We start from the raw sequence: 115,343 nt of genomic DNA on the forward strand, positions 1-115,343 counted from the left end.
AACTTTTACAATATTTTTATCAATTGAAACAAGAGAAATATCTCCACCATCAGACTCTAAAAAAGGTCTAATTTCTGCCAATGCTTTTTCTACTTCGTTTTTTAATTTTTCTGCTGTCATTCTCTTATTTATTTACGGCACTACAACCTGCCATAGTTGTTATTTTAACAACTTCAGTTGGTGGTAAATCGTCATTTCTTTTTACAAGTTGGGTTACCAAATTTTTAGTGATATTTATAAAAGCCTCCTCCAAAGGTGTGTCATTTTGTAACGCAACTGGATGACCTACATCTCCCGCTTCTCTTATACTTTGTACTAGTGGTACCTCTCCTAAAAATGCTGTTTTTAAATCTTCCGCCAAATTTCTTGCTCCATCTTTTCCAAAGATATAATACTTATTATCAGGCAATTCTGCTGGTGTAAAATAGCTCATATTTTCAACAATTCCTAACACCGGAACGCTAATGTTTTTCTGTTCAAACATCGCTACTCCTTTTTTTGCATCTGCCAAAGCAATCTTTTGTGGCGTACTCACTATTACAGCTCCAGAAATTGGAACTGCTTGAACAATGGACAAATGAATATCACCAGTTCCTGGAGGTAAATCTATCAACATAAAATCAAGTTCTCCCCATTCTGCATCAAAAATAAGTTGATTTAAGGCTTTAGATGCCATTGGTCCTCTCCAAATAACAGCCTGATCAGGTTGTGTAAAAAATCCAAGTGATAATAACTTTACACCATAACTTTCAATAGGCTTCATTTTAGAGCGTCCATCAACAGTAATAGCAATTGGTTTTTCATCAGCAACATCAAACATTATAGGCATTGATGGCCCATAAACATCAGCATCTAAAACACCAACTTTAAATCCCATTTTTGATAAAGTAATTGCCAAATTAGCAGTAATAGTTGATTTACCAACTCCTCCTTTACCAGAAGCAATGGCAATTATATTTTGAATTCCTTCAATTTTTTTACCTTTTATTAAATTACTTGGCTTTTTATCAGGAGCAGGGGCATTCACTTTTACATTGACTTTTACATCAATTTTCTGATAAACACGGTCGTGAATGGCCTTCATTATTTCAACTTCCACTTTTTTCTTAGCCTGTAAAGTAGGATTGCTAATTACCACATCAACAACAACTTCATTGCCGAAAATCACGATATTACCAATTGATTTACTCTCTACTAAGCTTTTACCTTCACCAGGTGCCGTAATGCTATCTAACGCATTATATATATCTTCTTTACTAAATTTCATTTTGCTATAATTTTCTCACTTCTTTATATTCATTCTAAATACAAAGATAGGCTTTAGACTTAACATATTAAAAGAATTTAATGGAACAAATGTTACTTACCTTAAGTGTAAAACTTCTGCTATTTAAAATGTAAAATTTTCATTTTATCTCTATTCCAAAATAAACGACTCTGGCATTTCCCAATTTGCCCTTACATCATTTGTAAACTCAAGGTAAATTACTTTTTCTGGCTGTTCTTTACGTAAAAAATTACCCGTGTCCCATTTTTTATTTCCGTTTACGTCATAAATAACTCTTAGTAAATACTTACCAGGCAATAAATCAATAAAATCGTATTGTTGCTCTTCGGTAGCATAGATCTCCTGAACAATTTTTTCTTTACTGGATAGTAATTGAACAATAATTGGAAACTTTTTAACACCTTTTAAAGTAACAAATAACTTACCGTAATCTTCTACTTTTTTAGTACTAAATTTATATTTTATGGTATCATTACTTTGTTCAAAAAAGTTAAAAATAGAATTAGGTAAAATATCCATCGTATATTTTTGATTGTATTTTTTCTCAAAGTTGAAAATAAGTTCTGACTTGTCCTCTGAAATTTTCATATCATACTTTACCAAAATAGTATCTTGATCGAAAAAATCAATTTTAGTAGTATCTACTGATGCTAATGGCAAATTACTTGAAATTTTTAATTGATTTTTTAACTGAAATTCGCCAGAGTTCAACTTTGTTAATCGGAGTGTATCTACTTTTTTTGAACGCAGTTTCACAATTACAGTATCTATAATTTCTCTATTAGACACTTTAAATTGAATAGAATCAGCCACACTACCGTTAAAATAATAATTCAAAGTATCTTTATCTTTTTCAAAACTAGAAACACTTTTAAAATCAGGTGCAACTCTTAAAGGTTCTATTTTTATACTATCCGCCAGGCCTTCATATCCAAACTGGATATGCCCTTTGCTCACTTCAAAAGGTCTTGTAAATCTAAAAGGAAGTATTTCTTTAAATAATTTGATGCTAAAACTTGAATCTGTAGGTATTGTAATATTCTTTTGTTCAAAACCAATTTTATCCTCTTTAGGATCAAAAGTATAATTTTTAGATTTATCACCTAAGGCCATTAGCAAATATTCACCTGCTTTTATATTGGTAATTTCCCAAACGGTAGAATCTAAGGTATTACCTACATAATAGGGTTTTTCCTTATAGATAACAGAATCATTAAAAGCCTCATTTATTTCATATAGCATAACGGATACATTCTCATCCGTTTTTTTATTAAAGGCATCTTTTATATTACCACTTACTTTAAGAGAATCTATAATAGGCCCTGTTGAAAAAACAAATTTAAAATTATTAAAAACATTACCTTCATTATTATCGGTTACACTCTGTCCGAAATTAAAGGAATAGGTTGTATTTTCTTTTAACGTATCTAAAATTTTAATAGTAATTGTTTTGCTTGCCGTACCTAATGGAGTAATTAAAGGACTACTTTTTAAAGGTGGTGAAATAATTAATTGAGTGTTTACATCTTTCAACTTCACATATTCATCAAAAATTAGCTTCAACTCTTTACCTTTAAAATTTGTAGAATAATTTGCTGGAAAGGATTTTTCCAATAATGGTGCATCCTCATCCTTATCTCCACCTGTAGGTCTTCCTCTTTTAGCACAATCCGTTAAAAAAAGCACCAACAGAAAAAATCCAAAAAGTACAGAAAGTTGTTTCCTCATTGTTTTAATTTGTTGCAAAAGTAAAGAAATAATCTATTCGGTATAAGCCATTGTAACAATACTTATTTTTACATTATTTGATTTTAATATTTGATTAGCACATGCTTCTAAGGTTGCTCCTGTTGTAATAACATCATCTATTAATAACACATGGCTATTATCGAAATAGTTAGAAGTGCTTACGTCAAATATTTCTTGAACATTTTTCCAACGGTCGAAACGTTGTTTTAATGTTTGTGTTTCCGTTTTAGATTTCCGCACTAAAACACCCTCTAAATAAGGTGCTTCAATAATTTCAGATAAACTGAACCCAAAAGTGGTTAATTGGTTATACCCTCTTTTCTTAAGTTTTTTATCATGTAATGGAACTGGAACTATATAATCAATTTTTGGTAACCTTTGACTCTCTTTCAATTGAGCTCCCATCCAATTTCCTAATAGACTACCTATATCTTGTTGACCTCTATATTTTAATTGATAGATAAGTTGTTGAGATACGCCTTTCGTTTTATAATAAAACAATGATGCTCCAAATTCTATGGGCAACCGACCGTAGAAGGCTTTCTCTACTTTATTATCAATTTCAGTAATAAAATCTGTTATTGGAAGCTCAAATCTACATTTTAAACACAAGGTATCTTCATTTTGTAATAATTGTTCTTTACAACAAACACAAATTTTAGGAAAAAATAAGTGATAAATATCTCTAAAAAATCGCATCTTTGACAATTATTCGGTGAATTTAACTGATATTTTACTAAAGATACGATATTGAAAACAAAAAAAGCATTTATAAAAGAAGCCATTAAAAATATTAAAGTTTCTGGCACTGTAGCACCTAGTTCCAAATATTTAATAAATAAAATGCTAAAAGAAGTTGACTTCACAAAAACAAATGTGATTGTTGAATATGGATCAGGTAATGGAAATTTCACAAAAGAACTTCTTAAAAATTTAAATAAAGACAGTAAATTAATCTCTTTTGAAATTAATGAGAAATTCTATGAACATTTAAAAACATTTAAAGATTCCAGATTAACGGTTTTAAATGAATCTTGTGAAAATATAAAAGCAGTTTGTGAAAAACTGAATATTTCAAATATTGATTATTTCGTATCTAGCTTGCCACTCACAAATATACCTGACAACGTTACAAAGAAAATTCTTGACGAAAGTTATGCTCAACTAAAAGATGATGGCTGCTTTTTACAATATCAATACAGCTTAACTTATTACAAAAAATTTAAAAAAATATATAGCAATGTTGATTTAGAATTTGAAATAAGAAATATACCTCCTGCCTTCATATACAAATGCAAAAAAAGATAACGCTGAATACAATATTTTTCTAAATTTACGTTTTGCTTAGATAAGTATTTAACAAACTCTAAATTAAAACTTTAATTATTTTCATTATGGAAGAACAAAAATCATCTTCAAACAAAAAAATTATAATAGGTATATTATTAGCTTTGCTTGTCGGGTTAGGTGTCTACACTATGCGTACTACTTCTAAATTTAAAGCCTCCGAAGAATTCTTGAAACAAGAGAAAGAACAAATCTTAGGCAATTTAACAGCTATGGAAGAAAAATACGACACCGCAATTGCTCAAAACAATTCAATGTCTGAAGAATTAACCATTGAAAGAGATAGAATTATCGCTTTTAAAGATTCTGTTCAAAATCTAAAAAGTACCAACTGGTCATTAATTAGACGTTACCGTGGAAAAATTTCAGATTTAGAAAAAACTAATGAAAGATTAATGAGTGTAGCTGATTCATTATTTTTAGTAAATAATGACTTAACCATTCAAAGAGATAGCATAACAGGTAAGTTAATTGAGCAAACCAATGCAAATGACACTTTGATGGCTCAAAACGTAAATTTATCAGAAAAAGTAAAAATTGGTGGTGCATTAAGAGTTAACTCTGTATCTGCAATGGCTATGAGATTAAGAGGTAATGGTAAATATGCAGAAACTACTAAAGCTCAAAAAGCAGAAGCTATTCGTGTAACTTTTAGAATTGAAGGAAATGAAATTGCTACACCTGGAGATAAAACGGCATATATTGTAATTCAAAACCCAAGTGGTAAAGTTTTAAGCGAAAAAGGAACTTTTACTGCTAATGATGGTAAGCAAATGCCTTATACAGACACTGATGTTGTAGATTATAAAAATCTTGATAAAGATGTCGTAATGTTTGTTGAAAAGATACCTCAAAAATTTGTAAAAGGTAATTATACTGTAAAAGTATATGTAGAAGGCAACATTGTAGGTGCTGCTAAATTAGAATTGAAAGATGCCTTTTTAGGTTTGTAAGATTTTAAATTCTAACATAAAAAATTAAAGTGTAACTAGGTAAACTAGTTGCACTTTTTTATTTTGGAGCATGACCTCGTTTTTTAAAACTTTATGATTTTAACAAAAAGACAATATCGAACTCCTTTTTCGTCTTTACTTCCTCTTGAAATTCTACTTTAGACTTCAAAAAAACTGTCCATTGAAGAAAAAAATATTATTTTTAGTTTAAACGCAAAAAGTTTAAATCAATTCATGTATAATTTTCTATTTTTGCAACATGATAAAACCAGAAGATCAATTTAAAAAAGTTATCTCTCATGCTAAAGAATACGGATATGTATTTCAAAGTAGTGAGATTTACGATGGCTTAAGTGCCGTTTACGATTATGCTCAGAACGGAGTTGAACTTAAAAAAAACATACGCGACTATTGGTGGAAAGCCATGGTGCAATTAAATGATAACATTGTAGGGTTAGATGCTTCCATCTTTATGCATCCTACAACATGGAAAGCTTCAGGACACGTTGATGCTTTTAATGATCCATTAATAGATAACAAAGATTCTAAAAAACGTTACAGAGCTGATGTTTTGATAGAAGATTATTGTGCTAAAATAGAAACTAAAATAAATAAAGAGGTAACCAAAGCTGAAAAACGATTTGGAGATGCCTTCAACAAAGAAGAGTTTGTCAGTACCAATCCTCGCGTTGTAGGTTATCAAGAAAAAATTAATAGTATCTTAACAAGGATGGGGAAATCTTTAGAAAAAGAAGACCTTGTAGATGTCAAAGCTCTAATTGAAGAATTAGAAATCGCAGATCCTTTATCTGGGTCTCGAAATTGGACCGAAGTGAAACAGTTTAACCTAATGTTTGGTACTAAGCTTGGAGCTTCTGCCGATTCTGCAATGGATTTATATTTACGTCCAGAAACGGCTCAAGGTATTTTTGTGAACTTTCTTAATGTCCAAAAAACAGGACGAATGAAAATTCCTTTTGGGATAGCCCAAACAGGTAAAGCCTTTAGAAATGAAATTGTTGCACGTCAATTCATATTTAGAATGCGTGAGTTTGAACAAATGGAAATGCAATTCTTTATTAAGCCAGGAACTCAAAAAGAATGGTTTAAACACTGGAAAGAAGCCCGTTTAAAATGGCATCTATCGTTGGGTATGGGCGAAGAAAATTATCGTTTTCACGATCATGAAAAATTAGCTCATTATGCAGATGCTGCAACAGATATAGAGTTTAAATTTCCTTTCGGATTTAAAGAATTAGAAGGAATACACTCGCGTACAGATTTCGATTTGAAACAGCATGAGGAATTTTCTGGTAAAAAACTTCAATATTTTGATCATGAAGAAAATGCAAGCTACACACCTTACGTTTTAGAAACGTCTATAGGCTTAGATAGAATGTTTTTAGCAGTATTTTCAAATGCTTTAGTAGAAGAAGAATTAGATAACAATACCACAAGAACCGTTTTAAAATTACCAGCAGTATTGGCACCTACAAAAGCGGCTATTTTACCATTACTTAAAAGAGATGGATTACCAGAAGTAGCGAAACAAATTGTTGAAGATTTAAAATGGGATTTTAATGTATTTTACGATGAAAAAGATGCCGTTGGTAAACGTTACAGACGTCAAGATGCTAATGGAACACCTTTTTGTATCACTGTTGATCATGAGACCCTTGAAAATAATACAGTAACCATTCGACATAGAGATACAATGGAACAAAAACGTGTAAAAATTGATGATTTACGAGAAATTATCAAAAAGGAAGTTGATGTTAAGCATTGGTTGCAAAAAATGAACTAAATAGATTAAATAATTCTATTTTAAAAACGCAATAAGTATTTCTTATTGCGTTTTTTTGTTCATAATATAGTATCGCAGATTGTTAAATTTATCAAACCGCATTTATTTTTTTATTAACTTGCTAGAATTCTATAACTTATCACAAGTAATTGATTTATTTTAACTAAATAATCTTCAAATGGCAAAATACAAACTACAAGTAAATAATAAATCTTACGACATAGAGGTAAGTGAAGATACTCCCATTTTATGGGTGTTACGAGATCATCTTAACCTATTAGGTACAAAATATGGATGTGGTATTGGCCAATGTGGTGCCTGTACCATTCATCTAAATGGCGAACCTGTTAGAAGTTGTTCTTTACCTATTTCATCAGTTGCTGATAAGTCCATAACTACTATTGAAGGTATTTCTGAAGCTGGTGATCACCCTGTTCAATTGGCTTGGAAAGAAATTGATGTGCCACAATGTGGTTACTGCCAAGCGGGTCAAATTATGACAGCGACTGCTTTTTTAGAGAAAAACCCCAATCCCAATAGCGATGAAATTAGAGATGCCATGCATGGTAACATTTGTAGATGTGCCTCTTATAACCGTATTGAAAAAGCTGTTGCTAAAGCAGCCACTGCTAATAGTTAAATCCGAGATAGATGAAATCACAAAAGAAAAATATAGATAGAAGATCGTTTTTACGAACATCAGCTCTTGCTGGAGGAGGAATGATTATTGGGTTTAATTTATTTAATGCTTGTAAACCTCAGGTAAAACCCGCAATTGATATATCTAAACTTAATTTTAATGACTTTAATGGATTTATTAAAATAGCAGATAATGGAATGGTTACCATTTTTGCACCCAATCCTGAAATTGGACAAGGTGTAAAAACGTCAATGCCAATGTTAATTGCTGAGGAACTAGATGTTTCTTGGGACAACGTACATGTAGTTCAAGGCGGATTAGATATGGATGTATTTCAAAGACAAGTAGCAGGTGGAAGTCAATCTATTAGACATGGTTGGGAACCACTGCGGCAAACTGGAGCAACCGCTAAGCAAATGTTAGTCAATGCGGCGGCTGCAAAATGGGGAGTTGACGCTAAGGAATGTAGTGTTGAAAACGGAGTTATTTCTAACAAAAAAGGTGAAAAATTAGGATATGGTGAAGTAGTACTTGATGCTGCAAAATTAGAAGTTCCTAAAGATGTTAAATTAAAAGATCCTAAAGACTTTAAAATCATCGGACAAGATGTTCAAAATGTTGATGTTGATGAAATTATAACTGGAAAACCTTTATTTGGAATCGATTTTAAACGAGAAGGTATGTTATATGCCTCTGTAATGAGACCGCCAGCGTTCGGGCAAAAATTAGTTTCTTTTGATGATACAGAAGCTAAAGCCAAAGATGGTGTAGTTGATGTTTTTCAATTTGGAGATAAAATAGCTGTTTTAGCAACGAGTACATGGATTGCCATGCGAGCCAAAAAAAGTTTAAAAGCGACTTGGAAAGAAGATACAACGTTAGAAAGTACCGAAGATCATGACAAAATATTGCTTGATTTATTAGCGGGAAATAAATTTGAAACCCTCCGAAAAGATGGTGATATTAACAAGGCTTTTAAGGAAGCAGATTCAGTTTTGGAACGTACTTATGAATCACCATTCCTACCTCATAACTGTTTAGAACCTATGAACTTTTTCGCTGATGTCACAGATAAAAAAGTGGAATTAGTGGGGCCAATTCAGACTCCAGCAGGTACTGCCAATAGAATTGCGAAAGAATTAGAGAGAGACATTAAAGATATTTCATTAGAAATGACACGTATGGGTGGTGGATTTGGAAGAAGATTATATGGTGATTTTGCCATAGAAGCGGCTTTAATATCAAATATTGCAAAAAAACCAATACAAGTACTTTTTTCAAGAGAAGATGATATGGCTGATGGTATTTATAAACCCGCCATTAAGTACAAAATAAGTGCTGCCATAAAAGATAGTAAAGTTACTGGATATCATTTAAAAGAAGCAGCTATAAATAGTAATATGTACGGATTAATTCCCAACTTTTTTCCTGCAGGTGCTATAGAAAACTATCAGGTAGATATTGCTAATTATAAAAGTAATATTACCACAGGGGCATGGCGAGCTCCTTACACCAATTTTTTAGCCTTTGCAGAACAAAGCTTCTTTGATGAATTGGCAGAAACCATGGATGTTGATAAAATCCAATTGCGTTTAGATTTACTCCAAAATGTAAAAGGTACAACAGACGAACGCATTCAATATTCTCCAGAACGTTTAGAAGCTGTAATAAATGAAGCTGTAGAAAAATCAAATTGGGGAAAAGTAGACAAAAATACATATCAAGGATTTTCGGCATATTATTGTCATAATACGCACGTGGCCGAAGTCGCTGATGTAGTTATGGAAGCAGGCGTACCTGTAGTAAAAAAAGTTACTTGTGTATTAGATTGTGGTATTGTTGTAAATCCATTAGGTGCAAGAAACCAAGTGGAAGGTGGTGTACTTGATGGAATTGGCCATGCTATGTATGGTAATTTAGAATTTAAAGATGGAGTACCGCAGTCTACAAACTTTCATAACTATCGTTTGGTAAGAATGAAAGAAACACCTAAAGTTGAAGTTCATTTTATTGAAAATGAAATAGCTCCAACCGGTCTTGGCGAACCCGCTTTACCACCAGCAAGTGCAGCTGTAGCAAATGCTATTAAAGCCGCAACTGGCATTCGTATTACAAAACAGCCATTTATTAATGCTAGTGAAAAGATTTTTGGTTAAGAAAAAATATATATAAATGTCTGTTGGAGTACCTTGTCATTAGTTTGGTGTTTCGATAACCTTCGTCCTTAATACAAAATTTAGTGACTCACGAATTTAAAAAAATAATAAAAGGCTTTCAGAAAGCAAAAGAAAGCCGATTGCAATGCGTTATTGCCACAGTTGTAGCGTTGGAAGGCTCTTCATACAGAAAGCCAGGTGTACGGATGCTCATTATCGAAAATAGTACTATGATTGGTGCAGTTAGCGGTGGTTGTGTAGAAAAAGAAATCTTAAAACAATCGCATTCGGTTTTTAAAACAGGAATTTCTAAAGTAATGGCTTATGACGGTCGTTATCGCTTAGGTTGTGAAGGCACGTTGTATATTTTGTTAGAATTATTTAATCCCGAACCTAGTTTTATAAATGCATTTAATACGAGTTTAAATCAGCACAAAAGTTTTACTATAAATAGTTATTACTCAAAAAATATTGATGCTGATAAAAGTTACGGTTCTACTATTTTATTTGATGATTCACTTGAGTTTAATTTTAACCAATCTGTAAAAAAAAGTGTAAATACCTCCAACCATCTTTTTAACCAAACCTTAAAACCATGTTTTAGATTGGTCATTATTGGTGCAGAGCACGATGCCGTTGAACTTTGTATTTTTGCGTCTTCATTAGGTTGGGATGTTATTATTATTACTTCGCCTACTGATCCAAAATCGATTGAAGATTTTCCTGGTGCTCACAAAATGCTTCACGAAGCTCCAGGTATATTTGACAACTACATTATTAAAGAACAAACGGCGATTGTTTTAATGACTCACAATTACGCCAAAGATTTTCAATATTTAATTGCGATGAAAGAAATAATACCTGATTATATCGGTGTATTGGGTTCTGTAAAACGAAGAGAAACTTTACTTAACGACTACATGGAACACAATCCTCTTGTTGATGATCTATTTATCGAAAAAATTCACAGCCCAGCAGGATTAAATATAGGTGCGATAACACCACAAGAAATTGCACTGTCAATTTGTGCTGAAATACTTGCTGTAACTCGGGGTGCAAATCCAACTTCCCTTAAAAATGTACAGCAAGGAATTCATACTGATAATTACCTATCTTAGAACGTGAAAGCAATTGTAAAACCACAAAAAATAGTTCTAGTTATTTTGGCTGCAGGAGCTTCATCTCGTATGAAATCCATAAAGCAATTGTTACCATGGAAAAAAACGACCCTATTGGGCAATGCTATTCAACAAGGTTTATTAGCAAAGATTGATACCGTTTATGTTGTTTTAGGAGCCAATAGTGAAATCATTAAACCAGAAATAAAAAATTTTAATATCGAAATTATAGAAAATGAGAGTTGGGAATTAGGTATGGGAAAATCCATTGCTTGTGCTATGGATTTTATAAACAACTCCCCTACTCAATTTGATGGTATTCTAATTGCATTGGCAGATCAGCCCTTATTAACTGCTTCGCATTATAAAGAATTAATTGCTAAATTTTGTAAAAATAATTTTGGAATTGTTGCTACTCAAGAGCATAAAATCATTGGCGTGCCTGCAATTTTTAGTCGAAAATATTTTAATCAATTGGCTACTTTTAATGAAGATAAAGGAGCGAAGGCGGTAATCAAAGAAAACATGGGTGATGTTCTTTTTGTTGATGCTGATAGTATGGCTTTAGATGTTGATACTATGAAAAATTATAAAGAATTGTATAAGAAATATGGAAGGTAACTATTACTTTAAAATTTGACTCTATGTAGATCTTTCAAAAAGAAAGATTAATGGAAATGAAAAAGTTGTTTGGGTATTTGTAGTTTTACTTTTCAACTTCATTGAAACAATAATATATTTTACAATTAGCAATAAACCAAAATAAAAAATCGAATTCCTATTCTATGAAACTTCTCAACCTACTAATATTCTGCATTTTACTCATAGCAATTTCGTGTAAAACGCAACCTATCAAAAAAACAGGAATAATTCCACAACCGAACGAAGTAAACTACCAAGATGGGACTTTTACAATCGCAGAAAAAACGACAATTGTAATAGAGAACTCGAAACAGAGTCTATTAATTGCTTCAAAACTGAATGCCTTTTTAGCTAAAAACTTTGATCTAAATCTTAAAACCAAAACAGAACCACAAACAAATGCTATCCAATTATTGGTTGCTAAAAAAGAAACCGAAAAAGAAGGATACCAATTAGATATAACCAAAACTGGTATTGTAATAACAGGAAACTCTTACCAAGGTTTGTTTTATGGTCTCCAAACCTTAAAACAAATGCTTACACCGAAAACATTGATAACAAAGCCTACACTAAATTTTGTAAACATTAAAGATGCTCCAGAATTTGGCTGGAGAGGTATGATGTTGGATGTGTCTCGTCATTTCTTAACAAAAGATTCCGTTAAAAAAGTAATTGATATTTTGGCAATGCATAAAATGAACAAGTTTCATTGGCATTTGGTAGATGGTATCGGTTGGAGAATTCAGATTGATAAGTATCCAGAATTAACCAAAAAAGGAGCATGGAGAAAAGTAAAAGAAAATAGTACTCCTTGGGAAAATTTTGAGACTACTTATAAGGATAGCCAAGGTGAAGTCTATGGAGGCTTCTATACGAAAGACGATATAAAAGAAATAGTTGCCTATGCTGCCGAACGTTATATTGATGTAATTCCAGAAATAGAAATGCCTGGGCATTCTGAAGCTGCATTACAATGTTATCCTGAATTTAGTTGTGATGGTCTTGGAACATCAGGCGTTTATTGTGCCGGAAACGATAAATCTTTTGAATTTTTACAAAACATTATCAGCGAGATTGCACCCCTTTTTCCATACGAATATGTGCATATTGGTGGTGATGAAGTTGGTAAAGACTCTTGGTTGAGTTGCGAAAAATGTAAAAAAAGGATGAACGATGAAAACCTACATGATGGTGAAGAATTACAAAGCTATTTTGTAACACGTATGGAAAAATTTGTACATGCTCAAGGTAAAAAACTAATTGGATGGGATGAAATTCTAGAAGGCGGATTACCAGAAAGAGCAACCGTAATGTCTTGGAGAGGATTTGAAGGCGGTATTGAAGCTGCCAATGCAGGTCATGATGTCGTTATGTCACCAGGTTTTCCGTTGTATTTTGACCATAACCAAGGTAAAAGTGAATATGAGCCACCTTCGTGGGGTGGTTACAACAATCTGCTTAGTGTTTATAATTTTTATCCTGTACCTGATGATATTACAGCAGATAAAAAGCATCATATACTTGGTGCACAGGCCAATCTTTGGACTGAACAAATTAAAACTTTAAGTCATATTGAATATATGATGTTACCAAGAATAGCTGCATTATCAGAAGCTCTTTGGACGAGTCCGAGTCAAAAAAATGAACAAGATTTCATTAAGAGAATAGATATTCATTTTGATAGGCTTAAAGAGTTAAATTATAATTTTGCAGGCAGTGCGGTGTCACCAGATTATGAAGTTACTTATAACAAAACCAGTAAGGAATTTGTATTAGAATTAAAAAATGAATTGGGCATCTATGATTTAAAATATACTTTAAATGGAATTGCTCCAACAGCAAGTGCAGAAACCTATTCAAAACCAATTCGTTTTTCTGCTCCTATTGAATTGTATGCACAAGCGTTTCGAAAAGATGAGCCTATTGGATTTCCATTGAAAAAAATGTTCTCAACTGGTTTCAGTGAAAAATGTAAAGTTACCTACACCAACCCCTATAACGAAAGTTACAATGGTGGTGGGGATCAAGCTTTATTTAACAATAAATTTGCCAATGCACGTGGTGATGACCCTAATTGGCAGGGACTTCCTAAAAAAGATTTCGAAGTAACCATCGATTTAGGCGAATCGAATAAGCTATCCTATATTGGTTTGAACTTTTTTCAACATATTGACGCTACGTCTGTAATGTTACCCACTGAGGTAACAATAGCTGTTTCGGAAGATGGCACTACTTATAAAACTGTTTTTAACGAAGCATTGATATCCATTAAATCCAGAGCTCCAATTATAAAAAGAATAGAAGCCAAATTTACATCACAAAATGTTTCTTTTGTTAAAATTACTGCGAAAAACAGAGGGGAATTACCTGAATGGCATATTCGTAAAGGAGATGCATGGGTATTTATAGATGAGATATCTATGAAATAGAGCACAGATCCAAACATATTTAACAACCTGTATTCTAGTTAATTAAACTGTATATTTTTTTGTATTCGTGATTATTAGAGTTAATCAAAGTTAAATAATAGTTAAAAACATTCGGACAGGTATGTTTTAATGTACATTTGCATCATGCAACAAGATTTAAAGTCAGAGCTGACTAAACAATTAATAATAGACAATGCTTTTAACCTATTTTACGAAAAGGGTTTTAAAACGACGAGTATTGAAAAAATAATGAAAGCCACTACACTTTCAAAAGGTGCATTTTATCATCATTATAAAAATAAAAAAGAATTAGGACTAGAAGTTATTGGCTTGAAAATTCAAAAAAGAGTTTATGATGGTATGATTTCCCCTTTAGGAGAATCTGGTGATGCGTTTAAAATCATAGAATTTACTTTTTTAAATAGGATAAAATCATTTCCTTTTTATGATAAAAAACATGGATGTCCAATGAATAATTTTATAAATGAAATTGGCGATTATGAATTGGCCTATCAAAATGCACTAAAAAGTATTGTTGAAAATTGGAAAAACGCTCTTATAGCATTAATAGAAAGAGGAAAAACAGAAAATTCAATTAACAAGACTGTTTCTAGTAAAGCAGTTGCTGTTTATTTAATAAGTGCTTTTGAAGGCATTAGAGGTCTGAGAAAACTTTACGATGACGATTTGATTCTTGACGATTACATTATCGGACTCTCTTTATATTTAAAACAATTAAAACCATAATTTTTACAATTAAAACATAATAAATAGAATATTTTTAGAACAATAAATAATGGAAAATAACAGAAGAAGTTTTATCAAAAAAACAGCATTGGCAGGATTGGCAGGTGCAGCGATACCACAATTTGGCTTTGCTCAAAATAACCAGAATAGCAAAACTGAGAAGCTCTTTTTAAATAGACCTAAAGTACTTTTTTTTGATGTAAATGAAACTTTATTAGATTTAACAGCCATGAAAGAAAGTGTTGGAAAAGCACTAGAAAATAGAAGTGATTTATTACCCTTATGGTTTACAACGATGTTGCAATACTCATTAGTTTCCACGGTAGGAAGACAATACAAAGACTTTGGAGTAATTGGTGCTGCAGCTTTACAGATGGTAGCATCAAACAATAATATATCTATTTCTGAAACAGAAGCTAAAGAAGCTATTTTAGGTCCGATACGATCTTTGCCTGCACACCCTGAAGTAAAAAAAGCCCTTACAGAATTAAAAAGTGCTGGATACAAATTAGTATCATTTACAAACTCATCCAACAAAGGTGTTGAAACACAGTTTAAAAATGCAGGATTACTTGACTTTTTTGACGATAGATTAAGTGTTGAAGATATTGGTAAATTTAAACCACATGCCGATACTTACGATTGGGCAGCCAGAAAAATGGGTATTGCATCCAATGAATGCTTATTAGTTGCGGCTCATGGTTGGGATATTGCAGGTGCTCTTTGGGCAAATTGGAGAGCAGCCTTTATTAGCAGACCTGGAGCACAATTATATCCATTAGCTCCAACTCCCGAAATTAACGAGTCAGATTTAGCATTGATAACTAAAAAATTAATTGCACTAAAATAATAGCTCCATATTATTTCCTAAATCATAAATAGAGCACAACTTTAAAGCGACAGATCCGTGCTAAACATTTTACTATTTATAGTTGATGGTACAAAAAAAATATTATGAAACAAGATAGTATAGAAAGACCTTTAGAAAAAGAATTAAACGATCGAAAAGCGAGTTTTGAAACATCTGCTTCCATTGAGAAAAAAACAAAATACGCGGCAGGAATAAAATCAGTAGCAAAGAGACATATTGTAAGCAACGCTTTGCAAGTTGGAGATACTGCTATTAACTTTACCCTTACAAATGCATCTGGTGAAAAAATAACCTTATTTGATGAACTTAAAAAGGGCCCCGTCATATTAATGTGGTATCGTGGTGGATGGTGTCCCTATTGTAACATGACACTACATTATATGCAAGAATCACTTTCAGAATTTAAGAAATATGGTGCTAATTTATTGGCATTAACTCCTGAGGTTCCAGACAATTCAATTACCACGAAAGAAAAAAACGAATTACAATTTGAAGTTTTAAGCGATATTGATAATGAAGTGGCTAATCAATATAACGTAGTTTATAAATTAACTGATGATGTTGCAGAAATTTATGAAAACAGTTTTGAATTGAGTAAATATAATGGTAATGATAAGGCTGAACTACCACTCGCTGCTACTTATATTATTGGGCAAGATAAAGTAATTAAATATGCATTTTTAGATGCTGATTATAGAAACAGAGCCGAACCACAAGATTTAATCACATTCTTAAAACAAAATTAAATGAAGAAAATTATAGATCAAATAATCAATATTATTACCATAGCGGTGATGACCTTTTTTGCAATTCCTAAATTATTGGCTAAACCACAAAGTACTGCTGGCTTTATTCAATTTGAAAAAGTCATTCATTTAGATGCTGATTTTTTTAGAATCTTTACAGGGATTTCAGAATTAATATTAGCTCTACTTGTACTTATTTTTATATTCAATAAAAACGCAACAATTGGTAAAATAGCTTATGCATTTTTATTAGTAACAATGGTAACAGCATTAGGTCTTGAATTTTTTGCTAGACCAGAACCAAAAATAGTACTTGTTATTATAGCAATTTTTCTAGCTTTGTTATCTATTTACAAACTGAAAACGATAAATAAGTTGCCTAAAATAAAATTATGAAATTAGAGAAAAAAGTAATTATTGTAACGGGTTCTTCTAAGGGTATAGGTAAAGAAATTGCCTTACTTTTAGCTAAAAATGGAGCAAAAGTAGTTGTAAATCATTCGAATAGTGAAGCTGAAGCACAAGCATCGGTACAAAGCATTAAAAAAAATGGAGGCAATGCTATTTCTATAAAAGCAGATGTAAGCCAAAAAGATGAAGTTATTCAATTATTTGATAAAACCATCAAAACATATGGCAAAGTTGATGTCCTTATAAATAATGCTGGTATTATGTTTTCTAAAAAATTAAAAGACAATACCCAAGAAGATTTTAGTAGATTATTTGATGTAAATGTAAGAGGGGTTTTTAACACCTTGCAAGAAGCAGATAGTAAATTATCTGACAATGGAAAAATTATTAATTTATCGTCAAGTACTGTAAAATTAATGTTTCCCACCTATGCCCTTTACTCTGCATCTAAGGCTGCCGTTGAGCAAATGACACGCGTATTTTCAAAAGAAATAGGTAGAGGTATTTCAGTAAATGCACTGGCTCCAGGCCCAACAGAAACCAATTTGTTTTTAGAAGGAAAAACGCCAGGATTTATTGAAAAATTAAGTGCAATGAATGCATTTAATAGATTAGCACAACCCATTGATATTGCTAACGTTGTTTTATTTTTGGCTAGTGATGAATCCAAATGGATTTCAGGTCAAGTAATAGGAGCCAATGGAGCAATGGTTTAAATTATAAATAGAGGCTTTCATTTTAAGTTGTTATCATACAGTTTTGAAAGCCTTTACAATTTCAAAAGTTTAAAATCTATAACCAATAGAAGCTCCAACTCTACGTACAAGATTTGTAGCTATATCATCATTTGAAGTATAAAGGTTTCTTCCTACTCCTCCATAGATTTCAAAAACAAATCCTTTACCACTGACAAACTTTCCACCAACCGAAACACCTATTGCAACATTATTTGAAGTAGCCTCGAAATCTTCAACAACAGGGTCATATTCATTTTCATAACCTGAATTATTAAAGTTTTCTTGAACATTATACATTCCAAAACCTTCAATAAAAAAGGCTCTGGTATATCTATTTAAAAAATTGTAGCGATAATAGGATGTTAAGGCAAATGTTTCGTTGTAATACAATTCAAAAACCTCTTCTAAATCAGACAATTCATTATCTTTTAAATTGAAGAAAAAAGATACACCAACAGAAGATTGTTCGTCTAACAAGCGTTCATAGGAAAAATCGACTACCTTTAACCCAATGAGATTAAAAACATTAACTTTTAATTCATTTCGTCTAATATAATCACTTTCCTCTTGAGCAAAAGAAAATAATGTCAATAAAAAAAGTGAGATTATTAATAATTTCTTCATAAAATAAGTTCAGAGTTCTATTTCAAAACCAACAATTCTAAATTTAAAAATTAAAATCGTTAGTAATCATTTCTACCATCTATATCCAAATGAAGCCCCCAATCTAGGTACTAATTCCGTTGCAAAATCTTCATTTGATTGATAAATATTTCTACCTACACCTCCATAAAATTCAAAAACAAATCCCTTTCCACTCACAAATTTCCCTCCAATAGAAATACCTACCGCCATGTTATTTGAAGTTTCATTTGAACCATCATTTAAATACATATCAGTAGAATAATCATAATATCTGTTATCATAATCTTCTTGAACATTGTACATACCAAAAGCTTCTAAAAAGAACCCCCAAGCATATTTACTTGAGAAGTATCTTCTATAATAAGGTGTAAATGCAAACTTCTCATAATAATAAGGTTCATCATAATAATCATCATTATCGCTATCTTGTAAATTAATTAACAAGGATGCTCCAAAAGAGGATTCAGAATCTATTAAGTATTCATACGAAAAGTCAGCGGCCTTAAAAACTATGATATTAAAAGCATTGGCTTTTATTTCATGTTTCTTTACGGGCACATCATCAATTTGTGCAAATGTTACAATAGATGCTAATAAAAGTACAATTGTTATTAATTTTTTCATTGTTTGATTTGAGTTAAAAAGATATACAATTTAATGTCATACCACTTTTAGATGCAAAAAAAGAAATTGGTTGCTTTTATGTCACGGTATATTGTCAACCTAAAATAATCAACCTTCATTCAATAACATAAATGCACCATTAATAAGAATTTCTTTATCTTTTAAAACATCTCTATTCAAAATTTCATAATACGCTTCCGTTTTATCTCCTATTTCTAACTTTATGCTCTCAAAATTATAACCAGTATCATTTTTATTTTTTACAACTAAGGTATAAAAGTCATTTCCTATTTCACCAACCGCGTTAATAGGTAAAGCCCAACCTTTTTTAGAATCAGTTATAATTTGAGCTTCGGCAAACATACCTACGATTAAATTAATATCTTCATTTTCTAAGTGTGCATGTACTTTAACCGTTCTATTAGCTTCATCAATTGTTGTACCCACTAAATGCACTTCTGCCATAATCATTTTATCTGAAGCTTCTGATATTTTAAACAACACCTTTTGGCCTTTTTTAACGTGTAAGATGTCTTTTTCAAAAACGGACAATTCTAAATGTAAATGGTCGGTATCTACTATTTCCAAAATAGTATTAGCAGGTGATACATACATACCATTACTTACATTTACTTTTGAAATTGTACCTTCTATAGGTGCATATATATTTATTTGAGAAGTAAAATTACCATTTTCAACAGCTTTTGGATTGATATTCAACATTGTTAATTTTTGTCGTAATCCTTTAGATTGTGCCAAGGCACTTTTATAGGTACTTTCTGCTTTTAAGTAATTTTTTTGAGAAGTAATTTTTTCTTCAAACAATGTTTTCTGCCTTTCGTATTCCGATTTTAGATAATTGAGTTGTTCTGTTATTTCAGCATATTGCTGTTGCAATTCAACAAACTCTGTATTCTCTATCGTAACTAACAACTGCCCTTTTTTAACTTTATCGCCAATTAAAAGAGGTGTTCTTTTAATGTAACCACCTAAAAAAGAGCTTACTTTGGCCTTATTTTGTGGCGGAACATCAATCATTCCATTTACATTTATGCTTTTATTAAAATCTTGCTCTATAAACGAACCTAATTTCATTTTCTCAGACTCAAATTGAGCTTTGGTAACTTCAATTAAATCTGTATTTGAAGTTATTACTTCATCATTTTCTTGTTTATCGGAATTTCCGCAAGCCCCTAAAAAGAGAGCGAATAAAATAATATATAAATTTTTCATTTGTTTAAATTTATTTAAGTGTTTACTATTTTTCTATTTACTTTTTCAATAAATAATGTCTTTTACTAAATCCCTTAATAAGGATTTTATAAGGTTAAATAATTTATGGCAATTACGGTATCGTTATATTTATTCAGGTTGTCTAAATAAGTGAGCTCAATATCTTTTGAAGTTTCTATACTTTGTATGTATTGAAAAAAATCAATTTCACCATGTTTAAAACTTTGTTCTGCCGTTTTAATAATTTCTTCCGAAAGTTGTTTTCCTTGCGTTTCATAATACAGTACAGCTTCATTATATTGATTAAGTTCAGCCATCAGTTTTGCATAACTTGTTTTTAACTTGACTTTATAATCTGTATGCTCCTCTTTTATAATATTTTGAGCAATTTTTGATGCCTTAATTTTTGACGACTTACCTCCAAATAATAATGGAATTTTAACACCGAACTGATAGCCTATCATTTGCTGAGGTAAAGAACTATTTGAGCCTTGAAAATATTGAATACTCAAATCAGGTAACAGGCTCTGTTTTTCTTTTTGTCGCAAGGCTTTATAATAAAAATCCGCATTTTGGTAATAATCCAAGCCCACATTATCATCTACAGAAATAGATTGCAACGGCAGTTTTACCAATGGTTGTGACAGTACCAAAATACTATCGACCTGAACAACTGCCTTTAATTGTTCATTCATTAAAACCACTTCTTGTTCGGCTTGCTTAGATAATGTTTGCAACTGCCGTTGTTTAGATTTGGCAGTTATCATCTCCAAATAATTCGTTTCTCCCAATTCAAATCTACGTTCAGATGCTTTTGCAAAATTGGCATATAAGCTGTCCAAAAATTGGTAGGTTTCTGCTTTGTTTTGGGCATAAACAACATCGAAATATGCTAAATACACGTTACGTTTTACTATTTCTAATTTAATATCATATTTAGACTGTTGCATTTTATAATCTGCCTTACCAACTTTTTTATCGGCAAAATAAACCGTAGGGAACTTAAAATCTTGCTGTACTCCAAAAACTCTTAATGGTAAATTGTTAGTCCCCAAATTACTCTCATCATAATGATAATAAATAGTCGTTTTATCAAAATCAAAAGCACCACCAATTAGGGCATCACTTTTGTCTACCATTAATGCTGAGGCTTTTAGTTCAGCATTATTTTCAATGGCCAATGTCACCGCTTTATCAACGGTTAATGGCTCTTGCTGTGCATTAACACTTACAGTAAGCAGCACTATTATTATGGATGCTATTCCCTTTTTATTCATTTTAATTTCCTTTTTATCTTCAAACCAAGCATATAAAACGGGCAACACCACCAACGTTAAAAAAGTTGCCGTTATTAAACCTCCAATTACAACGGTTGCCAATGGTCTTTGTACCTCAGCACCAGCATTGGTTGAAATAGCCATAGGTAAAAAACCTAAAGCAGCAGCCATTGCTGTTAATAAAACAGGTCTCAATCGCTCAGAAGTCCCTCGTAAAATACGTTCATTAATATCCCTTACACCTTGCTCTTTTAGCTCTTTAAAATGCTCTATCAATACAATTCCATTCAATACAGCTATCCCGAAAAGGGCAATAAAACCAACACCTGCAGAAATACTAAAAGGCAGGCCCCGTATCCAAAGTAACAACACTCCACCTACTGCGGCTAAAGGAATAGCAGAATAGACCATCAACGCTTCTTTAATGGATCCAAAAGCAAAATGAAGCATAATAAATATGAGTACTAAGGCAATAGGTACCGCTATTTTTAATCGGTCTTTCGCACTTTGTAAATTCTCAAATTGACCACCATACGTAATCGAATAACCTGGAGGTAATTTTAATTGTTGATCAATTATAGCCTGAACATCATCTACCACCGATTGTAAATCTCGATTACGAACATTAATACCAACAACTATGCGACGTTTCGTATCATCTCTAGATATTTTTGCTGGACCTAACGAATATTTAATTTCTGCTAATTCGCTCAACGGAATTTTTTGTCCGTTAGGCGTATCAACATATAAATTTTGAAGACTGGATAAATTTTTACGATGATTAGCATCTAAACGTAATACCAAATCGAAACGCTTTTCGCCTTCAAAAACACTCCCCAGAGATTCACCCGCAAAGCCCATGGTAATTAATTGATTTAAATCGGCAATATTTAACCCATACCTCGCAATCTTACTTCTATTAAAATTTACGCTCATTTGCGGCAAACCAGCCACTTTCTCGACAATGATATCTGAAGCACCATCAACATTTGCAATTAAATTTTTAATTTCATCTGCTTTTTTAGCCAGGATATTTAAATCTTCCCCAAATATTTTAATAGCCACATCTGCTCTTACGCCCGTAATCAATTCATTAAATCGCATTTCAATAGGTTGCGTAAATTCTACTTCCATACCTGGAATTACAGCGAGAGCTTCCTTAAATTTATCTGCCAATTCGTCTTTACTTGAAGCAGACGTCCATTGCTTTTTGGGTTTTAGTTTAATAATAACATCACTCTCTTCCATTGACATTGGATCTGTGGGTACTTCAGCAGCCCCAATTCTACTAACTACTTGATCTACTTCTGGAAAATTATCTAATAAAATATTTTCAATTTTAGTAGTAATATCTATGGTTTTACTTAATGAAGTTCCTGTTTTTAAAACGGGTTGAATTACAAAATCACCTTCATCTAACGTTGGAACAAACTCCCCTCCCATTCTACTAAAAATCCAACCACTTACTACTAACAAAACTATTGATAGACCTATTACTATTTTTTTATTAAAAAGTGCCCATTTAATAACTGGTTTATATTTCTTATTTATAAACTTCATCAATCTCACAGAGATATTCTTATCACTTTGCTTAGCTGGTTTTAAAAATATAGATGCTATTACTGGAACATAAGTTAAACAGAAAATCATTGCTCCAACTAAGGCAAAACTAAATGTTAGTGCCATGGGTTTAAACATTTTCCCCTCTACACTACTTAACGATAAGATTGGAATGAAAACTATTAAAATAATCAACTGACCAAAGATGGCCGAGTTCATCATTTTTGATGCTCCTTTTAGTGTAACTTGATCAATTTCGCCTTGTCTTTCCTCTTTTGACAACGCTAAAATATGTGAGCTTTTTGATGTTATTTGATAGGCAATAAACTCCACAATAATAACGGCACCATCAATGATAATACCAAAATCTATAGCCCCTAAGCTCATTAAATTGGCATCTATACCAAAAATATACATCAATGAAATTGCAAAGAGTAAACTCAGCGGAATTACAGATGCTACCACCAAACCAGAACGCCAGTTACCTAATAATAAAACGACTACAAAAATAACAATGAGGGAACCTAAAATTAGATTTTCTGCCACTGTAAACGTAGTTTTTCCAATCAACTCACTACGCTCTAAGAATCCATTGATATACACCCCTTCAGGCAACGTTTTTTGAATGGAAGCCACACGCTCTTTCACCGCTGTAATAATTTCATTAGAATTCCCATCTTTCAGCATCATTACTTGCCCGAGGACTTTCTCGCCTTCACCATTACCTGTAATTGCCCCAAAACGAGTGGCACTTCCAAAGCCAACTTTCGCAATATCTTTTATATAAACGGGATTTCCATCTGTGTTTTTAACAACAATATTTTCAATGTCCTCTAAAGATTTAACCAACCCCTCACCTCGTATAAAGAAGGCTTCATTAGATTTTTCGATATACCCTCCACCAGCAACACTGTTATTTTTTTCTAAGGCTTTATAAATATCAGCAATAGCAATATTCATAGCCTTTAATTTTGTGGGATTTATAGCCACTTCGTATTGCTTCAAATAACCTCCCCACGTATTGATCTCAACAACGCCTCGAATACCCGAAAGCTGTCTTTTCACAATCCAATCTTGAATAGTACGTAGTTCTGTTGTTGAGTATTTATCAGCAAAGGCTGGTTTTACATCTAAAATATATTGATAAATTTCACCTAAACCCGTAGTTATGGGTCCCATTTCAGGAGCACCAAAACCCTTCGGTATTTTCTCAGAGGCAGATTTAATCTTTTCTGCAATTAATTGCCTTGGTAAATAGGTACCTAAGTTGTCTTCAAAAACGATGGTAACTACTGATAGACCAAATTTTGAAACAGAACGTATTTCAACAACCCCAGGTAAATTTGCCATCTCTAATTCTATAGGATAGGTAATAAATTGCTCCACATCTTGCGTTGATAAATTTCGTGAAGTCGTAATAACTTGTACCTGATTATTGGTAATATCAGGTACTGCACCTATTGGTATTTTAGTTAATGAAAAAATTCCAAACCCTATAACAAATGCGATAAATAATAAAATAATTGGCTTGTTTTTTAAGCTAAATTTTATGATATATTCTAACATAATTCATTTTAAAAAAATTAATAATACACAAATGAAAATCCTTTGTGAGCTTTTAAAATATGGAGTATGAATTATGCCAATTTGGGCGGTTGAAAAACAGAAGGTTTTTCAAAACAAGAAATAGAATCTTTGTAAAAGAAGTTAAAAGGTATTGCTATAAATGGTGTGAAATCTAAATTATATGTAATTGCTCTAAATGTAAAAGTACCATTTAAATGTGAACACTTATGATTGTCATGTTTAAATGGCAAATTATCATGTTCTTTATGATTATTACTTTTTAAGATAGCATCATCGCTATAGTGTTCAACCAAAAATTCCATAAAAGTATCACCATACTTTTCTTGATGGTATTCTGCATGTTCTAGCAGCACCTTTAATTTAGAGATATCATCAATACTAATATTGAAACTCTGAAAAAGGATTAATAATGAAGATAATATGGCAAACAGTTTTGTCATTATTACACAAAGTTACACTATTTTCTTAAAAAGCTATGTAACAACTTTTACATATCGCTATCGAAGTCTCTAAAAATTAGAACTTTATTGACTATTGTATAAGATAAAAATACTATTCTAAATAAGTTGTAATAACTGTATGAGCTCATTCAGTTCATCATTATGTATTTTTACTACAGACTCAATTTTATTATCACTGTTTTCTATAATTAAAGCACTTTTTTCATCTTCTTCATAGCCAATAGCCCTCGAAGAATATTTTACATTATCAGAATTAATTAGTTTTTTTCCATCTTTAAACCAGCCGTAATTGGCTTCATAATTTATTGTAGACTTATTAAATATGATGACCTCTTCACCATAGGTATTCCATAATGAAATACGTAGTAAATAAAAACCTAGTAACCCAAAAAGAATCATCATAAAAATATAACCAATATGAAATTTACCCCCAAACGAAATTGCGAACCCCATACCAACTACTGGAGCGATAAAAAATAAAAACGAAAATAAGAACATTACACTTCTTACAAAAAGTGGTGACTTTTGCACTTTTAGAGTTAAAGTGTTGTTATTTAGATTGAATTGTTGCATAATATTTATGGTTGCAAGATAAAAATAATTCTTCCAAAACAGTTTGATGTAATTTATAAGCGAAATATGCAGTTCATCAGAAATTAGTTTCACTAACCAGACTTTAAAAGTTTCTTTGTGGTGTATTAATAATTAAATTTACAGTCATGAAGAAGATAGTGTCATTTATAGTAATGTTATTTCTAGTAGCAGCTAGTTTTTCACAAGGACAGGAAAAGTTACCTATACAACCATGGGCTGATATTCTTGAATTGAATTGTCTACAATATAACTTATTGGTTATAAATTTTCAAAATCAAGAATTTTCACAAAGAGATAGATCAATTTGGTGGGTAAGAAATCCTATTTCTGTTCTTATTTTACCATCTATTATTTTACTTTTAATATCTCTTTTTCTTGTTCAGAAAATTAATCGAGCATTATCATTCAAATTTAAAAATGATTGGCTTCGCTTTGGTGTTATCACTATTATTGCATTGCTATTTACAGATATTTTAATAATTCTATTCGTCTCTTTTTATGATTTCTTAACGATACCTGGTAGGTATCGAGCAACAGGAATATTTAGAAAAGACACAATTTTCACAACTACAATTATACTTTTTGTACTTATATTTCCTTTTTTGTTTTTTCTTCGTTTTCTTGAGTTAAAAATTAGTAAAAGTTCACAACAAATTTCAGCAAAGACTAGTTTAATTTTTATATCAACTGGTTTTTTACCCTTTATTATTCTCTTATTGATTATGTACTTTACTATTGATACTTTTAATAATGATAATTATTATTTTGTGTCAGCGGCCTTTTTATATATTATCGCATTTGCTACCATTAGAGCACTTTTAAGTTATTTTATTTTTAAAGAACGAAACTTAATTGTAGAAAATGAAACTAAACTGTCAGAGCTCAGGGAACTAAAAACAAGAGCTGAACTAAAAGCATTACAATCTCAAATTAACCCACATTTTCTATACAACGCCTTAAATTCTATTGCCAGTTTAGCACATAAAAATGCCGATAAAACAGAAAAAATGGCATTGTCTTTATCTGATTTATTCAAATACACCATCAACCGAAAAGGTAAAAAAGATAGTACTATCGGAGATGAAGTTGAGATGGTTAAAAATTATTTAGAAGTAGAACAGATTCGCTTTGAAGACCGTTTAAATTTCATTATTGATGTAGATAAGTCCCTAGAGAATATAAAAATTCCCATGTTTCTTATTCAGCCCTTAATAGAAAACGCGGTAAAACATGGTATTTCTAAGGTTGAAAATAATGGACAAATTACGTTAAAAATAAATAAAACTGAAACTGGTTTTACAATTATTGTAGAAGATAATGGCCCCGATTTTCCTGAGGGTTTAGTAAGTGGCCATGGATTGCAAACAGTATTCGATTTATTGCGATTAACCTATAAGGAAAAGGCATCCATAAGTTGGAAAAACAAGCCAACTAAGCAAATTAAAATAACCATTGAAAACTAGAAAGCAATGAATCAACCTTATACCACAATTATCATAGATGATGAACTCTTAGCTAGAGAACGGTTATTAAAACTATTGAACAACTTTCCAGACAATTTTCAAGTTATAGATACCGCTAAAAACGGAACAGAGGCTAAAGAAAAAATTAATCAATTAAATCCAGATGTTATTTTTTTAGACATTGAAATGCCAGGACTTACAGGGTTTGAATTACTAGACCAATTGGAACAAATTCCTATGGTTATATTTTGTACCGCTTTTGATCAATACGCATTACAAGCTTTTGAAACCCATAGTATTGATTATTTGGTTAAGCCCGTACGCTTGGAGCGTTTAGAAAAAACCGTTAAAAAATTGGCATTGCTTAAAGGGAATAATAATTCTCAAAAGCTATTAGATGCTATTAAAGAAATGTCTGCTCAAAAGGAGACTAAAAAAATGACCTCTATTACCGTTAAAAAAGGTGACAAACTGTTTTTTGTAAAATTAGAAAATGTCATTTATTTTGAAGCGGATGCTAAATATGTAAGCATTTATACGATTACGGAAAACCATTTAACAGAGTTATCTTTAACTCAATTAGAAACTAAACTACCAAATTCATTTTTAAGGGTTCATAGAGCTATTATTATAAACACAAATTATGTTGAAAACGTACAAAAATATTTTAATAGCAGGTATGTTATTACTTTAAAAAATAGGCAAAAAACGAGTGTAACTTCTGGCAGAAGCTATACGCAACAAATAAAAAATTGGATGGGAATCTAATTTAATTCGAGTACTTTTGCTTATTGGAAGAGCATATATTTATTTAAGTTATGAAAAAAGACATTGAAATTTCTGAGGTCGATTGAGCATTAGAACAAAAATAGAGCATTTTTTAAAAACCTTTCCAAGTAGATTTTTAAACATTTTTATGAATAATAAATTTGTTTTATCATTATTCTTTTTAGTAGCTCTTCTAATATCTATTATATTTATTGACATCTTTATCTTACCTAAAACTACAATAAATGATACCGTGGTTGAGACTAAAGAACTATTAGAACGCATAGGAGACAGTGATAAATATAAAGTAGTAGGATACAAATGTAAAACGAGTAAAGGTTATGTTTTCCACATTCAAAGTATTGGTTTTCTTGCAAAACAAAAAAATGAAGTAAAACTTAAACTCACCTTACTTTTAAAAAATGTAATTGGCTTAAAGTCAAAAAATAAAGACTACTCAGACATCCTTTATTCAAATACTGTTTATGAACTTAAGTATTTTTACCTTTTTGTTTTAGGCTCGCTCATAATAAATATAATTATTATTTATTTTAATCTATTTATAAAGAGAAACTCACTTTGGAACTTTATAGGTTTTAATTTTCTGTTAATCCTATTTTGGTTAATAATCGAATATAGTTTAAAACTTCAATCGCCTTTATTTAAATTTTGATTTAATAAAAAATAGTGAATACAATTAAAAGCTCGCTCTCAACTGAACTGTACCCGTATGAATCGCATTTGCCGTTTCAGATTTTCTACCTAAATAATTGATGTTTAAATCTAAATATGAAGTAATTCTTTTTTGTAAACTTAAATTCCAAGTATAATTAGTGCCTGGTTGTAAACCTTCTAACATTTGATAAGCTACTGCTGAGTTTGAATTACCCTCAAATTTATTGAATACCAGATTTATTGAAGAGTTAATGGAATATTTTTGATTCTTAGCAAAAACAAAATTTGCTCCAAAATTATGAGAAGTTAAGGTTTCAAAATCCCCTAATTGATTGTCTTTACTTTTAAAATGGTACTCCATTTCTAATCGTGAATTTTTACTATACAAATAAGATATTTTCGGATTAACTTCTGTATTTTCTAAGGTATAATTACGACTCGTAAATTGTTCTGAAGCACTTTTGTTTTCCGTAAGTGCAGTCTTAAAGTCAAATAACCAAAATTTACCAACTTTATGGTTAAATAATAATTGATGTGTTTTTAAGGCTTGCTCTTGATCACCAATTGAAAAGGAATTTTTATTCTTTGTCGTTATATAGGTGTATGTAGTTGAATATTTTTGTTCCCCTCTGTTAAAAAACAAACTGTTTTTTAAATTAAAAGTTAACGACAACACATCATTATTGATATTAAACGGATTAATTTCAAAATTTGATCCGTCTCGTTGCTTTTTGCTATCAATCAGTACAAAAGATTGATTGTTAAAATGAGATAAAACTTTTTTTAATCCTTTTTGGACACTCCAATTAGATGGATAAATAGTTAAGCTTTGACTAAACTTATTTCGATGCGTCTTTACAAAATTGATGGTTGGTAATAATACCCGTACATAATTAGCTTCATCTTGAAATTGTGCCGTTTCAAATTCATCCAATTCTTGTATACCATTACCGTTATAATCATTCCATGTATAAAAACCGAGTCCAGTATCTACTTGAATATAGCTATATTCTTGTTGTGGTAAATTACCTGAGTTGGTTTCATACACTGTTTGCAATGTGATGGCATTTTTAAATAATTGTTGGCGATATGATAGTCTCGAATTTAAAGATTCCTCTTTCGTTGATTTTAATCCCGAAGCCTCGGGAGAGTTCTCATGATTTACGGTTCTGTAATTGACAAACAGAGATAAATTCGCCGTTGCATTTTGAATTAATTGTGATCTTAAAAAATAAGTATTGGCCTTATTTATACGTTCCAATTGATTGTTTTGTAAACTATCTGTGGTTCTATACTTATAACCCAATTCTGCATAAACTTTAGCGGTATCTCCTACGCCAACATAGGCCTCAGATTCTATATATTTATGACTTAAACTAGAAAGTGTATTAGTCAATTTATCTTTACGCTCATTACTTTCACTGTTTAATCTTGCCCCTACCCAACTTTTATTAAAATGCTGTTTTACATCTACATAACCTCTAAAAAATTCAGTTTCAGTAAGGTCTGAATCGTTATTTAAGTAACTACTATTAATATTTATTTTTGTTTTATTATATTTCAAATCACTTAAAAAGTTATGTTTTGTTCCTGAATAATTTTCGCTAAAATTCAACCAGTCAAATTCATACATCATTTTTCCTTTTTCAGGATTTGTATAATTTAAACTTGCAGATAAATACTGTTGATTCCCGAGTGGATTAATTAAATCCCAATCACGTGCAAACTCTATATTTCTAAAACGTTCAATAGTTTTAAAATCTTGTTGAATAAACTCATAATCGACATTACTATTTAATTTCCATTTTCCATCAGTTAATAGTTGTTGCCAATTTAACTTAGCCGCAACCCCTTTATTATCAGAGTCGTTATTTGATGAAAAAAGGTTCTTGTCATTAACACTATAGGCAACTTCAGAATTAAAACTCGTTTTCAAACTAGGGTTATAACTCAAGTTCATTACTGCTATTTGTAATTTCTCAGGAGCTACTAGTTGTATAATAGGTTCATAGTCACCTTGCATAACTCCATTTACTGGAGTAAGAAATTCGTAAATTCGACCCGAAGCTATGGTCGTTTGAATTTGATAATTACCATTATTGGCACCTACATACGTAAATCTTACATTAAATAAATTATCATTTTCATCATTAGAAAACACAAAAACTTCTTCACTATTTTGGAATTCCTTTTTATATAGAATTTTATGTTCTTCATAAACATCAGCGTAAGCTGAAGAAACATTCATTTGAGCAGTATCATCGCCTGCTAAGGAAATAATTTGTTTTTGACTGTTACTTAAATCTTGCTGTAAAGGCTGATTTTTAGCATCATTTTCATTATAAAAATTAAAGCCTATCTTAAATTTATCGGTTTCATATGCAGCTCCATTATAGGTCACAAACCGTGTGTAATTTTGATCAGCAAATTGATATTCTATAACTATTCGCATATCTGCAGTTATCGGATAAGTTGGCATAAACGTAACTTCTGCTGTGTTATAATCAATAACATAATCATTGTTTTCACCGCGTTTTAGTAAAACACCATTTATAAAAACGCGTTCAGAACCAGAAATTAATAGAATGTACTGCTCTGCCAAAGTCCCATTATTTGAACCTGTAATTTTATAAGGGCCTTGGTTACCTTCTTGACCTAAAATCTGATTTTGGCTAAATTGACCTCTAACCAATGCACCTGACGCAAATAAATTTACATCACTTTCTTCATTTTCTAAATTCACATCAAGTTGAAGTCCCGCCACTTTTTTGTTAAATCTTAAAAATTGACTTTCTGTATTTTGTAAATTAATATCTCCTGCAGTTATACTCCAATCATCACTAAAAAGTTCAATAAACACACGATCAAACTCATCTAAACGCTGGGTATAACCATTATTTTGTAAAGGAATATTACTATCTGTAATCGAAGCTCTTAATTGAACTTTATCTGATAACCGACCTGAAATCTGTAAATCTAAATTTGAATTAACGGTAGCATCTTGGTTATTACCAACAGTTACCCCTCTTGATATACTCCCACTCGTATTTAATCCATCAAAAGGAGTAAAAGTTTTATTTTTAGTGCTGCTTTTTACACTATATAACCGTGATAAATCTGTCGATTTCGGTACTATCAATCGTTTATCAAAAACGGAATAGGTTTTGGTTAAAAACGTAGGAAGAGCATTGTATTCAATTGTAATTGTTGGGTATTTCAAATGATCTAAAATCAATATAGAAGTCGCAAAATCAACCTTGTAATTAATACTATCTAGTTGCTGTTTTAAGTTATCAAATACTTTAAAATTATAAGGGCTAATACTAATTGAATCAATTTGTATTGTATCTGAAACGACTTGAAATGTTTTCGATTTATAACGCTCAGCCCCTTCTTGAGCGTACGCAAAAGAACCAAATAAAATAACAATTATGCAAATGAATTTATTCACTAAATCGAAGCATTTTAACGGTAAAAATAGGTTTTTTTAGTGAGTATTATAGTTTAATAAGCAGTACTAGTATTCATGAGATTCCTTCTACGTCGGAATGATAGTTGATTTTATCTCAACTTTATACTTACCGTTTTCCAACCTCGTATATGATACCTTAAAATAAAGACTGCTGCTCTGGTGGATTTTCATGCTCTAACAACCAACGTTTCCTCCACAAACCACCTGCGTAGCCCATAAGTGAACCGTTCGATCCTATAACACGATGACACGGGACAACAATCCACAATGGATTTTTTCCATTAGCGGAAGCTACAGCTCTAATAGCTTTAACATCACCTAAGGCTTCACTTTGTTTCTGATAAGATCTTGTTGTTCCGTAGGGAATTTGTTGTAAACTTTGCCAAACTTGCTTTTGAAATTCAGTTCCTTGCGGATTCAATTTCAAATTAAAAGAATTCCTTTTTTTCTGAAAGTATTCGTCCAACTGTTGTACACAATCTTGAAGACATTTAGGAATTTTAGTTGAGCTTTTATCATTACCATCAATAACGGTAATAGAAGAAACACCACTACTATCTCCAACAATTCTGGCCATTCCTATTGGCGTTTTATAATATGTTATGCTTTCAAATTCCAAATACGTATTCTGAATTTTTAGTAGTTATGTTCGCAATTTCTTCAGGGCTCAAGTTATAAATAGTTGCTAGTTTTTCCAAAACATTTATGATGAAACTACTTTCATTACGTTTACCGCGATATGGAGTTGGTGCTAAATATGGTGAATCTGTTTCTAAAACAATATGTTTTAAGTCAATTTGATTTAAAAATTGATCTATTTTACCATTCTTAAAAGTTACAACACCACCAATACCCAATTTCATATTATAAGAAATTGCTTTTTGTGCTTGTGTTTCATTACCAGTAAAACAATGAAAAATTCCTCGTAATTTATCATCATTTTCCTCTTCTAATATTTCGAAAATTTCATCAAAAGCATCTCTACAATGAATCACTATTGGTAAGTCTCTTTGCTTGGCCCATTTTATTTGAGTCTTAAAAGCGTCTTGCTGTTGTTGTAAAAATGATTTATCCCAATACAAATCAATCCCTATTTCTCCGACAGCATAAAAATTACGCTTATCAATCCAATCTTTAACCAGTAATAACTCCTCTTTATAATTTTCTTTGACACTTGTGGGGTGTAATCCCATCATCAGAAAGACATTTTTAGGAAAATCATGTTCCAATTGAAACATGGCATCATTATAAGTTGAATCAATTGCAGGTATAAAAAAACGAGAAACCCCTGCATCTAAAGCTCTTTGAATCATTTCTACGCGATCATCTTTAAATTGATCAGAATATAAATGGGTATGTGTATCAGTAATTATCATTTATAAATTTTAAGATTGCAAAGATATGATGTTATGTTAGTTTTTTATAGTTTAGCACTTCAAAATAAAACGAAGAGATGAAGATTTACCATAACAATCGATGCAGCAAAAGTAGATGTGGACTAGAAATATTAAATAATTCAAAACAAGATTTTGAGGTGGTTGATTATATTAAGAATCCACTTTCTGAAGATGAAATTAAAGATTTACTAAAAAAATTAAACTTTTCACCTCTTCAATTGGTTCGGAAAAATGAAGCCATTTGGAAAGAAAATTATAAAGGGAAAGACCTTTCTGATTCTGAAATTATTAAAGCGATGTCAGAGCACCCAAAACTAATTGAAAGACCAATTGTAGTTAAAGGTGATAAAGCTGTAATAGGGAGACCACCAGAAAATATTTCTGCTTTATTAAAATAAATTTCTTTAAAATAAACTACCCAAAAACCACTATTTTTTATTTTATGTTAATGCCTTAGCTTTGTGAATAAAGGAAATAGCATTGAAAAAAACAATCTTATTACTTCTGTGTATTACGTTTTCATTATCTTCTATAGGCCAAGAGTCTTTGGAAAAGATAACGATTACCGGCAAAGTAATTGACGCTGCCACGAGTAGTCCGATAGAATTTGCGACCATTTCCTTTAAAAAGGATTCTACTTTATTAGGCACCACTACCAACAAAAAAGGAAATTTCACAATTGATATTCTACCTGATAATTACCTAATAAAAGCTGAATTTATATCTTTTGACCCATATATTATAAAAGACAAGAATATATCTGAATCTATTGACCTTGGTACCATTGTTTTGTTTTACAACACAGAAACGTTGAACGAAGTAGAACTTATAGGAGAACAGCGGCTTACAGAATTTCAAATAGACAAAAAGATATATAGATCATCACAAGATATCTCAAATAATGGAGGTAATGCCTTAGATGTATTAAACAATACACCTTCAGTAACTGTTGACCAAGATGGAAATGTAAATATGAGGGGTGCTTCTGCCACTCTTTTAATTGATGGAAAACCTCTTTTTGGCTTAGGGAATGGATCGGATGTTTTAAGTGCAATGCCCTCAAATAGTATTGAAAGAGTTGAAATTATTACACGTTCTGCAAAATATAGTGCTGAAGGTGGTGGCGGAATTCTAAATATAATCACTAAAAAAAGAAAAGGTGAAGGATTTAGTGGCTCTTTTGACATTCATGGTGGAGTTCCTGATAATAATGGAGGCTCTCTATTTTTAAATAAAAGTAATGAAGTTATAAACCTATTTAGTACCATTAGCTTTAACAATGAAAAGAAGATATTACATACCGACATTGACCAAACCTATTTTGACAATTCTGATAGTGTTTTAGGTTATTTTGAACAAAAAAGAAAAGATAAAAATCAACGAAACAGTTTTTTATTTAGTATTGGAAGTGATATTTATTTAAACAAAAAAAATAGCATAACCGTCTCATTACTATACAACAATCACAATAAAGATTTTAATTCTCATTTAAATTTAGATGATTTTGATTCACAAAAATCAATAAAACAATCGGCTGAAAGAAATGTAAATGACAGAGATGATCTTTCAAAAATAGAAGGCCTATTAAATTACACTAATAAATTCAATGAAGAAGGAGAAACATTATCTTTTGATTTTAAATATGGCACAACTGTATCTGATAATAAAGCCAATATTTTAGAAAATATAGTTATACCAAATTATGAAGACAATAAACTAAAAGTCGATAAAAATCAGAACCTAGAAGATTATTTATTACAGCTAGATTATACCTTACCTTTTAGTGAATACAAAACCCTAGAAATAGGTTATAAAGGTACGTGTCGTGTTTATGAAAATGATTATAATGTATCTCAAGTCGATCCCAATAATGGCAATTTTACAACTATAGGAGGGTTTACTGATTTAGTAAATTATGATGAAAAAGTACATGCATTGTTTGCACAATATACTGCAACTCACGGAGGTTTTTCTTATGCATTAGGTCTGCGTTCTGAACTATCCGATGTTTCTATAGGAACTAACTCAAGTAATGAGAAATCTAAAAACTATATCGATTTTTTTCCATCGGCATCATTTGGTTACGAATTTGAAAACGAAAGTTATCTTTCCTTAAACTATAGCAGATCGATAAATAGACCTGAAATTTATCAAGTGAATCCGTTCATCTCTTTAACTGACGAGCGATATCAATCTGTTGGAAATCCAGATTTAGATCCTTATTACACTAATTTTTTGGAACTATTATATGATATGAGTTTCGAGAAATTATTGATAACGTCATCATTATATGCTACATATGCTGAAGAGCAATTTTTAACAATCTTACAAAGTGCAGGCCAGAATACTGAAGGGTTAGAAACTTTTAAAAGACTACCTATCAATAGTGGAAATAAACTAAGTTTAGGAGTTGATGTCGATATTACTTACACTCCTTTTAAGGGTCTTAGATTAAATACTTATGTAAGTCCGTACAGAGAAGAAACCACAAACGCTTTAGATAAGGCTTATAATATATCTAATACAGTTTGGTATGCTGAAGGTTCTGCATTGGTCACCTTAAACAATGGGCTCCGTTTTGGTGTACAACATTATTATCAATCGCCAATGATAAATGGCTTGGCTAAATACAGAACGGTCAGCTTTACAAACTTTACTGTTAGTACTTCTCTTTTAAAAAAGAAAGCAATGCTTACTTTTAAAGTTATAGATGCTTTCAAAACGAAGGCTTTTACAACACGTACATTGGAAGCAAATAGCAATACCTTAAGAAGTTTAAGATATGACCAACAATTTTCCTTAGCATTTACTTATCAATTTAAACAAAATGGTAAGAGTAAAAAAGACAGAAGTAAAGAGGTAAAGAAAGATGAATTGGAAGATAAACAAGATTTAAAAATGTAAAAAGGGGTTGAAAAAATCAACCCCTTTTTATAATTTATATATAACTAAAATTATTTTTTATTCTTTTTAGCCTCACGTTTTAACTTTATATTTTCCATTATGGTTCCAAAAAGCCAATAAGGTACAATAAAGGTTAAAGAAAATATCAACAACCAAAATCCCATAGTAAATACGCCTAGAAAAATTAAAAATCCTATAAATTGTTGAAATTCCATATTGCCTTCTATTTATTTAATATTTCGTCAAAAATAATATATATTTTTCACATTCTAAAAATAGTTGGCAATTTTTTATGTGAAAAAAGAATTTGAAATATTCTCTTATTCCTAAAAGCTTCTTTTTTAACTTTTAATTAACAAAGCAACCTCTCGCTAAATCCATTTTTAATCACTGATTAAAAGCGTGTTACACCACTAAAACTACATTTCACAACTTCATTTTTATCTTAACAATCGTTAACAGTAAATCATATGAACTCCAAAATTAAGTATCTATTTTTGTCAAAATTTAGTAAACGAAATTCACCCAATAAAAAAGTATCACTTTATAATTATGCAAAAATTAAAAAATATTTTATCACTTTTTATTTTAACTAGTATTGCTTTTACCTTAAATGCTCAGCAAAAAGTTGAAATAACGGGTACTGTTATTGACCAAGATACCAATCAACCATTAGAGTATGCCACAATCGTATTAAGACCAACTAATGGAGATCAAGTAACTGGAGGTTTAACTGATGAAAATGGTAAATTTAATGTAGAAGCAAAAAAAGGAACGTATAATATATCTATTGAATTTATTTCTTTTAAAACCTATAGCTTACCTAAAAAAATAGTTAATGATAATTTAAATTTAGGAAAAATTGTTTTAAGTGCTGACAGCCAAGCTTTAGATGAAGTTGAACTCATTGCTGAAAAAACAACGGTGGAAATTAAATTAGACAAAAAAATATATAATGTTGGTAAAGACCTAACCGTTAGAGGAGGTACCGTAAGTGATGTTTTAGATAATGTACCTTCAGTTTCCGTTGATGTTGAAGGTAATGTTGCTTTAAGAGGAAATGATAATGTAACTATATTGATTAATGGTAAACCATCTGGTTTAGTTGGTTTAAACTCTACGGATGCCTTACGTCAATTACCTGCAGACGCTATTGAAAAAGTTGAAGTGATTACCTCTCCATCTGCAAGATACAATGCGGAAGGTACTGGTGGTATATTAAATATTATTTTGCGTAGAAGTAAATTACAAGGTTTTAACGGTTCTATTACCACAAATGTAGGTTCTCCTTTCCAAGCTGGGATTTCAGGAAATATTAATTATAGAACAGGAGACTTTAACTTTTTTAATACCACAAGTTATAGTTATAGAGAATCTCCAGGTTTATCCTTAACGGAATCACAATATTTCAATAAAGAGTTTAATGATGATGGGAATTTAATTGTTGACAATCCAGACACGTTTTTAAACGAAAGACGTGAAACTGAACGAAAAGGCAATAGCTTTAATACCAATTTTGGTGTAGAATACTATCTTAACGAATCAACTTCTGTTACTGCAACCGTCTTATTTGGTAATAGAGATAATGACAGTGAAACAAATAATTTCATTAAACAGTACGACATTAACAATAACTTATTGAAAGAATCATTGCGTTTCGACCCTGAAAATGACATCGATAAAACAACAGAATTTTCATTAAATTTCAATAAAGATTTTAAAACGGACGGACACAAATTAACGGCTGATTTTCAACACGAAAGCACTTCTGAAGATGAAAATTCATTAATAACTGCTGATGGTGAAGATGCTGAAAAGGTACGTACTTATGAAACTCAAAAGAAAATTTTAATAAAAACTGATTATGTTTTACCTATTGGAGAGAATAGCCAATTTGAATTTGGATACCGCGGTGATTTTAATGATTTAGATACGGATTACAGACTAGATACTGTCGACAATAATGGTGATTTTCAACTAGATCCAGACGTTAGTAATAATTTAATTTATAAAGAAAATGTAAATGCCTTATATTCTCAGTTTGGTAGTAAAATTAAAGACAAGTTTTCGTATTTATTGGGTTTACGATTTGAAACTACTGATGTTACCATAGAACAATTAAGCAGTAATGACTATGAAAAGAAAAATTATTCTGGTTTTTTTCCAACTGTAAATTTAGGATATGAATTAAATGAAAAGCAAAGTATTACTTTGGGATATAATCGTCGTATAAGAAGACCTCGTTCTCGCTATATTAATCCATTTCCATCAAGGAGTAGTGCTACTAATCTTTTTATAGGAAATCCTGATATTAACCCTAGTTATTCAAATACAGTTGATTTAGGTTATTTAAACAGATTTGGAAAATTAACGTTAAATACTTCTATCTATTATCAACGTGCAACTGATGTCTTTACATTCATCAGTGAAGATACTGGAGAAACGGCTGTTGTTGGAGGTACTGATATACCAATTATTAGACGTACACCTATAAACTTAGCTACAAATAACAGGTATGGATTTGAATTCACCGTTACCTATAGACCAACGAAAAAATGGAATATGAATGGTAATTTTAATTTGTTTAATTCAGAAACAATTGGTGATTATAACGGAACTGATTATGGTGCAAAAAATGTAAGTTGGTTTATCAGATTAAACAATAAAGTGACATTGCCAGCAAATATTGAGTGGCAAACAAGATTGTTTTATATGGGACCTAGTGAAGATGCCCAAAACAAGCGTAAAGGCATGTTTTCAACAGACTTGGCTTTTAGTAAAGACATCTTAAAAGAAAAGGCTTCACTAACTTTTAACATAAGCGATGTTTTTAATACACGTAAATATTCAATAGAGTCTAATACGCCTACTTTTATAAGTGATAGTTCATTTCAACGAAGAAAGCGTAGTGTTAATTTAGCGTTTACCTATAGATTTAACCAAAAGAAGAAAACACAACGAGAACGTGGAGGTATGGATGATGATGAAGGTGAAGGCTTTGGAGGATAATCCTCAAAATAAATAATTTAAAAAGGTCTGCAAATGCTGGCCTTTTTTAATGCCTAAGAGTTACATATTTTGTAACTTTGTTTTTGATAAACAATACAAAATATCAAAGCATTTAAATATTATTTACAATGGAATACAGAATAGAAAAAGATACCATGGGCGAGGTAAAAGTACCTGCTGAAAAATACTGGGGAGCACAAACAGAACGTTCAAGAAACAACTTTAAAATAGGGCCTTCTGCTTCAATGCCCTTAGAAATAGTTTACGGTTTTGCCTACCTTAAAAAAGCAGCGGCTCATGCAAATTTTGATTTGGGTGTATTGACTGAAGAAAAACGTGATTTAATCTCTAAAGTTTGTGATGAAATTTTAGAAGGCAAATTAGATGATCAATTTCCATTAGTAATATGGCAAACTGGTTCAGGTACGCAAAGTAATATGAATGTGAATGAAGTTATTGCAAACCGTGCTCATGAAATTGCGGGTAAAAAAATTGGTGAAGGTGAAAAAACAATTCAACCGAATGACGATGTAAACAAATCACAATCATCTAATGATACTTTTCCAACAGGTATGCATATTGCCTGTTATAAAATGATTGTTGAAACTACAATTCCAGGCGTTGAACAATTGAGAGATACATTAGATAAAAAAGCAAAAGACTTTTCTGATGTTGTTAAAATTGGTAGAACTCACTTAATGGATGCTACACCTTTAACTGTTGGTCAAGAGATTTCAGGATATGTTTCTCAACTCGATCATGGTTTAAAAGCTCTTAAAAACACGTTAGCTCACCTTTCAGAACTTGCTCTTGGTGGTACAGCTGTTGGAACAGGATTAAATACACCAAAAGGATATGATGTTTTAGTAGCAAAAAAAATAGCAGAATTTACAGAATTACCTTTTATAACTGCTGAAAATAAATTTGAAGCGTTGGCCGCTCACGATGCCTTAGTAGAATCTCACGGAGCTTTAAAACAATTGGCAGTATCATTAAACAAAATTGCCAATGACATTCGTTTAATGGCTTCTGGACCCCGTTCAGGTATTGGCGAATTAATAATTCCTGCAAACGAACCTGGAAGTTCTATCATGCCAGGAAAAGTAAATCCAACGCAAGCCGAAGCATTAACAATGGTTTGTGCACAAGTAGTTGGTAATGATGTTGCAGTTACTGTTGGTGGTATGCAAGGAACTTATGAATTGAATGTTTTTAAACCAGTTATGGCAAGTAATGTATTGCAATCTGCTAGATTATTAGGAGATGCTTGTGCTTCATTTGATGAACACTGTGCTAAAGGTATAGAACCAAATAGACCTAGAATTAAAGAATTAGTAGACAACTCATTAATGTTAGTTACTGCCTTAAATACTAAAATAGGTTATTATAAAGCTGCTGAAATTGCTAATACAGCTCATAAAAATGGAACAACTTTAAAAGAAGAAGCTGTTCGTTTAGGTTATGTAACTCCTGAGCAATATGACGAATGGGTTAAACCTGAGGAAATGACTAGTGGGCTTTAATTAAATATTAAACTAGAGACATGAGATGGTAAACATTTCTCATGTCTCTTTTTTTATCTCAAATTAGATTATAATGTGTAAAAATTTCAATAAAAAATTCCCTGGGGAAGCTGAGAAAGCTCAATCAGATACTAAAAATTTGTCTGACCATGAAGTTTACATGACTGAAGCTATTCAATTAGCAATAAAAGGAATGAACGCCAATGAAGGAGGTCCTTTTGGCTGTGTTATTGTTAAAGATGACAAAATAATTGGAAGAGGAAATAACAAAGTAACTTCGAATAATGACCCTACAGCACATGCTGAAGTTACTGCTATTAGAGATGCCTGTAAACATTTAAATTCCTTTCAATTGGAAGGTTGTATTATTTACACATCATGCGAACCTTGTCCTATGTGTTTAGGTGCAATATATTGGGCTAGGCCAGATAAAGTATATTTTGGTTGCAGTCAAACAGATGCTGCCAATATAGGGTTTGATGATGCCTTTATTTATAAGGAAATTGATTTAGCTTTTGATAAACGTAGTATTCCTTTTCAACAAGTAGCCCGAACTACTGCTATAGAAGCTTTTAACAAATGGACAGAAAAAGAAGATAAAACGGCGTATTAATTTTTAGCTTTTTGAGCTTGTTTCTGTATACTGGTGTCCCACATATTCCAAATAAAATGGTCTGAATTTTTACCTACATCATATTTGTAAAAACTCGCTTTAGCGTAATTATCAGCAATATCTTCATAAGAAGCATACCTGCCAAAATTTCTAACATCTAAATGTAAGTTTCTATAAAAAAAACTGGACTGGTAATTATTATCCGCGATTAAAAACTTATAGCCAGTTAACTGTAATGAGCTGATGTCGTTATTATTTTTCAGATACTCAAAAGAGTTTAATGCAAATATACTTTTGGGTACGTTTAAGTCATCCTCAACTTCATTTTCTTTTTGAGCAAAAATAAAACAAGTAAAAAACAGACTAGTAACCAAAAGTATATTTCGCATAATTTATTGAATATGAGATTATACTCAAATATAAGAATTTTTACTGAAAATCTAAATTATTATTTCCTTTACTGAATAGTTCAATAGTATTAAGATAATTTTCATACTCTATCAATTTTGATAATGTATACTTATCTTTTTTGTGAGGTTTAATATTCTTTTTCCCTTTTTTTTTGTGACGAAAAGATTCGTCATTTTCTGAATCGTAGTTTTTATTCATGTCTAGCGTATTTTTATTAAATAACGTAAACAAAAGTCAAATTATTATATTTCAATCACTTCAAACTCCATTAAATTAAATATCTTTCTTCAATAATTTTTAAATGATGTAACAAATGCCCCGAAATTATATACCCTAACGCTTTAAGTGACATTGATTTACCACTAGCAACTCCTACCTTTTCAAAATCAGCTATATCAAAACTTTTAAAAAGTAAAATTGTAGACAATCTTACTACCTTTAATTCTTCCAACAATTCTCCGTAAGATCTGTCATTAGCATTTGAATACTGAACAAATTGATTCTCATCAAACCCAGGCAAAGGTGTAGTATCATTCCTACTAAACGTTAATGCTCTGTAACCAAATACCCGTTCAGAATCAATTATATGTTGAACTAATTCTTTTATTGTCCATTTATCTACTTCATATTTATACAACTGTTTTGCCTTTGAGATATCCTCCAGTATTAATAAAGCTGTATTTAAAGAGTCCTCTAAATTGTATATGATACCTTTTGAATTTCCATCCAAAATATCAATATATGGCTGAAAAAATGAAGCATATTCACTCTTACTTAATTCTAACATATTTCGTTATCTTTACGGTAAAGATAGCCAATTATGCCTACACTTATTACAAATATTAAAGAATTGCTGCAAATTAGAGAAGGTTCAGTGAGCAGGGTTTCTGGTGCTGAAATGAAAACATTACCTACCCTTAAAAATGCATTCTTATTGATAGATGATGGTTTAATTAAGGATTTTGGAAAAATGGAAAATCTTTACGAAATACGAGTAAATGAAGTAATTGATGCTAAAGGGAAAATGGTATTACCCACTTGGTGTGATAGTCATACACATATTGTTTATGCTGGAAATAGAGAAGGAGAATTTGTTGACCGAGTTAACGGGTTAACTTATGAAGAGATTGCCGCAAAAGGAGGAGGTATATTAAATTCAGCAAAAAAATTACAACAAACTAGTGAAGATGATTTATATAAGCAATCTGCTAAACGTTTAGATGAAGTAATCAAATTAGGTACAGGTGCTGTTGAAATAAAATCAGGATATGGGTTAACGTTAGACGCTGAACTTAAAATGTTACGCGTAATCAAAAAATTGTCAGAAAATTTCCCTATCACCATAAAAGCAACTTTTTTGGGAGCTCATGCATTTCCTTCTGAATTCAACAACAATAAAGAGGGCTATGTGGATCTAATTACCCATACAATGTTGCCAAAAATAGCAGCTGAAAATTTAGCTGAGTTTATTGATGTATTTTGTGAAAAAGGCTATTTTTCTGTTGCTCAAACAGAAAAAATTATTGTAGCAGCTAAAACTTATGGATTAATTCCTAAAATACATGTAAATCAATTTAACAGCATTGGGGGTATTCAAATCAGTGTTAAATATAATGCACTTTCTGTTGATCATCTTGAAGTTATGACAACCGAAGATATTGAATCCTTAAAAAACAGGACTACGATGCCTGTGGCACTTCCCTCCTGCTCTTACTTTCTTGGCATTCCATATGCACCGGCAAGAGAAATGATTGATTCTGGCTTGCCTTTAGCTTTAGCTACAGATTATAACCCTGGTTCTACACCAAGTGGCAATATGAATTTTGTTGTAAGTACAGCATGTATCAAAATGAAAATGACTCCAGAAGAAGCCATAAATGCGGCTACAATAAATGCTGCTTATGCAATGAATGTTTCAGAAACTCACGGAAGTATTACCAAAGGAAAAAAAGCAAATCTGATACTTACTAAAGAAATTCCATCTTATGGATTTTTACCTTATGCTTTTGGAAGTAATTTAATAGACTCGGTTTTTATTAATGGCAAGCAGATTAAAAACTAACATATACTTGCTGCGGTAAAAGCTAAAACTGATTATTTTGTTATTAAATATTTAGATCTTACTACGTGTACCTATCAATAGTTTATAAAAAATTATTAGTTTCGCTGAACCAAAAATTAAATTGTCCATTGCTATTGATGTCATCATGGATAATATATACGATAAAAATAAAAAAAGTTATTTCATAAATGCTTAGAAAAACATTCTGCCTTCTCTTTTTACTTAGTATAAACATTTTTGTAATTGCCCAAACAGCACATAAAACAGTTACGGCAGTTAATGGTGATGGTGTTTATTCAATACTTCGAAAAAATGGTTTGGATCCGACAAAATATCTTAAAGAATTTATAGCACTAAATAAAAAAAACTTAAGAAAAAATAATGGTTTGCTTATCGGCAAAACCTACATCATTCCATTAACTAAAAAGGACAGTATTACTACAATAAAAATACCTAAAATATCTGATTCTGTTCCTACTGAAACGATTTCAAAAACAATAGACACCATTGTATCACTCGAGAAAATTTACGATCCTATTTTTGGTGAAAACTACAATCCTATAATAATAGAAAATAAAAAATTAAAAGGTGCCATTTACTATTTAATTTCTGGGCATGGCGGTCCTGATCCCGGTGCTATGGAAAACTACAATGGTACGCTTATTTCTGAAGATGAGTATGCATATGATGTAACTTTACGTCTTGCACGAATGCTGATATCCCATGGAGCAAAGGTTTATATAATTATTAAAGATAAAAATGACGGAATTCGAGATGATAAAATATTAGAAGTAGATCATGATGAATTTTGTTACCCCGAAAACCCAATTCCTTTAAGCCAGAAATTGCGATTACGACAACGAACAAAAGCAGTAAATAATTTATTTTTAAAACATAAAGGTGCCTACCAAAGATTAATTGTTACGCATGTTGACAGTAGAAATAAGAATAAAAATATTGATGTCTTTTTCTATCACGATAGTAAAAGTAAAAGTGGTAAACAATTAGCCGAAAATATCCATAATTCTTTTAGAGAAAAGTATAACGAACATCAACCAAATAGAGTTTACGACGGTTCGGTAAGCACTAGGGGTTTATATTTAATAAAAAGCACGTTACCTGCCATGGTCTATATTGAATTGGGAAATATCAAAAATAAAAAAGATCAAAAACGAATTCTTAATTATAAAAATAGAGAAGCTTTAGCGGAATGGATTCATAATGGATTATTAGTTGATTTTGATGAGAATAAATAGCCAATTTAATTGATACTAAAGTTATCCAATGGTATTCATATTCAGCACATAAATTCAATGATTATTTAATTTTAAATGTTATTAATTGAGGAAAAAAAATGTGAGTTAATTCTTAATTCGAATTAAATTATTATTAATTTCGTTTTTAACGAAACCATTGTATAATTCCTTAATAATTCTTCACTTGAAAAAAATAATATCCTTTTTACTACTAGTATTACTTCCTATATTTTTATCGGCACAAAGTAATGACACTCTAAAGAAATTTTCATTTATGGGAGATTTTAGATTTAGAATAGAACAAGATTGGAAATCTCTCAATTCTTCAGGTGTTTATCGCGATGATCGAACACGTCTCCGTTATAGGGCACGTTTTGGTGTTTCCTATAAATATAATGACTGGCTATCATCAGGAATTAGAATAAGGACAGGTGACCCAAAAAAGCAACAAGACCCTCAATTGACATTAGGTGATGGTTTTAAAGAATTCGGTACTTTACCAATTGCTATTGAAAAAATATATGCCAAATTCAACTATAAATGGTTTTCCGCCTGGGTTGGTAAAAACGCCTTTCCTTTTGAAAAACAAAATGAACTTTTTTGGAGTGATAACGTTTTTCCAGAAGGTGTTGCTTTATCAGGTAAATTTAATTTTGATAATAATTTTTTAACATCGTTACAAATAAATACTGGTCATTTTATTGTAGCAACCCAAGGTAAAGCTCTAGAGTCAGATAGTTACTTTCAAGGTATTCAGCTCGTAACGTCACATTGGAAAAATAGAATTAAAATATTTCCTTCTTATTATAAATTTAATAAAATGCCTAATATCCCAGATGGTAATGAAACTTATCTTTTAGATTATTCTATCGTACATCTTGGTGCAAATATTAAATTAGTGAATCATCCAAAAATAATGGCTGGTGTTGACTATTATTTTAACACTAAAGACTATGATAAAAAAGACTCAATTCCTAAAAATTTAAAAAATGAAAAAAAAGGCTTAGTGTCTAATATTAGTATTGGGAATTTAGCAAAAAAAGGAGACTGGAAAATGCAATTAACTTATACTTATTTAGAAAAATATGCTGCGGTAGATTTTTTATCACAAAATGACTGGGCAAGATGGGATTATTCTTCACAAGGTTCACCAGATGGCAGGTTAACAAATTTTAAAGGTCTTGAAATAGCTGGCGGGTATGCCATTGACAAAAACATTAATCTAAAATTAAGGTGTTTTATGGTAGACCAAATAATACCAACCGGTAATGACAAGGAAACTGGAAACCGTGTTCGATTAGATTTTAATATCAGCTTTTAAAACAATAATTAGAATATGAAGTTGACAATCTTCATTTCCTCCACAAAAATTAAAAGTAGGTTTTGATCAATTATAACATTGTTTCTCTAAACCTTTCCATTTTAAAACAAGTAGCGTATTAAACGAATATATAAGATTAATGTAACAATAATAATGATGTTAAACTTCATTCAGTTTACTAAGGTGTTTAAGCTAACTATCTAATCAATTATTATATTTTATAAAATAAAAAAGGAGCGATGTAAACATCGCTCCTTTTTTATAGATAGTATTTGTTATGAAAATACTACTTAACTATTTCTAACATTTCAACTTCAAAAACTAAAGTTGCAAAAGGTTTTATAGGACCATTAGGTCTTGGAAAAGCTCCGTAAGCCAACTCTTGAGGTATAAAGAATTTGAATTTAGAACCTACTGGCATTAACTGTAAGCCTTCTGTCCATCCTTTTATTACTTGTCCAACACCAAATTCAGCTGGTACTCCTTTATCTACAGAACTATCAAATACAGTTCCGTCAATTAAAGTACCATGGTAATGAACTTTTACTTTAGATGTAGCCATTGGTTTTTCACCAGTACCTTCTTTCAAAACAATGTACTGTAAACCGCTATCCGTTGTTTTTACACCTTCTTTTGTTTTATTTTCAGCCAAGAATTTTTCACCTTCTGCTTTAATAGGAGCAAAATCTTTTTCAGCTTTTGCTAATGCTTCAGCTTGTTGCTTTTCTTGTTCTGCCATTTGCTTCCCTTGCATGTAAGCTCTAATAATACTATCTGTTTTTGCAGCAGGAATTAAAATATTCATTGAATCTGCTCCATTTCTATAACCTTGCATTACTAAATCATTATCAAGATCATCAAAAGTTTGTTTTAAACTAGAAGCTATATTTACACCTAAAGCATAACTTACTGAATCAATTTCAGTCTTTAATGCCTTTTTTGTAACACCTTGACTGTTACAAGAAAAAAGTACAGTTGACATTAATATAACTGTAAAAAATTTCACTATTTTCATTTTATATTATTTTTAAATTCGCCGCAAAACTAAGGAATTTTAATCACTTATATTCATTGATTTAAATATTTTTATCGTTATAAGAATGGGTATTATAATCCAAAATATTGGAATATCTCAAAAACAAAATATAACTTTGATATTTATAACCTGTAAAGCATATTAAGATGCAAAAACAATTGATAGAATGCGTACCAAATATTAGTGAAGGTCGCAATACCGAAAAAATTAATACCATAGCACATATTGTAGAGACGGTTGAAGGTGTAAAACTACTAGATATTGATCCTGGAAAAGCCACCAACCGTACCGTAATTACTTTTGTTGGCGAACCTGAGCAGGTTATTGAAGCCGCTTTTCAATTGATTAAGAAAGCTGCAGAATTAATTGACATGCGTTATCAAAAAGGCGAACATCCTAGGTTTGGTGCCACCGACGTGTGCCCTTTAGTACCAATTTCAGGAATTACATTAGAAGAAACGGCAAGATATGCCCATAAATTAGGAGAACGTGTTGGCAAAGAACTTGGCATTCCTGGATATTTTTATGAAACCGCAGCAAGAGAAAATAAACGAAAAAATTTAGCCAATTGCAGAGCTGGAGAATATGAAGGCTTACCTAAAAAATTAATAGCCCCTGAATGGAAACCTGATTTTGGCCCAGCTGAATTTAATGACAGTGTTTCAAAAACAGGAGCCATAGCCATTTCTGCACGTGACTTTCTCATTGCCTATAATATCAACTTAAACACAACATCAACTCGAAGAGCAAATGCTATCGCTTTTGATATGCGTGAAGCCGGTAGAATTAAAAGAGAAGGAAATCCAATTACAGGTAAAAAAGTAATAGATAATAATGGAGAGCCCGTTCGTATTCCTGGTAAATTAAAAGCGGTAAAAGGTATTGGTTGGTATATTGAAGAATATGGAATTGCACAAATTTCGTATAACTTGACTAATATTTCAATTACGCCCATGCACATCGCTTTTGATGAAACGGCAAAAATTGCCGAAGAAAGAGGATTGAGAGTAACGGGTTCTGAATTGGTTGGACTTATTCCTCTAAAAGCAATGTTGGCTGCTGCCGATTATTTTCTAGAAAAACAACAACGTTCTCTAGGTATTTCTGAAAAAGAAAAAATAAAAATTGCTGTAAAATCACTTGGGTTAGATGATTTGAAACCGTTTAATCCTCAAGAAAAGATAATAGAGTATGTATTGAATAAAGATGCTAGTAAAAAGCTTATTGATTTGTCTTTATCCGACTTTGCTGATGTAACCGCAAGTGAATCGGTTGCTCCTGGTGGTGGTTCTATTGCTGCTTATACGGGTGCTTTAGGTGCAGCTTTAGGAGCTATGGTTGCCAACTTGTCTTCTCATAAAGCCGGTTGGGATGATAAATGGAAATATTATTCAGATTGGGCGGAAAAAGGACAAGTATTTAAGACCAAATTACTCTTTTTAGTAGATGAAGATACGAATGCCTTTGGTAAAATTATTGACGGCTTTAGAATGCCTAAGAGTACCACTGAAGAAAAAGAACTCAGAAGACAGGCTATTGAAGATGCTACAAAATATGCCACTGAAATTCCATTTCAAGTTATGGAAACAGCTTTTAAATCAATGGAAGTAATGCAAACAATGGTTAAAGAGGGTTTACCGAGTTCACTTTCTGATGCTGCTGTTGGCGTGTTATGTGCAAGAACTGCTGTAATTGGTGCTTATTTTAACGTGAAAATTAATGCTAAAGATTTAAAAGACAGGAATTTTGCTAAGGAAATTATCGCTAAAGCTGATAAAATATATAACGAGACTTTACGCGTTGAAAAAGAAGTAATTGAATTTGTAAATAGTAAAATGTAGTAAAGGAGTGTTAACATTTTTTTATATACTAATAAATATATTACATTTTAATAATGACATTTGTTTTTCTCAAATTAAAAATAGTGGAAACATGCACTATACAAATACATAAGAATATACCTAAATAACTAAAAAACAAAAACCACATTATCGGTATAGTAGTCCACTTATTAATAAATTGAGGAAAGAGTAATCCTATTTCAGAGCTGAGCAATGCAAAGCCATAGCAGAACCAAAGTATTGGATGCACTTTTTTAGGTAATGACAACCAAATAAAAGGCGTATAAATACCTAAGAAAATTAAATGAAGCCAGGCGATTAAAATAAACCTACTCTCTACAACTAAATTAGCTATGACAGGAGTACTCCCTAAAATATTCAAAAAAGCAATTATTAGAATCCCTAAATAAAGAAATTTATAGCTGTGTTTTAGGATACTGAATTGCTTTACAAAACGTAATAATAAACCGAACAGTCCTAACGCCCCAAGACTACCAAATAATTGAATTGACCAATGATTAAAACTAAAATCTAATGAGTGTGTAAAAAGAAAACCAAGGCTAACGGTAAATACTAATAATTGAACTTTATTGAGATTAATTGTTGCTTTATGAAATAGCACTGCCAACATCCATGCTAAAAACACGCCAAAATATTGAAAATGTAGGTAAAAGAAAATAGCCTGCTGATACCAAGGTGAATTTTGCATTTCCATGGCCATAAGTGGTCCTAACATATAAGGTCCTAAACTTGACAGAAAGTGAAAGACAATCCCAAGTTTTATTAAATTTTGTTGTTTATTATTCGGATCAAGCTTTCGCCATAAACGAATTAACAATAGGTAACTAACCCATAAATGAATAGTAGAAAACAAAATGGAGTAAAAAGCATATCCCTGCAGGATAAATGCCACTAAAAAAATAGCAACACATCCCTGCAATATCAAAAACAACCGATAAGTAACTTTATCAATCTCAATCGCAAACGTTGACCATACAGTGACTAAAAGTGCATTAAAAATAAAGCCTAATAGCATTACATGACTATGTGAATGCAACACATTCTTAAATGGGAAACCACTAAAAGAACCTGTGTAAGCATAACGTAATATCAATCCTAATAAAGCACCAATTATTCCAAACAGTAATGGATAGGTCCATAGCCTCTTAACTTTCATAATAACTAAGATATAAAAAAAGCCTCCAATATATATTGGAGGCTTTTAATTCATTTATGCTTGACCTGTCGGTCCAAAATTCATTGGAATCGGAGGCTGTTCATAATCTTTTATTTCACCATGAGCATTTTCAAATCTGTTAATATTTTCAGCCAAAGCTTTTGCTAAACGTTTAGCGTGCTGTGGAGTCAAAATAATTCTAGACTTTACTTTAGCCTTTGGTGTACCTGGCATAACGTTAACAAAGTCAACCACAAATTCAGATACAGAATGATTGATGATAGCTAGATTAGCATATGTGCCATCTGCAATACTCTCATCCAATTCAATATTTAATTGATTTTCTTTATTTTTATCTTCTGCCATAATTAATTCTCTTCCATTTCTGCTTTAGAACCAACAATCATGTGATCATACATACGCATACCTGTACCTGCTGGAATTCTCTTACCAACAATTACATTTTCTTTCAATCCTTCTAAGGTATCTACTTTACCACTTACTGCAGCTTCGTTTAATACTTTAGTTGTCTCTTGGAAAGATGCAGCTGAAATAAATGATTTCGTTTGTAACGATGCTCTTGTAATACCTTGTAAGATCGGTTCTGCTGTTGCAGGAATTGCCTCTCTTGCTACTACTAAGTTTTTATCAGCTCTACGTAGAATAGAATTTTCATCTCTTAATTTACGCGATGAAACAATCATACCTAGTTTTAGGTTTTCAGAATCACCTTCATCTTCAACAACTTTCATTCCGTAAATTTCATCATTTTCATGAATAAAGTCATTTTTATGAATCAATTGATTTTCTAAGAAGATAGTATCTCCAGAATCAATAATTCTAACTTTACGCATCATTTGACGAACAACAACTTCAAAGTGTTTATCATTAATCTTCACACCCTGTAGTCTATATACTTCTTGAATTTCGTTTACCAAATATTCTTGAACAGCACCAGGTCCTTTAATATTTAAAATATCAGTTGGAGTTACAGCTCCATCAGACAATGCCATACCTGCTTTAATAAAGTCATTCTCTTGAACTAAGATCTGATTAGAAAGTTTTACTAAATATTTTCTAATATCACCTAATTTAGACTCAACAATAATCTCACGGTTACCACGCTTAATTTTACCAAATGAAACCACACCATCAATTTCTGATACTACAGAAGGGTTAGAAGGGTTACGAGCTTCAAATAATTCTGTTACTCTTGGTAAACCACCCGTAATATCACCCGCTTTACCAGATCTTCTAGGTATTTTAACCAATACTTTACCAGCATCAATTTTCTCTCCTTCTTCAACCATTAAGTGAGCTCCTACAGGTAAACTGTATGATCTCATCGTTTCACCCTTAGCATCTAAAATTAATAAAGTAGGAACTACTTTTTTATTCTTAGATTCAGAAATTACTTTTTCTTGGTGACCTGTTTGTTCATCGATTTCAACCACATAAGTAATACCTTGATCTATATTTTCAAATCCGATTTTACCTTTAAATTCAGATACAATTACACCATTATAAGGATCCCATTGACAAATAACATCTCCTTTTTTAATCGTTTTAGCATCTTTTACTGATAGGTAAGAACCATAAGGAATATTATTAGTACTTAAAGTAATACCTGTTTTCTTATCTATAATTTTAATTTCTGATGTTCTAGAAATTACAATATCCGCTTTATTTCCATCATTATCAAGACCTTCAACTGTGTTCAAGTCTTCAATCTCAACCGCTCCATCGAACTTAGCAGTTAATTTATTCTCTTCTGAAATGTTTCCTGCAATACCACCCACGTGAAAAGTACGTAAGGTTAACTGTGTACCAGGTTCTCCAATAGATTGTGCAGCAATTACACCAACAGCCTCACCTATTTGTACCATATTACGAGTAGATAAACTATTACCATAACATTTTGCACAAATACCTCTTGTAGCTTCACATGTTAATGCTGAACGTACTTCAACACTTTCAATTGGTAAAGACTCAATAAGAGCAACAACCTCTTCACTAATTTGTTCACCTTCACCAACAACAATCTCATCCGTTAAAGGATTTCTAATATTGTTTAAAGAAGTTCTACCAAATATACGCTCTCCTAAAGATTCTACAATTTCTTCATTTTTCTTTAATGGGAAAATCTCAAGACCTCTTAATGTACCACAATCGTGTTCATTAACAATAACATCTTGTGAAACATCAACCAAACGACGTGTTAAATAACCTGCATCTGCCGTTTTTAAAGCGGTATCTGCTAGTCCTTTACGAGCACCGTGAGTAGATATAAAGTATTCTAAAATTGATAATCCTTCCTTAAAATTAGAAAGAATTGGATTTTCAATAATTTCTCCACCACCAGCAGTTGATTTTTTAGGTTTTGCCATCAATCCACGCATACCTGTTAACTGACGAATTTGTTCTTTAGAACCCCTTGCACCAGAGTCAAGCATCATAAATACCGAGTTAAACCCTTGTTGGTCTTCTCTCAAACGTTTCATTGACAGTTCTGTTAACTTATTGTTTGTAGAACTCCAAATATCAATTACTTGATTATAACGTTCTTTATTTGTTAACATCCCCATATTATAACTAGCAGAAATAGTATCTACTTGCTCATTAGCAGCATCAATCATTGAAGCTTTTTCTTTAGGGATAATAATATCTCCTAAACTAAATGATAAACCACCTTTAAATGAGAAATGATATCCCATTCCTTTGATTGCATCCAAAAATTCTCCTGTAGTAGGAACATTAGTCACTTTTAATATACGACCAATGATATCTCTAAGTGATTTTTTCGTCAATACTTCATTTACATAACCAGCTGCTTCAGGTACTACCTCGTTAAATAAAACTCTACCAACTGTTGTTGTAACAATTTGTGTCGTTAATTCTCCATTTTCATTAAAGTCTTTAGTTCTTACTTTAATTCCTGCATTAAGATCTACTTTCTTTTCATTAAAAGCTATATTTACTTCCTCTGGAGAATAAAAAGTAGTTCCCTCTCCTTTAACGGTATAAGTTTCATCCGTTTTACGCTCTTTGGTCATATAGTATAGACCCAAAACCATATCCTGAGATGGTACTGTAATTGGTGAACCATTTGCTGGATTCAAAATACTATGTGAAGCCAACATTAACAATTGACATTCTAAAATAGCTTCTGGTCCTAATGGTAAATGCACCGCCATTTGATCCCCATCAAAATCCGCATTAAATGCAGTACACACAAGTGGGTGTAATTGTATAGCTTTACCCTCAATTAATTTTGGTTGAAAAGCTTGAATACCTAAACGGTGTAATGTTGGAGCACGGTTCAATAATACAGGATGTCCTTTTAAAACATTCTCTAAAATATCCCAAACTACAGGTTCTCTTTTATCTATAATTTTCTTTGCAGATTTTACTGTTTTTACAATACCTCTTTCAATTAATTTTCTAATTACAAAAGGCTTGTATAATTCAGCTGCCATATCTTTAGGCAATCCACATTCAAATAATTTCAATTCTGGTCCAACAACAATTACCGAACGTGCAGAATAATCAACACGTTTACCCAATAAGTTTTGACGGAAACGACCTTGTTTACCTTTCAATGAATCAGATAATGATTTCAAAGGTCTATTTGATTCTGTTTTTACTGCAGATGACTTACGTGTGTTATCAAACAATGAATCTACAGATTCTTGTAACATACGTTTCTCATTACGTAAAATAACTTCAGGAGCTTTAATCTCCATCAATCTTTTTAAACGGTTGTTTCTAATGATTACACGACGGTATAAATCATTTAAATCTGAAGTCGCAAAACGACCACCATCTAATGGCACTAACGGACGTAATTCTGGTGGAATAACTGGTACCACCTTCATAATCATCCATTCTGGCTTATTTTCTCTATTTAAATTTGCATCTCTAAAAGCCTCAACAACATTTAACCTTTTTAAAGCTTCTGTTTTACGTTGTTTAGAAGTTTCAGTATTTGCTTTATGTCTTAATTCATAAGATAAAGAATCTAAATCTATTCTAGATAATAACTCAATTAAACATTCCGCACCCATTTTAGCGATAAACTTAGTAGGGTCAGAATCATCTAAATATTGATTATCTTGAGGTAGAGATTCTAAAATATCCAAATACTCCTCTTCAGTTAGGAAGTCCATTTTCTCTAAAGACTCTCCTTCTGCATTCTTAGCATTACCGGGTTGAATTACTACATAACGTTCGTAGTAAATAATCATATCTAATTTCTTAGAAGGCAATCCTAATAAATAACCCATTTTATTTGGCAATGATCTAAAATACCAAATATGTGCAATAGGCACTACTAAATTAATATGACCTACTCTATCTCTACGAACTTTCTTTTCCGTTACCTCTACTCCACAACGGTCACAAATAATTCCTTTATATCTAATTCTCTTGTACTTACCACAAGCACACTCATAATCTTTTATAGGGCCAAAAATACGCTCACAAAATAAACCATCTCTCTCTGGTTTATGTGTACGATAATTTATGGTTTCTGGTTTTAAAACTTCCCCTCTAGATTTCTCTAAAATTGATTCTGGCGAAGCCAAACCAATAGAAATTTTATTGAATTTTTTTACAGTGTATTTTTCTTTTTGTTTTGCCATGATATATTATGCAATCAATTAAAATGTAAAAATGTATTGTAAAACTGTGGAGTCGAAACTCCACAGTTTGATTGTTATTCCTCTAATCTAACGTCTAAGCCAAGTCCTTTTAACTCGTGCATTAATACATTAAACGACTCTGGTAAACCAGGTTCTGGCATTGGTTCTCCTTTTACGATAGATTCGTAAGTTTTGGCTCTACCTAATACATCATCCGATTTTACAGTTAAGATTTCTCTTAATGTAGCAGATGCTCCATAAGCTTCTAATGCCCAAACTTCCATCTCACCAAAACGTTGACCACCAAATTGTGCTTTACCACCTAATGGTTGTTGTGTAATTAATGAATATGGTCCAATAGAACGTGCATGCATTTTATCTTCAATCATATGACCTAATTTAATCATATAAATTACACCTACTGTTGCTGGTTGATCAAAACGCTCACCTGTACCACCATCATATAAGTATGTATGTCCAAATTCTGGTACACCTGCTTTATTGGTTAATTCAGTAATTTGATCAATACTAGCACCATCAAAAATTGGTGTTGCATATTTTTGATTTAATTTCTGACCAGCCCAACCTAACACTGTTTCATAAATTTGTCCAATATTCATACGAGAAGGTACACCTAATGGATTTAAAACGATATCAACAGGAGTTCCATCTTCTAAGAAAGGCATATCTTCTGCACGTACAATACGAGCTACAATACCTTTATTACCGTGACGACCCGCCATTTTATCTCCCACTTTAAGTTTACGTTTTTTCGCAATATAAACTTTAGCAAGTTTTACAATACCTGCAGGTAATTCATCACCTACTGTAATTGTAAATTTCTCTCTACGTAATGACCCTTGAATATCATTCACTGTAATTTTATAGTTGTGAATTAATTCAGTAATCAATTTATTTAAATGATCATCAGTTGTCCAAGTACCTTTTGTTAAATACTCAAAATTGCTAATTGCATTTAACATTTTCAACGTATATTTTTTTCCTTTAGGGAAAACTTCTTCACCTAAATCATTTAATACACCTTGAGCTGTTTTACCATTAACAAGACTAAAAAGTTTATCAATTAAACGTTCTCTAATATCATCAAACTTAAGGGTAAATTCAGCCTCTAACTTTGCAATATCTTCTTTATCTTGGCTTCTTTTTGCTTTATCCTTAATTGTTCTTTGGAATAATTTTTTATCGATAACAACACCGTTCAATGATGGAGAAGCTTTTAAAGAAGCATCCTTAACATCACCTGCATTATCACCAAATATAGCTCGTAATAATTTTTCTTCTGGAGTTGGATCAGATTCTCCTTTTGGAGTAATTTTACCAATAAGAATATCGCCTGGTTTAATTTCAGCACCAATTCTTATCATTCCATTTTCATCTAAATCTTTAGTAGCTTCTTCACTAACATTTGGAATATCATTTGTTAATTCTTCAGCACCTAATTTAGTATCTCTAACATCTAGAGAATATTCATCAATATGAATAGAAGTGAAAATATCTTCACGAACAACTCTTTCAGAAATTACGATTGCATCCTCAAAGTTATACCCTTTCCAAGGCATAAAGGCTACTTTCATATTTCTACCTAAAGCTAATTCGCCTTTTTCGGTTGCATAACCTTCACAAAGCACTTGACCTTTAGCAACTTTATCTCCTTTGGTTACAATAGGATGTAAGTTTATAGAGGTACCTTGATTTGTTTTTCTAAATTTTATAAGATTATAGGTTTTACTATCTTCAGTAAAACTTACTAATCTCTCCTCTTCTGTTCTGTCATATCTAATAGTAACTTTATCAGAATCTACATATTCTACAACACCATTACCTTCGGCATTGATAAGAATTCTCGAATCGGTTGCTACTCTACGTTCTAAACCTGTACCTACAATTGGAGATTCAGGTCTCATCAATGGAACTGCCTGACGCATCATATTCGATCCCATTAACGCACGGTTGGCATCATCATGTTCTAAGAACGGAATCAAAGAAGCTGATATTGAAGAAATTTGATTAGGAGAAACATCCATATAGTTAACTTCTTCTGGAGTTACTAAAGGAAAATCACCTTCTTCTCTTGCTACAACTTTTTCTAATTCTATTCTACCTTCATCATCTAAATCTAAATTAGATTGGGCAATTTTTTTACCTTCTTCTTCTTCTGCACTTAAATAAATAGGCGTTTTAGTAATGTCAATTTTACCTTCAACTACTTCACGATATGGAGTTTCAATAAACCCTAGATTATTCACTTTTGCATATACAGCTAGTGAAGAAATCAATCCAATATTCGGACCCTCAGGAGTTTCAATTGGACAAAGACGACCATAATGAGTATAGTGAACATCACGCACCTCAAAACCAGCTCTTTCTCTAGATAAACCTCCAGGTCCTAATGCTGATAATCTTCTTTTATGTGTAATCTCAGCCAATGGATTCGTTTGATCCATAAATTGAGATAATTGATTCGTTCCAAAAAACGAATTAATTACAGATGATAATGTTTTTGCATTAATCAAATCAATAGGTGTAAACACCTCATTATCACGAACATTCATACGTTCTCTAATGGTACGAGCCATACGAGAAAGACCAACACCAAACTGACTTGCCAACTGCTCTCCAACAGTTCTTACACGACGGTTAGATAAGTGATCAATATCATCAACTTCCGCTTTAGAATTAACCAATTTGATTAAATTCTTGATAATAGTAATAATATCAATTTTAGTTAAGACACGTTCTTCAATATCAATGTCTAAACCTAATTTTTTATTCATTCTATAACGACCAACTTCACCTAAATTGTAACGTTGTTCAGAAAAGAATAGTTTATTTATAATACCTTTTGCTGTCTCATAATCTGGCGGCTCAGCATTACGTAATTGACGGTATATATGTTCTACAGCTTCTTTTTCAGAGTTTGTAGGATCTTTTTGTAAGGTGTTATGGATTATAGCATAATCACCCATTTCATTGTCTTCTTTATGTAAAAGAATTGTTTTAGTTCCAGCATCAAGTATTTCATCAATATGCTCTTTTTCAAGAACAGTATCTCTATCTAAAATAATCTCATTACGCTCAATAGATACAACTTCACCGGTATCTTCATCAACAAAATCTTCGTGCCAAGTTTTCAATACTCTCGCAGCTAATTTTCTGTCTAAAACTTTTTTCAATCCACTTTTTGAAACTTTTATTTCATCAGCAAGATCAAATATTTCTAATATATCCTTATCACGTTCATATCCGATAGCACGGAATAATGTAGTAACAGGTAATTTTTTCTTTCTATCAATATAGGCATACATTACCTGATTGATATCTGTTGCAAATTCTATCCAAGAACCTTTAAAAGGAATTACCCTGGCAGAATATAATTTAGTACCATTAGCATGAAAAGATTGACCGAAGAAAACCCCTGGAGAACGGTGTAATTGAGAAACCACAACACGTTCAGCACCATTTATAACAAACGTACCACTATGTGTCATGTAAGGAATTGTACCTAAATATACATCTTGTACAATAGTTTCGAAATCCTCATGTTCCGGATCAGTACAATACAATTTAAGTCTTGCCTTTAATGGAACACTATGCGTTAAACCCCTTTCGATACATTCTTGAATTGAGTATCTTGGCGGATCAACAAAATAATCTATAAACTCTAATACAAATTGATTTCTGGTATCAGTTATAGGGAAATTATCTGAGAAAGTTTTAAATAAACCTTCGTCACTTCTTTGGTCTGCCTTAGTTTCTAACTGAAAAAAATCTTGAAACGATTTTACTTGAATATCTAAAAAGTCAGGATAATCAGTAATAAGTTTTGCAGACGAGAAGTTTACTCTTTCGGTACTTGTATTTGTTGCCAATGGAGAAATTTTTTAATTATAAAAAATGATGAACTTTAAAGAACGAATATATACGCAAAATGGTTTAGGCCAATTACGCATACACGCAATGACCTAAACCTTAATTGTTTAGCCCGATATTCGGGAGTTAAGCTTATTTAAGCTCAACCTCAGCTCCAGCCTCTTCTAAAGATGTTTTAAGACCTTCAGCTTCTTCTTTAGAAACTCCTTCTTTAATTGCTTTAGGAGCACCATCTACTAATTCCTTAGCATCTTTAAGACCTAAACCAGTTAATTCTTTAACTAATTTTACAACTGCTAATTTAGAACCACCAGCTGCTTTTAAAATTACGTCAAATTCTGATTGCTCTTCAGCTGCATCATCGCCAGCTCCAGCACCAGGTCCTGCTACTGCTACTGCAGCTGCTGCAGGCTCAATACCATACTCGTCTTTTAATATATTAGCCAATTCATTAACTTCTTTTACAGTTAAGTTAACTAATTGTTCTGCGAAATCTTTTAATTCTGCCATTTTTGTTTGTTTTAATTTTTTAATATTTAGATTATAAGTGCGTACTTTTTATTTTTCTGATAAAGTCTTAAGGATTCCAGATAATTTCTGACCACCTGATTGCAATGCTCCAATAACATTTTTAGCTGGAGATTGTAACAATCCGATAACTTCACCTATAAGCTCTTCTTTAGATTTGATATTAACAAGAGCATCTAATTGGTTATCACCAACATAAATTGACTCTTCAATATAAGCTCCTTTAAGAACTGGTTTGTCAGATTTCTTACGAAATTCTTTAATTACTTTTGCTGGAGCATTACTAACTTCAGAAATCATTATAGAGGTATTTCCCTTTAACACTTCTGGTAATTCTCCAAAATCTTTATCAGATTTTTCCATTGCTTTAGTAAGCAAGGTGTTTTTAACAACTTCCAATTTTACATTCGCTTTAAAACAAGCTCTACGTAATTTTGTAGTATTCAAAGCATCTAAGCCTGAAATATCTGCAAGGTATATTGTGCTACTATCAGCTAATTGGCTTGTTAAGTCGTCTATTACTTGTGATTTTTGTTCTCTAGTCATTTTTCTAAACTTTTAACTTGCTATACAACTGATTTGGTATCTATTTGAATACTAGGACTCATCGTACTAGACATAAAGACACTTTTTACATAAATTCCTTTAGATGTTGTTGGTTTTAACTTCATTATTGTTGTAAACAATTCTTGAGCATTACCAGCAATTTTTTCGGCATCAAAAGACGCTTTACCTATAGCAGCATGAATGATTCCAGTTTTATCAACTTTAAAATCAATTTTACCACCTTTAACATCTGCAACAGCTTTTGCTACATCCATAGTTACGGTACCAGTCTTAGGGTTCGGCATTAAACCACGTGGGCCTAATACTCTACCTAAAGGTCCTAATTTACCCATAACGCTTGGCATTGTAACAATTACGTCAACATCTGTCCATCCTCCTTTAATTTTTTGAAGGTATTCATCTAAACCAACATAATCAGCACCCGCCGCTTTGGCTTCCTCTTCTTTATCTGGTGTTACTAATGCAAGTACTTTCACATCTTTACCTGTTCCGTGTGGTAATGTAACTACACCACGAACCATTTGATTTGCTTTTCTAGGATCTACTCCTAATCTAACCGCAACATCAATAGATGGATCAAACTTTACATTAGATATTTCTTTTACTAAAACAGAGGCTTCTTCTAAAGAATATGCTTTTGTAGCATCTACTTTTGCCTTAGCTTCTTTTCTATTTTTAGTTAATTTCGACATTTTTTTATAAAATTATAAAGTTTAAGCAGGAGCGTTTCCTTTAACTTTTATTCCCATTGATCTTGCTGTACCCGCAACCATTTTCATTGCTGATTCAACTTTAAAAGCATTTAAATCAACCATTTTATCCTCAGCTATGGTTCTAATTTGGTCCCAAGTAACCGTCGCAACTTTTTTACGATTTGGTTCGCCTGATCCTTTTTTAGTTTTCGCAGCTTCAAGTAACTGTACCGCAGCTGGTGGTGTTTTTACAACAAAGTCAAAAGACTTGTCTTTATAAACAGTAATAGCCACTGGTAACACTTTGCCTGGTTTATCTTGAGTTCTAGCATTAAACTGCTTACAAAACTCCATGATGTTAACCCCGGCAGCACCCAAAGCAGGTCCAACAGGTGGTGAAGGGTTTGCTGCTCCTCCACGAACTTGTAATTTTACAACCTTACTAATTTCTTTTGCCATTTTTTAAACTTTAGTTTAGACAATAATTTAATGGAAACTTAAATTAAGTCTTAAATATGTAACATTTATGATATTTTCTCAACTTGCATATAGCTCAATTCCAATGGAGTTTTTCTTCCAAAGATTTTAACCATAACCTCAAGTTTACGTTTTTCTTCATTTATATTTTCGATAGTACCATCAAAACCATTGAATGGTCCATCTATAACTTTAACTGTTTCTCCTTTTATATAAGGAATCGCTACATTTTCATTCTGCACCGCTAATTCATCAACTTTACCTAACATTCTGTTCACTTCTGATCTTCTCAAAGGAACTGGATCTCCACCTTTTACTTCACCTAAAAATCCAATTACACCAGTAACCGATTTAATTACGTGAGGAAGTTCTCCTGTTAAATTAGCTTGAATCATTATATATCCTGGAAAATAAACTTTTTCTTTATTTACTTTTTTTCCAGCACGTATTTGTATCACTTTTTCTGTAGGTACCAAAACCTGATCAACATAATCTGAAAGGCCTAAACGAGCAACTTCATTTTCGATATACGTCTTTACTTTATTTTCTTGACCTCCAATAGCTCTCACTACATACCATTTCTTTACAGAATCTGACATATTATTTATTAAATAGATTAAAATATTGTTCTAAACCTAACTGAAATGTCTTGTCAACAAGAAAAACTGCTATAGCGAATAAAACAGTAAATAGAGCTACTACCACTGTAGATTTTTGAGCTTCTGTAAAAGATATCCAGGTAACCTTATGGTTTAGCTCTTCAAAAGATTCTTTAATGTATGTAACAATACCCATTATATATATTTTTTGTGATAATATCTAATCAAATTTATTCAGGACAGGCTTGAATTTTGAAAACACTATTTTTTTTAACTATTGCACGGGCGGAGAGGCTCGAACTCCCGACACCCGGTTTTGGAGACCGGTGCTCTACCAACTGAGCTACACCCGTATAGAATATTAGGTGCTCCTTAAAAAGGAGCACCTATTATACCTATATATATAATTAACTAAAAACTAATGGTGTCTTATAATATTTCAGTCACCTGACCAGCACCAACTGTTCTACCACCTTCACGAATTGCAAAACGTAAACCTACATTCATTGCAATTGGTTGATGTAAATCAACAGTAATAGTTAAGTTATCACCAGGCATAACCATCTCTACACCAGAAGGTAAGTTAATAGTACCTGTTACGTCAGTTGTTCTTACATAGAACTGTGGACGGTAATTATTATGGAATGGAGTATGACGTCCACCTTCTTCTTTCTTAAGGATATAAACCTCAGCTTTAAATTTATCGTGTGGAGTTACTGAACCTGGCTTACAGATTACCATACCCCTTTTGATACTTTCTTTTTCAATACCTCTTAATAAGATACCTACATTATCACCAGCTTCACCTCTATCTAATATTTTACGGAACATCTCAACTCCAGTTACAGTAGAAGTTAATTTTTCAGCTCCCATACCAATAATATCAACACTGTCACCAGTATTTGCAACACCAGTTTCAATACGACCAGTTGCTACAGTACCACGACCAGTAATTGAAAATACATCTTCAACAGGCATCAAGAAAGGCTTATCAACATCACGTTTTGGTAATTCGATCCAAGTATCAACAGCTTCCATTAATTCAATAACAGAATTTACCCATTTTTCTTCACCATTTAAAGCTCCTAAAGCAGAACCAGAAATAACTGGCCCATTATCACCATCATATTCGTAGAAGTTTAATAAATCTCTAACTTCCATGTCAACTAGCTCTAATAACTCTTCGTCATCAACCATATCAACTTTATTCAAGAAAACTACCATTCTTGGAATACCAACTTGACGACCTAATAAGATATGCTCTCTAGTTTGAGGCATAGGACCATCAGTTGCAGCTACAACTAAAATAGCACCATCCATTTGGGCAGCACCAGTAACCATGTTTTTCACGTAATCCGCGTGACCAGGACAATCAACGTGTGCATAATGACGATTCAAAGTTGCATACTCAACGTGAGATGTATTAATCGTTATACCTCTTTCTTTTTCTTCTGGAGCATTATCGATTTGATCGAAATTTTTTGCTTCAGAATATCCTTTATCAGACAATACTTTAGTAATTGCTGCTGTTAAAGTTGTTTTACCGTGATCTACGTGTCCTATTGTACCTATGTTTAGGTGTGGTTTGGAACGGTCATAAGTTTCTTTTGCCATGATTATTAATTTTAAATCTTAGTTATATATATTTAGTTATTCTTCCTTTACTATTGAGCCAATGACGGGAATTGAACCCGTGACCTCTTCCTTACCAAGGAAACGCTCTACCCCTGAGCTACACCGGCTAATCAGGTTATATGATTCAATGTAAAAAACTGAACCATAACTCAAAGATAATGAGCAAAATAACTTAATTTATTAAGCCAATTTGCTTAGAGCGAGAGACCGGGTTCGAACCGGCGACATTCAGCTTGGAAGGCTGACGCTCTACCAACTGAGCTACTCTCGCATTTTACTCTACAATACTATAGAGATGGTGTTTCAATAAAATTTTGAATTTTCTTTATAATTTACAAAGATAAGCTTTGAAAACCACAAATAGAAATTTTTTAGTGGGGAGAGTAGGATTCGAACCTACGAAGACGTAGTCAGCGGAGTTACAGTCCGCCCCAGTTGGCCACTTTGGTATCTCCCCAAAAAATTTCAATTCAAAGAACTAATTTCAATACTATTGAGCCGATGGAGGGACTCGAACCCACGACCTGCTGATTACAAATCAGCTGCTCTAGCCAGCTGAGCTACATCGGCTTTTTGTGTAAAAAAACACACCGCTTTTTCTTACGGTGTGCAAATGTATAAAGTTTTATTTTTCTTACAAAACTTTTCTGTCTATTTTTTTTAAAAAATTACACATGATGTGATCTTTGCTTCTCCTTCTTCTTACACAACTGCCTTCTCAAAGCCTCTGCAATTAAATCAATAGCCTCTTCAAATGTTTTACATTCCTTCTTTACAATTAGCTCATCACCAGGGATAAGCATCTTAATTTCAGCTATTTTATTTTCTTTTTCACTGGTGTTTTGAACTTTTAAATACACCTCAGCTCCAATTATTTTGTCATAATACTTTTCTAGGTTGTCAATTTTAGTTTGAATAAAATCATTTAAACTTTTATCTATATTAAAATTTACGGATTGAACATTTACTTTCATATCTATTTTAGGTTTTAGTGCTCCTTGGATGAGCCTGGTTATAAACTTTTTTTAATTCATTCAAGCTACTATGCGTATAAATTTGTGTTGACGCTAAGCTTGAATGCCCTAGTAATTCTTTCACTGAATTCAAATCAGCCCCTTCATTTAATAAATGTGTTGCAAATGAATGCCGAATAACATGTGGGCTTTTTTTAACTTTTGAAGAGACTTTACTAAAGTACTCATTTATTATTCTATAAACAAGGTTCGGATATATTTTATTGCCCTTTGTTGTTATAAATAAATAGTCAATGTCATAAGCCATTTGCTTTCTTTCTGTGAGATAAATAGTTAGTGTTTTTTGAACCGAATCTAACAATGGAATATATCTTTCCTTATTTCTTTTACCTAACACTTTTAATGTTGCTTTGTGTAAATTCACAGAACCTAAGTTTAATTCTATAAGTTCTGCACGTCGCATTCCCGTTGAATACAACAACTCAACAATTAATTTATTTCGGATGGACTCAAAATCAGTATCTTCTGAACTTAAATTAGCGAGTACTTCTTCAATTTCAGCTTGAGAAAAAGGAACCTGCATTTTCTTTGATACTTTTAATGCTTGATGACTCAATAATGGAGATTCTTTTATTTGTTTCGATTTTACTAAAAATTTATAATATGTTTTTAGACTACTTATTTTTCTATTAATTGTTCGATTTGAAATATTTTTATTTACCATTTCTACAATCCATGACCTAATTTGACCATAATTGACATCTAATAATAGTTCTGAATCGTATGTTTCTTGACAAAATAACGTAAAAGACATTAAATCATCTTGATAAGCTCTAACGGTATGTGGTGAGTATTTTTTCTCTGAAGTGAGATAATCTATAAAGTGGATTATTGACATAAAAAAACCGTTAGCAAACAAAGCTACAAAATCTGTAGTGTTTTTACTAACGGTTTAACTTATATTTAGTAAAATATATACCTATAAATTATTAGGTTTATATTACTAACCTTGCTCTTCTACTGTTCTGATATTCTGAACATACTGAGCTTTCTGAATCTGAGCTCTTTTTACTACTGAAGGTTTCGAAAAGTTTTTACGTTCACGCAACTGCTTCATAGTTTTAGTTCTATCAAATTTTCTCTTAAAACGTTTTAACGCTCTATCGATATTCTCACCATCTTTTACTGGAATTATTAGCATAATGTCGCACCTCCTTTCATATGTACTCTTTTTATTTATTTTAAACGGTCATATGCTGTTCGCCTTTTAAAAAATCAACGTTTTTAAATTGATTTTAGTTGGCTCGGTTCATATGTACTCTTTTAATTTATTTTAAACGGTCATATGCTGTTCGCCTTTTAAAAAATCAACGTTCTTAAATTGATTTTAGTTGGCTCGGTTCATATGTATTCTTTTTATTTATTTTAATCGGTCATATGCTGTTCGCCTTTTAAAAAATCAACGTTCTTAAATTGATTTTAGTTGGCTCGGTTCATATGTACTCTTTTTATTTATTTTTTATTGGGCTGCAAATGTACAAAACTATATTAAGAATAAGACATTTTTTTAAAACAAAAAAAATCCGACCTAGGCCGGATTTTTATAATCTATAATCTCAATTATTTTGGATCTAAAATATTTTCGATTCTCTCAACAACATCTTGTAAATGAATTCTTTTCATTCCTGAAGAATTTGCTGCAGACGATCTTACCGATCTTTGTAACGTTTTTAACTCTGCCCTTACAATAGGTCTGATATCAGATTCTTTTACATTTACATTGGTTCTAGAAATCCATCTTCTAAACTGAGGTGGAATAGAAGTTTGCTCATTCTTCATTAAATACTCCATTCTATCAATATAGGCACGTTGTAAATTTCTTCTATAAGTATCTATTGAACGTCCATTATAAACTTCGCTCCAAATACCTCTTCTTAAATCTCGCATCATGTCCACTAAATTATAGGCTTTAGTTCCATTTAGCGTTTCATTTTCTATCATTCTAGCCATTCTACCGAAATCTAAAATATTATTTAAGGTTCTTGCTTGAACTCCTCTCACTCTTTCTACAACGCCTGCACTTTCAAACTTATTAAAAATATTAGCATCAATCATCCATTTTGGAGTTTCAAATAAATTTTTATGTAAAAATTTTAATGATTCTTTTTGGCGTTCTTTTCCTACGTGAGTATATACTGCCCCTTCTTGGTCAGATGTTTTATAATATTCATATACACCACCAATATTTGAAGTCACATGGCCCATGTAACGATTAAATTGAGAAAGTACATGTCCGTACATCGTTTCTAAATCATCGTAGTTCTCTCCTGGCTTAGTTGTCCATTTTATCAAATTAGGTACAATTCGCTTAAGATTAGCAATACCATAATCACTAGCTTTTATAGCATCATCACCTAAATCTTCTGTTTGAGAACTCGGATCAATTACTCCACTTTGTTGTTTTCCAAATCGATACATTGGATCTCCTGCATGTTTTAAAATCCATGAATCTAAGGTCTTCTTTTCGTCTGCCGCAGTTTTAGCATCTAAAATAGGTCTATATCCCCAAGAAATAGAATACTTGTCATACACACCAATATTTGGCATTAATGCAACTCCATTATCTTCTGGCTGAGCAACGTAATTAAAACGTGCATAATCCATTATTGAAGGTGCTGTACCATATTTTTCAGTAAACGATTTTGATCTTAAAGAGTCAACTGCATATGCAGAACTACTCCCCATATTATGTGGTAAACCAAGCGTATGCCCAACTTCGTGAGACGAAACAAATTTTATCAATTCACCCATAACCTCATCCTTAAATTCAGCGGTTTGAGCATTAGGGTTAATGGCAGCGGTTTGAACAAAGAACCATCCATTTAATAAACTCATTACATTATGGTACCAATTGATATCAGATTCAAGAATTTCTCCAGAACGAGGGTCACTTACGTGAGGTCCATTTGCATTTGGTATTGGAGAAGCTAAATATCGAACTACAGAATAACGTACATCTTCAGGTGTCCATTCTGGATCTTCCTCTACAGTTGGTGGGTCTTTCGCAATAATTGCTTCTTTAAAACCTGCTGCTTCAAATGCAACTTGCCAATCTTCAATACCTTGTTTAATATATTTTCTCCATTTTACCGGTGTTGCTCTATCAATATAATAAATAATTTGTTTTTTTGGAACAACCAATTCTCCTCTTTTAAACTTCTCAATATCTTCATCCTTCACTTCCAATCTCCATCTATCCAAATAGGTAACTCTATCACTTTTTTGAGCTTCTAGCCCATAATCTGTTTGACCCGAGGTAAACCACCCTACTCTTTCGTCGAACATTCTGCGTTTCATTGGCACTTTTGGCAATAGCACCATTGAATTATTAATTTCAATAGATATAGTACCGGTACTTGAATTAGATGGAGGTGAACCTGCCATATATGTTTTTACGTGCCTCGCTTCAATATTAGTTGGGTAACTCTTTACACTTTGAATAAAAGATTTATCAGCATCTAAACGAGATACTTTATATTGTTTTCTAGACCTATCAGGTAAACCCAACGCTTTAACATCTTTGTTATAAAAATCAGTTACATCAATAACGGTTGCCGTTGAATCTTTGCTAAAAGCTTTGATTGGAAAAGTATATAGAATAGGTTCAAAATTCGAATTTACAACAGCCTCATGCACTGGTAAAGAATCTGAAGCAACTACAGAATAGGAAACTACTCTTGCTATTATTTTTTTACCATGTTTCTGCCAGCGAACTACTTTCGTATTTTGTTTACCTCCACCGAAACCAATACCTGATGCCGTTTTAGCGATACGTGTTACCATTAACATTTCACGTTCTAATAAAGAATCTGGAATTTCATAAAAGTACTTTTCATCTAATTCATGAACCTTAAACAAACCTTCATCTGTTTTTGCTTCTTTGGTAATTACCTTGCTATACGCTTGAATAGCTCCTTTTTTTGCTGGCGGTTTCTTAGCGGTTTGAGCTGCTTTAGCCTTTGATTTACTCGCCTCTTTTGAGCTAGAACAAGAAGCTGTTAATAATGCCATTACTACAATGGTCATTGCAATAGGTAGTCTTTTAAACATAAATTATTTGAATGAAAGGGTTAATTAATCTTAAAAAAACGAAATTATTGAATAATGATTAATTAATTCTTAATGAAATGTTAAAGAAACAGTTAAGATTCAATCTTTGACCTATTTCTTTATAAAATTCTCAGGAAAACCTTCAACAGTTAAATTCCATAATTCTGGCAAAACAAAATATACAAATAGGGTAAGGATAATTATGGAAATAACATTCATAATGATACCTTTTGATACCATATCTGGAATTCGTAAATATCCAGATCCAAAAACTACAGCATTTGGAGGTGTTGCTACAGGAAGCATAAATGCACACGAGGCTGCAACTGCGGCTGCAACCATCAATATTAATGGATGCACATCAACTGTTAAAGCCATAGGTGCCAACACCGGTAACAACATTGCCGTTGTTGCTAAATTTGATGTTATTTCTGTTAAAAAATTGACCGCTGTTATTAAAACCAATATCAATAGAATGATAGTTAATCCACCAAAAGCAGTCATTTGACTACCTAACCAAAATGCAAGGCCACTAACTTCAAAACCTTTTGCTAATGCCATACCTCCGCCAAACAGCAAAATAATTCCCCATGGTAATTTTACAGCTTCGTCCCAATTTATAAGTTTGTCTTTTTTATCTTTTGATGGAATTAAAAATAATACAATTGCAAATGTTATTGCTATTATAGTATCATCTAATTGAGGTACTATTTTTTGCAATAAAAATGAGCGTGTTATCCAACAAAAAGCTGTTAATGCAAAAACAAATGATACTACTTTTTCTTCATAAGTAATTTTTCCTAAACCCCTTAAAAGTCTCTTGATTTCTGCTCTACCTCCAGGAAATTCTTTTTGCTTAAACGTAAATGCATATTTGGTTAAATATTGGTAACAAATAAAAAGAAGTACCACCGTAATAGGAAAACCGAAAATAAACCATTGTGAAAAAGTAATTTCATATCCATAAGTTTCTTCAACTACACCTGCCAAGACCAAATTTGGGGGAGTGCCAATTAACGTCGACATACCACCAATAGAAGCACTATAAGCAATTGCCAGCATTAATGCTTTACCAAAAGTGCGATTTTCATCTTCAACGGTATTTGGGTTATCTTTTAACTGTTTGATAATAGCAATCCCAATGGGTAACATCATAACTGCAGTCGCTGTGTTGGAAATCCACATAGAGAGAAAAGCCGTTGCCAGCATAAAACCTAATATAATTTTCCGAATGTCAGAACCTATAAAATTAATAATATTTAGAGCTATCCGTTTATGTAAATTCCATTTTTCAATGGCAATGGCAATTATGAAACCACCCAAATATAAAAACACGTATTTATGACCGTATGAGCCACTTGTTGATGCAATATCTAAGCCACCAGAAAGCGGAAACAACACAATGGGCAACAATGCTGTTACAGCAATAGGTATGGCTTCGGTTATCCACCAAATGGCAATCCATAAAGTCGCAGCAAGTACTGCATTGGCTTCTCTAGACAAGCCTTCTGGATGGAAAAAATACAAAACTAAAGCAAAAACCACAGGTCCTAAAACAAGTCCTATTTTTTGCGTTATGGTAGTTTGATTCATTTGTAGTTAGCTGATATTGGGTAAATCTAAGGTTTTTTTTTGAGTCAAAATGGCAATCAAAACTATTGTCCACTTTAAGAGCGTTTGAATGGTGTTTTTTTACTCCTATTTATAAACATTAAACCTCTAATAATACTCCAAATGATTTTCCATCATCATAAATGACATCTCTAAAACTGACATAAAAAACGCTAGGTTTTTATTAGTTGACCTTAATTCTTTAGAATTTTAATGAATTCAGAATTTTCTTCAACTGAAATTTTGATAAAATACAAACCGTCTGTTAAATTTTCTAAATTTATAAATTCAGAATTCATTCTATTTAGGACTACTTTCCCTGTTAAATCATAAACCTGAATTTCATCAATACGTTTATTAAAATTAAGTACGTCTTTTGTAGGATTGGGATAAACGTATAAATTATTAAAATACGAATTATCAACGGTTAGCGTTTGAATACAATTATCTGAAATAGAATTTACATCTTCAATAATCCCAGTATTATTAAAAGCAACACCATTGAAACCTGCATAATTTTCAGGATATCTATGTGCTCTAAAAGATCCGTTACCAATAGGTGTATCAAATTGACTAAAAGTGCTATTTTCATTTATAGGAATAATATAAACCCAAACCACATTTCCTGAAGCATCAATTTCGGCAATTCTACCAAGACCAGTTTCATTAATTAGAGCATTTCCATTAGACATTATTTGCACTCCACTTCTAGAAGATTCAATCATTAATTCGCCTAAGATGGTGCCATCATAAGACCAATAATAATCAGTTGGTAAAAACTTACCTGAAGCTAAACTATATACACCATTACTATCATTCGGATCAATAATATGAACGGAAGACGCATCTAAATCAGAACCATAACCATCATTATTAAAAACGGACATCTTACCTTTATGAGAACCTTCAGTAATCCATTTAATATCATGTTGTCTTCCTAATTTTCTATCATCGCTCGTTCCTTGATCGTAAGCTTCAGGATTTCCCCATCGCCATAGAAAATCTCCACCCTTACCATAAATGCCACCTGAATGCGTTGCCGCTTCTGCTGCAGTAGTACTGTGATCTAAAACAAAGACTTCGCTTAAATGTCTTGATGAGAACGCTATTTGATCTAAGTCTTCATTATAATCAATTGCATTGGCATGTATAGGATTAAAAGAGTTACCATTATCGTAATTTATATCCAATAATTGAGGACTACTCGAAATATTTCCAAAATTAGGTTTAGTAGCATCAAAATCTTGTATCAAATGATCAAAAAGCTTCCATTCCCAAACAATGGTAGCAGAATCAATACCTAAAGGTTTAATCTCAACAATCCTTTCTAAATCTAAAGAGTCAACAACAAATGGTGTGTCCTTGCCTTCTGCTATCATTTCAGCAATGGTATAATTATCTCTAATTAATACCAAAAAGTTGCCATTTGGTAAAGGTTCAATATCGTGATGCATAGTAAAACCAAGAACCTCCATATAATTGAGACTCCAAAGGACATTGTTGTTCCAATCTCTGATGTCTGCTTTAGTACTATTACCTTGCAATAAATTACCATTCTCCAACAGATAAGCTTGTCGACTTATTTGACCTGAGAAATCCCATTGATTAACCGCCTCTCCACAATTATTGATTAGATAAACTCGATCATCTGACAAGGTATTAAATAAGGTGTAACCATTTGATTTAGGGATATTATCATCATTAAAAACTAAACCAATTGTTTCTTGTGCAAGAGTAAACTTGAAACTTACTATAACAAATAAGAATATTATCTTTTTCATATGTAAAAATGAATTTCAAATATAATTAACTTAAATTAAAAATTATGAATTTAAAATAACAGCTATAGTAATTTAGCAACGAACATGTTATAAAGAGGTAACAATAAATGCTGTTGTGCCGATTATTCTGATAAAAAGTCGGTGCCTTATTTGTTAAACCTCACAAACCGAATTACAGAACTGGTACCCACATGGAAAAGCCCTTCATTTAGCTCAACCTCTTTCTCTTCCAACTCAATAATTTCGAAATTTTTAAAGTCGGTTTAAAATTCGTGTATTGAACATAGTGTTTCCAAATCTCTTAGGCCACCAATCTTTGGATTTTTAGTTCTGTATTCTAAATATTTTTTACTAAAATTTTCAACAATTAACATTCCACCTTTGCGTAAATAGGAACTTAATAACTACTTTTGGGGACTATTACCCATCTCTATAGTTAAAGTACCACCTGCTTTAATATCATTATGTGTAAAGAATAGGTCTTTAAGTTCTTTTCCATTTAAAGTCACTTTTTGAACATATTTATTTTCAGCACTGTTTTTTTTGGTAATAATAGTAAATGCTTTATTATTGGTTAGAGGTATGGTAACAGTATCAAACAAAGGTCTGCCAATAACATAAGTAGGGTCTCCCGGAGCCACTTGGTAAAAGCCCATAGCACTCATAATATACCATGCCGACATCTGCCCACAGTCTTCATTTCCAATAATACCATCGGGTTTTGTAGTATAAAATTCTTTTAATATTTGATCAACCAGTTCTTGCGTTTTCCAAGGTTGCCCTGCATAAGTGTACAAATAAGAAATATGGTGGCTGGGCTCATTACCATGTGCATATTGTCCAATTAATCCTGTAATATCTCCACTGGCGTTATCGCCATCTATAATTGAAGAAGTGGTAAAAAGCGAGTCTAATTTTGCAATATATTGCTCTTTGTTTTTAAACAATCTTGAAAAACCATCAATATCATGTGGCACAAACCAGGTCCATTGCCATGCATTACCTTCAACATAATCTGAATTTTCATGATTTGAGTACTTCGGGTTAAAAGGTGTTACCCAACTACCATCTTCATTTTTACCACGCATAAAGCCCGTTTCAGCATCAAAATAAAGTTTGTAGTTTAAAGCACGTTTTTCAAATGCTGTAGCAAGCTCATTGTTATTATTTTGTTTTGCAATTTGTGCTATACACCAATCATAATAGGCATTTTCTAAACCATAAGTTACTGAAGCTCCAATCTTATCTGAAGGAATATGCTTGCCTTCATTAATAAATTTATTATGCAACGTCATTAATCGTTCTTTTCTAGGTTCTTTAATGGGTTTTAATAAGTCTAGATTGTAGGATGCACTAGTCAATACGGCTTTTAATGCCAACTCTTTATCAATACCTTTTAAATTTTTCGTTAGGGCATCTGCAATATTGGCAACAGCGGGATAACCTACCATAGTACCTGTATAATTTGAGACTAGTGGCCATTTGGGTAACAAACCACCTTGTTCATATTTTAATAATAGATTGTTTGCCCAATTGATTGCACTTGGTTCATCAATAATAGTCATTAATGGGTGTAAAGCTCTAAAAGTATCCCATAATGAATATACAGTATAGTTGACTTGACCTTCTTGAGCTTGATGAATTGCTTTATCCATACCTCTATAACGACCATCTGTATCTTGGTAAATCATTGGAGCAATCATACTATGATATAATGCCGTGTAAAACGTAATTAAGGTTTCTTCATTATTTGTAGTTACAGCAATTCTTTGAAGTTCTTTTTCCCAAACATCCTTTGCGTTTTGTTGTACTCTATTGAAGTCCCAATGTGGCAATTCTGATTTCAAATTTTTCTTGGCACCATCATAATCTACGTAAGAAATTCCCACTTTAACAAATAGAGATTCATTTTCAAGAGATTCGAAATTTAAATAAGAATAGATATCTGTCGCTTTATATATTTTTTTTGAAGTGTCTGTATTTATACTATCAACATTTACAGTTTCAATTTGAAAAGGACTAGAAAATTCAGCATAAAAGTAGACTTTATTATCATTTGCCCATCCTGTGGTTTGTTTTAAGCCTCTGATTGTTTTATTATCTACAAATTCAATTTCATTTGCAATATTACTGTTGCTCCAAGTACGTTGTAGGGTGTGCCCAAGATCAAATAGTAAACGTTTTTTTGCATCTTTAGAATAGGTGTATTTGTGCATACCTACGCGTTCAGTAACGGCTAATTCTGCTTTTACTTGATAGTTATCAAATTTTACTGAATATACTCCAACTTCGGCATGCTCATTTTTTTTACTGAAAGTAGCCACAGGTTTTTCATTACTTGTACCCGTAAATGGAAGTAATAACACATCTCCCATATCACCAATACCTGTACCACTTAAATGCGTGTGTGAAAAGCCATAAATTGTAGTATCATCATTATGGTAACCACTTGAAGCGTCCCATCCATTAAGTTTAGTGTCAGGACTTAATTGCACCATTCCATGTGGCATCACTGGTCCAGGGTACGTGTGACCATGGAACCCCGTGCCAATAAACGGGTCAACATAACTTAATACATCCACTGTATTTTTTGTTTCTGAGATTGCTTCAAAATGCTGCGTATTGTTCTTTTTGCAAGATGTTATACAAAAAGCGAATAGAACCATTAAAAGGCTGTTTTTAATACAATTGATATTCATAGTTATTTTATTATAACGAAACTGTCTTTTAATTGAAAGTCTTTAGAGGAATTTCCTATAGCAATATTAAACTTACCGGGTTCAACAACAAATATTCTATTCTTATTAATAAGTTCTAAATCTTTAGGTTGTAGGATAAAGGTTACTGTTTTTTGCTCTTTTGGTTTTAAATGAATTCTATTAAAACCACGAAGCTGCCATTCATAAACTGTTAGAGAACTGGTCTCATCATTTACATATAGTTGAGGAACAACATCACCAGCCTTTACGCCTGTGTTCTCAACATCAAAGCTAATAGTGACATCACCTGATACTGTGGTAATATTCGAATTAACATTTAAGTTACTGTATTCAAACGAGGTGTAACTCAGTCCAAAACCAAAAGGATACAGTTCTGTAACCACTCTACTATCTCCAGTACCATTAGGGCCATCTTTAGCTTGCCCACGCTGTGAATGAGGTTTATAAGGGAAGTTATAGGGAATTTGCCCTACGCTTCTAAGCACGGTAACGGGTAATTTTCCTCCGGGGTTATAATCACCAAAAATGACCTCTGCTATGGCTTGTCCACCAAATTCTCCTGGGAACCAAGCCTCTAAAATGGCATCCGTTTGTCGGTCTGCATAATTTATGGATAATGGATGTCCATTAATAAGCACAACAATTAGCGGTTTTCCAGTTTCGGAAAGTGCCGATAATAATTGTTTTTGATGTCCAGGAAGATCTAAATTAGTACGGCTTAAATTTTCACCAACCATTTTCTCATCTTCACCAACAAATAACACAATAGCATCTGCACTTTTTGCCATAGAAAGAGCCTCGTCAATCTGAGCTTCTTCATCAGTATCTAAGGGCACATTGAACACTTCTGAGTCTGGCCAGTTTTTGTCTTTTAAGTCTATACCTTTTGCATAGGTTATTTTTACATCATCCTTTAAATAGTTTTTTATGCCCTCAAAACCAGCAATAACATCTGTTTTTAAAGCACCATATCTGCTTATAGAGCTCGATTTTGATTTTGCTGTAGGGCCACAAACTAAAATGTTTTTCAGCTTATTTTTATCTAAAGGTAAAATACTGTTTTTGTTTTTGAGCAAGATGATAGATTCTCTTGAAGCCTGAAGTGCAATCTTTTTATGAGCTTCATTTTTAACAACTCTATCAGCATTTTTTTCATCTCTATACGGATTATTAAAAAGTCCTTCGTTAAATTTAACACGTAAAACATCTTTAACACGACTGTCCAAAAGCTTTATAGAAATACCGCCTTCTTTCACTAATTCGCGAAGTGGTTTTATAAAATTTTCAGGATGATTAAAAGTAGTTCTAACATTTAAACCTGCTGTTAAAGCTTGTTGTATAGCTTGCTTATACGAGTCAGCTACATGGTGTTTGTTGTATAAATTAATTAGAGCATCGCTATCAGAAACCACATAACCATTAAAACCATAAGTATCTCTTAGTAATTCTGTTTGAAAATAATGACTTCCTATTATGGGTTCACCATCGTAATCGTTATAAGAGCTCATAACGCCCATAATATTGGTTTCTTGAATGACACGTTTAAATGGATATAAATACATTAAATGCATATCACGCCATGTAATATGAGGATCCAATCGAACATGCCCGTCTCGTCCACCTTTGGGTGCCGAATACACTGCAAAATGTTTTAACGAGTTAACAACACCCTGCTCTTGTATGCCTTTACTTATTTGTACACCATATTCTGAAACTAAAAACGGATCTTCACCAAAGCTCTCTACAATACGCCCCCAACGTTGATCTCTTGCAACATCCAATACAGGTGAATATATATTATTATATCCTAAGGCATAAGCTTCTTTGCCAATAACTTGCCCCGTTTTGTACATTAGTTCTGGGTTAAACGTAGACCCCATTCCTATTTGTGCAGGAAATGAGGTAGCTTTTACATGATTTAATCCACGAATACCTTCATTGGTAAATTCTACAGGAATACCCAAGCGAGTTTCTTCTATAAAAAAGGTTTGTATTTTATTTAAAGCCCAAACGTGTTTACTATAAGGAAAAGTGAATTGTGCTTTTTCTGAAACTCCATTAGAAGCTTCATCAATATTAGCCAATCCATCTTTCCATAATTCATTTTTCCATGAAGCTGTAGGAATTTCATCTTCAGCAACACGACCGTAACCATAAAGCGTAACTAGTTGGTTTGTTTTCTCTTCAACCGTCATCAAAGAAAGCAAATTTTCTATTCTTTTCTCTATTGATTGATTTTGGTCTTCATAAATGTCTTTCTGACCGTTTTTATTAAAATCTATCCAGTTTTTATGATATATTCTTTTTGTTTGAGCTTTTACAGAAAACATACAAAATAGTAAAGGGAGACATATAAGTTTTAAATAAAATTTGTTTTGCATATAAAAAGGTTATTTGAATGCTAAAATTACATTTTAAATTGTTTATTTCAAGGACTAGCAAACAATTCATTTTGAATCTCTATTTTTTATAGTTGGTTTAAAAATTGAAATACTTTTTTAATTTAAACCATAACAAAGAGTACTTATAAATATTCTGTAAATGAAATTTTCGAATTCAGTCGACTCTCTAAACTCAACTCAAGGCGATAATTATACATACCAATGTTTTGTAGCAATAAAGTCTAATTTAAAAAATATAATTATTTTCAATATGATTATTTCTTAACTCCCACAAACCGAATTACAGAACCGGTACCCACATGGAAAAGCCCTTCATTTAGCTCAACCTCTTTCTCTTCCAACTCAATAATTTCGAAATTTTTAAAGTCGGTTTTAAATTCTTCAATGGAACATAAGGTTTCTAAATCTCTTGGGCCACCAACCTTCGGATTTTTAGTTCGATATACTAAATGTTTTTTACTAAAAGCTTCAATAATTAACATTCCACCTTTGCGTAAATAGGAACTTAATAATTGGTGATATTCTGATCTTATATCAGCATTAAAGTGAGCAAAAATGAGTACAATAACATCAAATTGCCCCTTATGATAATTCAATTCTGGCAATTCACCTATTTGGTAATCAATAGTAACATTATTTTCATCTGCTAGTTTAAGAGCTTTTTTTCTACCTTCTTTACTAAGGTCAAATGCTGATACATCAAAACCTAATTTTGCAGCATAGACAGCATTACGGCCTTCACCTTCAGCTGGAAAAAGTATTTTGCCTGGATTCAGTTTTTCTAATTGCTCTTTAAGATAAGCATTTGGCTGTACGCCATAGGTATATTCTTGATTCGCAAACCTATCATCCCACATTTTTAATTGTTCTTCTCTCATTTTAATGCTTTGTTATTTATGTTGGCTACTATCTACCTCCATAATTTCAATCTGAGACTCATCTCTTTTTGATTTTAAAAGAAATTTTTTTGAATCTTTATTAATTAGATATTTGTCACCTTTTAAATACACAATTGCGGCTCCATTAATAAATTTGGTGACTATACCCTTATAAATAGACTCAATTTGTAACTCCCCTTTTTTATTTATATATCCCCAATTATTATACTCTTGCTCATACGCCGCAAATCCATCAGAAAAAGGTTTGATATTTGAACCTTCAAACTTAAAGCCTATAACTACTTTATGATTGCTATTAATAAAACCCCATTTTTTATTTAGTTTGACTGGAGCCAAACCTTCTGAAAAACTACTTACATCTTCATAAATTAATGGAATAATCAATTTTCCCTTTTTATTTATAAATCCATATTTATCATTTTTCTTAACAGAGGCAAATCCATTATTAAAAGAACCTATCTCATCGTATTCTGGCTTCAACAAAAGTTGAATGTTTTTATCTAAAAGACCGTACTTGTAATCTTTATTACGAATATAATAACCATCGAAGTCACCGCTTAAATAAATTGACTCATAAGTTGGAGGCAAAATTATTTTTCCATTGGCATTTATAAAACCAAATTTTCCATTTGCATCCTTTCTTACTTTAGCTTTACCATTTTTAAAAGAATAGGCAGAATTAAAAATAGTATCAAACAATATGTCGCCATTACGTTTTTTATAGCCAAATCTCTTATCCAATTGAAAAATGAAGTTATCACTATTCTTATCGTAAGAGAATATTCTATGTTTAAATTTTTCAGAAATTAACTTCCCTTTGTAATCAACTAAAAAATAATTATCCGCTTCTTTAACTATAATATTTTCCTTATCCTCTGGAGAAACTAAATCATAATTGGCTTTTAAAAACGCTTCTCCATTTTTATTTACAAGTCCAAATTTTTCATTTTCTTCATATCTAAAAACTCCTGAAACAGCTGTATATCTAAGTTCATTATATAGAGGTTTAACAAGATGTTGACCATCAAAACTCATCACGCCATACTTACCTTTCAATTTAAAAATAATATAATCACCAACGCTGTAATTATCGCCTAATCGCCAAACATCAAACAGCCCATCTTGATGGATTTTGTTATAATAAGATATGGTAAAGCCACCCAATTGTTCATAAATCGGATCCACAACAATTTCCATTTTATTGTTTACCAATCCTTTTTTTCCATTTCTTTCAAAAACATAAATATCTCTATGTTCTTCTTGAGAAAAAGAATTTAATGAATTAATCAACAAAAAAATAAGACAACATGTGATCCTACTCTTCTTAATTGCTTTTATCATTGGGCTCTATGGACTTAAAGTTTTAAACTGCAGATACAAAAAGCCCTTCCTCCGTTTTAGAGACTTCAGCTAATTTATTTTTGGTCAACCCTTTTATAGTTTTATCCCATTTTTTATTACTTAAACCTGATTGCGATTTAAGAACATTTAAATCTATTGGAGTGTTTGCTTTTAGTATTTTTAAAACTGCCTTTTCTTCCTCAGTCATTTCAATAGCTTTTCTTTCTGGACGCATTTGAGGGAAGAACAGTACTTCTTGAATGGATTGTTGGTTGGTTAAATACATAATTAATCTATCCATTCCAATTCCCAATCCAGAAGTTGGAGGCATACCATATTCTAAAGCACGTAAAAAGTCGTAATCTATAAACTCAGTAGCTTCATCATCACCTTTTTGAGCTAATTTTAATTGATGCTCAAAACGTTCTCTTTGGTCTATTGGATCGTTCAATTCAGAATATGCATTCGCAACTTCCTTTCCACAAACCATCAATTCAAAACGTTCTGTTAATTCCGGATTTGTACGGTGTTCTTTACACAGCGGACTCATCTCTTTCGGGTAATCCATTATATACGTAGGTTGAATATAATTACCCTCACATTTTTCTCCAAAAATTTCATCTATCAGCTTCCCTTTACCCATGGTTTCATCAACATCAATTCCCATACCCTTAGCAGCGTGACGAATTTCATCTTCTGTTTTATTGGTAATGTCAAACCCTGTATATTCAATAATAGAATCTGTCATGGTTACTCTTTTGTACGGAGCCTTAAAACTAATATTATGTTTTCCAAAAGTAGCTTCAGAGGTTCCGTTAACAGCAACAGCACAGTATTCTAATAGGTTTTCAACAAATTCCATCATCCAATTATAATCCTTGTAAGCTACGTAAATTTCCATAGCTGTAAATTCAGGATTATGCGTTCTATCCATCCCTTCGTTACGGAAATTTTTAGAAAATTCATATACACCATCAAAGCCACCAACAATTAATCTTTTTAAATATAATTCATTAGCGATACGCATATACAAAGGCATATCTAAACTATTATGGTGCGTTACAAAAGGTCTTGCGGCTGCACCACCAGGAATAGGTTGTAAAACTGGAGTTTCAACTTCAAAATACCCAGCATCGTTAAAATATTTACGCATGGCATTAAAAAGCTTTGTACGTTTTACAAAGACTTCTTTAACATGAGGATTCACTACTAAATCTGCATAACGCTGACGGTAACGCAATTCAGGGTCATTAAATTCGTCATGTGTATTTCCTTCTGCATCCACTTTAGGTAATGGTAACGGTTTTAAGGTTTTACTTAACAATGTAAAATTCTTAACTTTTATAGTTTTTTCACCAACTTTAGTAAGAAATAACTCCCCTTCAATACCTATAAAATCACCAATATCTAATAATTTTTTATAGACCGTGTTATATTTCGTTTTATCTTCATCAGTACAAATTTCATCACGGTTAAAATAGACTTGTATTCTACCATCACTATCTTGCAACTCAGCAAAACTGGCATTTCCTTGTATACGACGTGACATTAATCGCCCTGCAACAATAACCTTTTTCCCTTCTTCAAATTCAGCTTTCACCTTCTTAGAAGTATGATCTAATGGATATAAATCTGCTGGATAAGGATTAATTCCTAACTCACGAAGTTTTTGTAATTTTTCTCGTCTTACGATTTCTTGTTCTGACAATGCCATATAAATGCTATTAATTTGGCGGCAAAGATATGATATTTTCTAAACAAAAACTTGTAACAAAACACTATAAAACACGTCTAGTTAGTAGATAAAATTCTTCTATCTTTGTAAACGAAATTATTATGGGTTGTTTTAGAGTAGTGCTCTCAATTATTTGTCCACCTTTGGCTGTTATAGATAAAGGCTGTGGATCAATGGTAATTGTATTTCTTTTAACGTTATGCGGCTGGGTGCCAGGCGTAATTGCAGCTTTAATTATTTTAAATAATCCTAAAAACTAAAATTACCATGTTAAAAAATGTGTCAATTATTATCGGCTTAATGCTTTTACTTACTAGTTGTGCCTTTACAGAAGAAATGCATATAAATAATGACGGAAGTGGTAGCTACAATTTTAAAATTGATATGAGCGAGATGATGCAAGAAATGAAAGATATGGGTACAAAAGATTCATCATCTGTATCAAAATCGATAGACACTACCTTCAATTTTAAAGATATTTTAGAGGAGAAAAAAGATAGTATTGCTCAATTATCTGCAGAAGAACAGGTGGCTATTAGAGCGATCGCTGATATGAATTTACACCTACAAGTTGATGATGAAAAAGGTAAAATGCTCATGGATTTTGGTTTAAATTTTAAAGATGTTTCTGAAGTAAAAAACATAGAAGAAAAACTTTCTAAGGCTATGGCGGTAAACAAAAAGAAAGCTGAAGGACCTGTGTTTAACAAATCAAATGTCACTTTTAATTTTGATGGTAAAAATTTTACTAGAAAAACAGTATTAAAAGAATTATCAAAAGCAGAGTTAGAAAAAGTGGAAACCGAATTGAAAGAGTCAAGCTCATTTTTACAAGGTAGCACCTATAAGTTAGTGTATCATTTTGAGAAAAAGATTAAAAATGTTTCTATTAAAGATGCCTCTATTAGTAAGGATGGTAAAACACTAACGATTGAAGTTCCAATGGATTCTTTAGTGAAAAACCCACAATTATTAGATTTTACATTGAAATTGAAATAACCCTTGTTAATCATAAACGACATTTTACACTTATTAAAGTTCAGCTTTGGCAATAAAAAACAAAAACATACAACTACAAGATTTAGGCACAAAAGATTACAAAGATACTTGGGATTACCAAGAGGAACTATTTGATGCTATTATTCAAATAAAGCGTAAAAACAGGAACGAGAATCTAACTCTTGAAACACCTAATCATTTTTTATTTGTAGAGCATCCACATGTGTATACCTTAGGAAAAAGTGGCGATTTAAATAATTTATTATTAGACGAAAAACAACTTCAGGACAAAGGCATCACCTTTCATAAAATTAATAGAGGTGGCGATATTACCTATCACGGTTTTGGACAAATAGTGGGCTACCCTATTTTAGATTTAGATAATTTCTTTAATGATATTGGCAAGTATATGCGTTCTTTAGAAGAAACCATCATTAGAGTTTTAGCTGAGTATGGTATAAAAGGTGAGCGTAGTAAAGGCGAAACTGGTGTTTGGCTCGATGTAGGCACACCATTTGCTCGTAAAATTTGTGCGTTGGGTGTACGAAGTAGCCGTTGGGTAACCATGCATGGATTTGCGTTAAACGTAAATACCAATTTAGGTTATTTTGATCATATTATACCTTGTGGTATTCGCGGTAAAGCAGTTACCTCTATGGAAGTTGAGTTGAACAAAAAATTAAATATTGAAGAAGTAAAATCTAAAATATTAAAACACTTTACGGATGTATTTGAAGTAAACTTTGTTAGCGACCAAGTGAATATTTAATTTAAGGTACTTTTCTTTTGTGGTATACTAAAAGTAAGCCCCTAAAGGTTCTCTATGTGGCCTTTTGCATCAATCTTCTTCATTAAAATAGACTTTATAATATTGCATTTTACGCTCTTCGTCATAGCCTTTTTCTAAATATTCTTCGGCAGCATCTGGAGCATCTATATCCAATTTTATTTGAATATTTGTATCTAATTTAATCTCCGTTTTTATCTTTTTCTTTTGTTTTTTTACAACCGCTTCTGATATTGAAAATTGATTGCGAACCAATACTCCATTTGTATCTTCAAATTGTTTTTTATAGCCTTCAAACAATTCTTTTGTATTGTCTTCTTCAAAAACCGTTTCTTTAAAATCATCAACATTAACCGTTTCATTTTCCTTAAAAAAGTCAATGGTCTGTGCTAAAAACTGATTTTGCTGTTGATTGCCAAACTCTTGTTTTATAACTTCTTCAGAAAAGTCTTTACATAAATCAATATATACTTGAGTATGACGGTTACTATCATCAGCGAATTTAATGTTTAAAAAATTCTGTATCCAATATTGGGCATCGTAGTTATTATTATCAACCGTTAAAACTGTAAAGCCGGCGTCATCTTGAGAGTTGATAACCAAACACCCTTTATCAACTTTTTTTGTACTAATACCTTTTTGCACAAAAACATCAAAACTATTATCCTCTAAATAGGTTTGAAAAAAATCTGCTTTGTTTTCAATTTTAAAAATGCCTAAGGCTTGCGTGTTTACATCTCTATATTCAATATCTTCAAATAAGGCAATGATAACATCTCCAGTTTTTATTTGTGCAGAATTTGATTGCTCAAATAAATGTTTTACGACATTTTTTGAAGTTTCAATAAATGAACCTTCTTCCTTAAAAATATGTTGAGCATAACTATTAATTTCATTTAAATTAATATCTGCATGATGATTGAAGCGATAGCTTTCTGTTAAATTACCAAAAGGTTTCAGTAAAAAAGGCTGCATTAATTTATAGCTATCTTCATCAAAAGTAACTACATCTTCTGAATATACATTTTTAGCTTCATTAAATTTATTACCTACTTTATGGATAATGAATTTGGATATAAATGCTTTGTTTCTTTTGATCATGTTTTTGAAAATTATAGGAACGCAAATGTAGGGAATTCCCATCCTAAATCCTTCCCTAAGGGAAGGACTTTCTCACTATAAAATTTCTAATAAGGTTTTAGCAAGTAAAGCTACCAAAAAAAGTTCACGCTAAGCCGCAAAGTTTAAACGCAAAGGACCGCCAAAATAAAATTTCATCCTTTCCCTAAGTATTAGGTTTTCAATTAGGGAAGGACTTTTACAAGCTTCTCAATAAAAGAAATTATCAAATAAAAAACCACACCCTGTTGTAAAGATGTGGTTAATTATTCATAGCAATTTTGGCTTTCTTAACATAGCAAAGTGTTCCAGTATATCTTGTACTAATATCAATCTTTATACTGAATAACAAGTTTAACGAACTGCGACTGCATACTGGTACTGAATACTAAATACTGTGGGCTACTTTTCCGCCACTTCTCTTTTTACAGTTCTATTTTCCAATAAGGTTTTAATCGCCGAAACATCAGCAGACAAATTATCAATTTTACTATTTTGACCATCAATAATTTCTTGTTGTTCTTGCAATGCTTTTATAAGAATAGGTATGAGTTCTGTGTAAGAAAGTTCCAAAATATCTTGGTCTTCTAAATAATGTGTTAATGTTGGAAAAATTTCTTTTACCTCTTGAGAGATTAAACCTAAATTTCTTTTAGTGTCCTTTTGTGATTTCATTAAGTAACTTACAGGGTTAAGCTTCATAACTTTCTCGAGTGTATTAGCTTCTAATGGTGTAATATCTCTCTTCTTACGCCTGTCGGAAACTTGACCATAAGCACCAGTTGTTGCATTAAACGCCCCTCTAAATTCTCCCGAATTAAACAGCAACAAATACCCGTTGTCTTCAGTATAAATCTGCCAAGACTCATCATCAGAAGAACTACCCTCATTATCTCCCAAATTCCTTATACTTAATGCATTGGTGAGGTTACTGGAAGTCGGTGGTCCATTTTTATGAGCAACTTCCAACAGACTAGAGGGTTGGTGATTACCTATACCCACCTTACCATTTTTTAAAACGGTAAGGGCGTTGTGACGATTAGATGAATTCTCTCCGTTTCCAATCATAAACAGAGCCTCTACATTGTCTAAATTCAGAGTACCTATTGCAGTCGAGTATGAGCCTGAAGCCAAAGTAAAATGGCCCATTGTTGTTGAATATGAACCTGATGCTAACGTATTTCCACCAAATGCTGTTGATGTAGGTCCAGAAGCCGTGGTAGCAAAACCAAATGCCGTTGATCCTGAAATTGTAGCTCTTGTTCCATTTCCCGCTGCAAACGAAACAAATCCTGTCGCTCCCCTAGAATTATCTCCTGAATTCCTACCCCAACTTAAATCTACTGCATCATTTCCAATATTACCATAATCATTTGAATTTTGACCTTTTAAACGCCATCCAATACCATTACCTTCGTTAATTGCTTCTAACCCTGAACTTGTATTGATATCCACATACGTTTTTACCGCTTTTTCGGTGGGTATAGCTTCATCACTATTGTCACCCATTGTACCATCAGTAGAAATTTCATTGACTGCATTACCTTCTTCTAATTTTATATTGCCACCTATCTCGAGGTCATTTTTTATTTCAACGTTACCTATATTTATATTTCTTATATCTTCACCATTTTTATCCCATTGCACATTACCAGCACTGATAGCGTAGGGTACAGCCAACAATTCTGTGGTCCCAATTTCTGTTCCATTGATAGATACTGTCAAAAAAGTAGCAACACCGTTACCCCATTGATAATCTTCGTAAGTGCTCGCTGTTGCTGATCCGTTTCCTATTTTCAAACTAAATACACCGTTTGCATCTGTAGTAATTGTATGATTTTCGGCATATGAAGCAGCAACGCTCAGTCCATACTTTAAGGCAATACCTACTGTAATAGTTTCATTTACCATTACTTCACCTGAGGTATTATTGGCTACTCCTTGGTAGTTGATAAAGTTAGATTGTTCCGTTTGTGAGAAAAGTGTTGTGCTTATTACTAAAGTTAGAAATAAGGTTAAAATTTGTAGGTTTTTATTCATAAGTTCTGAGGTTTAAAGGTTACGTTTATACTTTCCCGACATTCGGGACTTGTTTAAGGTATTATTTATATTTTTTCGAGAACTTCAACCCGTTTTAAAAGATCTTTATACAATGTTTCGAGAGCATTAGTTTTATCATTTAGCTCTTGAACAGATTTAGTGAGTAATGGTATAAAATCATTATAGCGTAAACTTAATCGTCCCTCATCGTCTTTGGTTAATATACCTGTATTGGTATAGCCTAATTTATTAAGTAATAGCTCTACGTCTTGAGCAACAAAACCTATTTCACGCGTTTTTGCTTCATTATTTTGACGCACGTAATCAACAGGTTTTAGTTGTGTTACCATATCTAAACCATACTGTAAAGGTTGAATATCATCTTTCCAAGCAGCATCTGATGTTATGGTCCAAGCTACTTGAACTCCTGCGTAGGTTATTTGTGAATTACCTATCCTTACTTGATGAGAAGCTGTTGCACTAGGAACTTGAGAATCTGCACCAATACCTATATTATTGCTGCCGGTAGTAAGGTCATTTAAGGCATCATTACCCACTGCAACATTATAACTAGCCGTAGTGTTTTGTAATGCATGCCTTCCAATTGCCGTATTATAGTATCCTATTTTATTTTTTTTAAGAGAAGAAAGTCCAATTGCAGTATTATAATTCCCTGTAGTGTTTTCATAAAGTGATTGATAACCATTAGCCGTATTTGAATTCCCTGTGGTATTTTTAAAAAGAGCCTCTCTCCCATTAGCTGAATTTTGAGAACCGGAGGTATTTTTATTAAGTGCAAACACTCCATTAGCGGTATTATAGCTACCAGTGATATTACTATAAAGCGTCTTAAAACCAATAGCAGTATTAACAGAGCCAGTTGTATTACTGTAAAGTGCTTGATAGCCAATACCAACATTAGCATTTGCAGTACCATTATCGTTCAAACCTGCATCAACACCTATAAATACAGAAGAACCATTATCAGTACCATCGTTATCTGATTTAGCGTCTATTAATTCGTTAATACTTGATGCCCCTTTATTATTATCTACATAGGTTTTTATAGCTTTTTCGGTGGGAATAGCTTCATCACTATTACCCGCCAATGTACCATCAGTAGAAATTTCGTTAACGGCAGCCCCCGATTGCAATCGCATATCACCTTCTACCAGAAGTTTATTGCTAATTATTACTCGGTAAGCATCATCCTCAATCATTATAAATTCATCTGTTCCAATGTCTCGCCAATGACTTTGATAACCTGAACTTAATGCATATGGAACAGCCTGCATTTCTGTAGTTCCAATTTCCGTACCATTTATCGAAACGGTTAATTCTACTCCTATATTAGACCATTCAAAATCATAGTATCTACCTTCAGTTGCAGTCCCAGAACCAATTTTTAGGCTAAATACACCATTGGTATCTGTAGTAACTGTATGATTTTCTGAATAATCATCACCAACATCAATTACATGCCTTAAGCCAATACCGACTGTAATAGTTTCTTCAGCCATTACCTCTCCCGAAGCATTACTGGCTACACCTTGATAGTTAACATATCCTGAGTATCCTTGAGAAAAGGAGGTTGTATAAATTCCTAAACTTAGGAATAAGATTAAAAGTTGTAGTTTTTGTTTCATGGTTTCTAGAGTTTAAAGTATGGTAAAACACCCCTAATAAGCTTCGCTCGGTATCTTCAATGAAAATTTATTTTCATTTCGATAATCCTCAAGGAGACGATGCGGTGCTATTTTTTAATAATTTTAAAAGTTTTAATGGTTTTATAATCTGTAAAATGTAGGTTTACTAAATAGAGTCCGCTTTGCAATTGATCTACATTAATACTATTATTAGTTGCAGTCAGCTTTTCTGTTTTTATAAATTGCCCTAGACTGTTGTAAATCAAAATTTTTGTTTCTCCAGAAACATCATTTAGGTCAATATTTAAATTATCAGCCACAGGATTAGGATATACTTTAATTGCCGTACTCAACAATTGTTCATCAACGGCTAATGTACTACCAGATGCTGCACCTGCTAAAAAACCTTGATTAATAATTGCACCGTTTTCAACTTTCCCAATTATCGGTTCTCCAATGGTAAAAGTAAGCGTGTGGTTTGCATTGCTAATGGTTTCCCCTCCAGAGGAAACGACCTGTTTGTCAATAGTTTGGGCGGTTGCCATATTTATGGTGGCCAGCAACACTAATGTGAATATTGTTTTCATTATTTCAATGTTTTAGATTTAATTTTTGATTCTGTTCTAAATAATTCTAATTTGAGATTTTGGTTTGTTATAATTTCATTTAATTTTTCACTCAATAAAAATCCTTTCAGTTTTATATGATTTTTCTTAAAAAATCTTATACCAGTTATTTATTAAAAAGTGCATCAATATCTGAATACGGAATGCCTGAAAAATTTAAATCGCTAATACTTATTACGGCGTTATCTTTATTTTCTAATAATTCCTTTTCATATTTAATATCAAATTTTTGTATGAGAGCATTTCCCGAAACCGTTTTAGGATTTGAAAGGTTGAGCGTTCCAGATAAATCACTTTTAGGATATTTATGACGAGAATTTGTATAAAATCCATAGATACCAGATACAAGACCTCCTCCTTTTTTTGGAAGTTTGAGTTGTATCATAGCACTTTCCAATTGAAAAGAATCACCATCATAATAAAATTGGATGCTCTCACTACCTTTTTCCAATTGCTTTTTAAATGTGATAATAGCGGTACGTTTACCTGTCTTTTTATCTCTAGAGACAATACCAGAGCCTTTGGTATATGACCAGTCTTTGTCATTTATTTTACATAAATAAGTGCCATTGTTTGTTGCTTTTTGAGGTTCTACTTTTAGTTGTTGTGTTTTTTCTACTTTCACAACATCATTTTCCTTATTAACCTTCTCTTTATTGCATGAAATAATAAATAGTGTGGCAAATAACATATAGTATACTGTTTTCATTATTTTGTGGATTAGGGTTGTTATAATATCAAAAGATTTATTTTACAGAAAAACCTTTAAAACTTGATTCAGATATACAAAAGCAGTCGCAACTAATGCTTTTTAAACTGACTTTACTCTTGGGTGATTTTTCTTACTAAGAAATTTTGTGTAAAATATAAATTGAGATCATCGTCTACTGTAATAGCACGTGGAAAAGCAATAGTAGCATCTATACTTTCCCCATCATCAAAGCCGTAAGATCCTTTCCCAGCTAAAGTACTTACAGTTCCATCCGGTGCTATTTTTCGTATTCTCATATTGGAATAATCTGAAACATATATGTTATCTAATTTATCAACCGTTATACCATAAGGGAAATTAAATTTAGCTTCTTCTCCTTTCCCATCTTCATAACCTTCTGTACTCCCAGCAATAGTCGTTACTAAACCTATAGGGCTCACCTTCCTTATTTTATTATTACCTGCATCTGAAATTATTATATTTCCTGAATTATCAACCGTCAATCCATATATTCTACCAAATTTAGCATCTGTACCTTGCCCATCAGAAAAGCCAGGATTACCACCTGCAAAGGTGCTTACCATTCCTTCTTTTGTAATTTTTCTTATTAATGAATGATTTAAGACACTGTTATATTCTGCTATATAAATATTTCCTAATTGATCTATGGTAATAGCATTTGGAAGAAAAAACCGAGCTTCGTTAACCGCCCCATCTATATAACCTTGCCCCCCCCCTGCCAACGTACTAACATCACCTTCTGGTGAAATCTTTCGAATACGGTTATTATTCGAATCGGCTATATATACATTACCATTAGCATCTACAGTCACATCTCTTGGCCAAGAAAATTTAGCTTCATTAATCGAGCCTTCAACTAGGCCACCATCTTCACTCTTTGACAAAGTAGTTACCAATCCATCTTGTGTTATTTTTCTTATACTATGTTTCCAAGTTTGTGTAATAATTAAATTATCTTCTTTATCTAAAGCAATACCATCCATTGCACCAAAAATAGCATTTGTCCCTTGTCCATCTAAGGGAGCATCCCCTCCCTCTTTATTTCCTGCCAAGGTAGTGACATGAGCTTCTGAAAATTCATAGGTAAATTCCGGACCTGTTAATTCAGTACCATCGACTATAACTTTTACTAAGCCTGTCAATGCTAAAGTTGGTACTTCGGTTTGTATTTTTGTATCTATTACTGATTGTACCACAGCTTGTACATCGTTAAAATAAACTTTCAGATTATCTAGATTATTTCCAAAATTGCTTCCATTAATGGTCACAATAGTGTTTTTAGAACCGCTTTCAGGAGAAATTCCGCTTAATGTTGCGGGTCTAGGTTCATCATCTTTATTGCAACTTGTTAAAAACCCTAATAAAAATACTATTACTAACAAATAGCTTAATTGTCTATAAATCTTTAGTTGGTATTTTTGCTTTATCATTCTCATAATTTTGTATTTATCGTTTTTTAGTTTAAAAACTACAGGCTAAATTGATGAACATTAGCCCATAGTTTTATTAACTAACTCAAATAATTCTTTTTAAAATATGGCATTGATATCATAACCACTAACTGTTATTTTATCATTAGCTTGATTGGTATCATCATTATTCAGGTTACTATCGATATATAAATCAGGATCATAACCAATTACTAAGATATACTCAGGAGGAAATTCATTTGACGAACTCCAAGTACGGCTAAAACTAACTTCTAAGGTTTCGCCAGCACTTAAATTTTCGAACGATCTTGAAGCTACTAAATTTCCAGATTGGTTTGAAGGTGTACCTAAACTTTTTTCATATAGATATATAACTTGTTGCCCCTCACCAGAAGTAAAATCATCAGCTATATTTTTAACAATGCCCGTTAAGGTTACCGTACCGTTAAAATCATCTGTTTTTACCACTGAAAATGTAATATCGCTTGCTTCCAAATCTATATTTGGTTTAGGATCATCATCATCTGGATTTGTGCAGTTTATTAAAATTGTGACAAGCAATAGTAACGATAGCATGCCTATTAATTTTTTAAACCTATCTTGTAATAAGACGTTCTTTGTACTATTTTTCTTTTGAATTTCATAATTGTTATTTTTATTGATTATTTTTTTTTACAAAAAGACTGTAAATCCGATGCCAAGAAAAATTGAGGATAGGGTATCTTTATAGTCTGATGGTGCATCTTTGGGTAGGTTTTTTTCCCAAGAGTAATTTATGGTAGGTTCTAAAGCTACATGATCTCCTAGACTTATAGCATAGCCAACACCAGTTCTAAAACCCAATATTGTTGAGGTATTATCTCCAAGTTTTAATTCCGGTATACCTTCAAGTCCGCTTGATGTTTTTTTTGTACCCGCACCTACCAAACCTTCAAAAAACAAACCATTATCTAGATAATAGCGACCAAAAGCACCTAAAGATAATACCGTGGTATTTCTTTTAGAATCACCAAAAAGACTCTTCGATTTCGAACTACTTGTAGCTACTGAAAGTTCTAAACCAACCGCCAAATTGTCCATAATAAAATAACCTGCCTTTGGGGTAATATTTGTAGTAAATGAATTAGATTTATTATCATTTACATTATTAGAGGTATAGTGCACCAAAACACCTCCACTGATTAAAATCTCACCTTGTGATCTTGCTCCACTAGTAATTGCCGACTCTTGAGCGTATCCGCTAAAACCAAATAGAGCAACTGTAAATGCAAGCATTACCCTTTTACCTAAATAGATCGTGTTGCTTATTTTTTTCTTTAATAAATTCATGATTTTTAAAATTTTTTAATTGTTATTTATCCTTTAATGGTAATGATTAAAAAAGGTTAACATGTAAATATTAAAAAAGTTAAAAAAAGAGACAAAAGACTTTTTTTTTTATTGAACGAAATAAGTATTTCAATTCGATTTAGTTCAACATTAAATTAGAAAATTTGTAAATAAAAACACCGCTTTTAAACAAAAAAAACTCCTGCAGTTCAATTAAGATAATGAACTCAAGAGTTTTAGTTTGTAACTATAAATTGTTATTTTTAAAAGTAACGAACTTCAGTTGGATGCTGGCCTAAGTAAATATTTAAATGCTTAACCGTTTGATTAGCACTTCCTGATTGGCCTCCATAATCCCTTAAATCAAAAGTTATACTACCTCCTATATCCTGGTTCGCAGGTACTTGTCTCATTATGAGCGTACCCTTATTAATTAGGTTACCTGTTACCTGTTATCGGATTATTAGCATCACCATTCCATCGAAACCATCTATTAAAACCATTATTATAATCCTCCCAATCGGTAGGTAACGATCCAACAATCTCAAAATGACCATAAGAAAATACCATGCCCATATATTCTAAACCTCCAGTATCCAAACCTATATAATCTATTTCATAAGAAGCACCTGCAGTAAGATTTAACTGGAAACTTTCGAAATCATCATCTTGTGTAAAAGTACGTTCAAAACCCTCTCCCTTTATTTTAAAACTGAATGTAGGGGGGTCTGTATCTGTTGGAGGAATATCAGTATCACAGCTTTGAAACGAAAAAGTTATCATAATTAACATACTTAAAAAAGTACTTTTTAAAACTCTCCTTTGATTTTTAATTAAATTCTTCATTATTTTTTAAATTATTGTTATTTGGGTATTAATGATGCTAACTTTAAAAGGTTAACTTTAAAAAGTTAAAAAGGAAAATTTACATGTTGTAACACTACTTAGTAGGTAAAAAACTTTTAGAAAATATATTAAATTAGTTATAAGAGTTTTTTTATTTACATATTTGAAAAATTACTCTGAATAATAATGAATTTCTGTATCTTGCTGCCCAACATCTATATTTAATTCGGCAAATGTTTGATTACTCGTACCAGCTTCTCCTCCATAATCACGTACATCTAACAAAAGTCCAAAAGCTAAATTATCACCACTAACTCTAAATTTTCCATTTAGGATGGCTCCTGTAACAGGATTATTAACATCTCCTCTCCAGGTAACTGATGTTGATATTCCATTATTAAATCTTGATATCCAAGTTGTTGGTAAGTCTGTCTCAATCTCAAAATGATCGCCTGGAAATTGCATTTGGGCTGATTTTAAACCATCAGGATCGCTCGCCGAAAAAATAAAATCATAAAGTGCATCTTCGGTAAGGTTTAATTCAAAGCTACTAAAATCATCATCTTGATTAAAGATATGATCAAAACCTTCACCTGTTATTTTAAGACTAAAATTTGGAGGATCTGTATCTGTTGGAGGGATTTCTGTATCACAGCTTTGAAATGAAAAAGCTATTATTAGTAACATACTGAAAATGGCACTTCTGAATATGCTACTCGGGTTTTTAGTTCTATTCTTCATAATTTTTAATTTATTGTTAATTTGTTATTAATGATTCTAATTTTAAAAGGTTAACATTTTAGATTAATTTATAAACGACACCTGTATCTTGATTTGTAATTACAATTTTTAATCGTTTATTAACTGTGTTTGATGGACCAGATTGCCCTCCAAAATCGCCTGCATGAAACCAAAAATCTAGCGTATTAGACGCATTATTTTCCGCAGACATAGGGAATCGAAAATCACCTGTTAAGAATTGCCCTGTCTTTACATCTGCTGTTGTGGTATCTGTCCATCTAATCCACATCGTATCTCCGAATACATTTGGGAGAATCTGCCAGGGATCCTCAACAGGTGTTATTAATTCAAATAATTTTTCAGGTTCTATATCCCATTCCATTGTTCTCAAACCACCTGCGTCTGCTGCTGCAAAAACGAAATGATAGTTTGTATTGCTCTTAACATAAAGTTCAAAATTTTCAAAATCATCATCTTGAGTAAACGTATGGTCAAATCCGTCACCAGTTATGGTAAAACTGAATGTTGGAGGGTCCGTATCTGTGGGAGGTATTTCTGTATCACAACTCTGAAAGAGAAACCCCATGATAACTAACACTGAAAAGACCGTTTGTCTAACTATTATATTATGACAATTAATTAAATTCTTCATGATTTACGTTTTAGTATTTTCTATTAATGTTTAAGTGAAGAAAAGGTTAACTTAATAACATATAATATTTGATATCCACCTTGAGTAAATTAAATCTAAAGCGATAAAGTAATAGCAATTCCAAAAGACAAAGGACTTACAACATCGTCAGGTAACTCGTCTCCCCTGTACCGATATCTCTTATTTTAATAATTTATAAATCTATTTTTACCAATTTATTTTTATCTTCATCATAATTTTTTGTGTTTAGCCAAAAATTGTTACCATCAAAAGCAATTCCAGAAATGGAGTTGTTATTAGGAAATGTATAACTCTCAATAGCTTTAAAGTTTGGTGAAGTTTGACATTTATGTAGCTTGTTGCCATCCGTTATATATAAATATCCATTTTGATAATCTAAACCTCGGGGTTGAAATTCTAATGAGATAGTTTGCAAAACCTGTCCAGGAGAAAAAATTCCATTTGACTTATATTTGTAAAGTTTTTGTTCAGAATGACTAGAAATCCAAAAAAAACTTGGCTCAATAGATGCAATACCTCTTATCCAACTTCCCAAATCAATGGATTCATAATATTTAGACCCCGTAGTATATAAAAAAGAGGTGAATTTTGAGGAACCTGCGTTACTTTGGAAAAGTTGTTTTAATCCAGAATTTGATTTTTCAATCTCTACGGCATAGGCGTTTAAAGTTGTAGACATCGTTTCATCAACAGCTAACGTATTGGGATTCACTTTTAAAATTTCATCATCATCATTATTCCAACCTAAAATGTGTGTACCGTCAAAAGCAATATCGACATCCTTCTGCCAAGGGGCCAATCCTTCCGCTAAAACAGTTAACGGTTTTATCCAATCATCTAGTTCAGGACCTATCGAAGCTCTGGATAATAATACTGTGCTATTATCCGGATTCTGTAAAGAAAGTTCATCATTAACCAAGGTATAATTAACAATATAAGCACCTTGAGCGGTTAAAGTAATTTGATTATCTGTTATCGTACTGTTTGTAGACCATTCTCCTTTAAATCCCAATTCATCTTCCGATAAAATGTCAATGGTATTGTTTTCATTTATATAGACATATTTAGAATTATCTAATAAAAATTCTCCACTGGTTACTTGCCATTTTCCAACTATGAGTTCTTTGTTGGTTGGTAAGTCTTGATCATCTCCGTTACGGCAACTTGAAATAACCATAATTATCAATAGCAAGCTTGATTTTAAGATTATTTGGGCAATTGAATAGTTCTTATTTTTCATTTTTCTGTAACTATTGCTTGAATTTTTCATTTTTGTATATTTTATTTTATGTGGTTATATCCAAAGAGTTAACATGGAACATGAGAAGTTCTAAATTTTCACAAACTCTACCCTTCTATTATTCGCTTTTCCTTCTGTAGTATTATTTTTATCGACAGGTTGTGTCTCTCCTTTACCTTCGGTCTGAAGTCTGGAATTATCAACATTAAATTGAGAATTAAGTGCATTTTTAACCGCAATAGCTCTTTGTTCTGAAAGCATCAAATTCGTATTATCATTACCATCAGCATCTGTGTGCCCGATAATATTTAATTTCAGATCTTTATCTTGCACTAATGCTTCGGCTATTTGTTTTAAAACCCCTGATGACTCTGGTTTAATCTGGTCTGAACCAGAATTGAATAAAATGCCTGTTGTAGAAAATTTTCCATTTTCCAATAATTGATTTCGTAAATCAACACCGCCTTTTGCTATTTTCACATTATTAATAAAAACCTTATCGATACCATCTCTAACATCTCTTGGATGAAGTTTAAAAGATGAGATATTATCAGTCAACAACCTGGGTACATCAACTACCTTATTTTCATTGACCCACAATCTAAAACGCTTGCCATTAACCGCTATTGAAACATGGTTCTTTTGTAATAGAATTTCCCTAATATCTTTTTCAACCGAATTACGAATGACTCGCTTTCCTTCCACTTTATTTTCAACAATAAACCCAACACTTATAAATAAGCATAGAGGAATTTCCACTTTAGCCATATTTTTGGGTGTATCAAACATATTATTATCTTCTAACCAAATTTCTAATTTGGCTTGAGAACTTGTTTTTTTATCAACCACTGTAAGCATATCAAACTCTATGGTATAATCTTCAGGTAAAGCAGAGGGCAAATCTGGAATATAGGTAGATTTACCTGCCAGTTTAAACCATTTTTCATTGTCAATAGTTACGAGTTCTCCGGTGCCATTTGTATTCCATTTAGCGGGAAAGTCCCCCATATGGTCTAAAGAAAAATCATCTGTCATTAGTATTTTATCTCCAGGAACAAAATCAAATTTTGAATAGACACTTAACTCGGTTAATGTTTCATTTGGTCCGGTTTGTACTGGGTTATTTCCTGTTTCTTGTGGTAATGAAATTATATCTTTCTTCTTTTTCTTGGTCTTCCTTTTTTTCTTTCCTTTATTATTGTTAAAAACAGTATCAAAAGCTTTATCCGTTTCATTTGAAGTTTTTTCTTCAACCTTTTTTTCTAAGGTGCGTTCGGCTGCTCTTTCGGCTGCTTTTCCTAATTTTTTAAGCAATTGTGCTTCTGCTTGTGTTGTAAAACAAGTAATTAACGTAAGTATACTCAGTATTTTAAGTGCTTTCATGATATTATTTGTGAATTGTTTATTTTTTTAATTGAGTTACTATCTCATCCTCTAAATCTTCTAAAGCGTAGAATCAATGTAAACCTTAAACCTATTCCTTCTCTTTTTCAAGTTGAGCTTCCTTTATCTTTTCACCTAAAGCTCTACCCAATGAATCTTTTTGCTTTTGAGTTAAGTCTTTGGCTTGTAAATAGTATAAGTTTCTGTATTCTTCTTTTTGCTCTGTTGGTAAATTCATTTTTTTCAACATCTCCAAAAAATTCAACTTTTTACCTGATGTATTTCCATCTAGGTTTTCCCCAAAAACTTGCGTTAAACTTTTGGCTCCCATATCTAAAAAATTGTCGTTTTGTACTGACTTTTTTTCTGTTGTTGTGGTATCTTTTTTTGCTTGAGCGTAACTCGCATTAAAAATGCTTAAGCTTAGTATTGCTATTAAAATGTGTAGTGTTTTCATGAGCTTGTTTTTATTGTTTATTTTCTTATTAATGGCTTCCAAAAAAAAAGGTTAACATTAAACCAAAAAAAAAGCCAAGTTCTTGAACTTGGCTCTGTTTAATTATTCGTTAAGTAAATATTTTTAATCTCTATTTTTATCTTAAATCGGTGATGAATCTAATGTATATCAGAATCAATAATTTTCGTAAACCCAACCTCTAGTCTCTGTACGATTATAACTTGAGTCTGGAGAAAAAGAATATTCTAATTTCGCCGAGACGGGATAGTCATTTTCGTCATATACATAAGTATATGTCTGAGTAGCCGCATTACCACTAGCACCTGTGACTTTTGAAGAAAGGATGTTATTTTTACTATAATAATATAACGTTTCATAAGCCGATTGGCCGCCAATGGATAGGTTGTAAATTATATGAAAGATATTAATTGTATTGCTATTTCCTGTTTTTGATAGCACATTGTAACTAGGATTATTCTTAGTATCAAAGGTATAATTACTTACAGAAACTTGACGATATGAAGTACCATCGTAGCTTTTCTCTTTCAATTGTTGCACGATGTTGTTATTGTCATCATAGGTTAAGGTTATTCTTCCATAACCACGACCGTCAGCTCCTTTTTCAATAATAGTTTTTAACCTTTTGTTACCGTCATATTCAAATGTAGAAGTTGCAGTGCCAAGATCCCCTCTTTCATATTTTGAAACAAAGGAAACTATTAAGCTATCCGTATTATAGACTATTTCGGTTTCGAGATTGCCAAAACTCCCTCCTTTATTACTAATAATTTGTGATACTTGTCCTAAATCATTATAGTTGTAACTTATCTTATCATTTTTTATGATTCTGCCTTCTGCATCGTAATTAAAGGTTGTATAACCAATCTTACTTAACCTATTGTCATCGGAATACACAAGATCAATCTCATTTACATTTTCCGTATATGATTTTAATCTCATATGCTCTCTTTGTCCATAGACACTATTAAACGTAATAAGTATCACGACTAAAATAAGTATGCTATTTTTAACTATTGATTTCATATTTTAATACTTGTATTACACATAATGTTTAATGTAAATATAAACTTTTAAAAGGTTTCGTAAGTCCACGTTTTGTAACTAGTAGTATTTCTTTCAGGTTCATCTGGGTAGGTATATTCTATTTCTACAGAAATGGGATAGCTATTCTCATCATACACATAATCATAATCATTGATTCTATTGTAAGAACCATCTGAATATATGCTATTAGAAGATAATACATTATTTTTACTATTATAAAATACTGCATCAGAAGCATAATTACCAATTTGTAAATAACTTATAAATGGAAACATATTAATAACACTGGTATTACCCGTTTTGGTTAACACATTGTAATTGGGATTATTTTTGTTGTCATACGTATAATTAGTAACGTTTAACTCAGTATACGTAAGACCATCTCTAGTTTGCTCTATAAGATATTGCACAATATTATCCTTGGCATCATAAGCCAAAGTGATTTTATAATAAACAGTATTGTCTAGTCCTTTTTCAACAATAGTTGTTAATCTATCCTGACTATCGTATTCAAAGGTAGATTTTGACCTATCAGTAGAACGAAAAACCGTATTAAAGGTTGCCATTAATCCTGAATTATTATAAACAATAGTTGTTTCTCGGTTAGTTCTAGTTACTTTCGAAACCCTACCCTGCCCATTATATTCATACCTGAATGATCCATTTTGAATAATTTTATTATCTCCATTGTAAATTACATCCAATGATTTGTATCGCGTTAAAAAACCATCGTCATTGTATCTAAGGTCATATTCATTAGCTCCAATTGAATATGCAATTAACCTCACATTTTCTATTCTTGGTGCGTCATCATTCTTGCTACAGCTAAACAGGGTAATGGCTAAAATTGTAAGTATAATATTTTCAAATGTCTTCATAATTATTTTTTTATTCATTAATGTTTGCATTAAAAAAAGGTTAACATCATGGTCCTATTTATTATGGAACCTGAAGTATAATATGCCTATTTTCTATCTAATAGGTTACTGTAAAAACTACTTTGGAAATTCCATAATTAGTTCCATCGTTTAAAGCTATCCCTTTACCATTCTTCCATATTTTGGCAAAAATAGTACTATCACCATCTTCATAGCCTGCAACATATATATCTTCTCCAGAAGCACATACTGAATAAACCTGTGCATCATAAGCTCCATTTGTTAACGATGTTTCTATTCCATTTTTCCACATTTTGGCTACTGTTTTTGTCTCAGAATCTTCATAACCTACCACATAAACATCTCCATCTGAAACATATACTGAAGTTGCTTCTGCCTTGTTTACTCCACTTGTTAACGACTTTCCTATTCCATTTTTCCACATTTTGGCTACATTTTTAGTGCCATTGTTTTCATATCCAACGGCATAGACGTCAGTTCCTGTAACATACACAGATGTAGCTTGTGCATAATTAGTACCATCTGTTAGTGGTATTTCTATACCATTTTTCCAAATCTTAGCTACATCTATAAAATCTTTCTCTTCAAAACCTGCTACATATACTGTAAAGGCTTCTGAAAAATTAGTACCATCAGTTAAAGGTAATTCTATTCCATTTTACCATAATTTGGCATCACCAGATTCATAACCTGCCACATAAACATCAGTTCCTGAAACACACACCGAATTAGCTTCTGCGTTTTTACTCCCGTCAGTTAAAGAGGTTTCAGTACCGTTTTTCCACAATTTGGCTGTAGATTTTGGGCCATCATAAACAAACCCTGCGGCATATATATCATCCTGGGCAACAAACACTGAAAGAGCTTCTGAAGTACGAGTTCCGTCCGTTAAAGGAGTGCCAATTCCATTTTTCCATATTTTAGCTACAGTTCTTAATCCGTTATCTTCAAAACCTGCTACATATACATCAGTTGTTGTATTATTTTTTGGTGCGTCATCCTCCTTATTACAACTAAAAAGGGTTATGGCTAAAATTGTAAGGGTTATATTTTTTAATAATGTCTTCATAAGTAATTATTTTAGCTTGTTGTTTTTATTTTTAATTAAGTATTAATAGTCTTTAATCTTCTTTAACACTCCATATTTTACCAGTAACTTCAGTATCGTTATCACCTGTTTTCCCTCCAAAAACCCAAAGTGCATCATTGTGTAACAACGCTTCATGAGCTCCAATTTCATCTATAGGATTGTAATCTGTATGTTTTGTCCAATCGATAAGATTATCTGAATAATAAATATCATTGGTGAAAGGTTCCGTCTCTGTTCTTCCTCCTATCACCCAAACTTTATCATTATAGACCGTGGCCGTATGCCCTAACCGTCCAGGAAAAATGGAACTATTAGTTGATACTAAGGACCAATTTGCACCATCAGTACTTTGCCAAATTTCGTTGAGTTTATTAGCCCCTATATCTTCACCTCCTATAACATACATGGTATTATTAAAAACTACTGCTTTATGTCTTACTCTACCTGAAAATGCATTTGCCGTTTCTTGCGTCCAGGTTTCACAATCTGATGTTGACCAAACTTCAGTAGCATTGGTAGACTCTTTCGCTGCTATTACGTACATTTTTCCATTGTAAACCGCGGTGGTATGGTATGCAACTATTCCAAAAGGTGCTGTTGTAGTTGGGGCATTAACCCAAGAACCTGCACTACCGTCTGATGAATACCAAATATCGCTTAACCATTCATCGTCATTGTTTTCGCCACCAATCATCCATAATTTGCCATCAAAAGTGGTTAACGTATGCCCAGTTCTCGCTTCACCAACACCTGTAACCGAGATCCAAGCTACACCATTAGTACTGGACCAAATTTGATTATCACTTGTTACATTATTTGTATAATCGTTATCTCCACCTGAAGACCATACTTTACCATCATGTAATGCCATAGCATTGCCAAAAAAGTCTCCCATTTGATCTTGATTTGTCTCTAGATTAAAAGTTAAGTCTAGCGGAGAAAGGATGTCTTTTTGTACTGGGTCGTCATCACAAGATGTAAAAGTTATTGCGATTATCAATGCTGTTATTATTTTCAGATAAAACTTTACTTGTTTTCTTATTTTCTTGATTGTATTCATAATCTATATTTTTTTGTTTGACTTCTTAATGCAATTAATTTTAAAAGGTTAACATTTGTAAAAAAAAGTTGATGTTATTACCCCTGTACACATCCTTCTTTATAAATAATTTCTGAAATCGACTATTTTCACAATAAAAATTTAAATTTGTTTGTAATTAGTGTTAACCTTTTTTACCAGTATCCATAAATGGACAAAGAATCAGTAAATAATACGCTCGAAAAATTAAGAAAAGGAGATGAAGCAGCTTTTAAGCGTATTTACGAAGAAAATCGAGAGAAGTTTTTAAACTTTGCCAAACGATATAACTTATCTGATGATGAAAACATAGATGCATATCAAGATGCCTATGTTATTTTTTACGAAAACATAATGTCGGGCAAAATCGAGAACTTTACCAGTAGTATTTCTACGTATTTGTTTAGCATTGGTAAATATTTAATTATGGATATTTTAAAAAAGAACAAGAAGCAAGTGAGTTCTGAGTTTAACCTCTCTATTGTAAAAGAAGATGATAATTTTATGGAGACTATTGAAATTGAAGAGAAAAGTATTAGCAAAGAGCAACAACTGTTACTAACATATTTTGAAACTTTAGGCAAAAAGTGTCAAGAACTATTAACCTTATTTTATTATAGAGGTTATACCATCAATGAAATAATGAAAAAAGAAAGTTACAATAGTGAAAATGTAGTAAAAAGCCAAAAGTCGCGATGCATGAAAACACTTAGAGAACGAATTAAATCAGATCATTTATAATGGACAAAGAAGCATTATTAACCAACTATTTTTCTGACAGCTTAACGGCTGAAGAACGACAATTATTTAACCAATTGTTAGAAAATGACACCAAATTTAAAGAACAATTTGAATTTGAAAAAGATTTAAAACGTGCCATTAAAGAAAAAGAAAGAATCCAACTAAAAGCAAAGCTACAAGATTTTGAAACTAAATTAAAACATAAATCAACACCAAAAACCAGCAATTACAAGGCTTGGGCAATTGCAGCCTCCATTGCCATATTATTGAGTGTAGGTTGGTTTGGATATGATAATTTTATAAAGCTCGATTATAACGAATTGTATAGCGAAAATTTTCAACAATACCCTAATACCAGTTATACCATTACCCGTGGAGACACTGATGACTCTACCGAAAGACAAGCTTTTGTAGCCTATGAAACCGGTAACTACAAAACTGCCATTGAAAATTTTGAAAAATTAGATAGTAATGCTAAAGAATATATAGATTTCTACAAAGCTCAGACTTATTTAGAATTAAATAAAATCAATTCAGCAAAAAGCTTATTCAAAAAAGTAATTTCTGATAATGTTGAATTTGTGGCCGAAAGTCATTGGTATCTCGCACTAATCTCAATTAAAGAAAAAGATAAACAAAGTGCTATTTCTTATTTAGAACAATTGGTTACAAACTATGATTTTAATAAAGAAAAAGCTGAAGTATTGTTAGATCACTTAAAGTAATTTCTTTTCCGGTTTCGAAAAACAAAGAATAGAATTAAAAACAAAAATAAACTACCTACCAAAAACCAAACCCACTTATAAGAACTTACAACTGCATTTGTATTTCCGGAAATAACAAATCCCGACCAATAATATGGGTGAGCTAACGCATTTTGCTTATTCGCTTTTAAAAATTCTATTTTAGCTTTTTGAAGGGCTTTATCTTTAGAGCTTCCTTTAGCTAAATTTTTATAAAAATTATCCATTAACTGAGTGGAAGAAGCATCATTAACTTTCCATAGTGTACTAGCTATACTTGAAGCTCCACTATAGAAAAAACCTCGGGTTAGGCTCATAAACCCTTCACCGCGTTTAAGTTCGCCAATCCCTGTTTCACATGCACTTAAGGTTACTAAATTAGCATGTAACGAAAGATTGTACAAATCACTTACATACAACAAGTTACTACTCTTATTGTCAGGCGTAAACGCTAAATAAGAATACTCCGGATTTTTATCATCAAAAACAGCATGTGTTGCTAAATGAATTATACCATAATTGGCTATTTGAGATGTAAAATTAAACAAGGATGCTTTTTCATTAATAAAACCATTGCCTTCAAATGAATGCATAATTTGATTTACCTCTTCTTTATTATGGGGTAATGGTAATAATATATCACTAAAATTATTATCGTTTTCAAAATTTGGAGCGAATGCCAAAACCGAGTTGGAATAGATTTTATTGTCTTTTAATTCTATCCAAAGTGATGCCGAATTGGTATAACTAACACTCTTTTGTTCAATCAAATAGTTAATACCATCACTACTGGTATTTAAACTTCCAAAAGGAATGTAATTCAATAATCCATCAGCTATGACAATCAATTTTTCCTTTGCTTCTTTTTTAATAATTGGCTTTAGCAACAATCGATACAAATGATAGGTTTCATTAGCTAAAATAGAGACTTCGGATTTCGGATCACTCAACATTTTATAGATGTTTCGGGTATTATTCTCAAGAGCTTCATTATTTTCAATTTTAAAGAATTCTTTAGTACTCCTTGTCAATGAAATAACATAAATATGTTTATCACCATAAAAATAAGAAACCAACATTTCATCATCTGTCAAATTATTTTGGGCTTCCTTTAAACTAACAACCTCCGTATTATATTTAAGATTATAATAAGCTTTATAATTTGTTTCAATAGTATTGATCAGACTACGATATTCTTCCTTAGTTGCAAACAAACGATCTTCCAAAACATTAGAGGAAGCTTTGCTTTTATTAATTTCTTTTTCTAAATAAGTAATTTGTGCCTTTAACTGTTTTTCTTTTTCAATTAAATCGTCTGGAATAGCTCCAAAGTTCGTGGCTTTTGCACCTAATAACGCTTCCATAAGTAAAATACCCTTACTTTTTTCAGAATAATAAAATGCTTTATCTATTAATTCATTATTAGAATTAGATTTATATGAATTAAACAGTGCAGCAAGACCAGACTCAAATAATGGAAAAGCGTCCTCAATAAGTAATAACTTATCAGCCTCACTTTTAAAAGAAGGCTTTAAGCTATCTAAAGTTTTAATACCAAAATCTACTGTTGAAATTACTTGCTCATTAGAATTTTCTAAATCATAAGCACCGACAATCATTGCTTTATTTTTTAGTATTTTTAACAATGCCGATTTATTTGCATTCTTCTTAGATAATTGATTTATACCTTTATTAAAATTATCAACCGCTTTTTGGGGTTCATTATAGGTAGCATGGAGTTGGCCGATTTGATCATAGAGCAAGGCTAATTTTTCCAATTCAATTCCGTCTGACTCTTTTTGTAATAGTTGAACTGACATATCATATTCTAATACTGCATTATCATATTCTTTATTTTTTTTATAAATTTCTGCTTTTGAAGTATGATATTTATTTAAAAAAATATGATTTTCAGGAATATTGGCTTTCATTAAATCTAAATAAAAATATGCACTGTCAATTTTATTAAGGTTCAAGTAATTTTCAACTAATAGTGAAGTCTCCGTAATTAATGCATTTGTATTTCTAGAATTTTTTAAATTAAATTCTAATGATTTTTTTAAATACGTATTTGAGAGAGCAAATTGCTTTTCATTTTTATACACTTCGGCTAATAAACTATAGACTCTGTAAAGTGATTTTTTATCTTCTGAATTTTTAGTAATTAAAAACCGAATGTTTTTATCATAAAACTCTTTGGCTAATTCAAATTTATGCTCATTTACATACATTTTAGCAGTAAAACCATAAGCTACAGCTAAAAGTGATTTTTGGTTATCATCTAATTCATTTATTGGGAGACTTTCACATTTTTTTATAATTTCATTAAAAAAATGTCTAGCTTTTTCATAATCTTCTAAAACAAAATTATACATTCCTTTATCATATAAAAGTGAGTTTGTATAATATAATTTATCAGGCCTTTTATCTAAAAAGTCTTTGTATTGAACAAAAATAGAATCCGTTAATTTAATATTTGATTTGAGCTTTTTATAATTATTATGATACCCAGCAACTCGATTAAAATCCATTGTGGTCTGAATATACTTGCCAATGTCATCATTCTGTTTTGCTACATTACTAATTTTGTCTAAATAATAGTAAGTAGAATCTTCGTTTTTAAAAACATGTTTATACAGTTTTTTAGTCAAACTATCTATGTTCTGGTCACTACTTCGCTGAGCATATATATTATTCGTTAGATTTAAAAATAAAAGACAATAGCAAATCTTTTTCATAAAACTTAGTTATACATTTAATCACAATTTACAAAAAAAGTAATAAGCTCTTTAATATGTAATTATTTTACATATTAAAGAGCTTATTTTTTAGACTTATAAATAATGTTTGAATTTTTAATTTTTATTTCACTTTATCTTCAATATAACCTTCCAGCATATAATCCAAAATAATTTCACCTTTAATATTTTTCTCGATTACTTTTATAAAAACAGGGCCAGAATAGCTTTTAGTTAAGTTAAAGTTTGCATAACTAACGTTTTTCTCATTATCTAGTAAAGGCTTAAATTGATTGTCCATTTTACTTATCAAATCACCTGATGCATTATATATAGCAACTTCTAATATCGATTCACCCAAAGCCACTTGTGAGTTGGCAAGCGTAACAATATATTTTAGATTTTCAATAGAAGGCAAGCACAAATCACATGGCCAAACCGGTCCTATAATTCCCCAACTAACTAAATCTGCATAGTTAGCAATATTAGCTTTAAGATTTGATCTAGAATCTTCAGCCATTTCTTTTTCAATTTTAGCTTTCTCGTCTTTAGGATTTTGAACAAGCACTGCATCTAAGCTATCTATTACTTTTTCTATATTTATTATCTCAATTTTATAATATTCATTATCTAAATACTCTTTATAAATAAAATTATCTTCTTTTAAAATAGCTTCTGGGTAACTTCCTACACCTGTATTACTACAAGACATTACCAATCCCACTAATAATAGCAATGTTAATTTTAATCCGTGTTTTTTCATCATTTTAATATTTTAAGTTAGCACTATTTTTCTTATTTATGTATTTTTAACAAATGGGTTAACATTTATTACTTAATAAATAGAATAATTTGATAAAAATAGATGAAAAGCAGGGATGTTTCTTGTAAAAACCCGCCCTTTCAATAAAATATTTAAAATTTTAAGTTTTTCTATTTGCGGTTTAATCTTTTATATTAAATTATTTATTTATAAAAAAAGGAGAATCGACCCAAGCTTCTTTTAAAAATTGAAACTGCTGTAAATCAAATTTAGAAGGAGATTCGCCACAGTATCTTTTAAAATCTTTTGAAAAATGAGCAAAATCATAAAAATTAAATAAAGCACTTAAGGTTTTGTAATCATGCTCATTATTGGACTGCATTTCAGAAAATAAATAATTAAACCGAACAATTCGATTGTAGGCTGATGGAGTAATACCCACCATTAATTTGAACTTTTTTTGTAAATAGCGTTCGCTGATATTCAGTTTTTCTGCAATTTCTTTTACCGAACAACAACCTTTTCCTTTTTGAAATAAAGTTATTGCGGTATCAACAACACATGTTTTGTAAGAGCTATTTTTAAGTTGTTTTAGTAAAAGATTTTCAACAAGCTCGACACGATCTTCCGTTTTATTTTCTGCTTTATAAATAAAAGCAAAGTCATTTAAAGTATTATTTAATAGAATTCTAGTGTCCATCGGATTATTGACTAAATGGAGCATATCAAATCCAAAAAGCTTATATAATCCTGTCGGGTTGAACACTGCACCCGTCAATTCCACAGCTTCATCATCAGAACTTAGAATATACTTTGATGTTTGTTGACCTATGGTGTAATATTCAGCAGGTGTAATTTCTTTATCATGAATACGACCTTTAAACCTTCCTGCAAATTGAAAAACCATAAAGCCCGTGCCACTTGGTAAGGACATTTCCACAATACCCTCCGCATAATTAGAAATTTCCCATTTTATAGAATAAAAATGGGTTATGTATGGTTGCAGGCTTATATGTGGCACATAGGTTGTTAGCATTTTTAAAAGTAGTAAAAAAAATGAACTCTTATAAATAATAGATGTTAACTTAAAAAATGTGTTTTTTATTGCTTATCAACAGCCGTTTCAGGTAACAACCTAAAGGTCATTCTATGATACTTAGTTACACCAAACTCTTTAATGGCTAATCGATGTTGCTTTGTTGGATACCCTTTATTTTGTTTCCAATTATAGTGTGGAAAATCATTGTGAAGTTTTTTCATGTACTCATCACGATAGGTTTTTGCCAATACTGATGCTGCCGCTATACTCATAAATTTACTATCACCCTTTACAATAGTTTCATGTGGTACTTCTTTATATGGATTGAATTTATTACCGTCTACAATTATATATTCAGCTTCTAAGGAGAGTTGATCAATAGCCTGATGCATTGCCAAAATAGAACTCTGTAAAATATTAATTTCATCAATTTTATCTTGCCATACAAAACTAACGGCATACGCTAAAGCATTTTTCTCAATAAAGGGTCTTAATTGAACACGTTGCTTTTCAGTCAACTGCTTTGAATCATTTAAAAAAGAATGTTTAAATTTTTTGGGTAAAATTACAGCGGCTGCCACAACTGGCCCTGCCAAGCAACCTCTACCTGCTTCATCTGTACCTGCTTCTAATGTAAAGCCTGAGTAATTTAATTGTAACATATAATAAACCTTCTATATTTATAGTATTATGTATCAAAAGTACCACGAAATTTTGGCAAAATTTTATCAAACAATTATTTTACCTTTGTCGCAATTATAAGTTTATGCAAAAATACTTTTTTTTATTATTAACCCTTTGCTTCAGCTTTGGTATACACTCTCAAATTAACCCTATTAATTCACCTAGAGGAATTAATGGAGAAGATCTTTCGGAAAGAGATTCTTTAAGAGATAATCGTATGATTGATGTGCAACTTAGTGGAAAAACACATTATACAGATTATAAAAAAATTTCTTATAAAGGAGATACTACCTATATTGATACTACCTTAACAATAAATAAAGATTATATATTTAATTTTTTACGTAAAGATAATTTCGAATTATTAGCTTTTCAAAATCAAGGACAAACTTTTAATAGTTTAGGCTATGATTTTTCTGAAGTTTCATTATTTCCTGAAATGGGAAATAGAGCCATGCATTTTAACTATTACGAAATAGAAGACATCAACTATTATAAAGTACCTACTCCTACTTCTGAATTGGCCTATAGAACGGGCTTGGAGCAAGGTCAATTTTTAGATGCTTTATTAACTTTTAACACCTCTGAACGTCAAAATATTTCTATTGCTTATAAAGGATTACGTTCATTAGGAAAGTACAGAAGTACATTAAGTAGCCATGGTAACATGCGTTTTACGTATAGTTACCAAACTAAAAATGATGCATATAATTTGAATGCTCATGTAACAGCACAAGACCTATCAAATCAAGATAATGGGGGATTGCCAGAGCTATCCTTATCCTATTTTGAAAGTAAAGATCCTAACTTTAGCGACAGAGGAAGATTAGAAACAAATTTTGAAGACGGGTTAAGCTCCTTACGTGGAAATAGGTATTATTTAGATCATGATTATAAAATTTGGCAACGAAAGGATACCGTACGTCACAAAACGAGTTATTTAAAAGTAGGGCATATTTTCAACTACGAACGAAAACATTATTATTATAAACAAACGTCTGCTAATAGTATTTTTGGCGATGCCTTTGACACAAGTATTGCTGATAAATTAAATTATATTACATTAAAAAATGAGGGCTTTGTTGCTTTAAAATCACCTTTGGTATTGGGTGAACTACAATTTAAAGCAACACATTTTAATTATAATTACAATTATAATAGTGCGGTATATTTTGGTGATGATTTAGTTCCATCATCATTAAAAGGGAATTCTGTTTCTATTGGTGGAGCTTGGCAAACCAATTTTAAGAAATTCAACATAAATGTAGAAACTGCAACAACTTTATCTGGAGATCTAGTTGGTAATTATTTTAAGGGTTCTGCTGAATATAAGCAAGACAGCCTTTTTACATTTAAAGGTACATTATTAACAAACAGTAAATCACCAAACTTAAATTTTGAATTAAATCAAAGTAATTATATCAATTTCAATTGGTCTGGAAGTTTAAAAAATGAACGTACGAGAACCTTATTATTCGATTTAAAATCTGATAGAATTTTAAACGCTTCTGCACAAATTACGCAAATAGATAATTACGCCTATTTTGGAGACACTGCTACTGCCGGTTTTACTTCTCCTAGTCAGACAGATTTTACCGTAAATTACCTTAAATTAAAAGTATCTAAAGAATTACGATTGGGTAAATTTGCATTAGATAATACTATAATGTATCAAAAAGTTGCCCAAGGAAGTTCTGTTTTTAGAGTACCTGAACTTGTAACTAGAAATACCTTATACTTTTCAGATCATTTATTTAAAGGTGATCCTTTATACCTTCAAACAGGTGTTACATTAAACTATTTTACAAAATATTATGCCAATAGCTACAACCCTGTATTATCAGAATTCTATTTACAAAATGAACAGGAAATTGGCGGTTACCCTGTATTAGATTTTTTTATAAATGCACAAGTACAACGCACAAGACTTTATTTGAAATTTGAACATTTTAATTCTGGTTTTAGTAAAACGGCAGATTATTATTCAGCACCAAATTATCCCTATAGAGATTTTGTTATTCGATTTGGACTGGTTTGGAATTTCTTTATTTAATTTTCTTACCAGCCAGCATTTTAATTTTTATATTCAATGCGGCAAATAACAAGGTCATAAAAGGACTTAACCAATTGAAAATTGCATAGATAAAATACTCACCTACACCAACACCTAAAACACTAGACTGATAAGCACCACAAGTATTCCATGGTATTAAAACTGAAGTTACCGTACCTGAATCTTCTAAGGTTCTACTTAAATTCTCAGGAGCTAAGCCTTTATCTTCATAAGCCTTTTTAAACATTTTACCAGGTATTACTATGGCTAAATACTGATCTGAAGCCACAATATTTAAACCTAAACAACTTACCACTGTTGCCGAAAATAAGCCAAAAACTGAAGAAGCCAAACTTAATAAGGCTTTTGTAATTCTGGCCAATGCACCAATACCATCCATTACACCACCAAAAACCATGGCACAAATAATTAAAATAATGGTCCAAAGCATACCTTCCATGCCTCCAGAACTAAATAGTTCATTCAATTTTTCATTTGTTGTAACAATCTCCGTATCTACAAAAACTGCATTAATAATGGATTGAAAATTACTTTCGGACAAATTACTTAAAATATCTGACTGAAAAATAAATGCAAAAACAGCGGCTAATAATACCCCTGCACTTAAGGCTATCAAAGGTTTTGTTTTCAATAAAATCAGCGTAATTACTGTTAAAGGAACAATGAACAAATAAGGTGATATGTGAAAGGTAGATTTTATGGTATCCAATAAATTACTTACGTCAGCATTACCATTAGTTTCTATAGTAGCACTTAGTATTCCAAAAACAATTAAAGTTATTATAATTGTCGGTACTGTTGTAATTGACATGTATTTTATATGCGTAAACAAATCTGTGCCTGCCATGGCAGGAGCAAGATTTGTTGTATCACTTAAAGGGGACATTTTATCACCAAAATAAGCTCCTGAAATTACAGCACCAGCAATCATTCCTGTAGGAATTCCCAGTGCAGTACCGATACCAACTAAGGCAATACCTACAGTTGCTGAAGTTGTCCAAGAACTGCCCGTTGCTATTGAAATAACTGCCGCTATAACAACCGAAGCGGGTAAAAATATACTAGGACTTAATAATTGAAGACCATAATAAACCATTGCTGGAATAACCCCACTTACCAACCAAGTACCTGCCAAAGCACCAACCAAAAACAAAATCATAATAGGAACAAAGACACTTTTCCAGTTTTCCCAAATTTCGGTAAGCATTATATGTAAAGGAACTTTATTGTAAAAACCTACTATGGCGGCTATGCCTCCACCAATTAGCAAAATAAACTGATTCGAATATTCACCTAACCATTCCCCTTCTTTATAAAAAATATTATAGGCTAACAAGGCCATTAATATTAAAACAGGAGTCAAAGCTTCCCAAATATTAAGTTCCTTATTATCTATTATTTTGTTATGTGTAACTTTAGAACTTATATCAATTTCAGAAATATTCTTTTCGTCTTCCATTAGGTTGGTTTTGTACTGTAATATTACGAAAAATACTAAAGACAATAAAAAGGTATTGGCATGTTAAATCTAAAAAGTAAAACTCACTCACTACCAGTGAGTTAAATTTTTATTATTATCTTTAATGCAAACTAAACTAATTTATTATGAACTTTTCAAAAAAAAATCACGAACATCAAAAGGGCAATTCTTTAATTGTGAATCAAAAATCTATTATTTATTTTACCCTTGGAATACTTGTAATGAGTACCGTTGCTTTTAATAAAGTTGAAAATAAAATCACCAAAAACACTAACGTAAAAGCATATCTTGAAGTATTAAGTAACTCTAAGGCGTATACACTTCAAATAGCAGAGGCTATGCCTGCCGAAAAATATACATATAAACCAACGGACTCTGTAAGAAGCTTTGGAGAACAAATGGCTCATATTGCAACCTCATCAAAATTTTTAATTGCATTATTTGTAAAGGGAGAACCAATGCCAAGTCAAGAAGATTTTGCTGCTGCCGCAAAAATGGAAAAGGAAATGGGAGTTTCAAAGGAAGCTTGTTTAAAAGCAATTTCAGAATCATATAATTTGGTTATTTCCACCTTTCAAAACATGAGTGATGAACAATTGGCTGAAACATTTGTAGTTCCTTTTGATCCGCAACAGCCTGCTTTTGCAAAAGAAAAAGCATTTCAATTTATTGGTGAGCATACAGCACATCATAGAGGGCAAGCATTGGTATCTTTAAGAATGCAAGGCATTAAATCACCTGAATACAAGTTGTATTAAAATCAGGAGACAGTTTGAAATTAAAATTTCAAACTGTCTCTATATGCGGTAATAATCGCCTCTCCAGTTTTTTACTAATTCCTTAATTTCTTTTTCCGATAATTTGTCTGCTACGGCTTTTTTTGCTAAATCTGGAAATTCTTCATCAGAAGCAAACCGTAGACCAATGATTTGACGCGTTGTTAGGTTACTATCTAAAGGTTTTCCTGACAAAACAAAATGTCTTAAATTTTCTTCCGCTCTGATAGCTCTATCTTGTGCTTTTAACGCAAACGTACGAGCAAAAAGTATAGCCAATATTAAAAGAAGAACAACCATTACCAATAATGTGGCACTATAAAAATTTTCCTCTGATGATTTTACAACATTAACAATGGTACCAATTAGTACAATTAAAGATAGTGGTATTGCAAAAAAATGATAAACTGGGCTAAAACGAGCGTGGTTTTTAAAATTTTGAGAGTTCATAAGGGTAAGGTTTAGGTGAAATTAATGGTTTTAAACTTAAAAAAATAAACGTAATACATAAAATATACTAAACCTTAATAAAAATCTTCCGCTTATACATAATGTATCCCAACACTAAATAGAAGGTTATTACTGTTAAAGCATACATTAGTGATGCTAATTTGTCAATGGAAATCCAACTGGTATAAAAGGTTTGATATAACCATGAATGAATGCTTTGGTTATCCCCTATTTTAGTCAGATAGAACGTTTTTGCTATAAAACTTGATAAGAAAAATATGGTAATAGCATTACTTCCTACATATTTAAAAATAGTACCAATTTCTATTTTTTTAACATCGGTCACATAATAAACTAAGGCCAAAATTAGTGTTGCCCAACCACTAGTTACGAGCACAAAACTACTTGACCAAAGAGCTTTATTTAACGGAAACCAAAGACTCCAAATATATCCAGTACATAATAAAACAGCCGCCGTAATTAATAAAAATTGCGTTTTCTTTATTTCTTTTGAAGCCAATACCTTCCCTATTAAAATTCCTATAATAGAGGTAACAATAGCGGGTAAGGTACTTAACAAACCTTCTGGATCATAATCATCTTTCCACATATGATTGCCCAATACATTTAAATCAATATAATTAGCCCAATTGTTTGAAGCTCTATCAAAAGTGGGTATGGAACCATCAGGTAATGGAACAAAGCCCAAAAATAACCAGTAACCTAATAAAACAAATAGACCAATAGCACATAACTTCTTCCAATCAAAATTGAGAAATAAAATCGCCGCAATAAAGAACACGACACCTATTCTTTGTAAAACACCAGGAAACCTCAACGATTCGAAACTTTTAAAAAACGGGAAATAAGGTAAAAACCACCCTAGAAATAAACCTAGACCTATTAATTTTAAACTTCTAATGGTTATTTTTTTATACGTTAACCACGTATTTGGCTTGTTTTTATACGCGTAAGAAATTGAAATACCAACAATATATAAAAAGAAAGGAAAAACTAAATCAGTTGGTGTCAACCCATGCCATTCTGCATGCATAAGTGGTGGATAAATACTCCCCCAACTTCCTGGATTATTCACCATAATCATAGCAACTATGGTTAAACCCCTTAGTATATCTACAGATTCAACTCTATTTTTCATGATTTAAAAAGTTAAAATTACTTCTTTTTAAAACCTAGTTTATGTCCCCAAACGGCATAATATAAAATAATTACATAACAAGGTAAAAGAATCCAATAACTACTATTTGCAGATGTTGCCATCGCTTCAGCTTCAGAAATACCATTTGCAATCAATTCGTGTTTACCAGAATCTACCAGTCTACCATATAATGGCGGAATGATCGCCCCACCAGAAATAGCCATCACCAATAAAGCGGAAGCTGTTTTTGTGAACTTTCCTAATCCATGTAAGGTCAAAGGCCATACTGCTGGCCAAACCAATGCATTAGCAATACCTAAAGCCGCTACAAACAATACTGATGTAAAACCCGTAGTCAATAAAATACAAACAGAAAAGATAATACCTAGTACTGCACTAATTCTTAGTGCAAGACCCTGACTTAAATATTTAGGTATCAAAAACACACCTAAGGCATACATAAACACCATTGCACCTAAAGTAAATGAAGTGAATTTACTAGCCTCATCTGCAGGAATACCAAGTGATAGACCGTAAGCAATAATTGAATCACCAGCAATAACTTCGGCTCCTACATAAACAAATAAAGTTAACACACCCAACCATAAATGTGGGAATTGAAAAATACTAGTTTTAGCTGTTTCTCCTTCTGCAACTTCCTCGTCTTCATCACCTTCTAATTCTGGTAACGGAGCTTTCAATACTAATAATCCGAAAAGGAATAGTATAACAGCCATTATTATATATGGCATTACAACACTATTGGCCATTGTATCTAAAAGTTGCATCTTCTCTTCTGAAGAAACGGTACTCACTTTTTCTTTTATATCATCTATACCCGATAACAGTAATGCTCCAAAAACTATTGACCCTAAAGATCCTGCCACTTTATTAGCAATACCCATCATTGCAATCCGTTTTGCCCCACTTTCAATAGGTCCTAATATGGTTATATATGGGTTTGCTGCAGTTTGTAATAAAGTCATCCCCGTACCTTGAATAAAGATACCTGCCAAAAACATCCAATAGGTTCTTGCTTCAGCAGCGGGAATAAACACAAGTGCTCCAACAGCCATTAAAATTAAACCAATGGACATCCCCTTTTTATATCCTACTTTTTTTAACAAATAAGATGATGGTAAAGCCATTACTACAAAGGCGATATATGAAGCTGATGCTACTAAATAAGATTGTGAATCGGTTAACTCATTAATAGTTTTCATAAATGGAATTAAAACGCCATTTATCCAAGTTACAAATCCGAAAATGAAGAACATAGCTCCAATAATCAGCATTGGTATTAGGTTACTGTTGCTTTTAGTAGGGGTTGTCATAAAGTATAAATTATAGGTTGATTTTTAAAAGA

Annotated in this window: 100 protein-coding genes, 5 tRNA genes and 1 pseudogene (1 of these 106 only partly in view); 33 read left to right on the plus strand and 73 right to left on the minus strand. The window is 31.8% G+C overall.

Going from position 1 to position 115,343, the window contains the following annotated elements:
- From JBL43_RS02755 to JBL43_RS02770, 4 genes are all read right to left on the minus strand, one after another.
- Nucleotides 1–120, minus strand: partial view of a NifU family protein gene (locus JBL43_RS02755; protein ID WP_117883554.1) — the 5' portion only. It extends 117 nt beyond the left edge of the window; the window shows 120 of its 237 coding nt (coding positions 1–120); its start codon is at nt 118–120; its stop codon lies off the left edge, out of view.
- Nucleotides 121–124: 4 nt separating this feature from the next.
- The gene (locus tag JBL43_RS02760) at nt 125–1,267 is read right to left on the minus strand and encodes an Mrp/NBP35 family ATP-binding protein (RefSeq protein WP_198839940.1); all 1,143 of its coding nucleotides are present in this window, start codon (nt 1,265–1,267) and stop codon (nt 125–127) included.
- Nucleotides 1,268–1,417: 150 nt separating this feature from the next.
- Nucleotides 1,418–3,016, minus strand: a complete 1,599-nt coding sequence (locus JBL43_RS02765) for an Ig-like domain-containing domain (protein ID WP_198839941.1) — start codon at nt 3,014–3,016, stop codon at nt 1,418–1,420.
- A 33-nt stretch (nt 3,017–3,049) separates the two neighbouring features.
- Nucleotides 3,050–3,736, minus strand: a complete 687-nt coding sequence (locus JBL43_RS02770) for a ComF family protein (protein WP_198839942.1) — start codon at nt 3,734–3,736, stop codon at nt 3,050–3,052.
- Nucleotides 3,737–3,787: 51 nt separating this feature from the next.
- Here JBL43_RS02770 and JBL43_RS02775 point away from each other — a divergent pair, with 51 nt between their 5' ends.
- From JBL43_RS02775 to JBL43_RS02840, 14 genes and pseudogenes are all read left to right on the plus strand, one after another.
- Nucleotides 3,788–4,345, plus strand: coding sequence for a class I SAM-dependent methyltransferase (locus JBL43_RS02775; RefSeq protein WP_198839943.1), 558 nt, complete (start codon nt 3,788–3,790; stop codon nt 4,343–4,345).
- Between the two features lie 86 nt (nt 4,346–4,431).
- Nucleotides 4,432–5,337, plus strand: coding sequence for a DUF8428 domain-containing protein (locus JBL43_RS02780; protein ID WP_198839944.1), 906 nt, complete (start codon nt 4,432–4,434; stop codon nt 5,335–5,337).
- A gap of 259 nt (nt 5,338–5,596) precedes the next feature.
- Nucleotides 5,597–7,141, plus strand: coding sequence for a glycine--tRNA ligase (locus JBL43_RS02785; protein ID WP_198839945.1), 1,545 nt, complete (start codon nt 5,597–5,599; stop codon nt 7,139–7,141).
- A 178-nt stretch (nt 7,142–7,319) separates the two neighbouring features.
- On the plus strand, nt 7,320–7,781 hold the full coding sequence (locus JBL43_RS02790) for a (2Fe-2S)-binding protein (RefSeq protein ID WP_198839946.1): 462 nt from the start codon (nt 7,320–7,322) through the stop codon (nt 7,779–7,781).
- Between the two features lie 11 nt (nt 7,782–7,792).
- On the plus strand, nt 7,793–9,937 hold the full coding sequence (locus JBL43_RS02795) for a xanthine dehydrogenase family protein molybdopterin-binding subunit (protein WP_198839947.1): 2,145 nt from the start codon (nt 7,793–7,795) through the stop codon (nt 9,935–9,937).
- 83 nt (nt 9,938–10,020) lie between these two features.
- Nucleotides 10,021–11,055 carry an XdhC family protein gene (locus JBL43_RS02800; protein ID WP_198839948.1) on the plus strand — a complete coding sequence of 345 codons (1,035 nt, stop codon included), beginning with the start codon at nt 10,021–10,023 and terminating at the stop codon, nt 11,053–11,055.
- Between the two features lie 3 nt (nt 11,056–11,058).
- The gene (locus tag JBL43_RS02805) at nt 11,059–11,676 is read left to right on the plus strand and encodes a nucleotidyltransferase family protein (protein WP_198839949.1); all 618 of its coding nucleotides are present in this window, start codon (nt 11,059–11,061) and stop codon (nt 11,674–11,676) included.
- A 37-nt stretch (nt 11,677–11,713) separates the two neighbouring features.
- Nucleotides 11,714–11,821, plus strand: a pseudogene (locus JBL43_RS20500) (hypothetical protein); the annotation flags it as partial.
- A gap of 19 nt (nt 11,822–11,840) precedes the next feature.
- Complete coding sequence (locus tag JBL43_RS02815; protein WP_198839950.1) at nt 11,841–14,126, plus strand: glycoside hydrolase family 20 protein; 2,286 nt, start codon at nt 11,841–11,843, stop codon at nt 14,124–14,126.
- 144 nt (nt 14,127–14,270) lie between these two features.
- Entirely contained in the window at nt 14,271–14,873 is a 603-nt protein-coding gene (locus tag JBL43_RS02820; RefSeq protein WP_198839951.1) for a TetR/AcrR family transcriptional regulator, read from the plus strand.
- A 49-nt stretch (nt 14,874–14,922) separates the two neighbouring features.
- Entirely contained in the window at nt 14,923–15,723 is an 801-nt protein-coding gene (locus JBL43_RS02825; RefSeq protein WP_198839952.1) for a haloacid dehalogenase type II, read from the plus strand.
- Nucleotides 15,724–15,827: 104 nt separating this feature from the next.
- On the plus strand, nt 15,828–16,490 hold the full coding sequence (locus tag JBL43_RS02830) for a peroxiredoxin-like family protein (protein ID WP_198839953.1): 663 nt from the start codon (nt 15,828–15,830) through the stop codon (nt 16,488–16,490).
- Complete coding sequence (locus tag JBL43_RS02835) at nt 16,491–16,886, plus strand: hypothetical protein (RefSeq protein WP_198839954.1); 396 nt, start codon at nt 16,491–16,493, stop codon at nt 16,884–16,886. It begins immediately after the preceding gene.
- The gene (locus JBL43_RS02840; RefSeq protein ID WP_198839955.1) at nt 16,883–17,617 is read left to right on the plus strand and encodes an SDR family oxidoreductase; all 735 of its coding nucleotides are present in this window, start codon (nt 16,883–16,885) and stop codon (nt 17,615–17,617) included. The genes JBL43_RS02835 and JBL43_RS02840 overlap by 4 nt, the downstream gene beginning before the upstream one ends.
- A 69-nt stretch (nt 17,618–17,686) precedes the next feature.
- On the opposite strand, the gene JBL43_RS02845 is transcribed toward JBL43_RS02840, so the two are convergent.
- From JBL43_RS02845 to JBL43_RS02870, 6 genes are all read right to left on the minus strand, one after another.
- A complete protein-coding gene (locus JBL43_RS02845; protein WP_198839956.1) occupies nt 17,687–18,262 on the minus strand; it encodes a DUF3575 domain-containing protein in 576 nt (191 codons plus the stop codon).
- Nucleotides 18,263–18,334: 72 nt separating this feature from the next.
- Nucleotides 18,335–18,907 (minus strand): DUF3575 domain-containing protein, encoded by a 573-nt coding sequence (locus JBL43_RS02850; RefSeq protein ID WP_198839957.1) that lies wholly within the window; start codon nt 18,905–18,907, stop codon nt 18,335–18,337.
- A 108-nt stretch (nt 18,908–19,015) separates the two neighbouring features.
- Nucleotides 19,016–20,140 (minus strand): efflux RND transporter periplasmic adaptor subunit, encoded by a 1,125-nt coding sequence (locus JBL43_RS02855; RefSeq protein WP_198839958.1) that lies wholly within the window; start codon nt 20,138–20,140, stop codon nt 19,016–19,018.
- An 86-nt stretch (nt 20,141–20,226) separates the two neighbouring features.
- Nucleotides 20,227–24,543, minus strand: coding sequence for a CusA/CzcA family heavy metal efflux RND transporter (locus JBL43_RS02860; protein WP_198839959.1), 4,317 nt, complete (start codon nt 24,541–24,543; stop codon nt 20,227–20,229).
- Nucleotides 24,544–24,614: 71 nt separating this feature from the next.
- Nucleotides 24,615–25,004 (minus strand): hypothetical protein, encoded by a 390-nt coding sequence (locus JBL43_RS02865; protein ID WP_198839960.1) that lies wholly within the window; start codon nt 25,002–25,004, stop codon nt 24,615–24,617.
- Nucleotides 25,005–25,121: 117 nt separating this feature from the next.
- Entirely contained in the window at nt 25,122–25,598 is a 477-nt protein-coding gene (locus tag JBL43_RS02870; RefSeq protein WP_198839961.1) for a hypothetical protein, read from the minus strand.
- A gap of 146 nt (nt 25,599–25,744) precedes the next feature.
- On the opposite strand from JBL43_RS02870, the gene JBL43_RS02875 reads away from it, so the two are divergent.
- The 3 genes from JBL43_RS02875 (at nt 25,745) to JBL43_RS02885 (ending at nt 28,523) form a co-directional block, all read left to right on the plus strand.
- The gene (locus JBL43_RS02875; protein WP_198839962.1) at nt 25,745–27,082 is read left to right on the plus strand and encodes a sensor histidine kinase; all 1,338 of its coding nucleotides are present in this window, start codon (nt 25,745–25,747) and stop codon (nt 27,080–27,082) included.
- A 6-nt stretch (nt 27,083–27,088) separates the two neighbouring features.
- Nucleotides 27,089–27,850: a LytR/AlgR family response regulator transcription factor gene (locus JBL43_RS02880; RefSeq protein WP_198839963.1), complete on the plus strand. Its 762-nt coding sequence runs from the start codon at nt 27,089–27,091 to the stop codon at nt 27,848–27,850.
- Between the two features lie 148 nt (nt 27,851–27,998).
- Nucleotides 27,999–28,523 carry a hypothetical protein gene (locus JBL43_RS02885; RefSeq protein WP_198839964.1) on the plus strand — a complete coding sequence of 175 codons (525 nt, stop codon included), beginning with the start codon at nt 27,999–28,001 and terminating at the stop codon, nt 28,521–28,523.
- A 24-nt stretch (nt 28,524–28,547) separates the two neighbouring features.
- Here JBL43_RS02885 and JBL43_RS02890 read toward each other — a convergent pair whose 3' ends face one another.
- The 3 genes from JBL43_RS02890 to JBL43_RS02900 form a co-directional block, all read right to left on the minus strand.
- Nucleotides 28,548–31,976, minus strand: coding sequence for a DUF8818 domain-containing protein (locus JBL43_RS02890; protein WP_198839965.1), 3,429 nt, complete (start codon nt 31,974–31,976; stop codon nt 28,548–28,550).
- A 157-nt stretch (nt 31,977–32,133) separates the two neighbouring features.
- Nucleotides 32,134–32,616: a methylated-DNA--[protein]-cysteine S-methyltransferase gene (locus JBL43_RS02895; RefSeq protein WP_438839429.1), complete on the minus strand. Its 483-nt coding sequence runs from the start codon at nt 32,614–32,616 to the stop codon at nt 32,134–32,136.
- Complete coding sequence (locus JBL43_RS02900) at nt 32,606–33,373, minus strand: TatD family hydrolase (RefSeq protein WP_198839967.1); 768 nt, start codon at nt 33,371–33,373, stop codon at nt 32,606–32,608. Before JBL43_RS02900 ends, JBL43_RS02895 begins: the two co-directional genes overlap by 11 nt.
- Nucleotides 33,374–33,450: 77 nt before the next feature.
- Here JBL43_RS02900 and arsC point away from each other — a divergent pair, with 77 nt between their 5' ends.
- Both arsC and JBL43_RS02910 read left to right on the plus strand, forming a co-directional pair.
- Nucleotides 33,451–33,792, plus strand: a complete 342-nt coding sequence (arsC, locus tag JBL43_RS02905) for an arsenate reductase (glutaredoxin) (protein ID WP_198839968.1) — start codon at nt 33,451–33,453, stop codon at nt 33,790–33,792.
- 82 nt (nt 33,793–33,874) lie between these two features.
- Nucleotides 33,875–36,298, plus strand: coding sequence for a TonB-dependent receptor (locus JBL43_RS02910; protein ID WP_198839969.1), 2,424 nt, complete (start codon nt 33,875–33,877; stop codon nt 36,296–36,298).
- Nucleotides 36,299–36,348: 50 nt separating this feature from the next.
- On the opposite strand, the gene JBL43_RS02915 is transcribed toward JBL43_RS02910, so the two are convergent.
- Nucleotides 36,349–36,513 (minus strand): hypothetical protein, encoded by a 165-nt coding sequence (locus JBL43_RS02915; protein WP_175418937.1) that lies wholly within the window; start codon nt 36,511–36,513, stop codon nt 36,349–36,351.
- Nucleotides 36,514–36,850: 337 nt separating this feature from the next.
- On the opposite strand from JBL43_RS02915, the gene JBL43_RS02920 reads away from it, so the two are divergent.
- From JBL43_RS02920 to JBL43_RS02930, 3 genes are all read left to right on the plus strand, one after another.
- On the plus strand, nt 36,851–39,307 hold the full coding sequence (locus JBL43_RS02920; RefSeq protein ID WP_198839970.1) for a TonB-dependent receptor: 2,457 nt from the start codon (nt 36,851–36,853) through the stop codon (nt 39,305–39,307).
- 128 nt (nt 39,308–39,435) lie between these two features.
- Nucleotides 39,436–40,830 (plus strand): class II fumarate hydratase, encoded by a 1,395-nt coding sequence (gene fumC / locus JBL43_RS02925; RefSeq protein WP_198839971.1) that lies wholly within the window; start codon nt 39,436–39,438, stop codon nt 40,828–40,830.
- 73 nt (nt 40,831–40,903) lie between these two features.
- Complete coding sequence (locus JBL43_RS02930; RefSeq protein ID WP_198839972.1) at nt 40,904–41,443, plus strand: nucleoside deaminase; 540 nt, start codon at nt 40,904–40,906, stop codon at nt 41,441–41,443.
- On the opposite strand, the gene JBL43_RS02935 is transcribed toward JBL43_RS02930, so the two are convergent.
- The 3 genes from JBL43_RS02935 to JBL43_RS02945 all read right to left on the minus strand — a co-directional run bounded on the left by JBL43_RS02935 (nt 41,440) and on the right by JBL43_RS02945 (nt 42,641).
- Nucleotides 41,440–41,832 carry a hypothetical protein gene (locus JBL43_RS02935; protein WP_198839973.1) on the minus strand — a complete coding sequence of 131 codons (393 nt, stop codon included), beginning with the start codon at nt 41,830–41,832 and terminating at the stop codon, nt 41,440–41,442. The two genes, JBL43_RS02930 and JBL43_RS02935, sit on opposite strands and share 4 nt — an antisense overlap.
- Before the next feature lie 40 nt (nt 41,833–41,872).
- A complete protein-coding gene (locus tag JBL43_RS02940) occupies nt 41,873–42,052 on the minus strand; it encodes a hypothetical protein (protein WP_198839974.1) in 180 nt (59 codons plus the stop codon).
- 70 nt (nt 42,053–42,122) lie between these two features.
- A complete protein-coding gene (locus JBL43_RS02945) occupies nt 42,123–42,641 on the minus strand; it encodes a DinB family protein (RefSeq protein WP_198839975.1) in 519 nt (172 codons plus the stop codon).
- Nucleotides 42,642–42,674: 33 nt separating this feature from the next.
- Between JBL43_RS02945 and hutI the strand changes: the two genes are divergently transcribed.
- The 3 genes from hutI (at nt 42,675) to JBL43_RS02960 (ending at nt 46,493) form a co-directional block, all read left to right on the plus strand.
- Entirely contained in the window at nt 42,675–43,916 is a 1,242-nt protein-coding gene (gene hutI, locus JBL43_RS02950) for an imidazolonepropionase (RefSeq protein WP_198839976.1), read from the plus strand.
- 188 nt (nt 43,917–44,104) lie between these two features.
- The gene (locus tag JBL43_RS02955) at nt 44,105–45,172 is read left to right on the plus strand and encodes an N-acetylmuramoyl-L-alanine amidase family protein (RefSeq protein ID WP_198839977.1); all 1,068 of its coding nucleotides are present in this window, start codon (nt 44,105–44,107) and stop codon (nt 45,170–45,172) included.
- Between the two features lie 184 nt (nt 45,173–45,356).
- Nucleotides 45,357–46,493, plus strand: a complete 1,137-nt coding sequence (locus JBL43_RS02960; protein WP_198839978.1) for a putative porin — start codon at nt 45,357–45,359, stop codon at nt 46,491–46,493.
- Between the two features lie 286 nt (nt 46,494–46,779).
- Here the strand turns inward: JBL43_RS02960 and bamJ are convergent, their stop codons facing one another.
- The gene (bamJ, locus tag JBL43_RS02965; RefSeq protein WP_198839979.1) at nt 46,780–47,508 is read right to left on the minus strand and encodes a BamJ family beta-barrel-assembly machinery protein; all 729 of its coding nucleotides are present in this window, start codon (nt 47,506–47,508) and stop codon (nt 46,780–46,782) included.
- Nucleotides 47,509–47,675: 167 nt separating this feature from the next.
- Between bamJ and ftcD the strand changes: the two genes are divergently transcribed.
- On the plus strand, nt 47,676–49,370 hold the full coding sequence (ftcD, locus tag JBL43_RS02970; RefSeq protein WP_198839980.1) for a glutamate formimidoyltransferase: 1,695 nt from the start codon (nt 47,676–47,678) through the stop codon (nt 49,368–49,370).
- A 40-nt stretch (nt 49,371–49,410) separates the two neighbouring features.
- Here the strand turns inward: ftcD and JBL43_RS02975 are convergent, their stop codons facing one another.
- The 27 genes from JBL43_RS02975 to lysS form a co-directional block, all read right to left on the minus strand.
- Nucleotides 49,411–50,547: a hypothetical protein gene (locus tag JBL43_RS02975; protein ID WP_198839981.1), complete on the minus strand. Its 1,137-nt coding sequence runs from the start codon at nt 50,545–50,547 to the stop codon at nt 49,411–49,413.
- 54 nt (nt 50,548–50,601) lie between these two features.
- Entirely contained in the window at nt 50,602–50,913 is a 312-nt protein-coding gene (locus JBL43_RS02980) for a DUF3467 domain-containing protein (protein ID WP_117883593.1), read from the minus strand.
- 2 nt (nt 50,914–50,915) lie between these two features.
- Nucleotides 50,916–55,187 (minus strand): DNA-directed RNA polymerase subunit beta', encoded by a 4,272-nt coding sequence (rpoC, locus tag JBL43_RS02985; protein WP_198839982.1) that lies wholly within the window; start codon nt 55,185–55,187, stop codon nt 50,916–50,918.
- 74 nt (nt 55,188–55,261) lie between these two features.
- Nucleotides 55,262–59,077: a DNA-directed RNA polymerase subunit beta gene (gene rpoB / locus JBL43_RS02990; protein ID WP_138950523.1), complete on the minus strand. Its 3,816-nt coding sequence runs from the start codon at nt 59,075–59,077 to the stop codon at nt 55,262–55,264.
- 133 nt (nt 59,078–59,210) lie between these two features.
- On the minus strand, nt 59,211–59,588 hold the full coding sequence (rplL, locus tag JBL43_RS02995) for a 50S ribosomal protein L7/L12 (protein ID WP_117883596.1): 378 nt from the start codon (nt 59,586–59,588) through the stop codon (nt 59,211–59,213).
- A 48-nt stretch (nt 59,589–59,636) separates the two neighbouring features.
- Entirely contained in the window at nt 59,637–60,152 is a 516-nt protein-coding gene (rplJ, locus tag JBL43_RS03000) for a 50S ribosomal protein L10 (protein WP_198839983.1), read from the minus strand.
- Nucleotides 60,153–60,172: 20 nt separating this feature from the next.
- Nucleotides 60,173–60,865, minus strand: coding sequence for a 50S ribosomal protein L1 (gene rplA / locus JBL43_RS03005; protein WP_198839984.1), 693 nt, complete (start codon nt 60,863–60,865; stop codon nt 60,173–60,175).
- Nucleotides 60,866–60,886: 21 nt separating this feature from the next.
- On the minus strand, nt 60,887–61,324 hold the full coding sequence (rplK, locus tag JBL43_RS03010; RefSeq protein WP_117883599.1) for a 50S ribosomal protein L11: 438 nt from the start codon (nt 61,322–61,324) through the stop codon (nt 60,887–60,889).
- Between the two features lie 65 nt (nt 61,325–61,389).
- The gene (nusG, locus tag JBL43_RS03015) at nt 61,390–61,941 is read right to left on the minus strand and encodes a transcription termination/antitermination protein NusG (RefSeq protein WP_117883600.1); all 552 of its coding nucleotides are present in this window, start codon (nt 61,939–61,941) and stop codon (nt 61,390–61,392) included.
- Between the two features lies 1 nt (nt 61,942).
- Entirely contained in the window at nt 61,943–62,137 is a 195-nt protein-coding gene (gene secE / locus JBL43_RS03020; protein ID WP_138950527.1) for a preprotein translocase subunit SecE, read from the minus strand.
- A gap of 84 nt (nt 62,138–62,221) precedes the next feature.
- A tRNA-Trp gene (locus JBL43_RS03025) sits at nt 62,222–62,294 on the minus strand.
- A gap of 76 nt (nt 62,295–62,370) precedes the next feature.
- On the minus strand, nt 62,371–63,555 hold the full coding sequence (gene tuf / locus JBL43_RS03030) for an elongation factor Tu (RefSeq protein WP_198839985.1): 1,185 nt from the start codon (nt 63,553–63,555) through the stop codon (nt 62,371–62,373).
- Between the two features lie 56 nt (nt 63,556–63,611).
- A tRNA-Thr gene (locus tag JBL43_RS03035) sits at nt 63,612–63,683 on the minus strand.
- 91 nt (nt 63,684–63,774) lie between these two features.
- Nucleotides 63,775–63,847 (minus strand) — tRNA-Gly (locus JBL43_RS03040).
- A gap of 104 nt (nt 63,848–63,951) precedes the next feature.
- Nucleotides 63,952–64,033 (minus strand) — tRNA-Tyr (locus JBL43_RS03045).
- A gap of 39 nt (nt 64,034–64,072) precedes the next feature.
- Nucleotides 64,073–64,146: transfer RNA gene (locus JBL43_RS03050), tRNA-Thr, on the minus strand.
- Between the two features lie 98 nt (nt 64,147–64,244).
- Nucleotides 64,245–64,550, minus strand: coding sequence for a ribosome hibernation-promoting factor, HPF/YfiA family (gene hpf, locus JBL43_RS03055; protein WP_198839986.1), 306 nt, complete (start codon nt 64,548–64,550; stop codon nt 64,245–64,247).
- A 7-nt stretch (nt 64,551–64,557) separates the two neighbouring features.
- Nucleotides 64,558–65,448, minus strand: a complete 891-nt coding sequence (locus JBL43_RS03060) for a tyrosine-type recombinase/integrase (protein WP_198839987.1) — start codon at nt 65,446–65,448, stop codon at nt 64,558–64,560.
- A gap of 105 nt (nt 65,449–65,553) precedes the next feature.
- A complete protein-coding gene (gene rpsU / locus JBL43_RS03065) occupies nt 65,554–65,751 on the minus strand; it encodes a 30S ribosomal protein S21 (RefSeq protein ID WP_117883605.1) in 198 nt (65 codons plus the stop codon).
- A 419-nt stretch (nt 65,752–66,170) separates the two neighbouring features.
- A complete protein-coding gene (locus JBL43_RS03070; RefSeq protein ID WP_198839988.1) occupies nt 66,171–68,660 on the minus strand; it encodes a zinc-dependent metalloprotease in 2,490 nt (829 codons plus the stop codon).
- Between the two features lie 111 nt (nt 68,661–68,771).
- Nucleotides 68,772–70,253, minus strand: coding sequence for an SLC13 family permease (locus tag JBL43_RS03075; protein ID WP_198839989.1), 1,482 nt, complete (start codon nt 70,251–70,253; stop codon nt 68,772–68,774).
- Nucleotides 70,254–70,465: 212 nt separating this feature from the next.
- Nucleotides 70,466–72,052 carry an aryl-sulfate sulfotransferase gene (locus tag JBL43_RS03080; protein WP_198839990.1) on the minus strand — a complete coding sequence of 529 codons (1,587 nt, stop codon included), beginning with the start codon at nt 72,050–72,052 and terminating at the stop codon, nt 70,466–70,468.
- A gap of 404 nt (nt 72,053–72,456) precedes the next feature.
- Nucleotides 72,457–74,751 carry a GH92 family glycosyl hydrolase gene (locus tag JBL43_RS03085; protein WP_198839991.1) on the minus strand — a complete coding sequence of 765 codons (2,295 nt, stop codon included), beginning with the start codon at nt 74,749–74,751 and terminating at the stop codon, nt 72,457–72,459.
- Nucleotides 74,752–74,753: 2 nt separating this feature from the next.
- Complete coding sequence (locus JBL43_RS03090) at nt 74,754–77,102, minus strand: glycoside hydrolase family 3 N-terminal domain-containing protein (RefSeq protein WP_198839992.1); 2,349 nt, start codon at nt 77,100–77,102, stop codon at nt 74,754–74,756.
- 326 nt (nt 77,103–77,428) lie between these two features.
- Nucleotides 77,429–78,052: a class I SAM-dependent methyltransferase gene (locus tag JBL43_RS03095; RefSeq protein WP_198839993.1), complete on the minus strand. Its 624-nt coding sequence runs from the start codon at nt 78,050–78,052 to the stop codon at nt 77,429–77,431.
- Nucleotides 78,053–78,064: 12 nt separating this feature from the next.
- Nucleotides 78,065–79,363 carry a WG repeat-containing protein gene (locus JBL43_RS03100; protein ID WP_198839994.1) on the minus strand — a complete coding sequence of 433 codons (1,299 nt, stop codon included), beginning with the start codon at nt 79,361–79,363 and terminating at the stop codon, nt 78,065–78,067.
- Nucleotides 79,364–79,436: 73 nt separating this feature from the next.
- Nucleotides 79,437–81,128, minus strand: coding sequence for a lysine--tRNA ligase (gene lysS, locus JBL43_RS03105; RefSeq protein WP_198839995.1), 1,692 nt, complete (start codon nt 81,126–81,128; stop codon nt 79,437–79,439).
- Between the two features lie 122 nt (nt 81,129–81,250).
- Between lysS and JBL43_RS03110 the strand changes: the two genes are divergently transcribed.
- Genes JBL43_RS03110 through lipB form a run of 3 tightly spaced genes read left to right on the plus strand, consistent with a single transcriptional unit; the run spans nt 81,251 to nt 82,917 of the window.
- On the plus strand, nt 81,251–81,409 hold the full coding sequence (locus JBL43_RS03110; RefSeq protein WP_198839996.1) for a YqaE/Pmp3 family membrane protein: 159 nt from the start codon (nt 81,251–81,253) through the stop codon (nt 81,407–81,409).
- 7 nt (nt 81,410–81,416) lie between these two features.
- A complete protein-coding gene (locus JBL43_RS03115) occupies nt 81,417–82,148 on the plus strand; it encodes a hypothetical protein (protein ID WP_198839997.1) in 732 nt (243 codons plus the stop codon).
- A gap of 46 nt (nt 82,149–82,194) precedes the next feature.
- Nucleotides 82,195–82,917, plus strand: coding sequence for a lipoyl(octanoyl) transferase LipB (lipB, locus tag JBL43_RS03120; protein ID WP_233098671.1), 723 nt, complete (start codon nt 82,195–82,197; stop codon nt 82,915–82,917).
- 69 nt (nt 82,918–82,986) lie between these two features.
- Here lipB and JBL43_RS03125 read toward each other — a convergent pair whose 3' ends face one another.
- The 20 genes from JBL43_RS03125 to JBL43_RS03220 all read right to left on the minus strand — a co-directional run bounded on the left by JBL43_RS03125 (nt 82,987) and on the right by JBL43_RS03220 (nt 101,312).
- Nucleotides 82,987–84,036 carry a nucleoid-associated protein gene (locus JBL43_RS03125; protein ID WP_198839998.1) on the minus strand — a complete coding sequence of 350 codons (1,050 nt, stop codon included), beginning with the start codon at nt 84,034–84,036 and terminating at the stop codon, nt 82,987–82,989.
- Nucleotides 84,037–84,456: 420 nt separating this feature from the next.
- The gene (locus JBL43_RS03130; RefSeq protein WP_198839999.1) at nt 84,457–86,094 is read right to left on the minus strand and encodes a tail fiber domain-containing protein; all 1,638 of its coding nucleotides are present in this window, start codon (nt 86,092–86,094) and stop codon (nt 84,457–84,459) included.
- 65 nt (nt 86,095–86,159) lie between these two features.
- On the minus strand, nt 86,160–87,740 hold the full coding sequence (locus JBL43_RS03135) for a tail fiber domain-containing protein (RefSeq protein WP_198840000.1): 1,581 nt from the start codon (nt 87,738–87,740) through the stop codon (nt 86,160–86,162).
- Nucleotides 87,741–87,847: 107 nt separating this feature from the next.
- Nucleotides 87,848–88,327 (minus strand): T9SS type A sorting domain-containing protein, encoded by a 480-nt coding sequence (locus JBL43_RS03140; protein ID WP_198840001.1) that lies wholly within the window; start codon nt 88,325–88,327, stop codon nt 87,848–87,850.
- Nucleotides 88,328–88,472: 145 nt separating this feature from the next.
- On the minus strand, nt 88,473–89,075 hold the full coding sequence (locus JBL43_RS03145; protein WP_198840002.1) for a hypothetical protein: 603 nt from the start codon (nt 89,073–89,075) through the stop codon (nt 88,473–88,475).
- A 113-nt stretch (nt 89,076–89,188) separates the two neighbouring features.
- Nucleotides 89,189–90,529, minus strand: a complete 1,341-nt coding sequence (locus tag JBL43_RS03150; RefSeq protein ID WP_198840003.1) for an IPT/TIG domain-containing protein — start codon at nt 90,527–90,529, stop codon at nt 89,189–89,191.
- 99 nt (nt 90,530–90,628) lie between these two features.
- Nucleotides 90,629–91,105, minus strand: a complete 477-nt coding sequence (locus JBL43_RS03155; RefSeq protein WP_198840004.1) for a hypothetical protein — start codon at nt 91,103–91,105, stop codon at nt 90,629–90,631.
- 96 nt (nt 91,106–91,201) lie between these two features.
- Entirely contained in the window at nt 91,202–91,858 is a 657-nt protein-coding gene (locus JBL43_RS03160; protein ID WP_198840005.1) for an outer membrane beta-barrel protein, read from the minus strand.
- Nucleotides 91,859–92,121: 263 nt separating this feature from the next.
- Entirely contained in the window at nt 92,122–92,271 is a 150-nt protein-coding gene (locus JBL43_RS03165; protein WP_198840006.1) for a hypothetical protein, read from the minus strand.
- A gap of 25 nt (nt 92,272–92,296) precedes the next feature.
- Nucleotides 92,297–92,704, minus strand: a complete 408-nt coding sequence (locus tag JBL43_RS03170) for a hypothetical protein (RefSeq protein ID WP_198840007.1) — start codon at nt 92,702–92,704, stop codon at nt 92,297–92,299.
- Between the two features lie 171 nt (nt 92,705–92,875).
- Nucleotides 92,876–93,445: a hypothetical protein gene (locus JBL43_RS03175; RefSeq protein ID WP_198840008.1), complete on the minus strand. Its 570-nt coding sequence runs from the start codon at nt 93,443–93,445 to the stop codon at nt 92,876–92,878.
- 58 nt (nt 93,446–93,503) lie between these two features.
- A complete protein-coding gene (locus tag JBL43_RS03180; RefSeq protein ID WP_198840009.1) occupies nt 93,504–94,097 on the minus strand; it encodes a hypothetical protein in 594 nt (197 codons plus the stop codon).
- A 193-nt stretch (nt 94,098–94,290) separates the two neighbouring features.
- Nucleotides 94,291–95,388 (minus strand): YncE family protein, encoded by a 1,098-nt coding sequence (locus JBL43_RS03185; protein WP_198840010.1) that lies wholly within the window; start codon nt 95,386–95,388, stop codon nt 94,291–94,293.
- A 60-nt stretch (nt 95,389–95,448) separates the two neighbouring features.
- Nucleotides 95,449–96,741 (minus strand): OmpA family protein, encoded by a 1,293-nt coding sequence (locus tag JBL43_RS03190; protein WP_198840011.1) that lies wholly within the window; start codon nt 96,739–96,741, stop codon nt 95,449–95,451.
- Between the two features lie 91 nt (nt 96,742–96,832).
- Nucleotides 96,833–97,198: a hypothetical protein gene (locus JBL43_RS03195; RefSeq protein WP_198840012.1), complete on the minus strand. Its 366-nt coding sequence runs from the start codon at nt 97,196–97,198 to the stop codon at nt 96,833–96,835.
- A 174-nt stretch (nt 97,199–97,372) separates the two neighbouring features.
- Entirely contained in the window at nt 97,373–98,242 is an 870-nt protein-coding gene (locus JBL43_RS03200; protein ID WP_198840013.1) for a hypothetical protein, read from the minus strand.
- 47 nt (nt 98,243–98,289) lie between these two features.
- Entirely contained in the window at nt 98,290–99,141 is an 852-nt protein-coding gene (locus JBL43_RS03205; RefSeq protein WP_198840014.1) for a hypothetical protein, read from the minus strand.
- A gap of 97 nt (nt 99,142–99,238) precedes the next feature.
- Nucleotides 99,239–99,655: a hypothetical protein gene (locus JBL43_RS03210; RefSeq protein WP_198840015.1), complete on the minus strand. Its 417-nt coding sequence runs from the start codon at nt 99,653–99,655 to the stop codon at nt 99,239–99,241.
- A 165-nt stretch (nt 99,656–99,820) separates the two neighbouring features.
- On the minus strand, nt 99,821–100,231 hold the full coding sequence (locus JBL43_RS03215; protein ID WP_198840016.1) for a hypothetical protein: 411 nt from the start codon (nt 100,229–100,231) through the stop codon (nt 99,821–99,823).
- A 52-nt stretch (nt 100,232–100,283) separates the two neighbouring features.
- The gene (locus tag JBL43_RS03220) at nt 100,284–101,312 is read right to left on the minus strand and encodes a Kelch repeat-containing protein (protein WP_198840017.1); all 1,029 of its coding nucleotides are present in this window, start codon (nt 101,310–101,312) and stop codon (nt 100,284–100,286) included.
- 189 nt (nt 101,313–101,501) lie between these two features.
- Here JBL43_RS03220 and JBL43_RS03225 point away from each other — a divergent pair, with 189 nt between their 5' ends.
- Nucleotides 101,502–102,071 (plus strand): RNA polymerase sigma factor, encoded by a 570-nt coding sequence (locus JBL43_RS03225; RefSeq protein ID WP_198840018.1) that lies wholly within the window; start codon nt 101,502–101,504, stop codon nt 102,069–102,071.
- Nucleotides 102,071–102,796 carry a tetratricopeptide repeat protein gene (locus JBL43_RS03230; RefSeq protein ID WP_198840019.1) on the plus strand — a complete coding sequence of 242 codons (726 nt, stop codon included), beginning with the start codon at nt 102,071–102,073 and terminating at the stop codon, nt 102,794–102,796. Before JBL43_RS03225 ends, JBL43_RS03230 begins: the two co-directional genes overlap by 1 nt.
- Here JBL43_RS03230 and JBL43_RS03235 read toward each other — a convergent pair.
- The 4 genes from JBL43_RS03235 to rnhB form a co-directional block, all read right to left on the minus strand.
- Nucleotides 102,784–105,552, minus strand: a complete 2,769-nt coding sequence (locus JBL43_RS03235; RefSeq protein WP_198840020.1) for a CHAT domain-containing protein — start codon at nt 105,550–105,552, stop codon at nt 102,784–102,786. The two genes, JBL43_RS03230 and JBL43_RS03235, sit on opposite strands and share 13 nt — an antisense overlap.
- Before the next feature lie 124 nt (nt 105,553–105,676).
- Nucleotides 105,677–106,318: a hypothetical protein gene (locus JBL43_RS03240; protein WP_198840021.1), complete on the minus strand. Its 642-nt coding sequence runs from the start codon at nt 106,316–106,318 to the stop codon at nt 105,677–105,679.
- Nucleotides 106,319–106,514: 196 nt separating this feature from the next.
- Nucleotides 106,515–107,351 (minus strand): helix-turn-helix domain-containing protein, encoded by an 837-nt coding sequence (locus JBL43_RS03245; RefSeq protein ID WP_198840022.1) that lies wholly within the window; start codon nt 107,349–107,351, stop codon nt 106,515–106,517.
- 65 nt (nt 107,352–107,416) lie between these two features.
- On the minus strand, nt 107,417–108,016 hold the full coding sequence (rnhB, locus tag JBL43_RS03250; protein WP_198840023.1) for a ribonuclease HII: 600 nt from the start codon (nt 108,014–108,016) through the stop codon (nt 107,417–107,419).
- A 104-nt stretch (nt 108,017–108,120) separates the two neighbouring features.
- Here rnhB and JBL43_RS03255 point away from each other — a divergent pair, with 104 nt between their 5' ends.
- Nucleotides 108,121–110,091 carry a putative porin gene (locus JBL43_RS03255; RefSeq protein WP_198840024.1) on the plus strand — a complete coding sequence of 657 codons (1,971 nt, stop codon included), beginning with the start codon at nt 108,121–108,123 and terminating at the stop codon, nt 110,089–110,091.
- Here JBL43_RS03255 and JBL43_RS03260 read toward each other — a convergent pair.
- The gene (locus JBL43_RS03260; protein ID WP_198840025.1) at nt 110,084–111,571 is read right to left on the minus strand and encodes a Na+/H+ antiporter NhaC family protein; all 1,488 of its coding nucleotides are present in this window, start codon (nt 111,569–111,571) and stop codon (nt 110,084–110,086) included. The two genes, JBL43_RS03255 and JBL43_RS03260, sit on opposite strands and share 8 nt — an antisense overlap.
- Nucleotides 111,572–111,717: 146 nt before the next feature.
- On the opposite strand from JBL43_RS03260, the gene JBL43_RS03265 reads away from it, so the two are divergent.
- Nucleotides 111,718–112,350, plus strand: coding sequence for a DinB family protein (locus JBL43_RS03265; RefSeq protein WP_198840026.1), 633 nt, complete (start codon nt 111,718–111,720; stop codon nt 112,348–112,350).
- Nucleotides 112,351–112,389: 39 nt separating this feature from the next.
- On the opposite strand, the gene JBL43_RS03270 is transcribed toward JBL43_RS03265, so the two are convergent.
- From JBL43_RS03270 to JBL43_RS03280, 3 genes are all read right to left on the minus strand, one after another.
- Nucleotides 112,390–112,818, minus strand: a complete 429-nt coding sequence (locus JBL43_RS03270; protein ID WP_198840027.1) for a DUF6526 family protein — start codon at nt 112,816–112,818, stop codon at nt 112,390–112,392.
- A gap of 67 nt (nt 112,819–112,885) precedes the next feature.
- Nucleotides 112,886–113,977, minus strand: coding sequence for an acyltransferase family protein (locus JBL43_RS03275; RefSeq protein WP_198840028.1), 1,092 nt, complete (start codon nt 113,975–113,977; stop codon nt 112,886–112,888).
- A 17-nt stretch (nt 113,978–113,994) separates the two neighbouring features.
- Nucleotides 113,995–115,311, minus strand: a complete 1,317-nt coding sequence (locus tag JBL43_RS03280) for a sugar MFS transporter (protein WP_198840029.1) — start codon at nt 115,309–115,311, stop codon at nt 113,995–113,997.
- Between the last annotated feature and the right edge of the window lie 32 nt (nt 115,312–115,343).

The sequence above is a fragment of the Aureibaculum flavum genome, assembly GCF_016406085.1.
GTDB classification, from domain to species: Bacteria; Bacteroidota; Bacteroidia; order Flavobacteriales; family Flavobacteriaceae; genus Aureibaculum; species Aureibaculum flavum.

Coding starts and splice junctions, on each gene's coding strand:
- JBL43_RS03090 (WP_198839992.1), bottom strand. CDS start 77,102: ATGTTTTCTGTAAAAGCTCAAACAAAAAGAATATATCATAAAAACTGG.
- JBL43_RS02840 (WP_198839955.1), top strand. CDS start 16,883: ATGAAATTAGAGAAAAAAGTAATTATTGTAACGGGTTCTTCTAAGGGT.
- JBL43_RS02795 (WP_198839947.1), top strand. CDS start 7,793: ATGAAATCACAAAAGAAAAATATAGATAGAAGATCGTTTTTACGAACA.
- JBL43_RS02835 (WP_198839954.1), top strand. CDS start 16,491: ATGAAGAAAATTATAGATCAAATAATCAATATTATTACCATAGCGGTG.
- JBL43_RS03215 (WP_198840016.1), bottom strand. CDS start 100,231: ATGAAGACATTATTAAAAAATATAACCCTTACAATTTTAGCCATAACC.
- JBL43_RS02765 (WP_198839941.1), bottom strand. CDS start 3,016: ATGAGGAAACAACTTTCTGTACTTTTTGGATTTTTTCTGTTGGTGCTT.
- arsC (WP_198839968.1), top strand. CDS start 33,451: ATGAAGATTTACCATAACAATCGATGCAGCAAAAGTAGATGTGGACTA.
- JBL43_RS03080 (WP_198839990.1), bottom strand. CDS start 72,052: ATGAAAAAGATAATATTCTTATTTGTTATAGTAAGTTTCAAGTTTACT.
- rnhB (WP_198840023.1), bottom strand. CDS start 108,016: ATGTTACAATTAAATTACTCAGGCTTTACATTAGAAGCAGGTACAGAT.
- JBL43_RS03220 (WP_198840017.1), bottom strand. CDS start 101,312: ATGAATACAATCAAGAAAATAAGAAAACAAGTAAAGTTTTATCTGAAA.
- JBL43_RS02980 (WP_117883593.1), bottom strand. CDS start 50,913: ATGGCAGAAGATAAAAATAAAGAAAATCAATTAAATATTGAATTGGAT.
- nusG (WP_117883600.1), bottom strand. CDS start 61,941: ATGTCAGATTCTGTAAAGAAATGGTATGTAGTGAGAGCTATTGGAGGT.
- JBL43_RS02920 (WP_198839970.1), top strand. CDS start 36,851: ATGCAAAAATTAAAAAATATTTTATCACTTTTTATTTTAACTAGTATT.
- JBL43_RS03205 (WP_198840014.1), bottom strand. CDS start 99,141: ATGAAGACATTTGAAAATATTATACTTACAATTTTAGCCATTACCCTG.
- JBL43_RS03270 (WP_198840027.1), bottom strand. CDS start 112,818: ATGAACTCTCAAAATTTTAAAAACCACGCTCGTTTTAGCCCAGTTTAT.
- JBL43_RS03075 (WP_198839989.1), bottom strand. CDS start 70,253: ATGAATCAAACTACCATAACGCAAAAAATAGGACTTGTTTTAGGACCT.
- JBL43_RS03115 (WP_198839997.1), top strand. CDS start 81,417: ATGTTAAAAAATGTGTCAATTATTATCGGCTTAATGCTTTTACTTACT.
- JBL43_RS03275 (WP_198840028.1), bottom strand. CDS start 113,977: ATGAAAAATAGAGTTGAATCTGTAGATATACTAAGGGGTTTAACCATA.
- JBL43_RS02875 (WP_198839962.1), top strand. CDS start 25,745: ATGAAGAAGATAGTGTCATTTATAGTAATGTTATTTCTAGTAGCAGCT.
- JBL43_RS03225 (WP_198840018.1), top strand. CDS start 101,502: ATGGACAAAGAATCAGTAAATAATACGCTCGAAAAATTAAGAAAAGGA.
- JBL43_RS02975 (WP_198839981.1), bottom strand. CDS start 50,547: ATGAAAGTTAAGAGGCTATGGACCTATCCATTACTGTTTGGAATAATT.
- JBL43_RS03235 (WP_198840020.1), bottom strand. CDS start 105,552: ATGAAAAAGATTTGCTATTGTCTTTTATTTTTAAATCTAACGAATAAT.
- JBL43_RS03110 (WP_198839996.1), top strand. CDS start 81,251: ATGGGTTGTTTTAGAGTAGTGCTCTCAATTATTTGTCCACCTTTGGCT.
- bamJ (WP_198839979.1), bottom strand. CDS start 47,508: ATGAAAATAGTGAAATTTTTTACAGTTATATTAATGTCAACTGTACTT.
- JBL43_RS03260 (WP_198840025.1), bottom strand. CDS start 111,571: ATGGAAGACGAAAAGAATATTTCTGAAATTGATATAAGTTCTAAAGTT.
- JBL43_RS02945 (WP_198839975.1), bottom strand. CDS start 42,641: ATGTTAGAATTAAGTAAGAGTGAATATGCTTCATTTTTTCAGCCATAT.
- secE (WP_138950527.1), bottom strand. CDS start 62,137: ATGGGTATTGTTACATACATTAAAGAATCTTTTGAAGAGCTAAACCAT.
- JBL43_RS02930 (WP_198839972.1), top strand. CDS start 40,904: ATGTGTAAAAATTTCAATAAAAAATTCCCTGGGGAAGCTGAGAAAGCT.
- JBL43_RS02850 (WP_198839957.1), bottom strand. CDS start 18,907: ATGAAAAAATTAATAACAATTGTACTTTTATTAGCATCTATTGTAACA.
- JBL43_RS02855 (WP_198839958.1), bottom strand. CDS start 20,140: ATGAAAAATTTATATATTATTTTATTCGCTCTCTTTTTAGGGGCTTGC.
- rplJ (WP_198839983.1), bottom strand. CDS start 60,152: ATGACTAGAGAACAAAAATCACAAGTAATAGACGACTTAACAAGCCAA.
- JBL43_RS03265 (WP_198840026.1), top strand. CDS start 111,718: ATGAACTTTTCAAAAAAAAATCACGAACATCAAAAGGGCAATTCTTTA.
- JBL43_RS03255 (WP_198840024.1), top strand. CDS start 108,121: ATGCAAAAATACTTTTTTTTATTATTAACCCTTTGCTTCAGCTTTGGT.
- JBL43_RS02820 (WP_198839951.1), top strand. CDS start 14,271: ATGCAACAAGATTTAAAGTCAGAGCTGACTAAACAATTAATAATAGAC.
- JBL43_RS03230 (WP_198840019.1), top strand. CDS start 102,071: ATGGACAAAGAAGCATTATTAACCAACTATTTTTCTGACAGCTTAACG.
- hpf (WP_198839986.1), bottom strand. CDS start 64,550: ATGAAAGTAAATGTTCAATCCGTAAATTTTAATATAGATAAAAGTTTA.
- JBL43_RS02880 (WP_198839963.1), top strand. CDS start 27,089: ATGAATCAACCTTATACCACAATTATCATAGATGATGAACTCTTAGCT.
- JBL43_RS02760 (WP_198839940.1), bottom strand. CDS start 1,267: ATGAAATTTAGTAAAGAAGATATATATAATGCGTTAGATAGCATTACG.
- JBL43_RS02900 (WP_198839967.1), bottom strand. CDS start 33,373: ATGATAATTACTGATACACATACCCATTTATATTCTGATCAATTTAAA.
- hutI (WP_198839976.1), top strand. CDS start 42,675: ATGCCTACACTTATTACAAATATTAAAGAATTGCTGCAAATTAGAGAA.
- rpsU (WP_117883605.1), bottom strand. CDS start 65,751: ATGCTAATAATTCCAGTAAAAGATGGTGAGAATATCGATAGAGCGTTA.
- JBL43_RS03125 (WP_198839998.1), bottom strand. CDS start 84,036: ATGATCAAAAGAAACAAAGCATTTATATCCAAATTCATTATCCATAAA.
- rplK (WP_117883599.1), bottom strand. CDS start 61,324: ATGGCAAAAGAAATTAGTAAGGTTGTAAAATTACAAGTTCGTGGAGGA.
- JBL43_RS03245 (WP_198840022.1), bottom strand. CDS start 107,351: ATGCTAACAACCTATGTGCCACATATAAGCCTGCAACCATACATAACC.
- ftcD (WP_198839980.1), top strand. CDS start 47,676: ATGCAAAAACAATTGATAGAATGCGTACCAAATATTAGTGAAGGTCGC.
- JBL43_RS02770 (WP_198839942.1), bottom strand. CDS start 3,736: ATGCGATTTTTTAGAGATATTTATCACTTATTTTTTCCTAAAATTTGT.
- JBL43_RS02860 (WP_198839959.1), bottom strand. CDS start 24,543: ATGTTAGAATATATCATAAAATTTAGCTTAAAAAACAAGCCAATTATT.
- rplA (WP_198839984.1), bottom strand. CDS start 60,865: ATGTCGAAATTAACTAAAAATAGAAAAGAAGCTAAGGCAAAAGTAGAT.
- JBL43_RS02870 (WP_198839961.1), bottom strand. CDS start 25,598: ATGCAACAATTCAATCTAAATAACAACACTTTAACTCTAAAAGTGCAA.
- lysS (WP_198839995.1), bottom strand. CDS start 81,128: ATGGCATTGTCAGAACAAGAAATCGTAAGACGAGAAAAATTACAAAAA.
- JBL43_RS03060 (WP_198839987.1), bottom strand. CDS start 65,448: ATGTCAATAATCCACTTTATAGATTATCTCACTTCAGAGAAAAAATAC.
- rplL (WP_117883596.1), bottom strand. CDS start 59,588: ATGGCAGAATTAAAAGATTTCGCAGAACAATTAGTTAACTTAACTGTA.
- JBL43_RS03130 (WP_198839999.1), bottom strand. CDS start 86,094: ATGAATAAAAACCTACAAATTTTAACCTTATTTCTAACTTTAGTAATA.
- fumC (WP_198839971.1), top strand. CDS start 39,436: ATGGAATACAGAATAGAAAAAGATACCATGGGCGAGGTAAAAGTACCT.
- JBL43_RS02830 (WP_198839953.1), top strand. CDS start 15,828: ATGAAACAAGATAGTATAGAAAGACCTTTAGAAAAAGAATTAAACGAT.
- JBL43_RS02780 (WP_198839944.1), top strand. CDS start 4,432: ATGGAAGAACAAAAATCATCTTCAAACAAAAAAATTATAATAGGTATA.
- JBL43_RS03155 (WP_198840004.1), bottom strand. CDS start 91,105: ATGCTATCGTTACTATTGCTTGTCACAATTTTAATAAACTGCACAAAT.
- JBL43_RS03170 (WP_198840007.1), bottom strand. CDS start 92,704: ATGAAGAATTTAATTAAAAATCAAAGGAGAGTTTTAAAAAGTACTTTT.
- JBL43_RS02955 (WP_198839977.1), top strand. CDS start 44,105: ATGCTTAGAAAAACATTCTGCCTTCTCTTTTTACTTAGTATAAACATT.
- JBL43_RS03240 (WP_198840021.1), bottom strand. CDS start 106,318: ATGATGAAAAAACACGGATTAAAATTAACATTGCTATTATTAGTGGGA.
- JBL43_RS03095 (WP_198839993.1), bottom strand. CDS start 78,052: ATGAGAGAAGAACAATTAAAAATGTGGGATGATAGGTTTGCGAATCAA.
- JBL43_RS02865 (WP_198839960.1), bottom strand. CDS start 25,004: ATGACAAAACTGTTTGCCATATTATCTTCATTATTAATCCTTTTTCAG.
- JBL43_RS03185 (WP_198840010.1), bottom strand. CDS start 95,388: ATGAAAAATTCAAGCAATAGTTACAGAAAAATGAAAAATAAGAACTAT.
- JBL43_RS02785 (WP_198839945.1), top strand. CDS start 5,597: ATGATAAAACCAGAAGATCAATTTAAAAAAGTTATCTCTCATGCTAAA.
- JBL43_RS03070 (WP_198839988.1), bottom strand. CDS start 68,660: ATGTTTAAAAGACTACCTATTGCAATGACCATTGTAGTAATGGCATTA.
- rpoC (WP_198839982.1), bottom strand. CDS start 55,187: ATGGCAAAACAAAAAGAAAAATACACTGTAAAAAAATTCAATAAAATT.
- JBL43_RS03160 (WP_198840005.1), bottom strand. CDS start 91,858: ATGAATTTATTAAAGAAAAAAATAAGCAACACGATCTATTTAGGTAAA.
- JBL43_RS03175 (WP_198840008.1), bottom strand. CDS start 93,445: ATGAAGAATAGAACTAAAAACCCGAGTAGCATATTCAGAAGTGCCATT.
- JBL43_RS02815 (WP_198839950.1), top strand. CDS start 11,841: ATGAAACTTCTCAACCTACTAATATTCTGCATTTTACTCATAGCAATT.
- JBL43_RS02915 (WP_175418937.1), bottom strand. CDS start 36,513: ATGGAATTTCAACAATTTATAGGATTTTTAATTTTTCTAGGCGTATTT.
- JBL43_RS02935 (WP_198839973.1), bottom strand. CDS start 41,832: ATGCGAAATATACTTTTGGTTACTAGTCTGTTTTTTACTTGTTTTATT.
- JBL43_RS02845 (WP_198839956.1), bottom strand. CDS start 18,262: ATGAAGAAATTATTAATAATCTCACTTTTTTTATTGACATTATTTTCT.
- JBL43_RS02940 (WP_198839974.1), bottom strand. CDS start 42,052: ATGAATAAAAACTACGATTCAGAAAATGACGAATCTTTTCGTCACAAA.
- JBL43_RS03150 (WP_198840003.1), bottom strand. CDS start 90,529: ATGATAAAGCAAAAATACCAACTAAAGATTTATAGACAATTAAGCTAT.
- JBL43_RS03165 (WP_198840006.1), bottom strand. CDS start 92,271: ATGAGACAAGTACCTGCGAACCAGGATATAGGAGGTAGTATAACTTTT.
- JBL43_RS03135 (WP_198840000.1), bottom strand. CDS start 87,740: ATGAAACAAAAACTACAACTTTTAATCTTATTCCTAAGTTTAGGAATT.
- JBL43_RS03280 (WP_198840029.1), bottom strand. CDS start 115,311: ATGACAACCCCTACTAAAAGCAACAGTAACCTAATACCAATGCTGATT.
- JBL43_RS02790 (WP_198839946.1), top strand. CDS start 7,320: ATGGCAAAATACAAACTACAAGTAAATAATAAATCTTACGACATAGAG.
- JBL43_RS03180 (WP_198840009.1), bottom strand. CDS start 94,097: ATGAAGAATTTAATTAATTGTCATAATATAATAGTTAGACAAACGGTC.
- JBL43_RS03145 (WP_198840002.1), bottom strand. CDS start 89,075: ATGAAAACAGTATACTATATGTTATTTGCCACACTATTTATTATTTCA.
- JBL43_RS03140 (WP_198840001.1), bottom strand. CDS start 88,327: ATGAAAACAATATTCACATTAGTGTTGCTGGCCACCATAAATATGGCA.
- JBL43_RS03190 (WP_198840011.1), bottom strand. CDS start 96,741: ATGAAAGCACTTAAAATACTGAGTATACTTACGTTAATTACTTGTTTT.
- JBL43_RS03085 (WP_198839991.1), bottom strand. CDS start 74,751: ATGAATATCAATTGTATTAAAAACAGCCTTTTAATGGTTCTATTCGCT.
- JBL43_RS02885 (WP_198839964.1), top strand. CDS start 27,999: ATGAATAATAAATTTGTTTTATCATTATTCTTTTTAGTAGCTCTTCTA.
- tuf (WP_198839985.1), bottom strand. CDS start 63,555: ATGGCAAAAGAAACTTATGACCGTTCCAAACCACACCTAAACATAGGT.
- JBL43_RS03195 (WP_198840012.1), bottom strand. CDS start 97,198: ATGAAAACACTACACATTTTAATAGCAATACTAAGCTTAAGCATTTTT.
- JBL43_RS02825 (WP_198839952.1), top strand. CDS start 14,923: ATGGAAAATAACAGAAGAAGTTTTATCAAAAAAACAGCATTGGCAGGA.
- JBL43_RS03200 (WP_198840013.1), bottom strand. CDS start 98,242: ATGAAATCAATAGTTAAAAATAGCATACTTATTTTAGTCGTGATACTT.